The 111,840-nt window shown below is 73.4% G+C and carries 99 protein-coding genes, 3 pseudogenes and 1 riboswitch (2 of these 103 running past the window's edge); of the genes and pseudogenes, 51 read left to right on the top strand and 51 right to left on the bottom strand.

Going from position 1 to position 111,840, the window contains the following annotated elements; all coding sequences use genetic code 11:
* A protein-coding gene (locus tag QBL21_RS00840; RefSeq protein ID WP_407560009.1) for a zinc-binding dehydrogenase crosses the window boundary here: on the bottom strand, nucleotides 1-608 show its 5' portion. It extends 499 nt beyond the left edge of the window; 608 of the gene's 1,107 nt are visible here — the first part of the coding sequence; it begins with the start codon at nucleotides 606-608; its stop codon lies off the left edge, out of view.
* 148 nt (nucleotides 609-756) lie between these two features.
* Between QBL21_RS00840 and QBL21_RS00835 the strand changes: the two genes are divergently transcribed.
* Nucleotides 757-1,602, top strand: coding sequence for an alpha/beta fold hydrolase (locus QBL21_RS00835; protein WP_407560008.1), 846 nt, complete (start codon nucleotides 757-759; stop codon nucleotides 1,600-1,602).
* A gap of 18 nt (nucleotides 1,603-1,620) precedes the next feature.
* Here QBL21_RS00835 and QBL21_RS00830 read toward each other — a convergent pair whose 3' ends face one another.
* Nucleotides 1,621-2,070, bottom strand: a complete 450-nt coding sequence (locus tag QBL21_RS00830; protein WP_407566262.1) for a nuclear transport factor 2 family protein — start codon at nucleotides 2,068-2,070, stop codon at nucleotides 1,621-1,623.
* Between the two features lie 97 nt (nucleotides 2,071-2,167).
* On the opposite strand from QBL21_RS00830, the gene QBL21_RS00825 reads away from it, so the two are divergent.
* Together QBL21_RS00825 and QBL21_RS00820 are read left to right on the top strand one after the other, a co-directional pair.
* Nucleotides 2,168-2,635 carry an SAM-dependent methyltransferase gene (locus QBL21_RS00825; RefSeq protein WP_407560007.1) on the top strand — a complete coding sequence of 156 codons (468 nt, stop codon included), beginning with the start codon at nucleotides 2,168-2,170 and terminating at the stop codon, nucleotides 2,633-2,635.
* Between the two features lie 239 nt (nucleotides 2,636-2,874).
* The gene (locus QBL21_RS00820; protein ID WP_407560006.1) at nucleotides 2,875-3,318 is read left to right on the top strand and encodes a nuclear transport factor 2 family protein; all 444 of its coding nucleotides are present in this window, start codon (nucleotides 2,875-2,877) and stop codon (nucleotides 3,316-3,318) included.
* A gap of 602 nt (nucleotides 3,319-3,920) precedes the next feature.
* On the opposite strand, the gene QBL21_RS00815 is transcribed toward QBL21_RS00820, so the two are convergent.
* Nucleotides 3,921-4,325: an ATP-binding protein gene (locus tag QBL21_RS00815; RefSeq protein WP_407560005.1), complete on the bottom strand. Its 405-nt coding sequence runs from the start codon at nucleotides 4,323-4,325 to the stop codon at nucleotides 3,921-3,923.
* A 153-nt stretch (nucleotides 4,326-4,478) separates the two neighbouring features.
* Here QBL21_RS00815 and QBL21_RS00810 point away from each other — a divergent pair, with 153 nt between their 5' ends.
* Together QBL21_RS00810 and QBL21_RS00805 are read left to right on the top strand one after the other, a co-directional pair.
* Nucleotides 4,479-5,309, top strand: a complete 831-nt coding sequence (locus tag QBL21_RS00810; protein ID WP_407560004.1) for a Scr1 family TA system antitoxin-like transcriptional regulator — start codon at nucleotides 4,479-4,481, stop codon at nucleotides 5,307-5,309.
* Entirely contained in the window at nucleotides 5,306-5,527 is a 222-nt protein-coding gene (locus QBL21_RS00805) for a DUF397 domain-containing protein (RefSeq protein WP_407560003.1), read from the top strand. The genes QBL21_RS00810 and QBL21_RS00805 overlap by 4 nt, the downstream gene beginning before the upstream one ends.
* Nucleotides 5,528-5,568: 41 nt before the next feature.
* Here the strand turns inward: QBL21_RS00805 and QBL21_RS00800 are convergent.
* Nucleotides 5,569-6,132, bottom strand: a pseudogene (locus QBL21_RS00800) (DUF5753 domain-containing protein); the annotation flags it as partial.
* Between QBL21_RS00800 and QBL21_RS00795 the strand changes: the two are divergent.
* The 3 genes from QBL21_RS00795 (at nucleotide 6,118) to QBL21_RS00785 (ending at nucleotide 10,459) form a co-directional block, all read left to right on the top strand.
* Nucleotides 6,118-6,513, top strand: a complete 396-nt coding sequence (locus tag QBL21_RS00795) for a hypothetical protein (protein ID WP_407560002.1) — start codon at nucleotides 6,118-6,120, stop codon at nucleotides 6,511-6,513. The pseudogene QBL21_RS00800 and the gene QBL21_RS00795 sit on opposite strands and share 15 nt — an antisense overlap.
* A 122-nt stretch (nucleotides 6,514-6,635) precedes the next feature.
* On the top strand, nucleotides 6,636-9,410 hold the full coding sequence (locus QBL21_RS00790) for a hypothetical protein (protein WP_407560001.1): 2,775 nt from the start codon (nucleotides 6,636-6,638) through the stop codon (nucleotides 9,408-9,410).
* A gap of 53 nt (nucleotides 9,411-9,463) precedes the next feature.
* A complete protein-coding gene (locus QBL21_RS00785) occupies nucleotides 9,464-10,459 on the top strand; it encodes an aldo/keto reductase (RefSeq protein WP_407560000.1) in 996 nt (331 codons plus the stop codon).
* 23 nt (nucleotides 10,460-10,482) lie between these two features.
* On the opposite strand, the gene QBL21_RS00780 is transcribed toward QBL21_RS00785, so the two are convergent.
* Together QBL21_RS00780 and QBL21_RS00775 are read right to left on the bottom strand one after the other, a co-directional pair.
* A complete protein-coding gene (locus QBL21_RS00780) occupies nucleotides 10,483-10,884 on the bottom strand; it encodes a type II toxin-antitoxin system VapC family toxin (RefSeq protein WP_407559999.1) in 402 nt (133 codons plus the stop codon).
* Nucleotides 10,881-11,105, bottom strand: coding sequence for a FitA-like ribbon-helix-helix domain-containing protein (locus tag QBL21_RS00775; RefSeq protein ID WP_407559998.1), 225 nt, complete (start codon nucleotides 11,103-11,105; stop codon nucleotides 10,881-10,883). The genes QBL21_RS00780 and QBL21_RS00775 overlap by 4 nt, the downstream gene beginning before the upstream one ends.
* Before the next feature lie 86 nt (nucleotides 11,106-11,191).
* On the opposite strand from QBL21_RS00775, the gene QBL21_RS00770 reads away from it, so the two are divergent.
* From QBL21_RS00770 to QBL21_RS00755, 4 genes are all read left to right on the top strand, one after another.
* Nucleotides 11,192-12,958 carry a molybdopterin-dependent oxidoreductase gene (locus QBL21_RS00770; protein ID WP_407559997.1) on the top strand — a complete coding sequence of 589 codons (1,767 nt, stop codon included), beginning with the start codon at nucleotides 11,192-11,194 and terminating at the stop codon, nucleotides 12,956-12,958.
* A gap of 67 nt (nucleotides 12,959-13,025) precedes the next feature.
* Nucleotides 13,026-13,706 carry a fasciclin domain-containing protein gene (locus QBL21_RS00765; protein ID WP_407559996.1) on the top strand — a complete coding sequence of 227 codons (681 nt, stop codon included), beginning with the start codon at nucleotides 13,026-13,028 and terminating at the stop codon, nucleotides 13,704-13,706.
* A gap of 88 nt (nucleotides 13,707-13,794) precedes the next feature.
* Nucleotides 13,795-14,361: an ECF RNA polymerase sigma factor SigK gene (gene sigK / locus QBL21_RS00760; RefSeq protein WP_407566261.1), complete on the top strand. Its 567-nt coding sequence runs from the start codon at nucleotides 13,795-13,797 to the stop codon at nucleotides 14,359-14,361.
* A 113-nt stretch (nucleotides 14,362-14,474) separates the two neighbouring features.
* Nucleotides 14,475-15,242, top strand: a complete 768-nt coding sequence (locus tag QBL21_RS00755; RefSeq protein WP_407566260.1) for an anti-sigma factor domain-containing protein — start codon at nucleotides 14,475-14,477, stop codon at nucleotides 15,240-15,242.
* A 71-nt stretch (nucleotides 15,243-15,313) separates the two neighbouring features.
* On the opposite strand, the gene QBL21_RS00750 is transcribed toward QBL21_RS00755, so the two are convergent.
* From QBL21_RS00750 to QBL21_RS00735, 4 genes are read right to left on the bottom strand one after another with little or no spacing between them, the layout of a single operon-like run.
* Entirely contained in the window at nucleotides 15,314-16,528 is a 1,215-nt protein-coding gene (locus QBL21_RS00750) for a ferric reductase-like transmembrane domain-containing protein (RefSeq protein WP_407559995.1), read from the bottom strand.
* A gap of 58 nt (nucleotides 16,529-16,586) precedes the next feature.
* Entirely contained in the window at nucleotides 16,587-17,360 is a 774-nt protein-coding gene (locus QBL21_RS00745) for a MerR family transcriptional regulator (RefSeq protein ID WP_407559994.1), read from the bottom strand.
* 9 nt (nucleotides 17,361-17,369) lie between these two features.
* Nucleotides 17,370-18,167, bottom strand: a complete 798-nt coding sequence (locus tag QBL21_RS00740; RefSeq protein WP_407559993.1) for an ABC transporter permease — start codon at nucleotides 18,165-18,167, stop codon at nucleotides 17,370-17,372.
* Complete coding sequence (locus QBL21_RS00735) at nucleotides 18,164-19,138, bottom strand: ABC transporter ATP-binding protein (RefSeq protein WP_407559992.1); 975 nt, start codon at nucleotides 19,136-19,138, stop codon at nucleotides 18,164-18,166. The genes QBL21_RS00740 and QBL21_RS00735 overlap by 4 nt, the downstream gene beginning before the upstream one ends.
* A 133-nt stretch (nucleotides 19,139-19,271) precedes the next feature.
* Nucleotides 19,272-19,429: riboswitch (cobalamin riboswitch) on the top strand.
* A gap of 224 nt (nucleotides 19,430-19,653) precedes the next feature.
* Here QBL21_RS00735 and metE point away from each other — a divergent pair.
* The gene (gene metE, locus QBL21_RS00730; RefSeq protein ID WP_407559991.1) at nucleotides 19,654-21,972 is read left to right on the top strand and encodes a 5-methyltetrahydropteroyltriglutamate--homocysteine S-methyltransferase; all 2,319 of its coding nucleotides are present in this window, start codon (nucleotides 19,654-19,656) and stop codon (nucleotides 21,970-21,972) included.
* A 15-nt stretch (nucleotides 21,973-21,987) separates the two neighbouring features.
* On the opposite strand, the gene soxR is transcribed toward metE, so the two are convergent.
* Entirely contained in the window at nucleotides 21,988-22,500 is a 513-nt protein-coding gene (gene soxR / locus QBL21_RS00725) for a redox-sensitive transcriptional activator SoxR (RefSeq protein ID WP_407559990.1), read from the bottom strand.
* A gap of 54 nt (nucleotides 22,501-22,554) precedes the next feature.
* Between soxR and QBL21_RS00720 the strand changes: the two genes are divergently transcribed.
* From QBL21_RS00720 to QBL21_RS00710, 3 genes are read left to right on the top strand one after another with little or no spacing between them, the layout of a single operon-like run.
* Entirely contained in the window at nucleotides 22,555-24,132 is a 1,578-nt protein-coding gene (locus QBL21_RS00720) for an MFS transporter (protein ID WP_407559989.1), read from the top strand.
* 30 nt (nucleotides 24,133-24,162) lie between these two features.
* Nucleotides 24,163-24,543 carry a metalloregulator ArsR/SmtB family transcription factor gene (locus QBL21_RS00715; protein ID WP_407559988.1) on the top strand — a complete coding sequence of 127 codons (381 nt, stop codon included), beginning with the start codon at nucleotides 24,163-24,165 and terminating at the stop codon, nucleotides 24,541-24,543.
* Nucleotides 24,540-25,163 carry an SRPBCC family protein gene (locus QBL21_RS00710; RefSeq protein WP_407559987.1) on the top strand — a complete coding sequence of 208 codons (624 nt, stop codon included), beginning with the start codon at nucleotides 24,540-24,542 and terminating at the stop codon, nucleotides 25,161-25,163. Before QBL21_RS00715 ends, QBL21_RS00710 begins: the two co-directional genes overlap by 4 nt.
* Here QBL21_RS00710 and QBL21_RS00705 read toward each other — a convergent pair.
* The 4 genes from QBL21_RS00705 to QBL21_RS00690 all read right to left on the bottom strand — a co-directional run bounded on the left by QBL21_RS00705 (nucleotide 25,142) and on the right by QBL21_RS00690 (nucleotide 29,131).
* Entirely contained in the window at nucleotides 25,142-26,320 is a 1,179-nt protein-coding gene (locus QBL21_RS00705) for an NAD(P)/FAD-dependent oxidoreductase (protein ID WP_407559986.1), read from the bottom strand. The two genes, QBL21_RS00710 and QBL21_RS00705, sit on opposite strands and share 22 nt — an antisense overlap.
* A gap of 75 nt (nucleotides 26,321-26,395) precedes the next feature.
* Nucleotides 26,396-27,304 carry an RNA polymerase sigma factor SigJ gene (gene sigJ, locus QBL21_RS00700; RefSeq protein WP_407559985.1) on the bottom strand — a complete coding sequence of 303 codons (909 nt, stop codon included), beginning with the start codon at nucleotides 27,302-27,304 and terminating at the stop codon, nucleotides 26,396-26,398.
* A 404-nt stretch (nucleotides 27,305-27,708) separates the two neighbouring features.
* Nucleotides 27,709-27,981 carry a hypothetical protein gene (locus QBL21_RS00695; RefSeq protein ID WP_407559984.1) on the bottom strand — a complete coding sequence of 91 codons (273 nt, stop codon included), beginning with the start codon at nucleotides 27,979-27,981 and terminating at the stop codon, nucleotides 27,709-27,711.
* Nucleotides 27,982-28,228: 247 nt separating this feature from the next.
* Nucleotides 28,229-29,131 (bottom strand): NAD(P)-dependent oxidoreductase, encoded by a 903-nt coding sequence (locus QBL21_RS00690; protein WP_407559983.1) that lies wholly within the window; start codon nucleotides 29,129-29,131, stop codon nucleotides 28,229-28,231.
* Between the two features lie 58 nt (nucleotides 29,132-29,189).
* Here QBL21_RS00690 and QBL21_RS00685 point away from each other — a divergent pair, with 58 nt between their 5' ends.
* Both QBL21_RS00685 and QBL21_RS00680 read left to right on the top strand, forming a co-directional pair.
* Entirely contained in the window at nucleotides 29,190-29,540 is a 351-nt protein-coding gene (locus QBL21_RS00685; protein ID WP_407559982.1) for a winged helix-turn-helix transcriptional regulator, read from the top strand.
* A 196-nt stretch (nucleotides 29,541-29,736) separates the two neighbouring features.
* Nucleotides 29,737-30,258 (top strand): hypothetical protein, encoded by a 522-nt coding sequence (locus QBL21_RS00680; RefSeq protein WP_407559981.1) that lies wholly within the window; start codon nucleotides 29,737-29,739, stop codon nucleotides 30,256-30,258.
* 109 nt (nucleotides 30,259-30,367) lie between these two features.
* Here the strand turns inward: QBL21_RS00680 and QBL21_RS00675 are convergent, their stop codons facing one another.
* Both QBL21_RS00675 and QBL21_RS00670 read right to left on the bottom strand, forming a co-directional pair.
* Entirely contained in the window at nucleotides 30,368-31,006 is a 639-nt protein-coding gene (locus QBL21_RS00675) for a hypothetical protein (RefSeq protein WP_407559980.1), read from the bottom strand.
* A 110-nt stretch (nucleotides 31,007-31,116) separates the two neighbouring features.
* The gene (locus QBL21_RS00670) at nucleotides 31,117-34,095 is read right to left on the bottom strand and encodes an AAA family ATPase (protein WP_407559979.1); all 2,979 of its coding nucleotides are present in this window, start codon (nucleotides 34,093-34,095) and stop codon (nucleotides 31,117-31,119) included.
* 596 nt (nucleotides 34,096-34,691) lie between these two features.
* On the opposite strand from QBL21_RS00670, the gene QBL21_RS00665 reads away from it, so the two are divergent.
* Complete coding sequence (locus QBL21_RS00665; protein WP_407559977.1) at nucleotides 34,692-35,327, top strand: hemerythrin domain-containing protein; 636 nt, start codon at nucleotides 34,692-34,694, stop codon at nucleotides 35,325-35,327.
* 85 nt (nucleotides 35,328-35,412) lie between these two features.
* On the opposite strand, the gene QBL21_RS00660 is transcribed toward QBL21_RS00665, so the two are convergent.
* The 4 genes from QBL21_RS00660 to QBL21_RS00645 all read right to left on the bottom strand — a co-directional run bounded on the left by QBL21_RS00660 (nucleotide 35,413) and on the right by QBL21_RS00645 (nucleotide 38,001).
* A complete protein-coding gene (locus QBL21_RS00660; protein ID WP_407559975.1) occupies nucleotides 35,413-35,733 on the bottom strand; it encodes a MazG-like family protein in 321 nt (106 codons plus the stop codon).
* Between the two features lie 17 nt (nucleotides 35,734-35,750).
* Nucleotides 35,751-36,161, bottom strand: coding sequence for an ATP-binding protein (locus QBL21_RS00655; RefSeq protein WP_407559973.1), 411 nt, complete (start codon nucleotides 36,159-36,161; stop codon nucleotides 35,751-35,753).
* Complete coding sequence (locus QBL21_RS00650) at nucleotides 36,148-36,450, bottom strand: hypothetical protein (protein ID WP_407559971.1); 303 nt, start codon at nucleotides 36,448-36,450, stop codon at nucleotides 36,148-36,150. Before QBL21_RS00650 ends, QBL21_RS00655 begins: the two co-directional genes overlap by 14 nt.
* A 315-nt stretch (nucleotides 36,451-36,765) precedes the next feature.
* On the bottom strand, nucleotides 36,766-38,001 hold the full coding sequence (locus tag QBL21_RS00645) for a helix-turn-helix domain-containing protein (protein WP_407559969.1): 1,236 nt from the start codon (nucleotides 37,999-38,001) through the stop codon (nucleotides 36,766-36,768).
* A gap of 118 nt (nucleotides 38,002-38,119) precedes the next feature.
* Between QBL21_RS00645 and QBL21_RS00640 the strand changes: the two genes are divergently transcribed.
* Both QBL21_RS00640 and QBL21_RS00635 read left to right on the top strand, forming a co-directional pair.
* Nucleotides 38,120-38,671 carry a GNAT family N-acetyltransferase gene (locus QBL21_RS00640; RefSeq protein WP_407559968.1) on the top strand — a complete coding sequence of 184 codons (552 nt, stop codon included), beginning with the start codon at nucleotides 38,120-38,122 and terminating at the stop codon, nucleotides 38,669-38,671.
* Nucleotides 38,672-38,719: 48 nt separating this feature from the next.
* On the top strand, nucleotides 38,720-39,289 hold the full coding sequence (locus QBL21_RS00635) for a dihydrofolate reductase family protein (RefSeq protein ID WP_407559966.1): 570 nt from the start codon (nucleotides 38,720-38,722) through the stop codon (nucleotides 39,287-39,289).
* On the opposite strand, the gene QBL21_RS00630 is transcribed toward QBL21_RS00635, so the two are convergent.
* Together QBL21_RS00630 and QBL21_RS00625 are read right to left on the bottom strand one after the other, a co-directional pair.
* A complete protein-coding gene (locus tag QBL21_RS00630) occupies nucleotides 39,283-40,275 on the bottom strand; it encodes a hypothetical protein (RefSeq protein WP_407559964.1) in 993 nt (330 codons plus the stop codon). The genes QBL21_RS00635 and QBL21_RS00630 overlap by 7 nt on opposite strands.
* Nucleotides 40,276-40,417: 142 nt before the next feature.
* Complete coding sequence (locus QBL21_RS00625; RefSeq protein ID WP_407559962.1) at nucleotides 40,418-41,053, bottom strand: hemerythrin domain-containing protein; 636 nt, start codon at nucleotides 41,051-41,053, stop codon at nucleotides 40,418-40,420.
* A 185-nt stretch (nucleotides 41,054-41,238) separates the two neighbouring features.
* Between QBL21_RS00625 and QBL21_RS00620 the strand changes: the two genes are divergently transcribed.
* The 3 genes from QBL21_RS00620 to QBL21_RS00610 all read left to right on the top strand — a co-directional run bounded on the left by QBL21_RS00620 (nucleotide 41,239) and on the right by QBL21_RS00610 (nucleotide 44,676).
* Nucleotides 41,239-42,972, top strand: a complete 1,734-nt coding sequence (locus QBL21_RS00620; protein WP_407559961.1) for an FAD-binding oxidoreductase — start codon at nucleotides 41,239-41,241, stop codon at nucleotides 42,970-42,972.
* Between the two features lie 7 nt (nucleotides 42,973-42,979).
* Nucleotides 42,980-43,567 carry a short chain dehydrogenase gene (locus QBL21_RS00615; RefSeq protein ID WP_407559959.1) on the top strand — a complete coding sequence of 196 codons (588 nt, stop codon included), beginning with the start codon at nucleotides 42,980-42,982 and terminating at the stop codon, nucleotides 43,565-43,567.
* A gap of 107 nt (nucleotides 43,568-43,674) precedes the next feature.
* Nucleotides 43,675-44,676, top strand: a complete 1,002-nt coding sequence (locus QBL21_RS00610) for a phosphotransferase family protein (RefSeq protein ID WP_407559957.1) — start codon at nucleotides 43,675-43,677, stop codon at nucleotides 44,674-44,676.
* A 96-nt stretch (nucleotides 44,677-44,772) separates the two neighbouring features.
* On the opposite strand, the gene QBL21_RS00605 is transcribed toward QBL21_RS00610, so the two are convergent.
* Nucleotides 44,773-45,693: a glycoside hydrolase family 19 protein gene (locus QBL21_RS00605; protein WP_407566259.1), complete on the bottom strand. Its 921-nt coding sequence runs from the start codon at nucleotides 45,691-45,693 to the stop codon at nucleotides 44,773-44,775.
* 313 nt (nucleotides 45,694-46,006) lie between these two features.
* Between QBL21_RS00605 and QBL21_RS00600 the strand changes: the two genes are divergently transcribed.
* Nucleotides 46,007-47,416, top strand: coding sequence for an SGNH/GDSL hydrolase family protein (locus tag QBL21_RS00600; RefSeq protein ID WP_407559955.1), 1,410 nt, complete (start codon nucleotides 46,007-46,009; stop codon nucleotides 47,414-47,416).
* A gap of 81 nt (nucleotides 47,417-47,497) precedes the next feature.
* Here QBL21_RS00600 and QBL21_RS00595 read toward each other — a convergent pair whose 3' ends face one another.
* Nucleotides 47,498-48,469: a D-alanyl-D-alanine carboxypeptidase family protein gene (locus tag QBL21_RS00595; protein ID WP_407559954.1), complete on the bottom strand. Its 972-nt coding sequence runs from the start codon at nucleotides 48,467-48,469 to the stop codon at nucleotides 47,498-47,500.
* Nucleotides 48,470-48,744: 275 nt separating this feature from the next.
* Between QBL21_RS00595 and QBL21_RS00590 the strand changes: the two genes are divergently transcribed.
* Together QBL21_RS00590 and QBL21_RS00585 are read left to right on the top strand one after the other, a co-directional pair.
* Nucleotides 48,745-49,164 carry a DoxX family protein gene (locus QBL21_RS00590; protein ID WP_407559953.1) on the top strand — a complete coding sequence of 140 codons (420 nt, stop codon included), beginning with the start codon at nucleotides 48,745-48,747 and terminating at the stop codon, nucleotides 49,162-49,164.
* A 116-nt stretch (nucleotides 49,165-49,280) separates the two neighbouring features.
* The gene (locus QBL21_RS00585; protein ID WP_407559952.1) at nucleotides 49,281-50,507 is read left to right on the top strand and encodes a lipase family protein; all 1,227 of its coding nucleotides are present in this window, start codon (nucleotides 49,281-49,283) and stop codon (nucleotides 50,505-50,507) included.
* Between the two features lie 13 nt (nucleotides 50,508-50,520).
* Here QBL21_RS00585 and QBL21_RS00580 read toward each other — a convergent pair whose 3' ends face one another.
* Nucleotides 50,521-51,945 (bottom strand): MFS transporter, encoded by a 1,425-nt coding sequence (locus QBL21_RS00580; RefSeq protein WP_407566258.1) that lies wholly within the window; start codon nucleotides 51,943-51,945, stop codon nucleotides 50,521-50,523.
* Nucleotides 51,946-52,095: 150 nt separating this feature from the next.
* On the opposite strand from QBL21_RS00580, the gene QBL21_RS00575 reads away from it, so the two are divergent.
* A complete protein-coding gene (locus QBL21_RS00575) occupies nucleotides 52,096-52,671 on the top strand; it encodes a CGNR zinc finger domain-containing protein (protein WP_407559951.1) in 576 nt (191 codons plus the stop codon).
* 133 nt (nucleotides 52,672-52,804) lie between these two features.
* Entirely contained in the window at nucleotides 52,805-55,438 is a 2,634-nt protein-coding gene (locus tag QBL21_RS00570) for an ATP-dependent Clp protease ATP-binding subunit (protein ID WP_407559950.1), read from the top strand.
* A 118-nt stretch (nucleotides 55,439-55,556) separates the two neighbouring features.
* On the opposite strand, the gene rho is transcribed toward QBL21_RS00570, so the two are convergent.
* On the bottom strand, nucleotides 55,557-56,735 hold the full coding sequence (gene rho, locus QBL21_RS00565; protein WP_407566257.1) for a transcription termination factor Rho: 1,179 nt from the start codon (nucleotides 56,733-56,735) through the stop codon (nucleotides 55,557-55,559).
* A 406-nt stretch (nucleotides 56,736-57,141) separates the two neighbouring features.
* On the opposite strand from rho, the gene QBL21_RS00560 reads away from it, so the two are divergent.
* The 4 genes from QBL21_RS00560 to QBL21_RS00545 all read left to right on the top strand — a co-directional run bounded on the left by QBL21_RS00560 (nucleotide 57,142) and on the right by QBL21_RS00545 (nucleotide 61,826).
* Entirely contained in the window at nucleotides 57,142-60,588 is a 3,447-nt protein-coding gene (locus tag QBL21_RS00560) for an AAA family ATPase (protein WP_407559948.1), read from the top strand.
* A gap of 61 nt (nucleotides 60,589-60,649) precedes the next feature.
* Nucleotides 60,650-60,850, top strand: a complete 201-nt coding sequence (locus tag QBL21_RS00555) for a hypothetical protein (RefSeq protein WP_281616826.1) — start codon at nucleotides 60,650-60,652, stop codon at nucleotides 60,848-60,850.
* An 11-nt stretch (nucleotides 60,851-60,861) separates the two neighbouring features.
* Nucleotides 60,862-61,179, top strand: a complete 318-nt coding sequence (locus tag QBL21_RS00550) for a type II toxin-antitoxin system PemK/MazF family toxin (RefSeq protein ID WP_407559947.1) — start codon at nucleotides 60,862-60,864, stop codon at nucleotides 61,177-61,179.
* Between the two features lie 77 nt (nucleotides 61,180-61,256).
* The gene (locus tag QBL21_RS00545) at nucleotides 61,257-61,826 is read left to right on the top strand and encodes a Uma2 family endonuclease (RefSeq protein ID WP_407559946.1); all 570 of its coding nucleotides are present in this window, start codon (nucleotides 61,257-61,259) and stop codon (nucleotides 61,824-61,826) included.
* Nucleotides 61,827-61,849: 23 nt separating this feature from the next.
* On the opposite strand, the pseudogene QBL21_RS00540 reads toward QBL21_RS00545, so the two are convergent.
* The 3 genes and pseudogenes from QBL21_RS00540 to QBL21_RS00530 form a co-directional block, all read right to left on the bottom strand.
* Nucleotides 61,850-62,154: pseudogene (locus QBL21_RS00540) on the bottom strand (GNAT family N-acetyltransferase); the annotation flags it as partial.
* 134 nt (nucleotides 62,155-62,288) lie between these two features.
* On the bottom strand, nucleotides 62,289-62,495 hold the full coding sequence (locus tag QBL21_RS00535; protein ID WP_407559945.1) for a DUF397 domain-containing protein: 207 nt from the start codon (nucleotides 62,493-62,495) through the stop codon (nucleotides 62,289-62,291).
* Nucleotides 62,496-62,525: 30 nt separating this feature from the next.
* Nucleotides 62,526-63,866: a tetratricopeptide repeat protein gene (locus QBL21_RS00530; RefSeq protein WP_407566256.1), complete on the bottom strand. Its 1,341-nt coding sequence runs from the start codon at nucleotides 63,864-63,866 to the stop codon at nucleotides 62,526-62,528.
* A 406-nt stretch (nucleotides 63,867-64,272) separates the two neighbouring features.
* Here QBL21_RS00530 and QBL21_RS00525 point away from each other — a divergent pair.
* Nucleotides 64,273-64,653 (top strand): annotated as a pseudogene (locus QBL21_RS00525) (ATP-binding protein); the annotation flags it as partial.
* Between the two features lie 334 nt (nucleotides 64,654-64,987).
* On the opposite strand, the gene metG reads toward QBL21_RS00525, so the two are convergent.
* Nucleotides 64,988-66,604, bottom strand: coding sequence for a methionine--tRNA ligase (gene metG, locus QBL21_RS00520; protein ID WP_407559944.1), 1,617 nt, complete (start codon nucleotides 66,602-66,604; stop codon nucleotides 64,988-64,990).
* Between the two features lie 162 nt (nucleotides 66,605-66,766).
* Here metG and QBL21_RS00515 point away from each other — a divergent pair, with 162 nt between their 5' ends.
* The 3 genes from QBL21_RS00515 (at nucleotide 66,767) to QBL21_RS00505 (ending at nucleotide 71,007) form a co-directional block, all read left to right on the top strand.
* Complete coding sequence (locus QBL21_RS00515) at nucleotides 66,767-68,884, top strand: PhoX family protein (protein ID WP_407559943.1); 2,118 nt, start codon at nucleotides 66,767-66,769, stop codon at nucleotides 68,882-68,884.
* 227 nt (nucleotides 68,885-69,111) lie between these two features.
* Nucleotides 69,112-70,128 carry an ABC transporter substrate-binding protein gene (locus QBL21_RS00510; protein WP_407559942.1) on the top strand — a complete coding sequence of 339 codons (1,017 nt, stop codon included), beginning with the start codon at nucleotides 69,112-69,114 and terminating at the stop codon, nucleotides 70,126-70,128.
* 9 nt (nucleotides 70,129-70,137) lie between these two features.
* Nucleotides 70,138-71,007: a DUF2470 domain-containing protein gene (locus QBL21_RS00505; RefSeq protein ID WP_407559941.1), complete on the top strand. Its 870-nt coding sequence runs from the start codon at nucleotides 70,138-70,140 to the stop codon at nucleotides 71,005-71,007.
* A gap of 14 nt (nucleotides 71,008-71,021) precedes the next feature.
* Here the strand turns inward: QBL21_RS00505 and QBL21_RS00500 are convergent, their stop codons facing one another.
* The 4 genes from QBL21_RS00500 to QBL21_RS00485 form a co-directional block, all read right to left on the bottom strand.
* Nucleotides 71,022-72,368, bottom strand: a complete 1,347-nt coding sequence (locus tag QBL21_RS00500) for an MFS transporter (protein ID WP_407559940.1) — start codon at nucleotides 72,366-72,368, stop codon at nucleotides 71,022-71,024.
* A 202-nt stretch (nucleotides 72,369-72,570) separates the two neighbouring features.
* On the bottom strand, nucleotides 72,571-73,431 hold the full coding sequence (locus QBL21_RS00495; protein WP_407559939.1) for an ABC transporter permease: 861 nt from the start codon (nucleotides 73,429-73,431) through the stop codon (nucleotides 72,571-72,573).
* Nucleotides 73,428-74,423 (bottom strand): ATP-binding cassette domain-containing protein, encoded by a 996-nt coding sequence (locus tag QBL21_RS00490; RefSeq protein ID WP_407559937.1) that lies wholly within the window; start codon nucleotides 74,421-74,423, stop codon nucleotides 73,428-73,430. The genes QBL21_RS00495 and QBL21_RS00490 overlap by 4 nt, the downstream gene beginning before the upstream one ends.
* A 48-nt stretch (nucleotides 74,424-74,471) precedes the next feature.
* The gene (locus QBL21_RS00485) at nucleotides 74,472-75,122 is read right to left on the bottom strand and encodes an NADPH-dependent FMN reductase (RefSeq protein WP_407559936.1); all 651 of its coding nucleotides are present in this window, start codon (nucleotides 75,120-75,122) and stop codon (nucleotides 74,472-74,474) included.
* A 346-nt stretch (nucleotides 75,123-75,468) separates the two neighbouring features.
* Between QBL21_RS00485 and QBL21_RS00480 the strand changes: the two genes are divergently transcribed.
* From QBL21_RS00480 to pstB, 6 genes are all read left to right on the top strand, one after another.
* Nucleotides 75,469-76,497 carry a PstS family phosphate ABC transporter substrate-binding protein gene (locus QBL21_RS00480; protein ID WP_407566255.1) on the top strand — a complete coding sequence of 343 codons (1,029 nt, stop codon included), beginning with the start codon at nucleotides 75,469-75,471 and terminating at the stop codon, nucleotides 76,495-76,497.
* Nucleotides 76,498-76,677: 180 nt separating this feature from the next.
* Nucleotides 76,678-77,394, top strand: coding sequence for a response regulator transcription factor (locus QBL21_RS00475; protein ID WP_407559935.1), 717 nt, complete (start codon nucleotides 76,678-76,680; stop codon nucleotides 77,392-77,394).
* Between the two features lie 74 nt (nucleotides 77,395-77,468).
* Nucleotides 77,469-78,605, top strand: a complete 1,137-nt coding sequence (gene pstS, locus QBL21_RS00470; RefSeq protein WP_407559934.1) for a phosphate ABC transporter substrate-binding protein PstS — start codon at nucleotides 77,469-77,471, stop codon at nucleotides 78,603-78,605.
* A 141-nt stretch (nucleotides 78,606-78,746) separates the two neighbouring features.
* Complete coding sequence (gene pstC / locus QBL21_RS00465) at nucleotides 78,747-79,724, top strand: phosphate ABC transporter permease subunit PstC (protein WP_407566254.1); 978 nt, start codon at nucleotides 78,747-78,749, stop codon at nucleotides 79,722-79,724.
* A complete protein-coding gene (pstA, locus tag QBL21_RS00460) occupies nucleotides 79,721-80,800 on the top strand; it encodes a phosphate ABC transporter permease PstA (RefSeq protein WP_407559933.1) in 1,080 nt (359 codons plus the stop codon). The genes pstC and pstA overlap by 4 nt, the downstream gene beginning before the upstream one ends.
* Before the next feature lie 24 nt (nucleotides 80,801-80,824).
* The gene (gene pstB, locus QBL21_RS00455) at nucleotides 80,825-81,601 is read left to right on the top strand and encodes a phosphate ABC transporter ATP-binding protein PstB (protein ID WP_407559932.1); all 777 of its coding nucleotides are present in this window, start codon (nucleotides 80,825-80,827) and stop codon (nucleotides 81,599-81,601) included.
* 124 nt (nucleotides 81,602-81,725) lie between these two features.
* Here the strand turns inward: pstB and QBL21_RS00450 are convergent, their stop codons facing one another.
* A complete protein-coding gene (locus QBL21_RS00450; protein WP_407559931.1) occupies nucleotides 81,726-84,239 on the bottom strand; it encodes an ABC transporter permease in 2,514 nt (837 codons plus the stop codon).
* Between the two features lie 183 nt (nucleotides 84,240-84,422).
* On the bottom strand, nucleotides 84,423-86,186 hold the full coding sequence (gene aspS, locus QBL21_RS00445; RefSeq protein WP_407559930.1) for an aspartate--tRNA ligase: 1,764 nt from the start codon (nucleotides 86,184-86,186) through the stop codon (nucleotides 84,423-84,425).
* 128 nt (nucleotides 86,187-86,314) lie between these two features.
* Between aspS and QBL21_RS00440 the strand changes: the two genes are divergently transcribed.
* Complete coding sequence (locus QBL21_RS00440; RefSeq protein ID WP_407559929.1) at nucleotides 86,315-88,480, top strand: SpoIIE family protein phosphatase; 2,166 nt, start codon at nucleotides 86,315-86,317, stop codon at nucleotides 88,478-88,480.
* Nucleotides 88,481-88,484: 4 nt separating this feature from the next.
* On the opposite strand, the gene QBL21_RS00435 is transcribed toward QBL21_RS00440, so the two are convergent.
* The 3 genes from QBL21_RS00435 to QBL21_RS00425 form a co-directional block, all read right to left on the bottom strand.
* Nucleotides 88,485-88,754 carry a hypothetical protein gene (locus QBL21_RS00435; RefSeq protein WP_407559928.1) on the bottom strand — a complete coding sequence of 90 codons (270 nt, stop codon included), beginning with the start codon at nucleotides 88,752-88,754 and terminating at the stop codon, nucleotides 88,485-88,487.
* Nucleotides 88,755-88,876: 122 nt separating this feature from the next.
* Nucleotides 88,877-89,833 carry a pirin family protein gene (locus QBL21_RS00430; protein WP_407559927.1) on the bottom strand — a complete coding sequence of 319 codons (957 nt, stop codon included), beginning with the start codon at nucleotides 89,831-89,833 and terminating at the stop codon, nucleotides 88,877-88,879.
* Between the two features lie 109 nt (nucleotides 89,834-89,942).
* The gene (locus QBL21_RS00425) at nucleotides 89,943-90,473 is read right to left on the bottom strand and encodes an SseB family protein (RefSeq protein ID WP_407559926.1); all 531 of its coding nucleotides are present in this window, start codon (nucleotides 90,471-90,473) and stop codon (nucleotides 89,943-89,945) included.
* 145 nt (nucleotides 90,474-90,618) lie between these two features.
* Here QBL21_RS00425 and QBL21_RS00420 point away from each other — a divergent pair, with 145 nt between their 5' ends.
* A complete protein-coding gene (locus tag QBL21_RS00420; protein ID WP_407559925.1) occupies nucleotides 90,619-92,445 on the top strand; it encodes an acyl-CoA dehydrogenase in 1,827 nt (608 codons plus the stop codon).
* A gap of 82 nt (nucleotides 92,446-92,527) precedes the next feature.
* On the opposite strand, the gene QBL21_RS00415 is transcribed toward QBL21_RS00420, so the two are convergent.
* On the bottom strand, nucleotides 92,528-93,475 hold the full coding sequence (locus tag QBL21_RS00415) for a sulfotransferase family protein (protein WP_407559924.1): 948 nt from the start codon (nucleotides 93,473-93,475) through the stop codon (nucleotides 92,528-92,530).
* A gap of 168 nt (nucleotides 93,476-93,643) precedes the next feature.
* Between QBL21_RS00415 and QBL21_RS00410 the strand changes: the two genes are divergently transcribed.
* Complete coding sequence (locus QBL21_RS00410) at nucleotides 93,644-95,008, top strand: M18 family aminopeptidase (protein WP_407559923.1); 1,365 nt, start codon at nucleotides 93,644-93,646, stop codon at nucleotides 95,006-95,008.
* A 214-nt stretch (nucleotides 95,009-95,222) separates the two neighbouring features.
* Here the strand turns inward: QBL21_RS00410 and QBL21_RS00405 are convergent, their stop codons facing one another.
* Nucleotides 95,223-95,957, bottom strand: coding sequence for a hypothetical protein (locus QBL21_RS00405; protein WP_407559922.1), 735 nt, complete (start codon nucleotides 95,955-95,957; stop codon nucleotides 95,223-95,225).
* A 69-nt stretch (nucleotides 95,958-96,026) separates the two neighbouring features.
* On the opposite strand from QBL21_RS00405, the gene QBL21_RS00400 reads away from it, so the two are divergent.
* Nucleotides 96,027-96,590, top strand: a complete 564-nt coding sequence (locus tag QBL21_RS00400) for an ArsR/SmtB family transcription factor (protein ID WP_407559921.1) — start codon at nucleotides 96,027-96,029, stop codon at nucleotides 96,588-96,590.
* Here the strand turns inward: QBL21_RS00400 and QBL21_RS00395 are convergent.
* The 3 genes from QBL21_RS00395 to QBL21_RS00385 form a co-directional block, all read right to left on the bottom strand.
* Complete coding sequence (locus tag QBL21_RS00395) at nucleotides 96,587-96,883, bottom strand: hypothetical protein (protein ID WP_407559920.1); 297 nt, start codon at nucleotides 96,881-96,883, stop codon at nucleotides 96,587-96,589. The genes QBL21_RS00400 and QBL21_RS00395 overlap by 4 nt on opposite strands.
* 46 nt (nucleotides 96,884-96,929) lie before the next feature.
* Nucleotides 96,930-98,813 carry an NHL domain-containing thioredoxin family protein gene (locus QBL21_RS00390; protein ID WP_407559919.1) on the bottom strand — a complete coding sequence of 628 codons (1,884 nt, stop codon included), beginning with the start codon at nucleotides 98,811-98,813 and terminating at the stop codon, nucleotides 96,930-96,932.
* A gap of 127 nt (nucleotides 98,814-98,940) precedes the next feature.
* A complete protein-coding gene (locus QBL21_RS00385) occupies nucleotides 98,941-99,723 on the bottom strand; it encodes a carbon-nitrogen family hydrolase (protein ID WP_407559918.1) in 783 nt (260 codons plus the stop codon).
* Between the two features lie 133 nt (nucleotides 99,724-99,856).
* On the opposite strand from QBL21_RS00385, the gene QBL21_RS00380 reads away from it, so the two are divergent.
* Both QBL21_RS00380 and QBL21_RS00375 read left to right on the top strand, forming a co-directional pair.
* Nucleotides 99,857-100,681 carry a maleylpyruvate isomerase family mycothiol-dependent enzyme gene (locus QBL21_RS00380; RefSeq protein WP_407559917.1) on the top strand — a complete coding sequence of 275 codons (825 nt, stop codon included), beginning with the start codon at nucleotides 99,857-99,859 and terminating at the stop codon, nucleotides 100,679-100,681.
* A 146-nt stretch (nucleotides 100,682-100,827) separates the two neighbouring features.
* Entirely contained in the window at nucleotides 100,828-101,943 is a 1,116-nt protein-coding gene (locus QBL21_RS00375; protein ID WP_407559916.1) for a rod shape-determining protein, read from the top strand.
* Nucleotides 101,944-102,007: 64 nt separating this feature from the next.
* Here QBL21_RS00375 and QBL21_RS00370 read toward each other — a convergent pair whose 3' ends face one another.
* From QBL21_RS00370 to pdhA, 5 genes are all read right to left on the bottom strand, one after another.
* A complete protein-coding gene (locus tag QBL21_RS00370; protein WP_407559915.1) occupies nucleotides 102,008-103,330 on the bottom strand; it encodes a nitrate/nitrite transporter in 1,323 nt (440 codons plus the stop codon).
* Nucleotides 103,327-103,989, bottom strand: coding sequence for a GntR family transcriptional regulator (locus tag QBL21_RS00365; RefSeq protein WP_407559914.1), 663 nt, complete (start codon nucleotides 103,987-103,989; stop codon nucleotides 103,327-103,329). The genes QBL21_RS00370 and QBL21_RS00365 overlap by 4 nt, the downstream gene beginning before the upstream one ends.
* 157 nt (nucleotides 103,990-104,146) lie before the next feature.
* Nucleotides 104,147-105,682: a dihydrolipoamide acetyltransferase family protein gene (locus QBL21_RS00360; protein WP_407566253.1), complete on the bottom strand. Its 1,536-nt coding sequence runs from the start codon at nucleotides 105,680-105,682 to the stop codon at nucleotides 104,147-104,149.
* Between the two features lie 21 nt (nucleotides 105,683-105,703).
* Nucleotides 105,704-106,684 carry an alpha-ketoacid dehydrogenase subunit beta gene (locus QBL21_RS00355; RefSeq protein WP_407559913.1) on the bottom strand — a complete coding sequence of 327 codons (981 nt, stop codon included), beginning with the start codon at nucleotides 106,682-106,684 and terminating at the stop codon, nucleotides 105,704-105,706.
* A 2-nt stretch (nucleotides 106,685-106,686) separates the two neighbouring features.
* Nucleotides 106,687-108,084, bottom strand: a complete 1,398-nt coding sequence (pdhA, locus tag QBL21_RS00350) for a pyruvate dehydrogenase (acetyl-transferring) E1 component subunit alpha (RefSeq protein WP_407559912.1) — start codon at nucleotides 108,082-108,084, stop codon at nucleotides 106,687-106,689.
* Nucleotides 108,085-108,438: 354 nt separating this feature from the next.
* Between pdhA and QBL21_RS00345 the strand changes: the two genes are divergently transcribed.
* A complete protein-coding gene (locus QBL21_RS00345; RefSeq protein ID WP_407559911.1) occupies nucleotides 108,439-109,119 on the top strand; it encodes a response regulator in 681 nt (226 codons plus the stop codon).
* 55 nt (nucleotides 109,120-109,174) lie between these two features.
* Here QBL21_RS00345 and QBL21_RS00340 read toward each other — a convergent pair whose 3' ends face one another.
* Nucleotides 109,175-110,818, bottom strand: a complete 1,644-nt coding sequence (locus QBL21_RS00340; protein ID WP_407559910.1) for a protein kinase domain-containing protein — start codon at nucleotides 110,816-110,818, stop codon at nucleotides 109,175-109,177.
* A gap of 359 nt (nucleotides 110,819-111,177) precedes the next feature.
* On the opposite strand from QBL21_RS00340, the gene QBL21_RS00335 reads away from it, so the two are divergent.
* Nucleotides 111,178-111,840, top strand: the 5' portion of a protein-coding gene (locus QBL21_RS00335) for a protein kinase domain-containing protein (protein ID WP_407559909.1). It continues 1,056 nt past the right edge of the window; 663 of the gene's 1,719 nt are visible here — the first part of the coding sequence; it begins with the start codon at nucleotides 111,178-111,180; the stop codon falls past the right edge of the window.

Raw genomic sequence — 111,840 nt, 5'->3', positions numbered from 1 at the left:
GGCACGGCCGCCGCCAGCCGGTCCGCGAACGGGCCGTCCCCGGCGACCACCACGTCGTCGTAACCGGACTCGGCCAGCAGCCGCCCGGCCTTCCCCGCCGAGCGGGTCGTGCCGATCACCCGCCCGGCGCCGAGCAGCCGGGCGATCTGCCCGGCCAGCGTGCCGACCGCACCCGCGGCGCCGGTGACGAGCACGGTGTCGTCGGCGCGTACCTCGGCCACGCGGGTCAGCGAGCCGTACGCGGCGGCCCCCTGGTTGAGGTGCGCCACCGGGTCGGGCAGCGTGCCGTCCGCGGGCGCGCACTCGGCGGCCGGGAGCACCGCGTACTCGCGCCGGCCGCGCAGGTGGACGACGGTGTCGCCGGGGTGCACGGACGCCGCGTCCGGATGGGCGGCGACGACCTCGCCGACGGCCGGGCCGTAGACGGTGTCCCCGCCGCGTATCGGCGGCAGCGGCATGCCCTCGGCCTCCGCGCCCATCACCGTGCGCAGGCCGGGGAAGACGAGGAAGTACCGGTTGCGCACCACCACCTCCCCCGGCCCGGGCAGGCCGTCCGGGGCGGCGGCGAGCCTGACTTCACGCGCGGTACGCGGCAGAGCAGCGGTCATGGCGGTCCTCCCGAGAGCGTCGGAGCCGGGCGTCCCGGCCGCGGGACCGCGACCGTAAACCCTGACGTACACGTCAGAGGCAAGAGTCGAGACCCGCGCGGGAACGCCTGCCGCCCGGATGGCAGACCCGTGGCGCAGGATGGAGCACATGAGGGAGATCGACGTGGAACTGGAGGGCGGGCGCCGGCTGCACGTGTACGACACGGGGGGCGGGGGCCGCGACGACCGGCTCGCCGTCTTCTGGCACCACGGCACGCCGAACGTCGGCACGCCGCCCGGCCCGCTGCTGGCGGACGCCGAGCGGCTGGGGCTGCGCTGGGTGTCGTACGACCGGCCGGGGTACGGGGGGTCGAGCCCGTGGCCCGGGCGGGACATGGCGTCGGCGGCGGCGCTCACCACGCGGGTCGCCGACGAACTGGGCATCGGGCGCTTCGCTGCCCTGGGCCACTCCAGCGGCGGCGCGCACGCCCTGGCGTGCGGGGCACTGGCGCCGGACCGGGTCGCGGCGGTGGTGAGCGTGGCGGGACCGGCACCGTACGGGGCCAGGGGGCTGGACTGGTTCGCCGGGATGGCGCCGTCCGTCGCGGGGTCGCTCCGGGCGGCCGTCGCGGGGCGCGCGGAAAAGGAGAAGTACGAGGCGGAGGCCGCGTACGACCCGGAGGTGTTCACGGCGGCCGACCACGCGGCGCTGGCCGGCGCGTGGTCCTGGTTCGACGAGGTCGTCGGACCCGCCGTCGCGGACGGCCCGGGCGGGCTGATCGACGACGACCTCGCCAACGTCGGCCCCTGGGGCTTCGACCCGGCCGCGGTGACCGCGCCGGTGCTGCTGCTGCACGGCGGCCGGGACCGGGTGATCCCCTGCGCCCACGGCGAGTGGCTGGCGCACCGCTGCCCGGCGGCGGAGCTGTGGATACGGCCCGACGACGGCCACATCTCGGTACTCGGCTCCGGCGCGACGGCGCTGGAATGGCTCCGCGAGCAGCCCGCCCCCTGACGGGCCCCGCGCCCGTCTTCAGCTCGTCGGCAAGGACCCGCCGCAGGCGTCGGCGACCGCCTGTGTGTCCCAGTAGAACGGCCGGACCTCGGTGATCCGCCCGCCCTCGACCGTGATGGTTTGCAGGATGGGGAAGGCAAGTTCACGGCCGGTCGCACGGGCGCGCGCCCGGACCTGCGTCAAAACGACCGCGGTCCCACCGGTAGCGAGGAACTCCTGCTCCACCATGTCGAACCGCTCCCAGACCCGGCCCATCGCGAGAAAGAACCGCGTCATGCCGTCGTGCCCGCGCCACGTGCCTCCGTACGGCAGCGCATCCGCCTGATGCAGCACGACGTTCGGCGCGAAGAAGGGCGCGAGCAGGTCGAACGAAGCCTCGCCGGGACCGCCGGCGGCCAGGTACTCCGCCTCCGCGGCGTACATGCCGGTGAGGACGGTCACGGAGTCTGTGGTGGGTGAGATCGTCATGCCGCCAGCATGATCGGCGAAGGCGCGGATGGCTGGCGGGAAACGGACATCACGTTCGGAACGCCGCCCGAGCCGGCGGCGGGGATAACCTCTGGCCATGGCGAGCTTCGAGATCACACCGATCGGCACGGTGCACAACGACCGGACGGACGTCCAGCACACGGACAACTGGGGTGCCGTCCGCAGCACGATCACCGTGGACGAGCGCTTCGGCGAGGCATGCCTCCAGGGCCTGGACGGCTTCTCCCACGTGGAGGTCGTCTTCGTCTTCGACCGGCTCCCCGAAGCCGACGACTACCGGGAACCCCGCCCCTACCGAGGCCGCCCCGACCTCCCGCCCATGGGCATCTTCGCGGGCCGCGGCCCGCGCAGACCGAACCGCATCGGGGTGACCTCGTGCGCGATCGAGTCGGTCGAGGGACGCGAACTGACGGTGGTGGGCCTGGACGCGGTCTCGGGCACGCCGGTGATCGACCTGAAGCCGGTGATGGAGGAGTTCCGCCCGGAGGGGGTCAGGCAGCCGGAGTGGGTGAGCGGAATGATGTCGGAGTACTTCAAGCCGTAGGCGGTGGCCCGCGGGGCGGAGCACGCCACGCCCAGGCGGACAAATCTCGTCATAACTTGCGGTAACACCCTCCGCGAAACGGGACAAATGACCCACCCAAGCCGGGTTTTGCCCATCGATACGCACCCGGGCGACGCGCTCGCCCTACCCCGGAGGTAATCGCCTCGGGCGGCCCACGTGGGCAAGCTTGCTGATCTCCCCGCGTTGCCCGGACGCGGACCAAGACGTAGGGGCAAGCCGTGTCAGAAGCCGCGCCCACGAACACGCGCACGGTGGTTGAGGAACTGCTGCGCAGGATCGGCGAGGGCGATCCCGAGCGCATCGCCGAGTTGTACGCCGAGCAGAGCGACTGGAAGCTGGACTGGCCGGAGGCCGAACACGGCCGCCCGGCCACGCCCTGGATCCGCCACCGGGCCACCCGGGCCGACGCGGCGGCCCACTTCCGCGAGATCGCCGAGCACCACGTGCCGGAAGAGGTGGGAACCGAGGTCGAGCGCATCCTCGTCGACGGAAACGACGCGGTCGTGCTCGGCGAGATCCGTCAGACCGCCCGGTCCACGGGACGCGCGTACCGCGCGCGGTTCGCCCTGCACCTCACCGTCGAAGACGGCCTCGTCACCCGGCACCACGTCTACGAGGACAGCCTCGCCGTAGCCCAAGCCTTCGACACGAAGCACCGGTAACGCAACCGGGGCGCCCCACCGGAGGCGCGTCCGCGAACGACACGGGCCGGCCGCTGCCCCGGGGGCGGCGCCGGCCCGCGACCGAAGCAGCCCGGTCGCCGACGCCTCGGCCCGTCTCCGCGGGGGGCATCCGCGACCGGAGCGGGCCCAACTCCCGGTGGCCGGACCCCCGCCCGCGGGAGCATCCATGAGCCGGGGGGCCCGGCTCCGGTGCTCCGTGCCCCCGTCCGCCGGGCTCTGCATCCGTAGCCCTGGTGGAGGGCGCCCGCTCCCTCCGGGCCACCCATAGCCGCCGATCTTCTCGGGCCGGAGTCCGCCGTCAAGGGTGGGGCGAAGCCCCATCGCGAAGCGACGTCCCCGCAGCGAAGCGGAGGGGACGCCCTTGACGGCGGACGCAGGCCCGCACACTCAGGAGTGGGGTGGCCCGGGGGGAGCCACAACGACACCGCTTCCCCCCTCGCCGCTCCCCCGAACACCGGCCCACCCAACGACGCAGAGCCGCCGGGTGCCCCGTAGGCCCGGCGCTGTCAGACCAGGCGCATACCCTTGGGCGGGCGTGAGGGGACGTAGCAGGGGCGGTGGCCCTCACGAGGGCAGCAGGGTCAGGCGTCACGTGCCGTCACGGGTTTCGCCTGGGGGACCTTGAACGTTGCCCAGACGGATTTGCCCGGCCCGCTGCGGTCGGATGTACCCCAGTCGTCGGCCAGGGCCTCGACCAGGAGCAACCCCCGGCCGTGGTCGTCGGTGTCCGCCGGTGAGCACACATGCGGCTCGCCGCCCCCGGCGTCGTGCACCTCCACCTCAACGACGTCCGGCTCCACGGCAACCCGTACGAGGAAGCGGCGGCCCACGGGGGTGTGCCGTAGCGCGTTGGTCGCCAACTCCGAGACACACACCCGGATGTCGTCCGCCCGGTCCCCGGCGTCCACCACCACACCGGCGACGAACTCGCGTGCCCTGCCTACCGACCGGGCACTCCTGGCGAACATCCGCGCCTGCGTGGTCATGGTCCGTACCTCGTTCCTTGCCTGCCAATTTGTCAGTTCGTCCGATGCCCCGACCGGGGATCTACTACTTTGCGTAAAGACAGGGTTGCTCTCCGTATCGGCGAGCAACAGGTCTAGATGTCCCCCGTAACCGCTGGAGATGGGAGTCGCACAGTGCCCGCACGTCCCCGCGAACTCACCCCCGACAGAAGCGCCCGTCACCTCTTCGGCGCGAAGATGCGCACCCACCGCATGCGCGCGGGCATGAGCCTCGAAGCGCTGAACGACGTGGTGAACATCAGCCGCAGCCACCTGGCCCGCATCGAGACCGCGCAGGCCATGCCGCCGCCGGATCTGCCGCCGCGGCTGGACGCGGCATTCGGCACGGACGGGATCTTCCAGGAGCTGTACCGGCTCGCGGCGAAGGAGATCCACCCGGACCAGTTCAAGCGCCGTATGGAACTTGAGGCGCGGGCCCAGGTGATCGGGGAGTACAGCAGTCAGATCGTGCCCGGGCTCCTACAGACGGAGGACTACGCACGCGCCCTATTCATCCAAGCCAATCCCTGGGCGCCGGAAGAGAAGATCGAGGAACTGGTCACGGCTCGAATGAGTCGGCAGTTGGTGCTTTCCTCCGGTGCATTGTTGGATTATTCAGCGGTGCTGGACGAGGCCATGCTCCGCCGGGGCTTCGGTGGGCCGGAGGTGATGCGAGCGCAGCTCGCGCACCTGACCAAGCTGATGCTGACTCAGACGACGATGGTCCAGGTCGTCCCGTTCGACCTCGGGGGACATGCGTTGATTGGTGGCTCAATCATGCTGATGACCATGGAGAGTGGTGCACGGGTCGCCTACGAGGAAAGCATCACTACCGGCACGTTGATGGAGGATCTGGCAAGCGTCATCGAACGGCAGCGGGTATACGATCTGTTAAGGGCATCCGCCCTGTCGCCAGATGAATCGGCGGCCTTTATCCGGTCCGTGATGGAGGTACTTCCGACATGAGCACCACGCCCGACCTCTCCCGTGCGGAATGGGTCAAGTCGAGCTACAGCGGAAACGGCGGGGGCAACTGTGTCGAGTGGGCCCCGGCCTACGTCACCTCAGGCATCATCCCCGTCCGCGACAGCAAGGACCCCCACGGCCCCGCGCTCACCTTCGAACCGTCCGCCTGGACCTCGTTCATCGCCGCCGTCCAGCACAACGAGTTCGGCACCGTCTGACGCAGACCCGCCTCCGCATGACTGCCCGGGCCGGGCTCGCGTCAGCCGAGCGCGTGCCGCGCCCGGGCGATCACGCGGTGCGCCTCCGCGCCGTACACCGCGGACTCGCGCAGGGCCTCCCACACCCGCAGGTACGTACAGATGCTGTCGGTGTCATCGAGCCACAGTTCGGCGTGCCAGTCCTCCGTGATGACGAGCCGGTCGTCGAAAACCCAGAAGCCGTTCGCGGGCGGCAACTTCAGCGGTGCTCCGAGGGGCACGACGCCGAGTTCAACGGTGTCCATTCCGATGACGCCGGCGAGCCTGTCGAGTTGGGCGGCGAGGACCGCAGGCGGGCAGACCAGCGCGTGCAGCGCCGCCTCCCAGGTGAGGGCACACAGCTTGCGGCCCGGCTCGTACAGCCACTCGTGCCGCCGCATCCGGGCACGCACCGCGTCGTCGGCATCAGGAGTGGAGTGCTGGAATGCCGCTTACCGCATGAAGATGTGACGGGCGTAGTCGGCGGTTTGCAGCATGCCCGGCACAACGGCTTCCTCCCAGACGTGCAGGACCGTCGTGCGGGCGGCTTCGGTATTCCAGGTGTCCTGTACTTGGCGGTGGCCGGCCGGGTCACCGTCTACCGGCTCACCCACCGCTGGCCCGACCGCCGCTGCCTGGTCGCGTACACCACCACCGGCGCCTTCGGCTCCACCGCGGTCGTCGGCGTCCTGCCGGTACCGGAACTGGAGCACCCGAAACTGCTGGAGGTCGCCGCGGCACATCATGCCCCGGGCCTCTACGGCTCCCGGGGCGGGCACGAACACGCCTGTGCCTGCTGGGTGATCTGCACCGGCTGGTCCGCCCGCATCGGCGGCTCCGGCCGCCGCCTCGACCTGCGGCGTGCCGACTGGAGCCTGCGCCTGGGGCGCCGCGTCGAGTTGGCCAGGCCCATGTACGGGCACGATGTGCTGCACACCGGGACCTCACCCTCCACGACGGCGAGCTGATGGAGCAGGCACTCCGGCTCGCCCGTTGAAGCGTCCGCCCGGCCCGGGGACGTGCGAGGGGAGCGGGATCGGGGGCGGGGGCGGAGACTGGTGGGGGCGGGCGTCGGCGGTCGGGGGCGGGTGTGGGCGAGAACGTGGTGGGGCGGGAGTTGCGGCAGGCTGAGCGGTGGTTGCGGCGGGCCGGGGGGCCGCATCGGACCGGGGGGCGGGCCCGGCGCGCCTGGCGGCGGTTGGAGGAGGGCGCGCTGCACGGCGAGCCCGCCGCGCTGGCCGTACTGATCCGCACCGCCCGCGACCCCCGGCATCCCCGCACCCACCAGGCCCGGTCCCTCATCGCCGACCGGTGGGCCGTCAGCGACGACCCCGCCCTGCGGCAGATCGTGCTGGAGACACACGCCACGGCCACGGCGTCCCTGCCCCGCCTGCTGCGTTCCGCCGCGCTGCAAGGCCCCGAGCACCTGCGTGCCGCCGGGCGGGTGCACTGGACCGCGCACGCACCGACGCTGCTCCAGGACCCCGACGACGACGTGCGGAACGCCGTCACCGAGCTGTGCCGCACCGCCGACGTCTGGGCGGCGAACAGGCTGTGGCCCGCGGTGCTGCGCCCCAGCGGCCCCTACAGCGTCTCCTTCCCCGCGGTGGCGGACTGGTGGCTGTTCGACACCCTGCTGGCGCACTCCTCCCCGCCGCCCGCGGCCCAACTGGAGCTGCTGTGGGACTTGTTCCTCCGCCCCTTGCCCGCCGCCCAGGGGTGGCGGTCGCGTGGGCCGGGCGGCGGGCTGCTGCCCGCCCTGACCCGGTGGGGCGTCCCGGCCGCCGCCGAGGAGCGGCGGGAGCTGAGCCGGGTGGTGGTGGAGCCCGACACCGGGCGGCTGCTGGCCCGCCCGGCGACGCGGCGGGCGCTCATCGAGGCGGCGGGGTACGCGGAGCATCCGCTGGCGGAGGCCGCGCGTGAACGGATCCTCGCGGTACGGGAACGACCCGCGGGGCCGGGCGGGTTCGGGGAGGACTCCGGCACCGCGGACGGCGCCTCCGACGAACGGCCCGCCCGCGGCGCCCTCTCCCTCCTCGCCGACTTCGCCGACTTCGCCGATGAACTCTGCGCGCACGCCCTCGACCACGACGAACTCCTCCACTGGTGCGTCACCCACCGCTTCACCCCCTCCCCCCGCGACCCCGCCCGCCGCGCCGCCTTCCTCCTCCGTACGGGCCGGGCGCACGACGACTCGCCGCCCGAGGACGCGCCGCCCGGCGCGCGGCAGCGCGCGGCGCGGTGGGGCGACGGGCCCGGGCTGGCGGAGATCGTGCTCGGGGCGGCCGGGGGCGAGGAGCGGGCGCGGCGGGTCGAGGGGCTGACCGACGCGGAGTTGGCGCACCTCACCGGGTGGCTCGACGACGAGGGGCGGCTGCCGGACCTCTGGCAGCTCGTACGCGACCTCCCCCTCGCCCGCGGCCACCGGCTGCTGCCCCTCCTCGCCGCCCGGCACGCCGGTGACGGCCACGGCGATTCCACCGAGCCGCGCGACGCCTGGCGGCCCGCCGACGAGGCCGGTCGGCGGCTGCTCGCCCTGCTGCGCGCCGTCGACCCGGGGACGCTTGCCGCCGGCCTCGCCGCGCTCGCACGCGACTGGCCCGCGGGCTACCACCTGGCCCGTATCCGCTTCCGTGGCCGGGTCAACGACCTGTCCTTCGCCCCCGACGTACCGCTCCTCGCCGTCGCGACCAGCAACCGCGCGGTGGGCGTGATCGACCTGCACCGGGGGGAGTTGGCGGAGCGGTACGACGGGTTCTGGTCGTCGGTGGGGCACCTGGTGCACCTCGGCGGCGGGGCGTTCGTCGCCGCGGAGCGGACGAGCACCGTGGACCAGCCGTCCCGGTTGCTGCACTGCGCGGGCGGGCGGAGCCGGGTGCTGCGTGAGTGGCCGGGGGCGGTGACGTCGCTGGCGGGGTTGGGGGCGGGGCGGTTCGTCGCCGGTACGCGGTCGGGGCACCTGCTGTTCGGCGGCCCGGCGGGGGCTGGGGCGAGTCCGGACGTGGTCGCCGGTGCGGGCGCCGGTGCCGGGGTCGTGGATGCGGTTCCCGTGCCGGAGTTGGCGGCCGTGTCCGTCGCCGCGTTCGGCCTCGACCCCCGCACGGACTGGCCCCGCGCCCTGGCGTCAGACCCCTACGCGGGGCGGCTGGCGGTCTGCGGACGGCGGCTGCTGCTCACGGCGTGGGACACCGAGGAGTACGGGAACGGCCCGGGCCCCGGGCCGTTCCCGTACCCGGACGCATCCACCTCCCCCGGCACCGCCACCGTCGTCGTCGCCGAAGGCCGCCGTCCCCGCGTCACCGCCCGGGCCGTCCTCGCCGGGCCCACCGCCCTCGCCGTGTACGAGCAGCACCGCGGCCTCGTCGAGGTGTTCCGGCCCGTGAGCGGGGCGCTGCGGTCGACCGGTTCCGTCGGGGGCGTCACGGCGATGACCGCGCTGCCGGGCCGCGGGCAGCTCGCGACCGTGGACCCGCAGGGCGGGCTGCACCTGCTCGACGCCGTCACCCTCGCGCCCCGCCCCGGCGCGATGCCGCAGCCCCCGGACGCGCCGGGCCGGTCCGGCCGCGGCCCCGTGACGAGCCTGCACGCCTCGCCGGACGGCGGGTTGCTCGCCGCGGGGTACGCGGGCGGCGTCACCGACCTGTACGACGTACGGCACGCGGAGATCCCCTCCCTCGCCACCCGCCCGCTCGCGTACGCGCAACCGGCCCATGCCGACGCGCTGCTGGCCGCGCTCGACGTGCCGGGGACGGCGCGGCCGACGCGGGAGGTGCTGCGGCTGCTCCTGGCGCTGCTGTCGTACCGCTTCCCGCGGGACGGCGACGCGGCGACGCTGAGCGCGGGCGGCTACGACATCGAACTGTGAAGCCCCACGGCGAAACGGCGAAACACGGCGAACCACGGCGAAAGGAGCCGCGCATGCGAGCGGACGAGGTCGTGCCCCTGGGGCGTACCGGCGTGTCCGTCACCCGCCTCGGCCTGGGACTGGCCTCCATCGGCGGACTGTTCGCGCCCGTGTCCGACGAAGACGCCGCCCGCACCGTCGACCGCGCCTGGGAGGCGGGCATCCGGCTCTTCGACACCGCGCCCGTCTACGGGTACGGGCGCTCCGAACGCCGCACCGGCGCCGCGCTCGCCGGGCGCCCGCGCGGGACGTACGCCCTGTGCACGAAGGTCGGCCGGCTCATCGTGCCCGGCGGCACCGACACGCAGCCGATCTGGGCCGACCCGCCGCCCCGCGTCGGGCCGCGGCGGGACTACTCGTACGCCGGTGTCATGCGCTCGGTCGAGGACAGCCTGGAGCGGCTCGGGCTCGACCGGATCGACGTGCTGCACGTCCACGACCCGGACGAGGACTTCCCCGTCGCCGTCACGGACGCCTACCGGGCGCTGGCCGAACTCCGCGCCCGCGGCACGGTCGGCGCGGTGTCGATCGGCGTCAACCACGCGCCGGTGGCGGCCCGTTACCTGCGCGAGGCGGCGGCGCCGGGGCCCGACTGCGTGATGCTCGCGGGCCGGTACAACCTGCTGGACCACACCGGGCTCGACGAACTGCTGCCGCTGTGCGCGGCGCGCGGCGTCGCGGTGCTGGCGGCGGGCGTCTACCAGTCCGGCCTGCTCACCGACCCCCGCCCCGGCGCGCCCCACGGCTACGCCACGGTCCCCACGGCCCTCGCCCGCCGCGTCACCGCCTGGCACGCGCTCTGCCGCCGCTACGGCGTCGCCCCGACGACGGCGGCGCTCGCGTTCCCCTTCGGCCACCCGGCGGTGACGAGCGTGGTGGTCGGCGCCCGCACGGCGGCGGAAGTGGCCGACACGGCGGGCGCCTTCGCGCGGGAGGTCCCTCAGGAGTTCTGGACCACGGCCAAGTCCACGGGCCTGCTCCCCCCGGAAGCCACGACCCCGCCGCCCTGAACGCCCGGGAGCGAGCTGCCGGGTCAGGTCTCGTCGTGGATGTTGATGATGCGGCAGCGAGGGCCGGGGGCGTGGGCGAGCTTGGCGTCGGAGGTCAGCAGAGGTGCGTCGAGACCTTCGGCGAGGGCGACGTAGAAGGCGTCGTACGAGCGCACGCTCCCGAGCCGGCGCACGCGCTCCAGCAGCGGCAGGTGCTCGTGCCTGCGGATGGGCAGGCTGCGGTAGTCGGTCACGGCCCGCGTGGTCTTGTCCCCGGCGAGCATCCCGGCGCGCTCCAGGCGCATCAGTACGGAGGCGACCTCGGTGTCGATCAGGTACGGGGCCGAGAGCAGGCTCTCGCCCGCCAGGTGGCGTGCGGCGGCCTTGCCCCTCGGCCCCGAGTCGACCAGCAGGTCGATAACGGCGGAGGAGTCGACGACGATCAACGGTGCTCCTCGTCCGCGAATGCGGCGGTGTCCACGTCCGTGAGATCCACCGAGGCGTGCTCGCGGATGCGCGTGACGATCTCGTCCATGGTGGGGATCGCTGCTTCACGTTCGACCAACTCGTGCAGGAAGCCCTGGAGGGACTTCCCTTCCTGGGCGGCACGAACCTTGATCGCTCTCAGGGTGTCCTCGGAAACGTCACGAATCGTCACGGTGGTCATGCATGCAGAATACCTGCAATCGCGGCAGAATGCCTGCACCGAAAACTCGGACCAATCCGCTGGGCGGGCGGCTTCGAATGTGAGGTGTGAGTAGCCCACAGCGAACCGACACCGGCACTGCCGCCCGCGTCAGCGCCGCCCGTACCGTCGCGGTGCTTGCCGCGGCCGGGGTGGGCGGGCTGGTGGCCGCGGGGGCGGCGTTGGGGGTTGCGGAGCTGGCGGCGGTCGGGGTGCGGCCCGAGGCCGCGCCGTTGAACGCCGTGGGCGCCGCCGTCGTCGACGCGACGCCGGCGGCCGTCAAGGACTGGGCGATCCGGAACTTCGGCGAGGACGACAAGCTGGTCCTGAAGTCGGGCGTGCTGGTGCTGCTGGCGCTCTTCGCCGTGGCGCTCGGCATGCTGACGCTACGGCTGCGGCGTACCGGGTCGGCCGGGGTGCTCGCGTTCGGCGTGCTGGGCGCCGCCGCCGCGCTGAGCCGGCCGGGGCTGGGCGACGGGCCCGCGGACGCGCTGCCGTCGGTGGCCGGGGCGGTGGTGGGAGCGGGGGTCCTCTACGGGCTGTCCGGACTCCTCCGCCCGCCCGCCGCCGAGCGCCCTGTGCCGGTCGCCGACGACGGCGAGTCGGGTGAGTTGGGCGAGTTGGGCGAGCCGCGTGGGCATGACGTGCCCGGTCGGCCCGCCGCACCGGATGCGGCGGCTGCGGCGGCTGTCGCCGATACCTCCCGTGCCGCCGATGCGGCCGATGCGCCCGCTTCCCCTCCCCCCTTCGACCGGCGGCGGTTCGCCCTCGTCGCCTCCACCGCCGCCGCGGCCTCCGGCGGGGCGTGGGTGCTCGGGCGGGAGCTGCGGGCCGGGCAGGCGGCGGACGCGGTGGCTTCGCGGGACCGGCTCCGGCTGCCCGCGCCCGCGTCCGCCGCGCCGCCCGTGCCGCGCGGCGCCGACCTCGGCGTCGACGGCGTGCCCCCGTTCGTCACCCCGAACGGCGACTTCTACCGCGTCGACACCGCGCTCGTCGTCCCCCGGGTCGACGCCACGGCCTGGCGCCTGCGCATCCACGGCGACGGCGTCCCCCGCGAACTCTCCCTCACCTTCACCGACCTGCTGCGCCGCGAGCTGATCGAGCGCCACGTCACCCTCACCTGCGTCTCCAACGAGGTCGGCGGCTCGTACGTCGGCAACGCCCGCTGGATCGGCGTGCCCCTGGCCCCGCTCCTGCGCGAGGCCGGTGTCCGGCCGCCGTCGCGCGGCGGCCCCGCGGACCAGCTCGTCGCCCGCTCCGTGGAGGGCATGACCATCGGCACCCCGGTCGAGACCGTCATGGACGGCCGGGACGCCATGCTCGCGGTGGGCATGAACGGCGAACCGCTGCCCTTCGACCACGGCTTCCCCGTACGGATGCTGGTGCCCGGCCTCTACGGCTACGTGTCCGCCTGCAAGTGGCTGACCGAGCTGGAGCTGACGACCTTCGACGCCTACGACCCGTACTGGGTCCGGCGCGACTGGGCCGCCCGGGCGCCGATCAAGACCCAGTCCCGTATCGACACCCCCCGCCCCCTGGCCACCGTCAAGGCCGGCCGGGTGCCGGTCGCCGGTGTCGCCTGGGCGCAGCACCGCGGCGTCGAGCGCGTCGAGGTCCGGGTCGACGGCGGCCCGTGGCAGCGGGCCCGGCTCGCGGCGGAGGACAGCGTCGACACGTGGCGGCAGTGGGTGTGGACGTGGGACGCGGAGCCCGGCTCCCACACCCTCCAGGTACGCGCCACCGACCGCCGCGGCGACGTCCAGACCGCCGCCCGCGCCCCGGTACTGCCGGACGGCGCCACCGGCCGGCACTCGGTGGTGGTCGACGTGACCTGACCCGGCCGTTTCCCTCAACACCCACCCACACCTGCACCACACCAACCCTCAAGGAGAGAACGTCACCATGCGCGCCTTCACCCGTACCGCCCGCGTCACCCGCACCCGCCGCGCCGCCGTCGCCCTCACCGCCGCCGCCGTACTCCCGCTGTCCCTCGCCGCCTGCGGCGACGACGGCGACGACAAGGCCGCCAGCGACAGCGCGTCGCAGTCCGAGGAGAAGGAGCAGAGCGAGCCGAGCCAGGACATGGAGGACGACGCCGCGCAGAGCGCGTCCGGGCCCTTCGGGGACGCCTGCGCGGCCGTGCCCGAGGACGGCGCCGGCAGCTTCGACGGCATGGCGCAGGACCCGGTGGCCACCGCCGCGTCGAACAACCCGGAGCTGTCGACCCTCGTCAGCGCGGTCAAGAAGGCCGGGCTCGTGGACACCCTGAACAGCGCGCAGGACAGCACCGTCTTCGCGCCCACGAACGACGCCTTCGCCGCGATCCCGAAGAAGGACCTGGACGCCGTGATGGCCGACAAGGCGAAGCTCACGGACATCCTCACGTACCACGTGGTGGGCCAGAAGCTCACGCCCGAGCAGCTCCAGGACGGTACGTACCCCACCCTTCAGAAGAGCGACCTGAGGACCGCCGGGTCCGGCGAGGACTTCACCGTCAACGACTCCTCGAAGGTCGTCTGCGGCAACGTGCCCACCGCCAACGCCACCGTCTACATCGTCGACACCGTACTGATGCCGAAGTGAGCACATGCGCACCGCGTACGTGAGCAGGTGAGCAGGTGAGCACGCCGCTGGCCGAAGGAGACCCGTGCGATCCACCGACGTAGCCGGGATGCCGTCGCCCGGCCCGGGCGAGCCCTCCGCGGAGGAGCTGCTGACCCGGGTCGCGCGGGGCGACGGCGAGGCGTTCAGCGAGGTGTACGACGCGCTGAGCGGGCCCGTGCTGGGGCTGGTGCGCTCCGTGGTCCGCGATCCGGCGCAGTCGGAGGAGGTGATGCAGGACGTGATGGTCGAGGTGTGGCGCACCGCTGCGCGCTTCCGGCCGGAGCGGGGCAGCGCGCGGAGCTGGGTGCTCATGCTCGCGCACCGGCGCGCGGTGGACCGGGTGCGGTCGGCGCAGGCCGCGGCGGAACGGGAGGGGAAGGCGGCGCTGCTGGCGCGGACCCCGGCGTTCGACGAGGTCAGCGAGCAGGTGGAGAGCCGTCTTGAGCGGGTGCAGGTACGGCGGTGCCTGCGGATGCTCACGGAGTTGCAGCGGGAGGCGGTGACGCTGGCGTACTACCGTGGGCTGACGTACCGGGAGGTCGCCGGGCTGCTGTCGCTGCCGCTGGGGACGGTCAAGACGCGGCTGCGGGACGGGCTGATCCGGATGCGGGACTGCCTGGGGGTGGGAACGTGACCGGGGCCGGGGCCGCCGGGTCCGGAGCAGGAGCCGGGTCCGGGTTCGGGGCCGGGGGCGCGGACTCCGGTGCGGCTGCGCACGCCACGCACACCGCCACCGGGGCGTACGTCCTGCACGCGCTGCCCCCCGCCGAGCGGGCCCGCTTCGAGGAGCACATGGCGCTCTGCGAGGCGTGCGGGACGGAGGTGCGGGAGCTGGCGGAGACCGCGGCCCGGCTGGGCATGGCGGTCGCCGCGCGGCCGGCGCCGGAGCTGAAGGCGGAGGTGCTGCGGCGGATCGACACCGTACGGCAGGAGCCGCCGCGGGTCGACGAGGACCGGGCGGCGGAGATACGCGACGCCGCGACGCCGGTACGGCGCCGCGCGGGCGGCGCCTTCCGGGGCGCGGGGCGCTGGGCGCTGGCGGCGTGCCTGGCGGCGGCGGCCGGGCTTGGCGGAGTCGCCGTGTGGCAGCAGCAGGAGGCCGAGGACGCGCGGTCGGCGGCGCAGCGTGCGCAGGAGAGCGTCGCCGAGGTGACCGCGGTGCTGGCGGCCCCGGACGCGAAGGCCGCCTCCGGGCGGCTGGGCGGTGACGCCACGGGCACGGTGGTCGTGTCCCGGGAGCGGGACCGGGCGGTGTTCGTCGCCGCGGGTCTGCCGGAGCTGCCGGAGGGCCGGGTGTACCAACTCTGGTTCGCGGACCCGGACCCGGACCCGGACGGGGGCGGCGCGGGCGGCGACGAGATGCGGCCTGCCGGGCTGCTGACCGGCGACGGCGGCGCGGTGCTCATGGACGGCCGGGTCGCGGACGCCTCGGGCATGGGCGTCACCGTGGAACCGGCCGGCGGCTCCGAACGCCCCACCACGGAGCCGATCGCGGCCATGGACCTGCCGGTGTAGGCGAAGCCACCGCGGGCCGCCGTATCGTCGGCGGCCCGCGGTGGCGTTCCGGTCCCGCCTCAGTCCTCGCCTCAGCCCGCCCCGTGGTCCCCCGCCGCCTCCGGCTCCCGTCGCCCGGGTGCGGTCCCCCGTCCCTGGGCGGCCACCGCCGCGGGTCTCAGCCGGTGGACCACCGCCACCAGAGCCAGCGTCAGCGCCAGCAGCCCCGCCCAGATCACCCACTGCTCCGGCCACAGCCCCGGCGACGCGCCGTCCGGGGTGCGCCCGCCGTCCACGCCCGTGGCGACGACCGCCGCCAGGCCCGCCACCGTCGCCACCACCGCGAGGCGGCCCGCGAATCGTGCCGTCAGGGGCAGCGGGCGGGAGCCGCGCACGCGGAGGCGTTCGCTGGGGCGGGCGGGGGCCAGCAGGCGCAGGAGGAGCATGGCGGCGATGGGCATCTGGAGGGCCCAGACAAGGGTGCGGAACGTGCCGTCGTACCAGACGTTCGTGCCGTACAGCAGCGTGTGCCAGACGCTGAGGACGTAGACGACGATGATGAAGCGGTGCAGGGCGCGCCACATGCGCGAGCCGGTGCGCTGGCGCAGGTAGTAGGCCAGGCCCAGGGGGATCGCGAGGTAGAACGCGAGGAGGCCGACGAGGATGGCGATGCGGCCGGTGCCCGTGGCGTAGCCGCCGGGTATGAAGACCTTGACGAAGGCGTCCCACACCCGGCCGGCCCAGGTCGCGCCGCCCTCGTTGCCGCGGACTTCCTCCAGGAAGAACATCACGGCGTGCATGAACATCAGGGCGATCGTCGTCAGGCTCGTCGTGCGGTGCAGCTTCTCCAGACCGGCGGGCGGCATCCAGCGGACCCGGGGGCGGGGGCCCGTACGCAGGAGGCTGAAGACGATGGTGATCCACGCCCAGAGCAGGCCGGACCAGCCGAACGCCTGGCAGAGCCAGTACATCCAGTAGCGGTCGGCGTCGGCGAGCATCGGCATGACCTGGAGGGTCGCGGAGGAGCCGTTGTCGATGCGGACGTAGAGCCAGACGAATATCGCGCCGGTGACGACGAGCGCGATGCCCGCGTCCGCCCCGGCGCCGCGGATGTCGGCGCCCAGTCCCGGCCAGTCGAACCAGCCGTCGGAGCGTCCCCCGGTACGGGCCTTGCCGCTCCGGTCCCCGGCGCTCCGGCCGCCGCCGTGCCGTTGGGCCGCCGCACCGGCCGCGCCGCCTTCTTCCGCCGCCGCGCCTGAACCGCCGCCGGCGTTTTCGGGCAGCCCTGATCGACGTCTCTCCGTCATCTTCCGCCTCCTGAGTCCCGTCGACCCCACGTGATGTGTACCCATCACCTCCGGGAGATCAACACGGATCCACGGGCTCCAGCCGCGTCCACCCCGTCCAACCCCGCTTCCGCAGCAGCTCGATGAGCCGCCGCGCGGGCGGCGCGGCCTCGAACGCCAGCTTGTCCATCAGCTCGGCGAGCGGCGCCGCGAGGTCGACGTCGGCGACGTAGTCCCGCCCCCGTTCCGCCGTGAGGCGGGCGAGGTACGCGGCGAGGTCGTCGGCCAGGGCGGTAAGGCGCGGGTCGTCGGGGGTCCAGTCGAGGGCGCGGCCGAGGGTGCGGTAGAAGTCGAGGAGCTGGGGGTCGGCGAGTTGGGCCCGTTTACGCTCCAGCCACTCCGGTACGCGGTCGGGGGCGTGCGCCGCCAGCGGGATCCAGCCCTCCCGCTCGACCGCGACGATCCGCTCGTCCACGCCCAGCTCCCGCAGCCGGTCGAGGAACGCCACGACCTCCGGCGGCAGCGCCAGGCTGTCGCCCGCCGCGAGCCGGGCGATGCGGCGGCGGTGCTCCTGGCGGGCGCGGATCTCGGCCCGCAGCCGCCGGTCGATGTCGGCGATCGCCGCCGCGAACTCCGCCTCGTCGGCCCGCAGCAGCTCCCGTACCCGGGCCAGCGGAACGCCGGCCTCGGCGAGGGTGCGGATGCGGATCAGCTCGACCACGGCGGCGGCGTCGTAGCGGCGGTAGCCGGAGTGGTCCCGCTCCGGCTCGGGGAGCAGCCCCTTGGCGTGGTAGTGCCGGACCGCGCGGACCGTCACCCCGGCGTATGCGGCCAGTTCGCCGATGGTCAGCATCGGGGCATCCTAGGTCGCCGCGCGGGTCCGGTAGAGGCGGCGCGACCAGAGGTAGCCGACGGCGCCGACGACCGCGCACCAGCCGACCGCCCAGGCCGCGTCCGCGCCGTCCGGCGAGCCGGCGAGCAGCCCCCGGATCAGGTCCATGACCGGCGTGAACGGCTGGTGCGCCGCGAACCACCGCAGCCCCGCGGGCATCGAGTCGACCGGTACGAACCCGCTGCCCACGAACGGCAGCAGCACGAAGACCATCGGCAGGTTGCTCGCCGTCTCCGGGTCCGGGCTGGCCAGCCCCAGCGCCACCGTGAACCACGTCAGCGCGTACGACAGCAGCCCCAGCAGCCCGGCGAGCGCGGCCCACTGCGCCGCCGAGGCGTCCGTGCGCAGCCCGAGCGCGAAGGCCGTCGCGCCGACCGCCGTGAGCGCCAGCGCGGTCTGGATGAGCGCGGCGAGCACGTGGCCGGTGAGCACCGAGGACTTCGCGATGGGCATGGTGCGGAACCGGTCGATGATGCCGTCGGTCATGTCGTTGGCGACGAGCACGGCGGTGCCGATGGACACGCTCGCGACGGTCATCGTAAGGATCCCGGGGGTGAGGTACGTGAGGTAGCCGGCGCGGTCGCCGCCCGCGGCGGGCCCGGGGAGGCCGGCGCTCATGGTGCCGCCGAAGACGTAGGTGAACAGCAGCAGGAACAGCAGCGGCTGGCCGACGAGCATGACGGTCATGGAGGGGTAGCGGGCCATGTGCCGGAGGTTGCGGCGCAGCATGGTCGCGGAGTCGCGCAGGACGTACGGCGCGGTGGTCATGCCCGTGCCCCCTCGGTTCCGGCGGGGGCGTCGGCGGGGGCGTCGGCGGCGTGGCCGGTCAGGGCCAGGAACACGTCGTCCAGGTCCGTGGTGTGCACCGCGAGCCCGGTGACCGACCCGTCGTCCTCGATCCCGGCCAGCAGCCCCCGCAGCGCGCCGAGGCTGCCGTCGTACGGCACGGTGACGGCCGGCGCCGCGGGGTCGGCCACCGCGCCGGGCAGCCGCCGCGCCAGCTCCGCGGCCCGCGCCGCGTCGGCGGCGTGCAGCTCGACGTGGCCGCCGGGGACGCGGCGCTTCAGCTCGGCCGCGGTGCCCTCGGCGACGAGCCGGCCGCCGTCGAGCACGCCGATGCGGTCGGCGAGCCGGTCGGCCTCCTCCAGGTACTGGGTGGTGAGGAAGACGGTGGTGCCGTCGGCGACGAGTTCGCGCACGACGTCCCACAACTCGCGGCGGCTGCGCGGGTCGAGGCCGGTGGTCGGCTCGTCGAGGAAGATCAGCCGCGGCCCGGACACCAGCGTCATCGCCAGGTCGAGGCGCCGCTTCATGCCGCCGGAGTACGTCGCGGCGCGCCGGTCGGCGGCGCCCGCGAGGCCGAAGCGGTCGAGGAGCCGGGCGGTGACGACGGTGGCGCGGGGGCCTTCGAGGTGGCCGAGGTCGGCCATGAGGCGCAGGTTCTCGCGGCCGGTGAGCAGCCCGTCGACGGCGGAGAACTGGCCGGTGACGCCGATCGCGGCGCGCACCCGGGCGGGCTCGCGGCGTACGTCGCGGCCGGCGACCCGCGCGGTGCCGGCGTCGGCGGCGAGGAGGGTGGTCAGGATGCGGACGGTGGTGGTCTTGCCGGCGCCGTTGGGGCCGAGGAGGGCGTAGACGGTGCCGGCGGGCACGGCGAGGTCGACGCCGGCGACGACCTCGCGGCCGCCGTACGACTTGCGCAGCCCGGCGGCCTCGACGGCGGGGGTTCTGGTGGTCATGCCGCCATGCTCGGAGGTTGACCCTGCGTCGGGGTCAAGGCCGGGGGCGAAGCCGGGGACGGGCCGGTGCCGGACGGGCGCCCTACACTGGCCGTGCAGCCGGTTCGCCCCGTCCGCCAGGCGGTGGCGTCGCAAGAGGGAACCCGGTGGGAATCCGGGACTGCCCCGCAGCGGTGAGCGGGAACGACCGCCGTCATACGCACTGGACCCGAAGGGTCCGGGAAGCGACGGCCAGTAGGTGCCCGTGCGCGCAGCTCGTCGCGTACGGACCGCCCGCGAGTCCGAAGACCTGCCCGCTGCCCGTGCGCGGGGCTTCCGTGCGCGGTCATCCCGGTGACCTTCGAGGGCGGGTCGGCGCACGTGACGTACAGGGCAGGCACACGGACACGCACCGCGACGCGGCGGACACCCGCCGCGGCACCGCGGGCGCGCCCCGGGCCGCCCCCTTCGCGTCTCCCTCCCCCTCTCCTTCCGTCCCCGGGACCTCAGGGATCCATCTCGCGAAGGAGATCTCCGTGACAGCGAAGTCCGCGGCCGCGGCGGCACGGGCCACCGTGTACGGCTACCCCCGGCAGGGCCACCACCGGGAGCTGAAGAAGGCGATCGAGGGCTACTGGAAGGGCCGGGTCGACGCCGGTGAACTCCGCGCCACCGCCGCCAAACTGCGCCGGGCCGCCTGGCGGGAGCTGGCCGACGCCGGCGTCCACGAGGTGCCGACCGGCGACTTCTCGTACTACGACCACGTGCTCGACACCACCGTCATGGTCGGCGCGATCCCCGAGCGCCACCGCGTGGCCGTCGCCGCCGACGCCCTCGACGGCTACTTCGCCATGGCCCGCGGCACGCAGGACGCGCCGCCGCTGGAGATGACGAAGTGGTTCGACACCAACTACCACTACCTCGTGCCCGAGCTGGGCCCGGACACCGTCTTCACCGCCGACTCCGCCAAGCAGACCGCCGAGCTGACCGAGGCCCTGGCGCTCGGGGCCCCCGGCCCCCGGCCGGTGCTGGTCGGGCCCGTGACGTACCTGCTGCTCGCCAAGCCCGCGCCGGGCGCGCCCGCCGGCTTCGAGCCGCTGACGCTGCTGGACAAGCTGCTGCCGGTGTACGCGGAGGTGCTGGCCGACCTGCGCGCGGCCGGCGCCGCGTGGGTGCAGCTCGACGAGCCGGCGCTCGTGCAGGACCGTACGCCCGCGGAACTGGCCGCCGCCGAGCGCGCGTACCGCGAACTCGGCGCCCGCGCCGACCGCCCCGCGCTGCTCGTCGCCTCGTACTTCGGCCGCCTCGGCGACGCTCTGCCGGTGCTCGCGAAGGCTCCCGTCGAGGGCCTGGCGCTGGACTTCACCGGCGCCGCCGCCGCGAACCTCGACGCGCTGGCCGCCGCCGGCGGGCTGCCCGGCAAGCGGCTCGTCGCCGGGGTCGTGGACGGCCGCAACGTGTGGGCCTGCGACCTGGAGCGGGCGCTGGCCGCCCTCGGCACCCTCCTCGGGCTCGCCGACCGGGTCGACGTCGCCGCGTCCTGCTCCCTGCTGCACGTACCGCTGGACGCCGCCGCGGAGCGGGACATCGACCCGCAACTGCTGCACTGGCTGGCGTTCGCCCGGCAGAAGAGCGCCGAGGTCGTCACGCTCGCCCGCGGGCTGGGCCGCGGCACCGGCGCCGTCGCCGCCGAACTCGCCGCCAACCGCACCGCCCTGGCCGCCCGCGCCGCCTCCCCGATCACCCGCGACCCCGCTGTCCGCGCCCGCAGCGCCGCCGCCACCGCGGCGGACGCCCGCCGCCACGCGCCGTACGCCGAGCGGGCCGCCGCCCAGCGCGCCCGCCTGAAGCTGCCGCTGCTCCCGACGACGACGATCGGCTCCTTCCCGCAGACCGCCGACCTGCGTGCCGCCCGCGCCGGCCTGCGCGCCGGACGGATCGGCGCGGACGGCTACGAGGAGCGCATCGCCGCGGAGATCCGCGAGGTGGTGACGTACCAGGAGGAGGCCGGGCTCGACGTGCTCGTGCACGGCGAGCCCGAACGCAACGACATGGTGCAGTACTTCGCCGAACAGCTCACCGGCTACCTCGCCACCCGGCACGGCTGGGTGCAGTCCTACGGCACCCGCTACGTCCGGCCGCCGATCCTGGCCGGCGACATCTCCCGGCCGGAGCCGATGACGGTCCGCTGGACGGCGTACGCGCAGTCGCTCACGGACCGCCCGGTCAAGGGCATGCTCACCGGCCCCGTCACGATGCTGGCGTGGTCCTTCGTCCGCGACGACCAGCCGCGCGCCGAGACCGCCCGGCAGGTGGCGCTCGCGCTGCGCGACGAGGTCGCCGACCTGGAGGCGGCGGGCACTGCGGTGATCCAGGTGGACGAGCCGGCGCTGCGCGAGACGCTGCCGCTGCGCGCAGCGGACCGGCCGGCGTACCTGGCGTGGGCGACCGAGGCGTTCCGGCTGACGACGGGCGTCGCGCGGGCGGACACGCAGATCCACACGCACATGTGCTACGCGGAGTTCGGCGACATCGTCGCCGCCATCGACGACCTCGACGCGGACGTCATCAGCCTGGAGGCGGCGCGCTCGCACATGCAGGTCGCGTACGAACTGGCCGCGCACGGCTATCCGCGGGAGGCGGGCCCCGGCGTGTACGACATCCACTCGCCGCGGGTGCCGAGCGCGGCGGAGACGGTGGCGCTGCTGCGCACCGGGCTGCGGGCGATCCCGGCGGAGCGGCTGTGGGTGAATCCGGACTGCGGGCTGAAGACCCGCGGCTGGGCGGAGACGCGGGCGTCGCTGGAGAGCCTGGTGGCGGCGGCCCGGGTGGTACGGGGGGAGCTGCCCCGGTGACGTAGCGGCGCCGCGTCAGGTGCCCTCGTCGTCCTGCTCACCCGCCGGCGGGTTCCGGGTCTCCTGGGCCAGCCGGCGGGTGAGCAGCCGGCGCGGCCCCGGGCCCGTGTCGCCGAGGACGTCGTCGCGGTTGCGCAGCAGGCAGCGGTCCAGCGACAGGCAGCCGCAGCCGATGCAGTCGGTGAGCCGGTCCCGTAGGCGCACCATCTGGTCGATGCGGATGTCGAGTTCGTCACGCCAGGCCGCGGAGAGCCGGGCCCAGTCCTCCTGCGTGGGAGTACGGCCGTCGGGGAGCGTCTCCAGCGCCTCGGCGATCGTGCGCAGCGGGATGCCCACCCGCTGCGCGGTGCGGATGAACGCGACGCGGCGCAGCGTGTCCCGGGTGAAGCGGCGCTGGTTGCCTGCGGTGCGGCGGCTGCGGATCAGGCCCTTGCCCTCGTAGAAGTGCAGGGCCGTCACGGCGACGCCGGAGCGGGCGGCGAGCTGGCCGACCGTGAGTTCCTTCGCGTCGTAGGGGGGTTTGTCCATGGCGTCAGGCTAGCCCTTGACCTCGATTATGGTCGAGGTTTGAGACTGGCCGCCATGACCACTTCCCGCACCTCGGAACAGGGCTCGGAACACGGCTCGGACCAGGGACGGCAGGGACGGCAGGGCCGGCAGGGGAAGGGTGAGCAGCGGCGGCGGTGGCTCGGGCTCGCCGTGCTCGCGCTGCCCGCGCTCCTCGCCTCGCTCGAACTGACCGTCACCAACCTCGCCCTGCCCGCCATCGGCCGCGACCTCTCCGCCGACAGCACCCAACTGCTGTGGACCGTCGACATCTACGCCTTCCTCCTCGCCGGCTCGCTCATCACCATGGGCGTACTCGGCGACCGCATCGGCCGCCGCCGGCTGCTGCTGTACGGGGCCGCCGGCTACGGCGTCGCCTCGCTGGTCGCCGCGTACTCCGTGAACGCCGAGATGCTGATCGCCGCCCGCGCGCTCATGGGCGTCGCCGGGGCCACCCTCATGCCCTCGACGCTGGCGCTGGCGGCGGCGCTGTTCCCCGGGCCGCGGGAGCGGACGACGGCCATCGGCGTCATCGTGGCCAGCGTCTCGGGCGGCACGGCGATCGGGCCGCTGGTGGGCGGCTGGCTGCTGGAGCGGTTCTGGTGGGGCTCGGCGTTCCTGCTGGGCGTGCCGGTGATGGCGCTGCTGCTGGTACTGCTGCCCGTGCTGCTGCCGGAGTCCCGCGGCCCGGCGGGGCGGCGGGTGGACGTGCTCAGCTCGCTGCTGTCGCTGGGCGCGGTGCTGCCGGTGGTCTACGGGCTGAAGCAGATCGCCGCCGAGGGCGCCGGGGCGGTGCCGCTTGCGGCGGTGGCGGCGGGGGTGCTGGTGACGGTGGCGTTCGTCCGCAGGCAGCGGGCGCTCGCCGACCCGTTCGTGGACCTCGGCCTCTTCGCCGACCGTACGCTCGCCACCGCAGCGGCGACGCTGGCCGCCGGGATCTTCGTGCTCTGGGGCTCCAACTACGCGCTCGCGCAGTACCTCCAGCTCGTCGAGGGGCTGTCGCCGCTGGACGCGGGGCTGTGGACGGCGCCGTCCGCGCTCGGCGTGATCGCCGGCTCCACGCTGGCGCCGCGGCTGGCGCGCCGCTACCCGCCCGCGCGGATCATCGGCGTCGGACTGGGGCTCTCGGCCGTCGGGTACGGGGTGCTGACGCAGGCCGGCGGGGCGCACGCGCTGGCGGTCCTGGTCACCGGCGCGGTGATCGTCTCGGCGGGGCTCGGGCCGATGATGGCGCTGGCCACCGACATGGTCGTCGGCGCGGCCCCGCCGGAACGGGCGGGCGCGGCGGCGGCGATCTCCTCCACGGCACCGCAGTTGGGCGGGGCGCTGGGCATCGCGCTGCTGGGCAGCGTGATCACGGCGGTCTACCGGGGCCGTACGGACGGCGCTGCCCCCGAGGGCGTACCGGCGGACGCGGCCGGGGCGTTCGAGGACGACCTCAGCGCGACGGTCACGGCCGCGGAGCGGCTGCCGGGCCCGGCGGCCGACGACCTGCTGGACGCGGCGCGGGGGGCGTTCGAGACGGGGTTCCAGGTGGCGGCGGGCGTGTGCGCGGCGCTCACGGTGGCGACGGCGGTGCTGGTGGCGGTGGTGGGCGCACGGAGGAGGCGGTAAACACGTAACCCATGCGTTACGCTTTCGGGCATGGACGAGGTGGCCGGTGCGCTCGCTGATCCCGTACGACGGGAGATCCTGCTCATGCTGCGCGGCGCCACGCTCACCGCCGGCGAGATAGCCGGCCGCTTCGCCATCAGCCGCCCGGCGGTCAGCCGCCACCTGCGGGTGCTACGGGAGACCGGGCTGGTCCGCGACGAACTCGTGGGCCGGCGCCGGATCTACTCCCTCGACCCCGCGCCGCTGGCCGAACTCGCCGAGTGGATCGCCCTGCTCCGCGCACCGGCCGGCTGGGAGCACCGCCTCGACGCCCTGGAGACCGAGGTCCACCGCACCCGCCGCGAGCGGGAGCGCCGGGTGGAACGCGAGACCAGGGACCAGCCGCGACACCGCACGGAGGACACCGCATGACCAGCGACGAGAACAGCGAGAACTTCGGGGACAGCAGGGACAGCGGGGACATCGGCGACATCCGGAACAGCGGCAACGCCGAGAACAGCGGCGCCGCCCGCCAGGAGAGCGCACCCGGCGGCCCCCGCCTCGCCCCCCGCCCCACCGGAGTGCTCCGGTCCACCGCCGCGGGGCACGACCTCGTGCTCACCCGTACGTTCCGCGCCCCCGCCGCCGACGTCTGGGCCTCCGTCACCGAACCCGGGCGCACCGCCCGCTGGTTCGGCCCGTGGGAGGGCGACGCCGCGCCCGGCCGCACGATCCGGGTGCAGATGGCGTACGAGGACGGTGCGCCCTGGTGCGACGTGCGCATCGACGCCTGCGAACCGCCGTACCGCCTGGCCGTGTCCATGGTCGACGAGGCCGGCGACTGGCACATGGAGCTGCTGCTCGCGGAGGCGGACGGCGGGACGCGGCTGGAGCTGATCCACCACCTCACGTCCGTCGAGGGCGTCGGCGAGGTCGGGCCGGGCTGGGAGTACTACCTCGACCTCCTCGTCGCCGCGCGCGACGGCGCCGCGGCGCCGTCGTTCGACGACTACTACCCCGCGCAGCGGGACTACTTCACCTCGCTGACCTGAGCGCCCGCCGCAGCCGCCGCCGGCTCGTCCTCCCGCGGGAAGAACGGCAGGTCGATGTAGACCCGGTCGGCCGCCGCCAGGATCTCGGCGGCATCGTCCACCGGCGGGTGGATGTACCCGTTGATCTGCTCCTTCACGAACCCGCCGTCCGCCCCCGCCGCCATCACCATGCGGTCCCAGCCGCGCGTGAACACCCCGCCCGCGGCGCCCAGATACAGGCAGGTGACGTACGGCGCGGGGGTGAACGGCCGCGGCGGTACGCCCAGCAGGTCCGCCGCCGCGTTGTACCCGGCGACCTTCCCCAGCGGCGTCGCGTGCTGGCACGCCTGCATCACGGTGTGCTCCGCGTCGAACGGCGCCGCCGCCGTGTCCCCCGCCGCGAACACCTCCGGCAGCGCCCGCAGCCACTCGTCCACCGGCACCCGGCCGAGGTGGTCGAGGTCGTCGGAGAGCTGCCGGGTCAGCTCCTGCGCCCGGATCCCGATCGACCACACCACCGCGTCCGCGTCGACCCGGTCGCCGTCCGAGAGCACCGCGTACCCGTCGCCGACCTCCGTGACGGTCGTCCCGAGCCGCCGCTCGACGCCCAGCTCGTCCAGCGCCGCCTCGATCGCCGCCCGCGGCCCGGGCCCCAGCGGCGCGCCGACCGCCTCCGCCGTGTCCACCAGCAGCACCCGGCCACGCGCCGCCAGCTCCGTCGCCGCCTCCAGGCCGACGAACCCGGCGCCGACGACCACGGCGGCGTAGCCGTCGCGCCCGCGCAGGTGGTCGGTGAGGCGGCGGGCGCCCGCCAGGGTGTCGATGTCGAAGAGCCGCTCGGCGCCGGGCAGGTCCGCGGGCGGCACCAGCCGGCTGCCGGACGCCAGCACCAGCCGGTCGTAGCCGATCTCCGTCCCGTCGGCCACGACGACGCGGCGGTCGGTGTCGACGGCGCTCACCGTCGCCCGTACGCGCTCGACGCCGATGGGGCCCAGGATCCGGTCCAGCGCCACCTTCGCCCGGTCGGGCTCCGGTTCGTACAGCCGGGGCCGCAGCACCAGGTGGTCGTTCGGGGCGACGAGCGTGATCCGCAGGTCCGCGTCCCCGCGGGCCAGCGCGGCACCCGCCGCGGCCCACACGCCCGCGAAACCCCCGCCGATGATCACGACATGGTTCATCGTGTCGTCCTTCCTCAGCTTGCACTCTGCGGACCCCCGAGGGGCGGGGATCCGCAGGGAGACAAGACGGGGGGATCAGATGTGACCGAGGGGGGCGAGGGCGGCGAGCTTGTCGGGGTTGGCGACGCGGCGGATCGCGGTGAGGCGGCCGTCTGCGACCTCCACGGTGTCCAGCCAGACGGGCACGCCGTCGCGGTACGTGGCGAGCGCGGGCTCGCCGTTGACCTCGACGAGCCGCGCGGCGTCGGGCCGGGCGATCCGTACCGAACGGACCGTGAGCAGCGCGATCGTCTCCGCGCCCAGCACCGGCCGGCGCGCGGCGGTCGCCTTGCCGCCGCCGTCGCCGACGTACACCGCGTCGGGGTGCAGCAGCGCGATCAGCGCGGCCATGTCGCCGGCCTCGGCGGCGGCCTTGAACGCCTTGAGCACCCGCTCGGTCTCCGCCCGCGACGCGCGCGGCTCCTGCCGGTCCCGCTGCTCCCGCTGCTCCTGCCCGTCCGTCCGTACCCGTGCGCGCGCCCGGGAGGCGTGCTTGCGGGCGGCGGCGGGGGTGGCGCCGAGCACGTCGGCGATGCGGGCGAAGGGGAAGTCGAAGACGTCGTGCAGCACGAGCGCGACGCGCTCGGCGGGCGACAGCCGCTCCATCAGCACGAGCATCGCCGTGCCGACCGACTCGTCCACGAGCACCTGCGCGGCGGCGTCGGGCCCGGTCGGCAGCGGCTCGGGCAGCCAGGGGCCGACGTAGGTCTCGCGCCGGACGCGGGCGGACTTCAGCACGTTGTACGAGGTCCGGGCGGCCAGCGTCACCAGCCAGGCACGCAGGTCCCGCACGGCCGACAGGTCGGCGGCGGATGCGCGCAGCCACACGTCCTGCACGACGTCCTCGGCCTCGGTGACGGTGCCGAGGATGCGATACGCGGCACCGAAGACGGCGGGCCGATGGACGACCCAGTCCGCCTCGGTCAGCACACGAGCGGGCTCCACGGGACACGGCCTCCTCACACTGCCGACAGGTGTGCAGTGTAGGCAGGGGCCGCGCGAGGGCGCGGGCCCGCGCCGGGGCGAGACCACCGGACCGCGGACGAGCCGAGGCAACGAGCCCGGACCAGGAGACCACCGCCGGCCGGCCGGGAGGCGGGAAGGCCGAGGGCCGGTCAGGCCGGAGGCGGGTCAGGCGGGCCCGGGCCGCCGGCCGGGAGGCCGGCTCGGGCCGCTGGGCCGGGAGGCCGTCAGGTCGGTCACGCAGACTCGGGCCAGGAAGCGGCCGGGCGGAAGCCGCCCGGCCGCCACGCCGTCAGGCCGCCCGGCCGCCACGCCGCTCCGGCGTCAGGCGGGCACGGCGGGGCCGGTCGTCAGGCGGCGCCGGCGGGGCCGGGCCGGTGGGGGGCTTAGTCCTTCGGTTGGCGTTCCGGGAGGGGCTGGTGGCCGGCGGGGCCCGGTTCGCGGCCCTTCGGGGGGTAGTCGCAGTCGAGGCCGGAGACCTCGTAGTCGTCGCCCTCGTTCTGCTCCTGGTCGACGACCACCGCCGCGGTGCACGCGCGGCCGTGCTCGTCGGTGAACGTGACCACCTCGCTGTAGTCCGTCGGCTGGCTGCACCCCGCGAGCACCAGCACCGCCGCCGCGGCGGCCAGCGCCGCGCCTGTCCCCCACCGTCGTCTCATGGCTCCCCCTTCGTCGCTCCCGCGTCGGTCGCTGGGAGTCGACGGTGGAATGCCCGTCCCGTACGCCGTCTAACGCGAAGCGCCGTGCGAAGGCCGGAAGTTGGCCGGCGGGACGCGGTCCGGACGTCCCCCGTTGGCCCGCCCGTCGACCTCGCGCCGCGTCCGGTCCACCCCGGCCCGGCCCGCGCCGCCCCGCGCCGCCCCGCGCCCGCCGTCAACCCCGGACCGCCCCCGGGCCGCCCCCGGGTCAGCCCCGGTTCGCCGCCTCGGCCAGCCGACCCGCGACCAGCTCCGTGACGCGGACGAACCCGTCCGTCCCGTACCCCAGCCCGATGACCCGCTCCGCCTGCCCCGCCGCGGCGCGCATCACCCCGGCGTCGATGCCGTGGCGCTCGGACGCGGCGATGATGTGCTTCATCGACGACGCCGACGACGTGATCGGGTTGGCCGCCCCCGAGAAGTCACCCGCCGCCACCCCCGCGGCCATGTCCTCGATCGCCCCCGGCAGGATCGCGCCGATGCCCATGGCGAACGGGGCCAGCTCGCCCGGGGTGACCCCCTCGGCCCGTGCGACGGCCAGCGCGTGGGCGCAGCCCGCCATCGTGGTCCAGAAGATGTCGAGCAGCGCCACGTCGTACGCCGCGGCCCGGCCGTGGTCCTCGCCGAGGTGGGTGTGGGTGCCGCCGAGCGCGAAGAGCACAGGCAGGTGCTCGTCGTAGAGGTCCTTCGGGCCGCTGTGGATGAACACCCCGTCCGGCGTGCCGATGGTGGTGGTCGGGGTCATGATCGAGCCGTCGAGGTAGCGCACACCGTGGTCCGCCGCCCAGGCCGCGGCGTCGCGGGCCCGCGTGGGGGTGTCGGCGCTCAGGTTCACGAGCGTACGGCCCTTGAGCGCGGCGGCGACGTCCGCGCGGCGCAGCACCGAGTCGGCCGCGTCGTAGTCCACGACGCACACCACGGTCAGCTCGCTCGCGGCCACCGCCTCCGCGGCCGACGCCGCGCGCAGCGCGCCCTGCCCGACGAGTTCGCCGTCCCGGCCCGGCGTCCGGTTCCAGACGGTCGTACGGACCCCGGCGGCGACGAACGCCCCGGCCAGGGCCCGGCCCATCGGGCCCAGGCCGAGGACCGTGACGGCGGAGTTCTCGGACATGACTAACCTCCATGAGTGAAGAGAGTGAATGAGAGAGACGGGTGACCCCGGGGGTGCCATGACGCGCAAGCTCGCTCAGAACACGAACGTCTGCGGGGTGACGGCCGCGATCGCCGTGATCGACGGCAAGTGGAAGACGGCCCTGCTCTGGATGCTGGAGACCCGCCCCCACCGGCCCGGCGAAATGCTCCGCCGGCTGCCGGGCCTCAGCGAGAAGGTGCTGACCCAGGCGCTCCGCGAGATGGAGGGCGACGGCCTGGTGCACCGCGAGGTGCACGAGGGGCTGCCGCTGAAGACGGTCTACTCGCTCACCGACTTCGGCCGCGACCTGTCCGTCGCGCTGGCCCCCCTGTCCGACTGGGGCCACCGCCGCCTGGACAACCTCACCGGAGCCAGCCCGGCTCCCTGACCACCTCCGTGCGCCCGGTGCACCCCGTGTGCTCCGTTGGCCTCCAGCCTCACCCGGCGGGGGCGGCGTGCCAAGTACCCACAAAAAGGTGGGTACGGCGGCGCGGGGACGGACGGAAGCCGGACGGAAGGCGGGACGGAAGGGCGGACGGGAGCCGGTCGGGGGTTCCCGGCGCGGGGGAGAGGAGAGGGGCGCGGTGGCAGGGCTGATGTGGGGGGTCGGGACGGCCGACGTGTTCGTGGACGCGTCGACGGTCGACATCGTCGGGGAGTCGCTGGTCGCGGAGTTCGAGCCGGAGTTCGCCGACACCGGGCTGGTCGAGGCCGATCCCGCGGGCGAGGGGCTGCGGATCCTGTGCGGCCAGGAGATCGGCACGGTCGGGGTCGGCGCCGAACTCTGGGACGGCGCACCGCCGCTGGAGACGGCGGGGTGGCAGGACGTCGCCGAGGTGTCGGTGACCTGGGAGTCGGCGTTCATGGACTACGCCACGAACTGGCAGGAGAGTGACGACGAGGCGTGCCGGCTGCCGCTCGGCGCGGAGGGGGCGGGGACGTATCGCGTACGGGTCCACGGGCGCCACCGCGACGGCGACGACCCGCGCGCGGACGGGGACCCGCGGGAGGAGTACCTCGTCCAGGTGTGGCGGGCGGCCCCGGGCGGGCCGGCGCTGCTCAAGGCGACGAGCGCGACGGGCGCTTACTGGCGCCGGGGCGGGTGAGCGCCGCGGGATGAGCGCCGCGGGCCGGGGCGGGTCTCGGGGCCCGCGGGCCGCGGTCTGCCGCGGGGGCGTCCGCCATCCTGACGCCCCCGCGGGACCGGCGGGTGCGTCAGTCGATCCGGACCGGGCTCCGCTCGGTGCCGTCGCCGGAGAAGTTGCATATCGACGGTGCCATCACGTGCGAGGGGCTGGACCAGCCGGCGCACTGGTAGCTGGAGTGGCCGTACCAGTCGTGGCCGAACTCGTGCGCGGCGAGCAGCGCGTCGTCGTTCACGCCGCCGAGGAACAGCGCGATGCGCTGACCCTGGCCCCAGTTGCAGCCGACGATGTTGCCGCCGCCACCGCAGTCGCTGATGTAGCTGTTGCGGCACTCGACCGGGGTGTCGCTGCCGCTGGTCTGGTTCAGGTTGGCCCAGGCCGCGGCGCCCTGGCCGATGACGCCGGCGGCGCCGCTGCACGACGAGGTGAGGTGGTAGGCCCGGTCGGTCGGAACCGGCCAGGCGGTGACTCCGAAGTCGCGGTCCTTCGGGGCCTTGGCCGCCAGCGCCTCGAACTCCTCGGCCGTGATGCCGTGGCCCTCGCCGAGGTTCTCGTCGGCGTGCTCGGAGTGGTCGTGCGCGGTCGCCTCGACCGCGGCGACGCCGGTGGCCTCGGGCGCCGGCGCCGCCTGCGCGCCGGGGCCGGCGACCGCGGCGGCCAGGGCCGCCACGCCTACGAGTACGGATCTCAGGAGTACCTTGCTCCGCATGGAGTTCTCCTCGGTTGGTGGGGGAGTGAGGGCGGCGCGCCGCCCGTTCACACAGATCGCATGTCTGCGGACCGAGAACAATCCGGGAAACGGTAGGTAGAGACCCCGTATTAATTGCGCGGGTGCTGCCGCCGGGCGGCGTCGGCCACCTCCTTCCGCGACTCGACGTGCAGTTTCCGCATCAGCTTGGCCACGTGCTGCTCGACGGTGCGCGGGGAGAGGTACAGCACGTCGGCGATCTGGCGGTTGGTGTGGCCGAGGGCCACGAGGCGGGCGACCTCGCGTTCGCGCGGGGAGAGCTGGTCGCCGTAGCCGCGCCGGCCGCGGCGGGAGGGGAGGGGGACGTTGTTGCCGCGCAGCACGCGGCGGCAGCGGGCGGCGTCGCGGATGGCGCCGAGGTCGGCGAACTGCTGGGCGAGGGCGGCGAGCTGTTCGGCGGGATCGGCGGGGTCCGGAGGATCGGCAGGATCGGCGGCTGTGGATCCGGCGTCGGCGGGACCGGCACCGGCGGGACCCGCATCCGCGGGACCCGCATCCGCGGTCTCGGCGGCGGCCGCCGTGAGGCGGCAGCGGGCCGCCGCCTCGCCCGCCCGGGCCGCCGAGTACGGCTGCGGCAGGGCCCCGTACGCCCGCTGCGCCGCCGTGAACAGACCCGCCGCCTCCGCCGCCCGCTCGTGCCCCGCCGCCACGATCCCCCGGCACGCCAGCAGCGCCGCCGCCGCCAGCGGCGCGTCCCGGCCCGCGATGCCCGCGGCCAGCTCCGCCGTGGCCTCCTCCGCCTCGCGCAGCCGTCCGGCCCGTACGAGAGCGGTGACCGCCGGCGGCGCCAGGTCGCCCGCCCACGGCCAGATGCCCTTGTGCCGGATCCGCGCGAGGCCCCGCTCCGCCTCCGCGCGCGCCCGCTCCGGTTCGCCGCGGGCCTGGAGCAGGCGGGTCATGGCGCCGGAGGCGGTGGCCAGTATCGGCGCGGGCGCGTTGCGCGGGTCGGCGAGCCCGGCCGCCGCCAGCTCCGCCGCCGCCTCGTCCCACTCCCCCAGCGCCGACGCCAGCAGCCCCAGCACCAGGTGCGCGTCGGCGGCGATGCTGGAGACGCCCTGCACCGTGTCGAGGGTGCGCCGGGCCCGTTCCGCCAGCCCCCGCCAGCGGCCCGCGTACCACTCAAGGCGCAGCGCCGTGCCCTCGACGATGCCTTCGAGGAACGCCGCCCCGCACTCCGCCGCCAGCCGCCGCCCCTCGCCGCGGAAGCGCTGCGCCGCCTGGTAGTGGCCGAGGCTGGCGGCGGCGTCGGCGAAGTTGCCGCAGGCGCGGGCGACCTGGCGGCGGTGGGTGCCGGAGCCCGGGCCGCCGATGAGGCGTTCTGCCTCCTCCCAGACGGCCGGGTCGCCGAGGCTCATGCGCAGGGCCAGGTGGTTGCCGCGTACGGCGGAGCGGACGGCGGGGTCGGACTCGTGCGCCACCAGCTCTTCGGCACGGTCGATCCACCGCTCGTAGACGTGCCGCGGATGGTCGCCCCAACTGGGCATGGCCAGCGCGGCCATGCCGCGGGCGGCGAGCGCGGGCCGGGCGTGCAGCTCGCCCACGGCCACCTCGGTGTTGACGCGGCCCTCCTCGTAGCGGCCGGCCTGGTTGTAGAGCAGCAGGCCGAGGTTGAGCCGGATCTCGCCGCGTACGCCGTCGGGGATGTGGCCGTCGCGGACGATGTCGTGCAGCAGCGCGGTGGCCCGGTGGTGGGTGAGCCCGACGACCGCGTCGCGGCTGAGGTCGACGGCGATCCGGGCGCACTCGGGCCGGCCCAGCCGCCCGTCCGACAGCAGCTCCTCCAGCACCCCCACGGCGAGCGCCAGATCGCCCATCTCGCGCGCGGAGACGGCGGCGGCCTCGGCGTAGCGCTGCCACTGGGCCAGCTCGCCCGCGTGGTGCGCGTGGTACGCGAGCTGGATGAGGGGCTGCGGGTCCTCGGCGGCCAGCGCCAGCATCGCCTGCCGGTGCAGCCGGTGCCGGTCGGGGCCGAGCAGCCCGGCGTAGACGGCCTGTTGGGCGAGCGCGTGCCGGAACCCGTAGCGGCCCTCGCCCCACTCGTACAGCACGCCGGCGAGCAGCGCCTCGCGTACGGCGGCGGAGTCCGCCGGCGCGGCGGGCTGCCCGGGGGCGCCGCGCATGACGGCGGCGATCAGCGCCTCGTCGGCGGGTACGCGGAGCACGGAGGCGGCGCGTACGGCGTCGGCGGCGGGGGGCGAGAGCACGCTCATGCGGTCCGCGACGGCCTCCTGGAGGCGGGTGGGGACGGGCATGCGGGCGAACGCGCCGTGCTCGGGGGCCGGCAGGGCCCGTACGACCTCCTCGACGACGAAGGGGATACCGGCGGTACGCCGGTGCAGCTCGGTGCCGAAGGCGGCGGAAGCACCGGCCGGACTCCCGGTCAGGGCCGCGAACATGCCGCGTACGCCGTGGACGTCCAGAGGGCGCAGGGGGATGACGACCGCGGTGGTGCCGGGCGGCTGGCGGTACGCGCGACCCAGCGGCAGCCCGCTGCCCGGCAGGTCCTCGCGGCGGTAACTGAGCACGACGGACAGCCCGTCGGGCGGGTCGTCGATGAGGAAGCGCAGCAGGTCGCGGGTGCCGTCGTCGGTCCAGTGCAGGTCCTCGACCACCATCACCGTCTCGCCGGCCGCGTCCAGCAGGGCCCGTACGGCACGGAAGAGCCGGTGCCGCCCGGCCCGCAGGTCGCTCAGCAACTCGGGCGCCGGCGGCAGCCGGTCCGCCAGCTCCGGCAGATACGCGCGCAGGGCACCGCACACCGGGCTGAGCACCGGCGGCAGCCCGCCGGCGAGATGCCGCAGCAGATCGAACACCGGCCCGTACGGGAACGGCTCGCGCAGCGGCCGGCACCCGCCGAGCAGCACCCGCCGCCCGCGCACCGCGGGATGGCGCAGCGCCTCGCGGATCAGCCGCGTCTTGCCGATCCCGGCCTCGCCCTCGACCATCGCCACCGACGGCGGGTGCGTGGCGGTGTCCACGAGGGCTTGCAACTCCCGCGCCCGGCCGATCAGTACGGGCGCTTCCGTGGGGCGCAGAACGGTCACGGTCATGAGCGCCTCCGGCCGGTGGGGTCCAGCGGCGCGCCGGGCGGGGGTGTGCGGAGGGCGCGTCGCGGCGGCGACAGCGTGAAGGTAAGCCTCAGCACACACCCGTAGCAAGACCGACCGGCCCGGGCCCCGCGTCCCGGGGCCGGTTACGGGGCCGCGCCGGGGCCTCTCCCGGGCTCGCTCCCAGGCTCCGCCCCCGCCCCGTCCCCGGGTCCGTCCACACCCCCATCCCCACCCCCGTCACATCACCCGGCCCGCGGCTGTCATATGGGAAGGCAGTAGCTTTCACACGCGACCACGAGGGGACGTTGTGCATCATCCCGGACGTTCCCGTACGCGATCCGGCGACGCGGTACCGGGCAGTGACCGGCAACGGCCGCGTCCCGCCGCCCGCCGCCTCCGCGGCGTCCGCGAGACCGTGGGTGGCGTGGGCCCTCCGCCGGGGTTCCACGCCGCCCACTCGCGTGCGGGGCTCCTGCCGGCAGTCCTGAGTCACACTTCCGGACGCCGCGGTGTCAAAGAGGTCGAGCCACCGTCTCGTCCGGCATGACAACGGAATGTACGGACCGTAGACGGATGCGGGATACGGGAGTGACCACATGAGCGGCAACCTCGATCTGTCCATGATGTACGCCATGCACGACGCGCTGCGGCGCGACCTGGAACACATCACCAGAATCAGCGCCCGCGCAGACGACGACCCCCGCAGGCTGCTGGCCTCCGCCCTGGGCTGGGAACTCTTCAAAAAGGCCCTGCACATCCACCACAGCGCCGAGGACGAGGCCCTCTGGCCGGTGATGCGCGATCTCGTCGGAGAGCGGGCCGACGACCTGGCGTTACTCGACGCCATGGAAGCCGAACACGCCCGCATCGACCCCCTCATCGACTCCATCGACGCCGCCCTCGCCGACCCGGAAACCGCCCCGGAGCGCATCGCGGCCGGCACGGACGCGCTGGCCACGGCCCTGACCGCCCACCTCAAGCACGAGGAGAGCGAGGGCCTGCCGCTCGTCGACGCGAAGATGTCGCAGGAGCAGTGGCAGCACTACGGCCTCGTCCACTCCGAGAAGGGCGGCCCGGAAACCCCGCGCCTGATCCCGTGGGTACTGGACGGCGCGGACGAGAAGCTCGCCACGTCGATGCTGAGCCTCATGCCGGAACCCGTACGCGCGCTGTACCTGGGCCAGTGGCAACCGGCCTACGCGGCCCTGACCAAATGGCCCACGACCCCCTGACGGGGGCCCACATACCGAGTGGCGTGGCACCTTCCCCCGGGGTGCCGCGCCACTCTCTTGTCCGGGCCGGGTGCGCGCGCCCGTATCAGCGGGGAAGACGTCCGGCGATCTCCCGCAGCCTGGCCGTGAACACCTCGCCCGCCTCGCCGGGCTCGTCCGCGATCGAGGCGAGCGCGACCATGCTCGTCACGATCACGTCGCTCAGCCCGTTGCAGACGTCGTCGAGCGTGTGACTCCTGCGCGTTCCCGGATCCGAACCGAGAAGGCCGCGCAGCGCCCCGGCGACCTCCCCGTACTCCTCACCGATCTTCAGGATCCGCAGCAGCCGCCCGGTCCTCCCCTGCACGGGGCTCTCGGCGTCCAGCCGGTCGCAAAGCCGCTCGATCGTCTTCCAGGTCTCGTCCATCGCAGTCCTCGGTGGTTTCAGTGGCGGTACGGAACGTCGACCTCGGCCCACACCCGTTTCCCCCACGGCACGGGCTCGACGCCCCACGAAGCGGCGAACCCGGCAACGGTGGCCAGCCCCCGCCCCGACTCGTCGTCCACGCCCGCCTGGACGAGGGTCGGCATCTCGCGGGAACGGTCGACGACCGCCACTCTGACGCGGCGCGGCCCGACCTGGGACACCTTGACGTGCACGACCTCCAGCCGCGCGTGCCGCACCGCGTTCGTCACCAACTCGCTCATGACGAGACTCACCGCATCGTCCCCGGCCTCCAGCGACCACACCCGCAGGGAGGCGGAAACGAGCCTGCGCGCCCGCGCCACGGACGCCGCGGCACGCGGCAGCGTCGCGCTGTAGGCCGCAAGCGCTGCCGTTTCAGGCTTGTCCATGAGGGGTCCCTCCGGGTTCCCTACCCCGGCGGTCGCCCCGCGCGTGGTCCCCCGGGCAGACGAGGAAGGCGCCCAGGGAGGACAGCCAGCGGCGAAACGGCTCCCGGCAGCCGGTGGTGAGGTGGGTCTCCGACGGCGCCACGAGGCCGACGGCGCGGCCGGTCACCAGCAACTCCCGTGCGATGGGCCACTGCCGGCGGCTGTCGAGGGCTTCGCGGTCATCGATGTCGCGGACGGTGCCGAGGACGTTCCAATCCCGGGCCCGCGCAAAGTCGGCCAGGGCCCCCATGACCGGCTCCGCGTCCAACCCTTCGGGCAAGCACGCGTAGAGGACCACGCTCGCCCGATGCGGACTGTACGCCGTGTGCGCGATGGCGCGGCGGCGGGCTGACTCCTGACTGCTCCGTGGCATGCCCCACAGAGTGCCGGTCTGGTTACTCTCCGAGAAGCTCCGAGGTGGAAGAGTGCATCAACTCGTCTCCGCGTGAGCCTTCCACGGCGGAGCAGTCCCGGAATGCCAGTCGAAGCGGGTCTTCCGTGACAGTGGAATCGACGGCGCGTCCAGGCCGGGGTCTTCCGTGGCGGATGACCAACACGCTCGCGATCACAGTGCGGCTTGAGTGTCCACTTCCGCGAAGCCGCCGACCGTTGAGACCGGGACACCGACGAGTTTGGACAGCCGCCGCAGGCGGTCTGTTGACGCTCGGCCGACCCGCTCAAGGATGACGTTCGGCAGGGCTTGGTGCCTGGCCCATTGCGGGGCGTCGGTCAGGACACCTTCCAACGTGTCGAGGGAGGTGTCCCACATCTTGGCATCGGCTTGCGCAAGCGCCACGTCGAGCTTGTACCGGTTACGTGCGGCGTCGGCCAGGCCGGAGAGGTCACCGTCGTGGATATCGGCGCTCAACCGGAGGGCCTTGCCGTGCTCGCCCACCGTCACGTTGACTCCGACCGCCTGAGTCGAGGCGGTCGTGGGCCCGAACCGGGCGCCGTGGAAGTCGTACTCATCGCCGAGGCGGGCGCCGACGGCGTGCACCTGGGACAGGAAGTCACCGGCCCGGTCGGTGTCGTCGAGGCGGGCGGAGGTGACGGCGCAGTGGGTCAGCAGGTTGCCGTAGACCGTCAGCCGTTCATGGGAGGCGTCGCGATAGGAGGGCTCGATTCCCTCGCTGGCGGCCTGGGCGAGTTCGAGGGAGTCGGTGACCCTGCCATCCCGCAGGTACACCCAGGAGCGGGCGGACTCTACGCGCGCGGCGCGCAGTTCGTCACCGGCATGCTCAGCGGCGTGCTTGGCATGCCCCACGGCCGCGTACGCCAGGTCTCTGGCGCCAAGGAGGTTCGCCATGCAGGCGGTGATCTGGTAGGCGTCGGACAGTGCCTGCCATGCCGCCGAAGTGGGCTGCACATGGCACGTCACAGCCGCGTCGGTCAGCAGCGGGACGAGGACGCCGCCGAGGGTGAGGTAGTCGCCTCTCCAGTAGTGCTGCCACGCCAGTTCCGCGGACGAGGCCAGCACGCCGTCCGAGACGGGCTCGGCGCTCTCGGGCAGAAGTCCTGCGGCGGTGTCGTGCGTTGCTTGGGAGACCTGTCGGAGCATGGCGCGGTCCCCTCGCTCCATGGTGCGGCGTGGCGCCTGCTGGCCGAGGATCACAGAAGCGTCCACGGACAGCGCGGCGCTGATCTTCAGCAGTGTCGGCAGGGTGAGGCAGATGTCCTGCTCCGCCTTTTGGACTGTGATTAAAGCCAGCCCGGTCATGTGAGCCAGGTCGGTCTGCGTGACCTCACGGCCCCGGAGGATCTTGATCCGCTCACCGGACGTATACGCGCTCCACTGGGGCATACGGAACTCCGATCTCGTCTGGGACACTGTGAACGGTACCCGGAATCGCCCGGTCGGCCTCAATAAGCAGATTGAGAGCGATCGTGGGAAGGAACAGCGTTTGGCGGCAAGGCAATCGATGGATCTCCGTGCTACGAGCCAGCTCGAATCGGTCCGCAGCGACCTGCTCGACGTCTACGCCGCCGTCCGCGCCCCGCTCCTCCACCTGCCGAACTACGCCGTCACCGCCTTCGGCGAGCGCCTGGACCGCCACGCCTCCGAACCCGGGTTCACCGCCGTCCTCGCGTACAGCGACGGGAAGCCCATCGGCTACGCGTACTGCAACACCATCCAACGCGGTAACCGCTACTGGCAGCGCACCAGTCCGGAGCCGGCGGACACGTACACCGAGCGGCCGGCGGCGGCTCTCAAGGAGATCGGCGTACGGACCGAGTGGCGCGGAACCGGCACTGCCCGGCGCATCCACAACGCGCTCCTCGCCACGCGCGACGAACCGTACGTCACCCTCATGGTGAACCCCGCGGCTGGCGACGGAAAGGTGCACGCCCTCTACCGGACGTGGGGCTACGAGGACATCGGCCGAAGCCAGCCCTCCGCGGCGTCCCCGGTCCTCACCGTGATGATCCGCACGGCCGCGATCGATGAGTTCCGGGGCGTGGGGAGGTCTTAGGGGGAGGGCCGCCGGCGCGGTGATGCGCCTTGTATCCGGAGGAGACCTGTGGCAAAGCTCATCTACTCGATGATCACCTCGCTCGACGGCTACGCCGAGGCGGCCGAGGGCGGGCTCGGGACCGGGGCCGACGACCCCGAGGTGCACACCTTCATCAACGACCTCTTCCGCCCCGTGGGCACGTACCTGTACGGGCGGCGGATGTACGAGACGATGGTCTACTGGGAGACCGCGCTCGCCGAGGCCGGCCACCCGCCGCACATCGTCCAGTACGCCCGTGACTGGCAGGCCGCCGAGAAGGTCGTGTACTCCACGACGCTGGAGTCGGTGTCCAGCGCGAGGACCAGGATCGAGCGGAGCTTCGACCCGGACGCGGTGCGCAGGCTCAAGGCGGAGGCCGAGGCCGATCTCACCGTCGACGGGCCGAACCTCGCGGCGCAGGCGATCGCGGCCGGTCTGGTGGACGAGTACCACCTGTTCGTCACCACCAGCGTGGTCGGCGGCGGCAAGCGGTTCTTCCCCGACGGCGTACGGCTCGATCTCGAATTGGCCGAGGAGCGCGCCTTCGACAGCGGGCTGATCTACGCGCGCTACCGGACCCGCACGGAGTCTCAGTAGACGATGCTGAGGTCGGTGAGGTCGGTTGCCAGTTCGGTGGCGGTGATCTCGCCGTCGTGGACGGTGAAGCGGAAGGCGAGTTGCGGGCGGCCGTTCTGGATCCAGGCCAGGCCCGCGCCGCCGCCGACGAGGGCGGGGACCGGGGACAAGGTGCGAACCGTGCAGACGCGGGTGACCGATTCGGTGCCCTGGACCTCCGTGGTGCCGATGACGGCGTCGCCGCCTCGGCGGTCGGATGGGGTGGCGGCCGGGGCTTTCGGGCCCGGGGGCCTGTCCCTGTCGGCTGTGGGGGGTGCCGTGCGGGGCGGGTGGTGGGGGTCCAGGACCTTCAGCAGTGCCTCGAAGTCGCCCCTGCGCGATGCCGCGAGGAACGCCGCCGCGATGTCCGTACCAGCGGTGTTCGGGGCGGTGGTGTTCGTGTCGGCGGTGTCTGTACCGGCCACGTCCGTGCTCGCGGTGTCCGTGCCCGCCTCGGCGCCGGGCGCGCTCGCGTCGTAGACGCTCTCGCCGTACGCGCCGCCGCCGTGCCCCGCCTCGCCGCCGTCCTTGCCGCCGCCTTCGTACCCGCCCGCCAGGCCCTGCCCCCGCGCGCTGCCCGCCAGCTCGCAGGGCGTCGCCTGCGCACGGGCCGCCACCGCCGCGACCTCCTCGAACGGTGCCGCGAACATGTCCTGGAGCGCGTACGCCAGCCGCTCCGGCGGCGCCAGCGTGTCGAGGACGACGAGCATCGACACGCGCGCGGAGTCCTCGCTACAGGAGGGCAGTTCCGCGATGGTACGAGACCGGAGGAAGTGCAGCGTGACCTGCGCGACGGTGGTGCGCAGGCACCCGTCGAGGGTGTCCGCGCCGACGCGGTCCGCGCGGCTCAGCCTGGTCCAGCCCTGCCGGCCGGCCTCCCCGGACGGGCCGAGCAGCCGGTAGGCGAGGGGGCGCAGGCGGGGGCGGTCGGTCTCGAATCGTTCGGCCAGCCAGTCGTGTTCGTCCATTCTGGTCGAGTCCTCTCGGCGACACCTTCTTTCAGATGACCGTCGAGAGCGATCCGATGTGACCGCCAGAAGAAAATCCCCGAAAGCCGGCCGTACGGGCGGGGGTGCGCGGCTCCCGCCCGTACGGCATCGGAATACGAGGTCAGACGCCCGTGCCCCACCAGTCCTTGGCCACGTACGCGGGCCGCCACTCGTCGTGGTACGCCGCGCGCACCGGCTCCGGCAGGATCGCGAGCGTCGATGCCAGGGTCTTCTCGTCCGCGCCCTCCAGCACCCACGCCGTCAGCACCGGCCCGTCGGCGCCGCCCTTGGCGGCGTGCACGCCGCCGAAGTGCTGCAACTGCGCGGGCGTCAGGGTGCGTTCGATGAGCGGCAGCGTGACGTCCTCCTCGTGCGTGAGGTGCGCGGTGAGCTGCGCGGCCAGTTCGTCGGCCAGCCCGGCGAGCCGCTCCGGGCCCTGCTCGCGGTCGGCGAGGGCGGCGTCTACGGCGTCGAGAAGGGGGTCGATCCGTGCGTGCTCGTCCTCCATCGCGTCCACGACGCCGAGGTCGTCCGGCCGGTCGGCCAGGGCCTCGCGGAGTTGGGGCCACAGGGCCTCGTCCTCGGCGGTGTGGTGGATGTGGAGGACCTTCTTGAACAGCTCCCAGCCGGCCGCGGCGGCGAGGATACGGCGCGGGTCGTCGTCCGTGCGTGCGGTGGCCTTCGCGATGTGTTCGAGGTCGCGGCGGAGCGCGTCGTGCATCGCGTACATCAGGGTGAAGTCGATCTTGTCGCTCATGGTTGTTCTCCCTTGCTCACCCTCCTGACGACGCAGCCCCGCGGAATGTGAGGCGGCGCGAGAGGAACGCGGAGGGAAGGGGCCTGGGTGCACCGTGGGGCAGGGTGCTAGGCCCATGTCCCCGCGTGCGGCGGGTCCTTAGCGTCGAAAGCCCCCGCCAACCGTCGCGAGGAGACCCCGCCGCCATGTCCGCATCCTCCCGCCGCAACGTGCTGCGCGCCGGCGCCGCCGCCGCCATGGCCGCACCCGCGGCCGCGTACGCCGCACCCCCGACGCAGGCCGCACCCGCCGCACCCGCCGCACCGCAGCCCGCCGCCGCGCAAGGCGCCGCCTCAGGCCCCGTGACCGTACGCCCCGACGACCCCCGCTACACCTCCCTCCGCCTCCGCGGCCTCAACCACCGCCACGCCTCCCACCCCTCCCGGATCCGCCTCGTCGGCACCACCGCCGACGTCGTACGCGCCGTGGCCGACGCCGTACGGGCCGGGGGGCGCGTCGCCGTGCGCAGCGGCGGGCACTGCTTCGAGGACTTCGTCGACCGCCCCGACACCGACGTGGTCATCGACATGAGCGGCATGCGCCACGTCGGCTACGACCCCCGCCGCGACGCCTTCGTCATCGAGGCCGGCGCCACGCTCGGCGAGGCGTACCGGCGGCTGTTCCTCGGCTGGGGCGTCACGGTCCCCGGCGGCACCTGCACCACCGTGGGCGCGGGCGGGCACGTCGCGGGCGGCGGGTACGGCGCGCTGTGCCGGCTGTACGGGCTGACGGTGGACCACCTGTACGCCGTCGAGGTCGTCGTGGTCGACCGGTCGGGCCGGGCGCGCAGCGTCGTCGCCACCCGGGAGCGGTCGGACCCGTACCGCGACCTGTGGTGGGCGCACACCGGGGGCGGCGGCGGCAGCTTCGGCGTCGTCACCCGCTACTGGTTCCGCTCCCCGACCGCCTTACGCTCGCCGACCGCCTCAAGCTCCCTGACCCCCGGCCGCTCCACGACCCCCGGACGCTCCCCGGCCGCCGCCCGCGGCGCCGACCCGGGCGCCCTGCTGCCGCGCCCGCCGGCCACCGTCCTGCGCTACTCCCTCGACTGGCGCTGGGCCGACCTCGACGAGAAACCCTTCGTCACCCTGCTGCGCAACTTCGGCCGCTGGTGCGAGCGCAACTCCGCCCCCGGCTCCCCCGCCGCCGCCCTCTACGGCGAGTTCGCCATGTCGAGCCTGCCGAACGAGACCATCGGCCTCGCCGGCCAGATCGCCGCCGACGAGGCCACCGCGCGGCGGCTGCTGGACGAGTTGCAGGACGCGCTCACCCGCGGCGCCGGCGCCGGTTCCGTCGTACCGCCGCCCGCGCGGCAGGCCGTGACGATGCCGTGGCTCGCCGCCGTCCTCCAGGGCGGCGTCGCCGACGAGGTCCCGTTCGGCAGCCGGCTGAAGATCAAGTCGGGCTTCCGGCGCCGCGGCTTCACCGACGCCCAGCTCGCCGCCCTCTACCGGGGCCTCACCGGCCCCGGGTTCGGCAGCCCGTACGGCCACGTGTTCCTCAACACCTACGGCGGTCAGGTCAACGCCGTCGCCCCCGGCGCCACCGCGATGCCGCACCGCGACTCCGTCCTCGTCGCCGGCTTCCTCGCCGGCTGGCCGGACGCGGGGGAGGACGCGCGCCATCTGCGGTGGATCCGGGAGCTGTACGGGAAGGTGTACGCGGACTCCGGCGGCGTACCGGCGGGCGCGTACGACAGCGGGACGTTCGTCAACTACCCGGACAACGACCTCGCCGACCCCGCCCACAACACCTCCGGCACGCCGTGGCACCGGCTGTACTTCGGCGACGACGGCTACGCGCGGCTCCGGCGCGCCAAGGAGCGCTGGGATCCGCGGGACGTCTTCCACCACGCCCTGTCCGTACGGCCCCTGGCATGATCGATGCATGAAGGTACTTGTGATCGGTGCGAGCGGGACGGTCGGCGGTGCCGTCGTCGGCGCGCTGGAGGAGGCCGCCCACCAGGTCGTGAAGGCGTCGCGCAACGGGCCGGTGGCGGTGGACCTGGAAGACCCCTCCTCGCTGGACGGGCTCTTCGACCAGGTGCCGGACCTCGACGCGGTGGTGTGCTGCGCCGCCAGCGGCCCGCTGGTGGACCTGGGGTCGGTGACCGACGACGAGTTCGCGGCGGGGGTGCGGGGCAAGCTCCTGGGTCAGGTCGCCCTGGCCCGGCGGGCGACGCGCCGGCTCCGGGACGGCGGCTCCGTCACGCTGACCGGCGGCACGTTCTCGGCTCCGCTGGCCGGCGGATCGCTGGGGGCGCTCGTCAACTCCGGTCTGGAGGGCTTCGTCCGCAACGCGGCGGCCGAGATGCCGCGGAACCTGCGGATCAACCTGGTCAGCCCGGGGTGGGTCAGCGAGACGCTGGAGAGCCTGGGCATGGACCCGGCCGACGGCACCCCGGCCGCGGAGGTGGCGCGGGCGTACGCGGAGGTCGTGGCGGGGACGGCGCAGGGGCTGACCATCCGCCCGTAGCAGGGGGCGGCGGGGCGCGGGTGCCGTCCGTACGGACGGCGCCGTCACCGGCGCCGGGCTGCGGGGCTGCCGGGCCGCCGTGCTGCCGGGCTCGTAAGATCGAACTCATGCTGACCGCGCCCGACTCCGTGACCGACCGGGACGTGCTGCACGCCGTCGCCGCGCACTGGCTGCCGGGGGCGGACGTCGTGGAGCACCTGCCGTGGGGGTTCGGGGCGCACCACTGGCGGGTGTCGGGGGGCGGGACGGTGCTGTTCGCGACGCTGGACGCGCTGGCGCCGCGGCACACGGCCGAGTCGCTGGAGGCGGCGTACGCGGGGGCGGCGGCGCTGGCGGCGGCGGGGCTGGAGTCGGTGTGCGCGCCGCTGCGGGCGGAGTCGGAGTCGGGTTCGGGGTTCACGGTGCCGTTCGGCGGCGGGGCGTTGAGCGTCACGCCGTGGGTCGAGGGCCGTACCCCGACGGAGGCGGAGGCGGCCGAGCCGGTGCATGCGGCGGAGGTCGTACGAGCCCTGCGTGCCCTGCACGTCACCGCGCCCCCGGCGCGCGGGCTGCCGCCCTGGACGCCCCGGGTCGGCCCCGGGTTCGCCGCCGCCCTGCGGGCCCGTACCGCCGCACCCTGGACGACCGGCCCGCTCGCCGAGGAGGCCCGCGCCGCGCTGGCCGCACACGGCGAAGCCGTCGCCCGCTGGACCGACCGCTACCTGCACCTCGCGGACACCGCCCGCGCGCGCCGCGCCTCGTGGGTCCCCACCCACGGCGAACCGCACCACGCCAACCAGCTCCGCACCCCCGGCGGCCTGCGCTTCATCGACTGGGAGTCGCTGGCCCTGGCCCCGCCCGAGCGCGACTACGCCGACCTCCCGCCGGCGCTGCGCGACGAACTCGGCCCCGATCCGGCGATGCTGGAGCTGTTCGCGCTGGACTGGCGGCTCTCGGAGGTGGACGAGTACGCCCGCTGGTTCAGCGCGCCGCACACGGGCACGGAGGACGACCACACGGCGCTGGCGGGCCTGCACGAGGAGTTGGCGGACGGACTCGCGGCGGATGGGCGCGTAGCGGACCGGCTCGTAACCGACAGGCCCGCGGCGGACGGCGACGCGGCGGGCTGAACGCCCGGCGAACCGGGCACCCGGTACGTCGGCACACCAACGGCGGGCCCGCCGGGGGGCGGGCCCGCCGTCATCGGGGACGGGGTGGGGCGGGGGTCAGCAGCTCAGGCGGTCGCCCGGGGTGACGCCGAGGATCTGCGTGAAGCGCTGGTAGTTGTTGATGCGGCTCTGGACCTGCGCGGGGTTGCGGCCGTCGCACTCCAGGGAGCCGTTGATCGAGCGGATGGACTCACCGAAGCCGGCGCCGGTGGTCATCGCCCGGTGCCCGGACATGGTGCCGGGGCCGCTCTGCGTCATCCAGTACCACAGGCCGGTCTGCCAGGCCACGGCCGATTCCCGCTCCACCCGCCAGGGGTTGTTGAGCAGGTCGAGGCCGAGCGCGTCGCCGGCGGCCTTGTAGTTGAAGTTCCAACTGAGCTGGATGGGCCCGCGGCCGTAGTACGCGGCCTGGCCGGCCGGGCAGCCGTAGGGCTGGCTCGCGTCGCAGTAGTGGGGGTAGTTGGCCTGGTTCTGCTCCACGATGTGGACGAGGCCGCCGGTCTCGTGGCTGACGTTGGCGAGGAAGGCGGCGGCTTCGCGGGCCTTGGTGGTGTTGTCGCCGGTGTTGGCGAAGGCGGGGTAGGACCGCATGGCGGTGGTGAGGCCGCTGTACGTGTAGAAGGAGTTCCGGTTCGGGAACATCTGGTTGAACTGGGCCTCGGTCACGAAGCCCCCGGGGCCGGGACCGGGGTCGCTGCCGCCGCAGGTGCCCTGGTCGGCCCAGACGCCCCACTGCCCGGTGGTGCCGGGGGTCTCGCCCTGCGTCCACCACTTGGCCTGCCAGTTGTGGCCATTGTGGGAGACGACGTTGCCCTGGGTGTAGACGGAGCCGCTGCTCCACGCGGCCGCACAGGCGGCGGCGCTGGCGGTGGTGGCGGTGGCGAGGGGGATGAGCACGGCGAGGACGGCCGCCGCGGCGAGGGCCGCGAGGATACCCCTGATCCGTCTGCCGAGTCTGCGGTGCAGGTGTACGTGCACGTGTTTGGCTGACACGTCATCACATCCTGTCAGTGGGGGTGTGCTTGGCATGGTGGAGCAAAGCCCATTGGTCTGGACCTGTCAAGGTCTAGACCAACAAATACCCCGAGGATCAGCACGCCCACCTACGGCGCCTCACCAGCAAGGGCTTTCTTTCGGCCAAGCGCCAGGCCGGGAGGCACCGTTGACCGCCGGTCGGAGCGGCCGTACCGTCCTTCCGTTTGGTTTCTCAGCCGGTCGGACAGCCGGGTCGCCCGCCGTTCGACGGCGGGCCGCCGGGCCTGGCCCGGCCGCCTCTCCGGGAGGTACGCACGTGCCCGACGAAGCCACCCCGACGCCGGCCCCCGCCGACGCCGACGCCCCCGTCTCCGCCGGCGGCGCCCGCGGCCCCAGCAGACGCAGCATCGGCCGCGCCGCCGTAGCCGTCGCCGCCACCCCCGTCCTCGCCGGTACGTGGCAGGCGCTCACCGCGTCCGCCGCCGCCGCGGCCGACGCCGTCGGCGAACGCGGCCGGGCCTGGACCGGCACGTGGGCCGCCGCCGAGACGACGGTGCCCGCGGCCGACGCCACCGCCTTCGCCGACCAGACCCTGCGCCAGGTCGTCCACACCAGCGCCGGCGGGCGCGCACTCCGTATCCGCCTCACCAACCGGTACGGCACCGAACCCCTCGTCGTCGGCGAGATCCGCGTCGCCCTCTCGGTACCCGGCGACGGCACCGCCGTCGTCCCCGGCACCGACCGCGCGGTGCGCTTCGGCGGCCGTACGTCCGTGACGCTGCCGCCCGGCACCCGGCGGTGGAGCGACCCGGTGTCGCTGGACGTACCGACCGCCGCGGACCTCGCCGTCAGCGTCTACCTGCCGCAGCCGACGCCGGCCGACACGGTGCACCGGTCGGCGTTCCAGCGCAACCACGTCGCGGCGGGCAACGTCGCCGCGAAACCGGCCGTCGACCCCCAACGCACCGTCACGAGCTGGTACTTCCTCGCCGGCGTCGCCGTCACCGGCGCGGCGCCGGGCACGGACGCGGGCGCGGCCACCGGATCCCGCCGGGCGATCGTCGCCTTCGGCGACTCCATCACCGACGGCTCCGCCACCACCGTCGGCGCCAACCGCCGCTGGTCCGACGTCCTCGCCCGCCGCCTCCGCGACGAGGCCGGCCGCACCGGCACCGGCGTCCTCAACACCGGCATCGGCGGCAACCGCCTCCTGCGCGACCCCAACCCGCCCCCCGGCTCCAACGCCGAGAACTACGCCCCGTACTTCGGCGAGGCCGGCATCCGCCGCTTCGCCCGCGACGTCCTGGACCAGCCGGCCGCCCGGCACGTCATCGTGCTCCTCGGCATCAACGACCTCGGCCACCCCGGCCGCGACGCCCCCCGCGACGAGGAGGTCACCGCCGCCGACCTCATCACCGGCCACCGCAGCCTCATCCGCCAGGCACACGCCCGCGGCCTGCGCATCCACGGCGCGACTGTCCTGCCGGTCGAGGGCGACGACCTCGGCTTCCACACCCCGGAACGCGACCGGGTCCGCCAGACGGTCAACGACTGGATCCGCACAGCCGGCGAGTACGACGGCACGATCGACTTCGACGCGGCCACCCGCGACCCGGCCCACCCGACCCGCCTGCTGGCGGCGTACGACAGCGGCGACGGCCTGCACCCGAACGACGCGGGCATGGAGGCCATGGCGGCGGCAATCCCCCTCCGCCTGTTCACCTAGCACCACGCACCCGGCGCCCCGCAACACCAGAGGGACGGCCCGCGCCAACGCGGACCGTCCCTCTCGTTGCGTGTCCGTCGCTCAGTCGCGCTGGGCGTTCTCCGGGAGTTGGCGGAGCTGCATCGTGCTGGCCGTGCGGCTGCCGAAGCCGTAGTCCAGGAGCTTGGCCGCGTCCTTGTAGCGGTCGCTGGCGTTCAGGACCACGCCGATGTACGTCTTGCCGTTGCGCGTCGCGGTGAAGACCAGGCACGGGCCCGAGGGGGTGGTGGTGCCGGTCTTCATGCCGTTGGCGCCGCTGTAGGAGCCGAGGAGCTGGTTGGTGTTGTGCCAGGTGTACGTGCGGCGGTTGCCGTTGCTCGCGGTGGCGTAGCGCACGGCCTTCGTCTTCTTGATGATCTCGCGGAACTTGCCGGAGTAGCCGTACGCGCTCTTCGCCAGCTTCGCCATGTCGCGCGGCGTCGAGTAGTTGTTGCCGGTGGAGGAGATGCCGTCGAAGGAGTCGAACTTCGTGTTCGTCATCCCGAGGAAGTCGGCCTTGGCGTTCATCTTCTTGATGAACGACTTCACCCGCGCCGAGCGCGTGCTGCCCGAGCCGTAGGTGTCGGCGAGCGCGTACGCGGCGTCGCAGCCGGAGGGGAGCATCATCGCGTACAGGAGGGTGCCGACGGCGACCTTGTCGCCGGTCTTCAGGTCGGCGGTGCTGGCGCCCTTGTTGACGACGTAGTCGCGGTACGCCTGCTTGATGGTGACCTTTTTGTCAAGGTTCAGGTTCGGCTGGCTGAGCACCACGCGGGCGGTCATGATCTTCGTGGTGCTGGCGACCTGCCGCTTGGTGTCCGACCCCTTGCCGAAGACCTTCGCGCCCGTCGTCCCGTCCATCAGGAACGCGCCCTTGGCGGAGACCGAGGGCGCGGCGGCGGCCTCGGCCGCGCTCGCCGGGGAGGCCAACGGGGCCACGGCGAGAAGCGCTCCGGCGGCCACCACCCCCGCCGTCGCCCTGCGGAACCGGGTGCCCGCGAGACGGGGGCGAACGCTTTCTTCTGTTGTTGTCAAGGCAGTTGCTCCGATGCTCCGAATGTCTGTGTGCGGCGCGCGTGCGCGCTGCGTGCGCCGCCGGCGTGAGCCTCACGGCGGGCACGGCGCGGCGCGGCGGCTGCGCCGCTCCTTCTCCCGACTCACGAGAGTGCCTGATGGATGTACGACGATAGGTGTGATTTTTGCGGGCCCGGAAGGGTCAAACGGTCACTCCTGCGGTGCCGTTGCGCTTGACGAGGCCCCGCCCGAGGAATAGTTGTGACCTCAATGACTCCTCGTGGCTGGAGGCTTCGATGGATGTTCTGGTGCTGATCGGGCGGATCCTCTTCGTCCCCCTCTTCCTCAGCTCCGCCGTCGGTCATCTGACGCAGACCAAGCAGATGGGGCAGTACGCCGCCGCCAAGGGCGTGCCGGCGGCCGAGCCGGCGACGGCGGCCAGCGGCGTGCTGATGCTCGTGGGCGGGCTGAGCGTGCTGCTGGGGGTGTGGGCCGACCTGGGGGCGCTGCTGCTGCTGGTGTTCCTCGTGCCGACCGCGCTGCTGATGCACACGTTCTGGAAGGAGGAGGACCCGCAGTCGAAGCAGATGGAGATGATCCAGTTCAGCAAGGACATCTCGCTGGCCGGGGCCGCGCTGATGCTGTTCGCGTTCTTCTCGTACGTGGGCGACGACCTCGGGCTCACGATCACCGGGCCGCTGTTCGACATCGGCTGACGGGCGGGGGTGCGGCATCGGCCGTACCCGGAGGGTTGACATGTCCGCGGGGAGCGCCGTTACTTACTGACAAGTCAGTAACTTCTGTTGGCAGAGTCGCCCTCCGAGGAGTTGCCATGCATGGCCGTACCCTCCGGCGTGCCTTCGGCACGCTCGCCGGCACCACCGCGGCGGCAGTAGCCGCCACCGTCGCCCTCCCGCTCACCGCCGCCGCGGCGGAAGAGCGGCCACCGTTCTACGAGCCGCCCGCCACGCTCCCCGCGGACAACGGCGACGTCATCCGCTCCGAGCCCTCCGTCTACTACCTCGACCCGCTCAAGGCACTCAAGGTCGACGCGCACGTCCAGCGCGTCATGTACCGCTCCACCGACGGCCACGGCGCCCCCGTCGCCGTCACCGGCACCGTCATCACGCCCAAGTCCGCCTGGTCGGGCCCCGGCGAGCGCCCCGTCATCGGGTACGCGGCCGGCACCCAGGGCCTCGGCGACCAGTGCGCGCCGTCGCGCCAGCTCGCCAACGGCACCGAGTACGAGGGCCTGTTCGTCAAGGGCCTCCTCGCCCGCGGCTACGGCGTGGCCATGACCGACTACGAGGGCCTGGGCACCCCCGGACTGCACACTTACATGAACCGCGCCGTCCAGGGCCAGGCCGTCCTCGACTCCGTACGCGCCGCGCAGCGCCTGCCCGCCGCGAACCTCCCCGACGACGGCCCCGTCGCCGTCTACGGCTACTCCCAGGGCGGCGGCGCAGCCGCCTCCGCCGCCGAACTCGCCCGCTCCTACGCCCCGGACCTCGACGTCAAGGGCGTCGCCGCGGGTGCGGTCCCCGCGGACCTGGCGGCGGTCGGGCGCAACCTCGACGGCTCGCTCTACGCCGCGTTCCTCGGCTTCGCCGTCGCCGGCCTCGCCGAGGGCTCGGACGTCGACCTCGACCCGTACCTCAACGACCGCGGGCGGCAGGTCATGGCCGAGGCGGCGGAGACGTGCACGGCAGAGGCCGTACTGCGCTACCCCTTCCTCCAGTCGAAGACGCTGACCGCCGACGGCCGGCCGATCACCGACTACATGAACGCGTCGCCGTGGCGCGAGGTCGTGGAGGAGCAGCGCATCGGCGCACGGAAGCCCGAGGTCCCGGTGTTCGTGTCGCACAGCATGCTGGACGACGTGATTCCGTACGCGGTCGGGAAGCGGATGGTCGCCGACTGGTGCGCGAAGGGCGCGACGGTGGACTTCTCCACGAACGTGGCGCCGACGCACGTGGGCGGCGCGGTGGCGTCGTATCCGGCGGCGTACGGGTGGCTGGAAGGCCGGCTGGCAGGCAAGCCGGCACCGTCGGACTGCTGACCCGCGCGGCCCCTCACACCCCCCGTTCCGTACGTACGGAACGGGGGGTTCCGCGTAGCAGTGTGGCGCCGGCGAGCTGGAGCGCGGCGAGGGCGGCGAGGAGCTGGGACGGCGAGAGCGCGGACGCCGCGGCGGCGGTGAGCGCCGCACCGGCGGCGCCGGCGGTGGTCTTGAGCCCGGCGCCGAGGGTGAAGACCTGGGTACGGACGTCGGGCGGCGCGTGGTCGGCGCGGATCCGCAGGGTGGCGGCGAGCAGCGGGCCGTCGCAGAGCCCGGCGACGGCGAAGAGGGCCACGCACAGCGGGTACGGTGCCGCCGCCGCGGCGCCGAACAGCGCGACGCCGGTGCCGACGAGGCAGGCGGCGGCGAGCCGCGCGTCGGAGAAACCCGGCGGACGCCGCGCGGCGGCAAGCGCCCCGAGCAGCGCGCCGGCGGCGGACACGGTGAGCAGCACGCCACCGCCCCCGGGGTAGCCGCGCTCGTCGGCGAGCAGCACGGCGGCGGGGGCGAGCCCGCCGACGCCGACGAAGGCGAGGGACGTAGCGGCGGTGATCCCGCGCAGGGCGGGCACCTGCCACAACACCCGGAGCCCGCCGAGGAGTTCATCCCGCAACCGGGACGGCGCTCGGGGGCGGGGGCGTGGGCATAGGTCTGCGGGTTGAGGGTCGGTGGGCCGGGAGAGGCGGAGCACGGCCACGCCGCGCGGACGCAGGCGCCACCGGCGACCCGCCGGGGCGGAGACACGGGACGTACCTCCGGAATCGACGTCGCCGGGGTCGTCTCCACCGGAGTCCCCGTCGTTGGCGTCCCCGTCGTTGGAGTCCGCGCTGCCCCGTGTCGCCTTCGCCGGTGTGCCGGCCGCTGCCCGAGCCGTCGGGCGCGGTATTCGCAGGGTCGTCGCCAGCGCCGCCGCGACCGCCGCCGCGGCGGCCAGGGCCGCCGTGGCCGGGCCCGCGCCCCACAGGCTTGCGGTGGTCGTCACCGCCGCCGGGGCGGCGATGCCCGCCGCGTTGTACGTGGCCGCGTCCAGGGCGTACGCGCGGGCGCGGGCCCCCGTGTCCGGGACCAGCCCGGCGAGCACGCTCGACAGGCCGCCGGTGACCATCGGGCCGCAGCACCCGCCCAGCGCCGCCACCGCCAGCACCACCGGCACCGGCGCGCGGCCCAGCGTGAGGGCGACGCCCGCGATCGCGGCGGCGAAGACGGCGAGCGCCGCGGCGTGGAACGCCGCGCCCGCGCCCCGTGCCCGCGCGGCCAGCGCCCCCGTCAGCGGGGCGGCGACCGCGTGCGGCGCCATCCACGCCGCGAGCACCGCCGCGCCCTGCGCGGCGCTGCCCGTCCGGTGGAGGGCGAGCAGCGTGACGGCGACGGCCATGCCGTCGTCGGCGAGGCGGGCGCAGGTGGCGGTGGACAGGTACCGACCCAGTCCCCGCCCCAGCCCCTTCTCCTGCCCCATCCCGTGCCGCCTCCCCCCTGTCCCGTTCCCCGGCACCCCGGCCCCGGTCCCCGACGCCCCGTAACGGCTTATCGACACAAGACGTTACCACTATTCTTGACCCACCACCCCCGCCCGCCCCAGGAGGCCCCGATGAGCCCGGCAGCCCGCCCCGCGGCCCACGGATTCCGTCCCGCCCAGCGCCTCCTCGACGTCGCCAACGCCGTCCGCCGCGACCCCGACGTCCCCCGCGCCGCCCTCGCCCGGGTCCTCGCCGCCCACGGCGAGACACCCGCCGACCTCGCGCCCGGCGCGTTCACCGACGCCGACGCCGACGCGCTGCGCACCGCCGCCCGGCGCGTCACCGCCGTGCTCACCGAGGCCGACGCCGACCGCGCCGCCGCCGCGCTCAACGACGTGTTCGCCGAGTGCGGCGCCCGGCCCCGGCTCTCCCGGCACGGCGGCCATCCCTGGCACCTGCACGTGGACCGCGGCGAGGGCGCCGGCTGGGCCGACTGGTTCCTCGCCTCCGGCGCGCTCGCGCTGGCGCAGATCCTCACCGAGTACGGGCAGCCGGCCTGGGGCGAGTGCACAGCCCCCGACTGCGCCGTCCTCTACCTCGGCACCGGCCCCGGCAGCGCCCGGCGCTACTGCTCCACGGCCTGCGCCTCCCGTACGCGCGTCGCCGCCCACCGCCGCCGGAGGCGCGCGGAGCGCACCGGGACCTGATCCCGACACGCCCCGCCCCGGCGCGCACCCCGTGCCGCCCCGCCCTGGTTCGTACCGTTTGCGTGGTTACGCGGCTCTTGTTTCAGTGAGGTGAGGTCCAGGCACCACCCCACCCACCGCCGCGGAGACCCTCATGTCCCTCTCCCCCCTCGGCTCCTACGGGTCCTCCGACCCGTTCTCCGAGCTGCTCAACCGCTTCTTCGGCATGTCCCCCGCCACCTCACCGCCCGCCGTCCAGCGCGTGCCCATCGGCCGCCTCCTCACCGACTCCGCGCGCGAGCTGATCGGCCGCGCCCAGCGCCGCGCCGAGGAGGACGGCAGCAACGACCTCGACACCGAGCACCTGCTCTGGGCCTGCACCCAGGTGGACCCCGCGCGCTCCGTCCTCGCCGACGCCGGGGCCGACCCCGACGAGCTGGCCCGGAACGTCGCCCGGGTGCTGCCGGGGGAGGGGAGCGCCACGTCGTCGGAGCCGGAGCTGACCCCGGCCGCGAAGCGGGTGCTCCGCGGCGCGGTGGCCCGCTCGCAGGCCAACGGCACCTCGTACATCGGCCCCGAGCACATCCTCGGCGCCCTCCTCGGCGACCCGGACGCCGGCGCCGCCCGGCTGCTCGGCGCGTACGGCGCGGACACCGACCGGCTCCGCAGCGCCGCGGAAGCCGCCGCTCACCCCCAGGGCCGGCCCGGCGCACAGGGGCAGCGGCAAGCGCAAGGGCAGAGGCAGGGCGAAGGGCAACCGCGGGGGCAGGCGCAGAGCGAGACCCCGACCCTCGACGAGTACGGCCGCGACATGTCCGCCGAGGCCCGCGCCGGACAGCTCGACCCCGTCGTGGGCCGGGCCGAGGAGATCGAGCAGACCGTCGAGATCCTCTCCCGCCGCACCAAGAACAACCCCGTGCTCATCGGCGAGCCCGGCGTCGGCAAGACGGCGATCGTGGAGGGCCTGGCGCAGCGCATCGAGTCGGGCGACGTACCGCAGACGCTCGCCGGCAAGCGCGTCGTGGCGCTGGACCTGGCCGGGCTGGTCGCGGGCTCGAAGTACCGCGGGGAGTTCGAGGAGCGGCTGAAGAAGGTCATCGAGGAGGTGAAGGACACCGAGAGCAGCACGATCCTCTTCATCGACGAGCTGCACACCGTCGTCGGCGCCGGCTCCGGCGGCGAGGGCGCCATGGACGCGGGCAACATGCTCAAGCCCGCGCTCGCGCGCGGCGAGCTGCACGTCGTCGGCGCGACGACGATCGACGAGTACCGCAGGCACGTGGAGAAGGACGCCGCGCTGGAGCGCCGCTTCCAGCCGGTGCTGGTGCCGGAGCCGACCGTCGCGGAGACCGTGCAGATCCTCGAAGGGCTGCGGGACTCGTACGAGGCACACCACCAGGTCCGCTTCACCGACGCGGCGCTGGTCGCCGCCGCCGAGCTGTCCGACCGCTACGTCTCCGACCGCTTCCTGCCCGACAAGGCCATCGACCTCGTCGACCAGGCGGGCGCGCGCGTCCGGCTGCGCTCGATGGGCCGCAGCACCGAGGTCGTCGACCGCGAGGACCGGCTCGCGAAGCTGCGCCGCGAGAAGGACGAGGCGGTCGCGGCGGAGAGGTACGAGAAGGCGTCGCAGATCAAGGGGCGGATCGCCGAGGCGGAGGCGGAGCTGGCGGGCGTCGAGGAGCGGCGCGAGGGCGTGATGGAGGTGACCGAGGACGACATCGCCGGGGTGCTGTCGCGCTCGACCGGCATCCCCGTCGCGCAGTTGACGGAGAGCGAGAAGGACAAGCTGCTGAAGCTGGAGGACGCGCTGCACGACCGGGTCGTCGGGCAGGACGAGGCGGTGGTGGCGGTCGCCGAGGCGGTACGCCGCGGGCGCGCCGGCATGAGCGACCCGGACCGGCCGACGGGCTCGTTCCTCTTCCTCGGGCCCACGGGGGTCGGCAAGACGGAGCTGGCGAAGGCGCTGGCGGAGCTGCTGTTCGGCGACGAGAGCCGGATGGTCCGCTTCGATATGAGCGAGTTCCAGGAGAAGCACACGGTCTCCCGGCTGCTGGGCGCCCCGCCCGGCTACGTCGGCTACGAGGAGGCCGGGCAGTTGACGGAGAAGGTGCGCAGGCGCCCGTACAGCGTGCTGCTCTTCGACGAGATCGAGAAGGCGCACCCGGACGTCTTCTCGGCGCTGCTCCAGGTGCTGGAGGACGGGCGGCTGACGGACGCGCAGGGCCGGACCGTCGACTTCCGCAACACCGTCGTCATCATGACGTCGAACATCGGCGCGCAGCGGATCCTGGCACACCGGGGCCAGGTGGACGAGATCCGCGACGACCTGATGGAGGACCTGCGGGCGCGCTTCCTGCCGGAGTTCCTCAACCGCATCGACGAGGTCATCATCTTCCACGGCCTGACCGCCGACGACCTCGCCTCGGTGGTGGACCTGCTGCTGGACCGCAGCCGGCGGCGGCTGCGCGCGCAGGAGGTCGACCTGCGGGTGACGGACGCGGCGAAGAAGCGGCTCGTCGCGCTCGGGCACCAACCGGAGTTCGGCGCCCGGCCGCTGCGGCGCACGCTCCAGCGGGAGCTGGACAACCGCATCGCGAACCTGCTGCTGGACGGGTCGGTACGGCCCGGGGACACGGTGCTGGCGGACGTGGACGCGGACAGCGGCGAGCTGGTGTGCACGCTCGTCCGGCCGGAGGACTCGAAGACGGAGGAGGCCGAGGTGGAGCGCGGGGAGCGAGAGGAAGGCGGGGAGAGCGGGCCGAGGGCGCTGCCGGACGCGGCTTAGGGCGCGGCCTCGGACGGGGCCCGGGGCGCGGCCCGGGAGGGTCCGGCGGCGCGGGGCGTTCGTGTCGTACGAACCGGGCGCACACCCGGCTCCGTACGCCCGCGCGCCCCGCCCGACGTCACGCCGGGGTCGTACGCCCCAGGCGCAGCAGGAACTCGGCGTTACCGCCGCTCTCCTTCATCCGCTCCAGCAGCAGCTCCATGCTCTGCACGGTGTCGCGGTCGCCGAGTACCCGGCGCAGCCGGTGCAGCAGGGCGACCTCGCCCGGGGCGGCGAGCAGTTCCTCGCGGCGGGTGCCGGAGGCGTGGACGTCCACGGCGGGGAAGATGCGCCGCTCGGCGAGCGTGCGGCTCAGGCGCAGCTCCATGTTGCCGGTGCCCTTCAGCTCCTCGAAGTAGTAGTCGTCGGCGCGGGAGCCGGTCTCGACGAGCGCGGAGGCGAGGATCGTCAGCGAGCCGCCGTTCTCGATGTTGCGGGCGGCGCCGAAGAGCTTCTTGGGGATCAGCAGCGCGGAGGCGTCGACGCCGCCGCTGAGGGTGCGCCCGCCGGCGCCGGCGCTGTTGTTGGCGGCGCGGCACAGCCGGGTCAGCGAGTCCAGCAGGATCACGACGTCCTGCCCGGCCTCGACCATCCGCTTGGCGCGCTCGATGGCCATCTCGGCGACGGCGACGTGCTCGCGGGCGGGGCGGTCGAAGGTGGAGGAGATCACCTCGGCGCGTACGGAGCGCTGCATGTCGGTGACCTCCTCGGGGCGTTCGTCGAGGAGTACGACCATCAGGTGGCACTCGGGGTGGTTGGCGGCGATGGCGTCGGCGATGTGCTGGATCAGGATCGTCTTGCCGGTCTTGGGCGGGGCGACGATCAGACCGCGCTGGCCCTTGCCCACGGGGGCGAGGAGGTCGACGACGCGGTTGGTGAGCCGGCCGGCGGGGGTCTCCAGACGCAGCCGCTCGGTGGGGTGGAGGGGCACGAGGTCGCCGAAGCGGGGGCGGCGGGCGGCGTCCTCGGGGTCGAGACCGGCGACGCGGTCGACGCGCGCGAGGGCGGGGGCCTTCGACCGCCGGTCGGCGGCTGCGGCGCCGCCGCGGTCACGGCGCCTGCCGTTGCCGCTGGCGCCGGCGTTGGCGGAGCCGGAGTTGGCGGCCTGGCCGGCGGCCGGCAGGACGCCGCCCTCCACGAGGTCGCCCTTGCGGAGGCCGAAGCGGCGCACGAGGTTCGTGGGCACCTGGACGTCGTCTTCACCCGGGTGGAGGGTGCCGACGCGCAGGAAGCCGTGATTGCTCACGGGCTCGAACACACCGGCGACCGCGGCGAGTTCGGACGTGGCCCGGACGGCGGTGGCCGCCGGGGATTCTGCTGTGGTGGGTGTCGTAGTCATGCACGGTCCTTTCACGGACGGTGTCGCGGTTCCAAAGTGTGCGTGGGATGTGCGGCAGAGGCGCGGCTTGGGCACGCGCGCCGCGTAGAGGGTGAGACAACCTCGCTCGGCGTCAGTCGGCGATGCGACGGAGAAACCGGAGCGGGGTGGTGCAGAAGCACGGGCGCCGACTGTGGGCGCAACTCGGTGCTGATGTCAGAGTAACACTCCCCGTCCCCCGGCCATTCCTCTCCGCCGCCACGGGCGCGCTGAGCAGGCCCGTAGCGGGGAACCGCGGAGAAAAGGCTGCCCCGCTGTCACAGGCGCGTGTCACAGTGCTAGGGACATGACTGCTGCACTTATCGGACGAGATCACCCCGCGGGCGTCCTACGGGCCGAGGCAGACCGGGCCGCGGACAGCCACGGGGGCCTCGTGCTGGTCACGGGCGAGCCGGGCATCGGCAAGACGTCGCTGGTCACCGCCGCGGTGGCGGAGGCGAGGCGGCGGGGGACGCTGGTGCTGGGCGGCTCGTGCTGGGCGTCGGAGAGCGCCCCGGGGTACTGGCCGTGGGTCCAGGTCGTACGGGCGCTGCGGCGCGGTGTGCCCGCGGCGGAGTGGGCGGCGGCCCGCGAGGCGGCGGGCAGCGGACTGGAGGTGCTGCTCGGCGAGGAGCCGACCGCGGCGGGCGGCGAGGCCGCGGCCCGGGCGGTGGACCAGGCAGCGGACGGCGCAGGCGGCCCACATCAGCAGCGCGACGCAGCCCAGGCCCCGCCCCCCGGCGGGGCGCACGACCCGCCCCCCGGCGCGGTGCGCGACCACGGTCCGGACGACCCCGGCGCACACCCCCACGCCCCCGACCCCGCCACCCTGGCCGGCCCCCCGACGGGCCCCGGCACCGGCCCCGGCACCGAACCCGCCGCCGGTACCGCCCCCGGCGGGACGTACGCCGACAGCTTCCGCCTCGCCGACGCCGTGACCACCGCCCTGGTCGCCGTCTCGCACACCCGCCCCGTCATCGTCGTCCTCGACGACCTGCACTGGGCCGACCCCGCCTCCCTCCGCCTGCTGGAGTTCGCCGCGCAGCACACGTGGTTCGAGCGGCTGCTGCTCATCGGCACGTACCGGGACGCCGAGGTCGACACCCCCGGCCACCCGCTGCGCGAGCAGATCGCGCCGCTGGTCGCCAAGGCCACCACCCTCACCCTCACCGGCCTCGACCGCGACGGCACGGCCCGGCTCATGGCCCGTACCGCGGGGCGCGACCCGGACAAGGCGCTGGCCGCCGAGGTGCACCGGCGCACGGGCGGGAACCCGTTCTTCATCGAGCAGACCGCCCGTCTCTGGGCCGGCGGGGCCTCCGCGGAGGCCGTGGCCCCCGGCGTGCGCGACGCGCTTCAGCGCCGTCTGCAACTGCTGCCCGCGCCGGTCGCGGAGCTGCTGGTCGCCGCCGCCGTGCTCGGCCGCGAGTTCCACCGCCAGGTGCTCGCCGCGGCTGTCGGCAGGCCGCCCGGGCACGTCGACCGGCTGCTGGAGACGGCCGTCGCCGCCCGGCTCGTCGTCGGCCGGGGCGCGGGCACGTTCGCCTTCGGGCACGACCTCGTACGCGAGACGCTGTACGAGGGGCTGGACCCCGCCGAGGCCCGCCGCCGGCACGCCGCGGTCGTACGGGCGCTGGACGCCGCGCCCGCGCTGAGCGAGAAGGTCTTCCCCGCCGACCTCGCCCGGCACGCCTGGGCCGCGGGCGACGAGCTGCCCGCCGAGCAGGCCGTGGGGCTGCTGCGGGCCGCCGGGCAGGACGCCGGCAGCCGGCTCGCGTTCGACGAGGTCCTCACGCATCTGCGCCGGGCGCACGAGCGGTCCGCCGGCGCGCCCACGCGCTGCCGGGTGCTCGCGGCGCTGGACCTGGGCGGCGCGCTGCTGCACGCGGGCAAGACTGCCGACGCCTGGCCGCTCTTCGAAGACGCGGTGCGCACCGCCCGCGCGCAGGACGACCCCGAGATGCTGGCCCGCGTCGCCCTCGGGGTCTACAGCGCCGAGGGCTACTGCGCGATGGTCCCCCAGGACCAGGCGGCGGCCAACCGCCTGCTGCTGTACGAGGCGCACCGCGCGCTGGCCCGCGGCTCGCACCCGGAGCCGGCCGGGGGCCCGGGCGGTGAGCAGGAGCTGTCGTCCGACCAGATGGCGGCGGAGCTGAGCATCACCCTGTCGGTCAGCGCCCGCCGCGGCCAGGACGACGAGGAGCTGGGATTCGGCCTGTGGACCCGGCACAACGCGATCTGGGGCCTGGGCACGGCCGCAGAGCGGGTGGCGCTGACGGAGGAGCTGATCACGCTCGCCGAGCGCGCGGGCAACGTTCCGGGGCGGCACATCGCGGTGGCGATGCGCTGGGTGGCGCTGCTGGAGCTGGGCGACCCGCGCTTCCCGGCGACGTACCGCGGCTACGTCGAAGTCGCCGAGCAGAGCGACCTGCCGAGCATCCGGCACACCCTGGCCATGGACAAAAGCCTGGTCGAGGCGCTGCGCGGCGACTTCGAGACCGCCGAGCGGCACCTCGCGGACGTCGTGGAGCTGAGCCGGGACAACGAGCAGGAGCAGTGGATCGAGCTGCTCGACCACCACTGGTGGACGATCCGGATGCTCCAGGGACGGTACGCGGAGGCGGCCGAGGCGGCGGCCCGGGTCACCGTCGCCGGACACGGTTTCCCGGCCGTACTCCAGGCGCTCACCGACCTGCGCCGCGGCGACCCGGAGCCCGCGCTGCGGCTGACCGCCGAGGGCCCGCCGACCCACGAGCAGCAGAACCGCGGCTTCTTCCCGCTGTGGCTGCGGCTCCAGGCGGAGACGGCGGCGGCGACGCGGGACCCGGAGATGGCCGCGGCGGTACGGGACGCGCTGTCGCCACACCGCGGGCAGTGGCTCGTGTCGGTCTACGGCTGGGACATGAGCGGGCCCGTGGACTACTGGCTGGCGCTGGTCGACGCGGCGGAGGGCCGCTGGGAGCCGGCCGCGGCCGGCTTCCGCGCGGCCCGCCGCTCGGCGGACCTCATGCAGGCCCGCCCGTGGTCGGTGCTCGCCCGCCACGGGCTGGCGCGGGTGCTACGGGAACGGGGCGACCCGGCGGCGGAGAAGCTGGCGCACGAGACGGCGGAGGACGCACGCCGCCTGGGCATGAAACTCGACCCCGAACCCCCCGGCCCCCAGCCCCAGCCCGCGCCCGCACCCCCGCCCCCGCAGCCCACCACCGACGGGGAGTTCCGCTACGACGGCGGGGTGTGGACCCTGGCGTACGCGGGCCGGACCGTGCACCTCCCCGACGCCAAGGGCCTGCGCGACCTGCACACCCTCCTCGCCACCCCCGGCACCGACGTCACCGCCGTCCGCCTCCTCAGCCCGGAGGGCGGCGAGGAGGTGGTGGCCGCCCACCGCATGGGCGGCGACCCGCTGCTGGACGCCGAGGCGAAGTCCCGCTACCGCCGCCGCCTCGACCTCCTCGACGAGGAGATCGACCACGCCACCGCCGCCGGCGACGACACCCGCGCCGCCGCGTACGACCGCGAACGGGCGGCCCTCCTGGAGGAGCTACGCGCCGCCGCGGGCCTCGCGGGCCGCACCCGCCGCCTCGGCGACGAGGCGGAACGGGCCCGCAAAGCGGTCGGCGCCCGCATCCGCGACGCCCTCCGCAAAATCGCCAAGGGCCACCCGGACCTGGCCGCCCACCTCAAAGAAACCATCTCCACAGGCACCACCTGCACCTACCACCCGCAGAACCCCCCACCCACCTGGCGCCTGTGACCAATCGTTCTCGTTCTACAGTTGCGCGACAGATGTTCCACACCGCGGGTATCCTGATGCCATGGCAGCGACCATCGGATTCCGCCCCACCGACGAGGACGAGCGGATCATAAGAGCCGCCATGCGCGAAGGTGAGCGCACGAGCGACGTCATCCGGCGCGCCCTACGGCTGCTGGAGCGCGAGGTCTGGCTCGCGCAGGCACGCGAGGACGCGGAACGGCTGAAGGACGAGGACCTGTCCGCGGAGGAGGACGCCTGGTGATCCGCGGTGCGATGTACCGCGTAGACCTGGGCGACGCCAAGCGGGGCCACGAACAGCGGGGCCGCCGCTACGGCCTCGTCCTGAGCCCGACCTCCATGCCATGGAGCGTGGCCACGATCGTCCCCACGTCGACGAGCGCACAGCCGGCCGCCTTCCGCCCGGAACTGGAAGTCGCGGGCACCCGCACGCGCCTTCTGGTGGACCAGATCCGCACGATCGACGTCTCGTACGTCCATGGCGACCCGGTCCACTACCTCGACCACGACGAACTGGCAGAAGTAGAACACGCGGTAGCCCGCTACCTCGGACTCCCCTCCTGGCCCGCATGACCCGCGCAGCACCGACACGTTCCCGCCACCGCGCCGAGCCGACTCCGGGTTCCTCGGCCTCCTCTGTGCCGTAGGCCGTGGACAAGGCCAACGCGCTGGTTCGGTGGTGGCATGACCTTGACGTCCCGGATGGTCTGCGGGCGGAGTTGCTCGACGGCGAGCTGGTGGTGCAGGCCAACCCGGGGCACGTTCATGACCTGCCCGGCCGCAGCCTCGTCCGGCATACGCCGGAGCCCTTCGAGGCGTGGTCCGAGCGCGGGCTGCTGGTGGCCGACGACTATCGGCCGCGTGCCGACGCCGTGATCATCCGTAGCGAGGACCGCCCGGCGGACGAGTCGGACGCGGACTGGCCCGCGCAGGTCGTACTGGCCGTGGTCGAGACGGTCTCCAGCACCCGCACGGCCATCAAGCGCGACTGGGAGGACAAGCGGGAGCGCTACGCGACCGTGGGCATCCCGGTCTACCTGATCGTCGACCCCAACGACGCGACGTGGCACGTCCTCGAACTCGAAGGCCGCGTATACGTCGAGACGGGCAAGGGCATCTTCGGTCAGCCGCTCACGTTCCCGGAGCCGATGGGCTTCACCGTGCAGACGCACGGCTGGCACCCGTACCGCCCCGCGCCGTCGGAGCCCGGCCAGGGCTGAGTCCGCCGATGGCGGCCGAACGCTCAGTGCAGGTTGAGCACCATCACGTCGTGCAGATCAGCACCGGCCCAGGGCCGCGCCTCGCCGATCTTCCGGTACCCCCACGCCCGTACGCGGCCGATGCCGCCTTGCTCCCGGGGGGGGGGACGTTGAGCAGCACGCGCTGGGCCCCGATGCCGTCGAGCAGCGTGTCGTGGAGGCGGCGGGCGATGCCTTGTCCCCGCCAGGGCGGGCGCACGGCGAGTTCCATGAGCCCGAAGGTGCGGTGGCCGTCCTCACGCCGCGTGTCCTCGGTTACGGGTGCGGTGAGTTGGTCCCACCGGCCCGTCCGTCCATCCGTTCCAGGACGACCGCCGGTCGTTGTGTCACGTGCTCTCCCCGGGCCGGTTTCATGTGGGGCGGGCCTGTGACGACGGCCCCCGCCGACAGTGGCGAGGGCCGGTGCTCGGGAGCTGCCGGGACTCAGGCGGAGAACTCGCCGCCCTTGACCGCGGACACGAAGTCGGCCCAGCCTTCCGTCGTGAAGGTGAGTGCCGGGCCGTGCGGGTCCTTACTGTCGCGGACCGGGACGACGTACGTGGTCCCGTCCCCGATCTCGATACAGTCGCCCCCGTTGGTGCTGTAGCTGGACTTGCGCCAGCGGACAGACAACTCACTTGCGCTGGTCATCCCTTCTTCACCCCTTCCAGCCGGGCGTCATCAGGTGGTGAGTGCGGGCGGGACAACGCCGCGCGCCCGCTCGTAGAGGGACCGGGCCGTCTGGTTTCGCATGTGGGGACGGATAAGAGACTGCATATTGCGCATGCGCTTGTCGGCTCCGCCGGACTGAACTAGGGGGTACTCGTCCAAGACCCTGTTCCAGGTTGCGCAAGCCTCTTCCAGACGCCCAAGCTCTAGCTGGCGTTCGGCGAGTAGTGCGTTATAGCGGACACTGCTCCGCCGGTAGTGCTTGTCCCGGAGTTTGTCCGACTCGATCAGGGAGGTCACAGCTCCCTTCTTGTCGCCTAGCTCAAATCGCACTTGCGATGTGTGGTACGCCAGCGAAGACGGTGCATAACTCCCGAATGCTTTCGCCTGACTCTCCGCCCGCTCCATGGCTACCTCCGCTTCTCGGAGGTAGCCGAGTGCCGTTTGGCGATTACCGGCTGCGGCATGGCAGTGTGCCTGTTGGCCGGCGAGAAAAGCACGCATACGAGGCCCCGCTTCCGGCGACACTGCGGCGGCGGCGTCTGCAAGCCGGGTCGCATGGGTGACGTGTCCCAAATCGACAGCTTGGAGGCTCATGCCTCGCAGGGTCGTGCAGTACGTCATGTGATCCTCGGCGGACCCAGCCAGCTCCAGGGCCTTGATGTAATATCGCTGGGCCAAACCGTGAAACCCCTCGTCTACGGCCATGAACCCGGTCAGATACAGGAGGTCTGACGTAGCGGATCGCAGACCCTTGCGTACATCCTCCGGGGCATCGGCTCGAAGATGAGGCGCAACTGTGTTGACGAGAAAGGCCGCAGCCATGGGCCGGGCATGGCGACCGCCGAATTGATCGTCCAGTTCAGACAGCTTCTCCGTCATTGCCGCCACGGCATCGACTTCCCGGTATCCGATGCGTCGCACTCGGCCGATCTGCACGGCTTCCATGCGGCCGACCACGTCTGGCCACTCGGGAGTAGTCAGGGCGACGGAGAACAGGCCAGCGGATAGGATGCCCCGGCGTGACGGATCCATGTCCAGCCTGCCGAGATCCATCAATCCCTCTACCGCGCTTGCGGGTTGCGATTCCTGATCATCGGAAAGTGGGAATCCCGCTTCTGTGTGGGTGACGGGTCGTGCGAGTCTGCGGGAGAGGGCTTCGAGGACTGCCGGTCGCGCTGCCTTGCGAGGGCGGGTGCCGCGGAGCCAGTGCGCGACGGACGATTCGTCGTACCGCAGGGGTGTCCCGGTCTCGGCACCGATGCGGTTCACGGCGTGAGCGAACTGGCTGTAGGTCCATCGGGTCTCGGCCACTAAGGACACGAGCTGGGCGTTCGGCTCGCGATGTGCCACTGACACCAACTCCCTGCCGCGCGTGGACTTTCAAGGCTTTCAAGTTTCAGCGCTGACTCAACGGTACCCCCGCGGAGAGCTACACGGTTACGTGTTCAGTGATCGAGTGATCAGACCCCCGCGACCGCTGACACGGCCCGGGGGCATGGCCAACGCTGACTAGGAGCGCCGACATGGGCCACGGTATCGCGAGGTTGTTCGTACGCACGTTCCGCTTACTCGCTCCCCCCTCTGGCCGTCATCACCGTGCCGGGCCGTCTGCGGTGACGTTGCCTTGCCGCGGCGAATCAGGAGGGCGATCCTCGGCCGCTTCGTCCAAGGAACCGCCTGACTCCGCGGCAAGAAGAGTCGAAGGGGACCCGGACAGGGACCACACTCCAGCGCTATCCGGAACGAGGTGAGCACCGTGACCCCTCAGGGGCGCATGTTCGGCCGGAGTGCCCGTTCGGTGGGCAAGGCGCGTGATTTCGTTGCCGCCGCGGTGTGCGCGGGGGACCGGGCGGACGACATCCGCGTGTGCGTTTCCGAGTTGGCGACCAACGCGCTGCGCCACACCCCCGCCGGCCGCCTCTTCTTCGTGCGCGTGGACGCGCAGGAACACCTCGTCCGCGTCGAGGTGCACGACGCCGGGGGCGGTGAGCCCCGCGTGTGCGCACCTGCGGCGACCGACGACCACGGCCGCGGCCTGCTGCTGGTCGCCGCCCTCGCCGACGACTGGGGCACCACCGACCGCAACGGCCCCGGCAAGGCCGTCTGGGCAACCTTCAAACTCCCCGGCACCACGCCCCCGACGCCCGTCGCCCGGCTCCAGCGCGAGTGGCAGCACGCACCGCGGGTGGATCATCGGCAGCTCCGCGCCGAGGCCGACGAGTTCTACGGCGACGAGGACCGCGTCGGCGGCGGCGCGGACGATCCGTGGCGGCGGGGGTGACCGAGCGTCGACGGCCCGCGTGGGCTCCTCGACAGGTGCGTGTTTGTCGAACTCCCCGACATCGACGCAGAGAAGCGCCCGGTCGAAGCCGCCGTGCCTTCGATCGTGCTCGCCGAGGTGGCGCGAGGCGCAAGCCCCGGGCGTGACCTTCCCCGGGGCGCGACCGCGGATGCGGTCGCGCCCGTCGCCGCTACGACTGCTTCGGTTCCTCCAGGCGCGGGAACAGGATCGCGCCCTTCGTGACCCGGGCGCCCGCCGGGAGGCGGCCCCACTGGGCGGTCTCCGCGATTCGCTGGTCCGCCAGCGGGCCCAGGGTGGGTTCCGCGCCCAGGGAGGACCAGAGTTGCTGCGAAGTCTGCGGCATCACCGGGTGCAGGAGGACCGCCACCGCGCGGAGGGCTTCCGCCGCGGTGTAGAGGATCGTCGCCAGGCGGGCCTGGGCTTCGGGCGACGAATCCTTCGCGACCTTCCAGGGCTCCTGTTCCGTCAGGTACAGGTTGACCTTCTTGATGAAGTCGAAGACCGCGGCGATGCCGCCCGCGAAGTCCAGTTCGTCGCCGATACGCCGGTCCGCCTCCGCCGCAGCGTGGGCCAGGCCGTCGACGATCACCTGTTCCGCGGGGCCCGCGGCCGGGGCCGCCGGGAGGTCGCCGTCGAAGTACTTGACGGTCATCGCGCCCACGCGCGAGGCGAGGTTGCCGAAGTCGTTGGCCAGTTCGCTGGTGTAGCGGTGGGTGAAGTCCTCCCAGGAGAAGGAGCCGTCCTGGCCGTACTGGATGGCCCGCAGGAAGTACCAGCGGTAGGCGTCGACGCCGAAGTGGTCCGTGAGGTCCTGGGGCTTGATGCCGGTCAGGTTGGACTTGGACATCTTCTCGCCGCCGACCATCAGCCAGCCGTTGGCGAAGACCTTGCCGGGCAGCGGCAGTCCGTTGGCCATCAGCATCGCGGGCCAGATCACCGCGTGGAAGCGGAGGATGTCCTTGCCGACGAGGTGGACGTTCGCCGGCCAGGTGGTGGAGAACTTCTGCTCGTCCGCGCCGTAGCCGACGGCGGTCGCGTAGTTGAGCAGGGCGTCGATCCACACGTAGATCACGTGCTTGTCGTCCCACGGGACCCGCACGCCCCAGTCGAAGGTGGAGCGGGAGATCGACAGGTCGTTCAGGCCCTGGCGGACGAAGTTGACGACCTCGTTACGGGCCGACTCGGGCTGGACGAAGCCGGGGTTGGCCTCGTAGAAGTCCAGCAGCTTCGGGCCGTACTCGGAGAGCTTGAAGAAGTAGTTCTCCTCCTTGAGCATCTCCACCGGCGTCTTGTGGATCGGGCAGAGCTTCAGGCCCGCGTACTCTCCCTCGCCGTCGAGCAGCTCGCCGGGGGTCTTGTACTCCTCGCAGCCGACGCAGTACGGGCCCTCGTAGCCGCCCTGGTAGATCTCGCCCTTGTCGTACAGGTCCTGGACGAACTCCTGCACCCGGTCCGTGTGCCGCTTCTCCGTGGTGCGGATGAAGTCGTCGTTCGCGATCTCCAGGTGCTCCCAGAGGGGCTTCCACGCCTCCTCCACGAGCTTGTCGCACCACTCCTGCGGGCTGACGCCGTGCGCCTCCGCGGTGCGCATGATCTTCTGACCGTGCTCGTCCGTGCCGGTGAGGTACCACACCTTCTCACCGCGCTGGCGGTGCCAGCGGGTGAGCACGTCGCCTGCGACGGTCGTATAGGCGTGGCCCAGATGCGGAGCGTCGTTCACGTAGTAGATGGGGGTCGAGACGTAGTACGCCTTCGCCCCCTGCTGCTCTTCTCCAGTGGCCGCCATGGTCGAAATCCTAACGGTCCGAGGGTGTCGCACTCATCCGATTACGTACGGTGACGAAGGCTCCCACCGGCGCGGGTTCACCCGGAGTTCAGGTCCACGTCGCCCCCCGGCGGGACTCCGCGCCTAGCGTCCGGCGCGAACTCACAGAATCCGGAGGGGATCGTGCGCAGACTTCTGCCGCTCATCGGCTCGCCGCACCCGGGCGGCCGCTCGGCCATGACCTGTCGCTACCGCTGTGGTGACGCCTGCTTCCACGAGGTTCCGAACACCAGCGACAACGAGTACGCCGGCGACATCGTCGCCCGCGCCGTCTCCCGCCGCGGGGCGCTGCGCGCCGGTGCCGCGGTGACCGTGGTGGCGGCCGGTGCGGGGGTCGTCGGGGCCGCCGCCCCGGCGTCGGCCGCGCCGACCGCGCCGGCCGGCACCTTCGGCCGCGGGCCCGGCCACGGCAACGGGCACGGGCACGGGCACGGCGGCGACGGTGCCCGCGGGCTGCGCTTCGACGCCGTCGCGCCCAACAAGGACGACGCCGTGACCGTCGCCGACGGCTACGACCAGAACGTCGTCATCGCCTGGGGCGACCCCGTCCTGCGCGGCGCCCCCGCCTTCGACCCGGCCCGCCAGTCGGCCGCCGCCCAGGCCGGCCAGTTCGGCTACAACAACGACTTCCTCGCCCTGCTGCCGCTGCGCCACGAGCGCGACCGGCAACTGCTGGTGGCCAATCACGAGTACACCGACGAGCAGCTCATGTTCCCCGGCTACGACCCGGAGAACGTCACCCGCGAGCAGGCCGAGATCGGCTGGGCGGCGCACGGCATGTCCGTCGTGGCGGTCCGGGAGGAGGGCCGCCGGGGCAAGGGCGGCGGCAGCCTGCGGGCCGTACCGCGGCATCCGCTGAACCGCCGGATCACCGCCACCACCGCGTTCGAGCTGCGCGGCCCGGCGGCCGGCAGCGACCTGCTGAAGACCTCCGCGGACGCGACCGGCCGGCGCGTGCTCGGCACGCTCAACAACTGCGCCGGCGGCACCACCCCGTGGGGCACGGTCCTGTCCGGCGAGGAGAACTTCAACCAGTACTTCGCCCACACCGAGGCCGTCACCGACCCCGTCGCCAAGCAGCGCCTGGCGCGCTACGGCTTCACCGGCGGCGCCTCGCAGCGCAGGTGGGAGGAGTTCGACGACCGTTTCGACGTGGTCAAGGAGCCGAACGAGCCGAACCGTTTCGGCTGGGTCGTGGAGATCGACCCGTACGACCCGGACTCCACCCCGGTCAAGCACACCGCGCTCGGCCGCTTCAAGCACGAGGGCGCCAGCATCCGGCTGACGCGCGACGGCCGCGCGGTCGCGTACTCCGGTGACGACGAGCGCTTCGACTACCTGTACAAGTTCGTCTCCGACAAGCGCATGGTGCGCGGCAGCAGCCGCTGGGCGCGAGCCCACAACATGACGCTGCTGGACGAGGGCACGCTCTACGTCGCCCGGCTCACCGGCGACAGCCCGGCCGCCGAGATCGACGGCACCGGCAAGCTGCCGGCGGACGGCGAGTTCGACGGCACCGGCGAGTGGATCAAGCTGGCCAGCGGCGACCGCAGCTTCGTCCCCGGCATGACCGCCGACGAGGTCTACGTCTTCACGCGGCTCGCCGCCGACAAGGCCGGCGCGACGAAGATGGACCGCCCCGAGGACGTGGAGCCCAGCCCGAACAGCGGCAAGGTGTACGTCGCGCTGACGAACAACACCAACCGCGGCACCGGCACCAACGCCAAGGCCGACGAGGCCAACCCGCGCAACGCCAACAAGCACGGCCACATCCTGGAGCTGTCCGAGAAGCGCGACGACCCGGCGTCGACCCGCTTCGGCTGGCGGCTCTTCCTGGTCTGCGGCGACCCGGCCGACCCCTCCACGTACTTCGCGGGCTTCCCGAAGGAGAAGGTCAGCCCCATCTCCTGCCCGGACAACGTGACGTTCGACCCGTACGGCAACCTGTGGATCTCCACCGACGGCAACGCGCTGGGCACCCACGACGGGCTCTTCGGCGTGGCGACGACGGGCCGGTACGAGGGCCAGGTGAAGCAGTTCCTCACGGTGCCTACGGGCGCGGAGACCTGCGGTCCCGTGGTGCAGGAGGACCGCGTGCTGGTCGCGGTGCAGCACCCGGGCGAGGTCGACGGTGCGTCGTACGAGAACCCGGGCTCGGCGTGGCCGGACGGTCCGGGCAGGCCGAACCGCCCGGCGGTCGTCAACGTGTGGCGCAGCGGCGGCGGGCGCATCGGGGCCTAGGGCCTGGCCGTTCCGGTACGGCCCCGATGCACCCTTCGGTCCCGCGACGGGACGTCCGAGGCCCGTAGGACGGCCTCCGAAGTCCCGTGGCAGAACATCCGGTTCCGCGGATCCCGCGGCTCCGCGTGCACGTGTCGGCGTGCCGCGGGGCCGTGGGCCCGGGTTCCCCGGTCGAGCATATTAGGTTAGCCTCACCTAAGTCTCGTCAACCGGAGGGGAACCCGGCCTTGGGCACCACCGCACCGACCACCCCGCTCTCCCGCCGCGGTCTGCTGACCGCCGGCGGCGCGCTCGGCCTCACCGCCCTCCTCGCCGCCTGCGGCAGCGACTCCGCGAACGGCGGCTCCGACGGCGGCGGCTGGTCGTTCACCGACGACCGCGGCAAGAAGGCCGAGACCGACCGCCGCCCGGAGAAGATCGTCGCCTTCGTCAGCTCCGCCGCCGCGCTGTACGACTACGGCGTCACCTGCACCGCGATCTTCGGCCCGAGCGAGCCGATCGACGGCAATCCCAACCCGCAGGCGGGCGACCTGGACCTGGGCGAGCTGGAGAGCCTCGGCGAGGCGTGGGGCGAGTTCAACGTCGAGAAGTACGCCTCGCTCGGCCCGGAGCTGCTGGTCAGCAACATGTTCCCGCCGCCCGACCTGTGGTTCGTACCGGAGGAGAGCCGGAAGAAGATCTTCGCCCTCGCCCCCGCCATCGGCATCAAGGGCGCGCACACCAGCCTGCTGGAGCCCCTGAAGCGGTACGAGGAGCTGGCGAAGGCGCTCGGCGGCGACACGACCAGCGCGCGGGTCGAGGCCGACAGGAAACGCTTCGAGGACGCCGAGGACCGGCTGCGTACGGTGGCGAAGGCCAAGCGCGGCATCAAGGTGCTGGCGATGACCGGCGACCAGGACAACATGTACGTCGCCGTCCCCGGCGCGTACACCGACCTGCACTACTTCCGCGACCTCGGCGTGGACGTCGTGGAGGGGAAGAAGTCCGACGAGTGGGGCTTCTGGGAGTTCCTGAGCTGGGAGAACACCGACAAGTACCACGCCGACCTGATCATGATCGACAACCGCACCCAGGCCATGACGCCCGCGGCGCTCGCCAAGAAGCCCACCTGGAACCGGCTCCCCGCCGTCGAGGCCGGGCAGACCACGCCCTGGGCGATGGAGGAGCGCTACAGCTACCGCGGGTTCGCGCCGGTGCTGGAGCGGCTGGCGGACGCCATCGAGAACGCTGAAAAGCTCGGCTGAGGGAGCGGCATGGCTTTCCCCGACGACGTACGCACGGACAGGACCGCGGGCCCGGACGCGAAGCCCGACGACGAGGCCGCGGACACAGCCGCGGACGCAGCCCCGGAGCCGGCCGCGGGCAGCGCCGCGCCGACGCCGGCGGAGCGGGTGCGCACGATCCTGGCGACCGCGGCATCGCTGACGCTGGAGGCCGACGGATTCCGCTGCGACCTGGTGGGCCTGCACACCGCCGGCCCGGGCACCGACCCGCCGGCCGAACCCGACTGGCTGCTGCGGCTGCGCCCGCCCGCGGACAGCGCGCTCGCTGCCCGGGTGGTCTGCGCCCCGACGGGCGACCTGCCGGTGCGGCTGCACCTGACGGACATCGCGCCCGTGGGCGTACGCGACCGTGTACGGGCCCGGGTGACGCTGATCGGCTGGCTGGCGCCGGAGCGGGTGCAGCCGGAGGCGGACCGGCTGGTGCTGGGCTTCGACCCGGCGGAGGTGCTGGTGGTCACGGCGGCCGACGGCACCGACGCCGACGACACCCCCGACGTGGCCGTCGTGGACCTGGAGGAGCTGGCCGGGGCCCACGCCGACCCGCTGGCCGCCCAGGAGTCCGCGATGCTCCTGCACATGGCGGACTCCCACCGCGACGCGATCGACGCCCTGACCCGCCTGGTCGACCCGGCGACGCTCCACGGCGTGGTCCGCGTCCACCCCCTCGCGCTGGACCGGTACGGCCTCACGCTGCGCCTCGAACACCCCCGCACCCACCGCGACATCCGCCTCCCCTTCCCCGCCCTCCTCGTCGACGTGGCCGAGGCGGGCATGGCCATCCAGACCCTCCTGTACGCCGCCCACCACTGCCCCCGCCGCCGTCCGCGCCGCGGCAGGTGAGGCTCCGGGCGACGTCAGGCGGCGTCGCCCACGCCGAGCCGTTCCGGGCCCCGGGCACGGGCACGGGCACGGGACCGCGCCGGGAGGGCGGCCGTGGCGGCGGCGAGGACGGCCGGGAGGCCGGCCAGCGCGAAGCAGAGAGGGAGGGGGAGGCGGCCGATCAGGAGGCCCGTGACGGCCGTGGCCGAGGCGGAGCCCGCGTTGAGCGCGGTGTTGACCCAGGCGCCCGCCTTCGTACGGGAACGGGGGTCGGCGGACTCGTCGGCGATCAGGTACGCCGTCGTGATGCCCGGCGCCACGAAGACGCCGAAGAGGGCGGCCCAGGCCACGAGGATGTACGGGTGCGGGGAGAGCCCCGTGGCGGCGAGCATCAGGCCCAGGGCCGCCGCGAGCACCGGCAGCCGCCGGGTGCTGGGCGCACGCCAGGCGACGGCCCCGTAGACGAGGCCGCCGACGGCGCTGCCGGCGGACATCGCGGCGAGGATCCAGGGCACGAGCCCGTCGGCGCCGTGCTCGTCGGCGAAGGCGACGACGAGCAGGTGCAGCGCCCCCAGGCACACCCCGACCCCGGCCACCCCGACGACGGCCCGGCGCATCGCCGGATTCCCCCGCAGCACCCCGGGTACGGGCCCCGCCGCGGGTCCGGGCGCGGACCCGGGCGCGGACCCCGGCGCAGATCCGGGCGCGGGCCCCGCCGCGGGGCTGGGCACAGACTCGGACCCGGGCGCGGTCTCCGGCGCCTCGGCCGCCTGCGTACGGGAGCCCTTTCGGGAGCGGGCCGCCGGTGAGGCGACCAGCGCCAGGGTGCCGACGAGGATCAGCACCGCGCCCGCGCCCAGCCCCACCGGCGCCGGCGCGACGCTCACCACCGCGCCGACCAGCAACGGCCCCGTCACGAGCAGCAGTTCCTCGGCGACCGAGTCCAGGCTGTACGCGCGGGGCAGCAGCCGCGGCGGCACCAGGTCGCTCCACAGCACCCGCATCACCGGCCCCAGCGGCGGCGTGCACGCCCCGGCCGCCGCGGCCATGGCGACGAGCACCGCGTCGCCCGCCCCGCCGCCCGCGGTGACCACCGCCAGCGCCGCCAGCAGCAGCGCGTACGCCGCGGCCATCGGCGGCAGCGCGCGCCGCGGCCCGTGCCGGTCGATGAACCCCGCCCGTGCGGGCGAGAGGGACACGCTGGTCGCCCCGAAGCACGCCATGGCGGCACCGGCCGCGGCGTACGAACCGGTGGCGCCCTTGACGGAGAGCAGCAGCGACAGCGGGACCATCCCGTACGACAACCGCCCCAGCAGGGCGGCACCGAAGGTGCGGGAGGCATGGGGGATGCGCAGTACGGCCGCGTAGGACGGCGAAGACATGGTGACGTTCCTCGGTGAAGGGAGCGCGGAGCCACGGCGCTCGGGTGTGCACGGACGGCATACGGCCACACCCCACCGGGGTGCGGCGGCGCCGACTCCTATGCACAGAGGAGGAACATGCGCCCGAACCTAGCAGACGGACGCGACCGGGCCCGCCCCCCGCTGCTCGGGGGAACGGGCCCGGTGGCCGGCCGGAATCGGGCTACTTCCTGGCGTAGAGGCGCATCGTGATCGGGCCGAAGACCGCCACGATCACGCCCGCCCAGCCCAGGGTCCAGGCGATGTCCGAGCCCGGCCAGTCGCCGTGCATCAGCTCGCGGACCGCGGAGGCCAGGTGCGTCACCGGGTTGTTGTTGACGAACGCCTGGAGCCAGCCCGGCATCGTCTTCGGCTCGACGAAGATGTCGCTGAGGAACGTCACCGGGAACAGGACCATCATGCTGACACCCATGACCGACTTCTCGGTGCGGAGCAGCAGGCCGAACATCGTCCAGATCCAGGAGAACGCGAAGGAGAAGACGATCAGCAGCGCCACCCCCGCCAGCACGCCCAGCACGCCGCCGTCCGGTCGGAAGCCCATGATCAGGCCGACACCGACCATGACCACCGACGCTATGAGGTAGCGCAGCATGTCGCCGAGCAGGTAGCCGACCATCACCGCGGGGCGCCAGATCGGCAGCGAGCGGAAGCGGTCGAAGACGCCCTTCTCGATGTCGGTGTTGACGGAGACACCGGTGTACATCGTGATCATGACGATGCTCATCACGAGGATGCCCGGCAGCAGGTACTGAAGGTAGTCCGAGGTGGAGCCCGCCAGCGCACCCCCGAAGAGGTACGTGTACATCAGCACCATCATGATCGGGAAGGCGGTGACGTCGAAGAGCTGCTCGGGCACGTGCTTGATCTTCAGCACGGCCCGCCAGCCGAACGTCAATGAGGCCGACCACGCACTCGGCCGTGGCGGCCGTTCCTTGGAGACCAGCAGCTCCGCCAGGCTCTCGGTGGTGACCGGGGCGAGGTCTTCCGTCTGGGTCTTGGTCTTGGTCTCGGTCGCGGTGCTCATGCTGCTGCCTCCTGGGTCTCGGCACCGGCCTTGTGGTCGGTGAGGGCGAGGAAGACCTCGTCCAGGCTGGGCTGACCCAGCGAGAAGTTGTCGACGGTGATGTCCGCGCGGGCCAGCTCCGCCAGCGCGGTGGCGGCCTGGGCCGCGGCGCCGTGGCCGTTGTCACCGACGCGGGCGGTGAGCGCGACGGGGTCCGGCTCAAGCTGGACCTGGGCGCCGACGAGGGCCGTCTCCAGCAGGGTGACCGCCTCCGCGCGCTGCGCGGCGTCGCGCAGGCGGAGGTGGACGGAGCCGGCGCCGACGGACGCCTTCAGCTCGCCCTTGGTGCCCTCGGCGATGACCTTGCCGTGGTCGATGACCGCGATCCGGGAGGCGAGCTGGTCGGCCTCGTCCAGGTACTGCGTGGTGAGCAGGACGGTGGTGCCCTGCGCGACGACCGCGCGGACGATGTCCCAGACCTGGTTGCGGCTGCGCGGGTCGAGGCCGGTGGTCGGCTCGTCGAGGAAGAGCAGGTCGGGGGTGTTGAGGATGGACGCGGCGATGTCGATGCGGCGCCGCATGCCGCCCGAGTAGTTCTTCACCTGCTTGTCCGCGGCCTCGGCCAGGCCGAACGCCTCCAGCAACTGCGCGGAGCGCACCCGCGCGGAGGCCGGCTTGTGCCCGAGGAGGCGGCCGAGCAGCACGAGGTTCTCGGTGCCGGTCAGGTCCTCGTCCACGGAGGCGTACTGGCCGGTGAGGCTGACCCGGGAACGGACGGCGTTGGCGTCGCGGACGACGTCCTTGCCGAAGATCCGGGCCTCGCCGCCGTCGGGGCGCAGCAGGGTGGCGAGCATCTTCACGGTGGTGGTCTTCCCGGCGCCGTTGGGGCCGAGGACGCCGTAGACCGTGCCGCGGGGGACGGCGAGGTCGACGCCGTCCACCGCGCGGGTCTCGCCGAACACCTTCACAAGTCCCGACGTTTCGATCGCCAGGCCGGACGAGTCGTTAGTCATGTCTTTCTTCTCCAGATTCTCCAACATCAGGTATTGACGAGGCTTTTGCTACGCCACGTACGGCCGCGCCGCGCGGGCCTCCCTCAGCGCGAGGCCCCACCAGGTGAGCTGGTCCAGCAGGGCGCCGGCGGCGCGTACCAGACCGTCCGAGTAGATGGACCCCCCGGCCGGGAATTTCTCATCGGTGAAGCGCAGGTCTATCCCGACCGAGTCCCGCACCGTGACCGTGTGCAGCTCGGTGAAGACCGATCTCAGGTGCTCCACCGCGCGCACGCCGTCGCAGCCGAAGCCGTACGAGACGAAGCCGACGGGCTTGGCGTGCCACTCGTCGTAGCCCAGGTCGATGGCGTGCTTGAGCTGCGCGGGAAAGCTGCGGTTGCACTCGGGCGTGACCACGACGAACCCCTCCGCCCACGCCAGCTCCGCGGTGAACGAGGACATCTGCTCGGTCGGGTGCTCCGGGTAGCGCAGCGGGAGGTCGTAGTCCGCGAGGTCCAGGACGCGCAGCGCCAGGTCGCCGCGCTCGCCGGCCAGCTCGTCGAGCCAGTGCGTGACGCCCGGGGGGCGGCAGTCGGTCTCGGCGGGGCCGCCCAGGAGGCACGCGACGCGCAGCCGCGGGGGCGCGCCGGACGCGCCGGGTCCGCTAGACGTATCGCGTACGCCGGACGTATCGCGTACGCCGGACTCGCCGTTCCGCATCGGACACCTCCCGGTCTCGCCGGCCCCGGGCGGTGCGCCCGGGCCGTCACCCTTCAGGCGCCAGAAACCGGCAGGCGCCCGCTAGATCCGATCTAGCGGGCCGCGCGCGGGGCGGGGCGCGAAGCGACCCACGGGCACGCGCCCGGCTCCTGCCTGCGCGTTCGCCCCGCGATCCGCGTTCTCCGCGCGTACGCACAAGGGCACCATGTCTGGTCGTCCACTGTTCATCCCGCGCTCACCGAAGCCGCCCCGCATGGCCGACTGCCGCCACTTCGATACGGAACCCGAGTGATGTCCGAATCGATCAGCGGAAAGCAGCGAGAGGCAGTGAGAGCACGTGAGCCCGATGCAGACGAAGCGCACCGCCGCCCGCCTGGGCGGCCTCCTCCTGGCACCGGCCGCCGTCGCCGCCCTCGTGTCGTGCGGCGGCGAGAGCGAGGCGAGCGCCGGTGACGACCGTACGGAACGGCTCACCGGGACGGTGCTGATCGACGGCTCCAGCACGGTGGAGCCGCTGACGAAGCTGGCCGGCGAGCGCTTCGGCCGGCAGGAGCCCGGGGTACGGGTCAGGGTCGGGGCGGCCGGCACCGGCGGCGGCTTCGACCGGTTCTGCGCCGGCGAGACGGACATCTCCGACGCCTCCCGGCCGATCAACGACTTCGAGAAGGAGACCTGCGCCAACTGGGACGTGCCGTACCGGGAGCTGACCGTCGCCAACGACGCGCTCACCGTCGTCGTGCCCCGCGCCAACGACTGGATCGACTGCATCACCACCGACCAGCTCAAGCGCATCTGGGAGCCCGGCTCCGCGCTGACGAGCTGGCAGGAGGTCGACCCGGCGTTCCCCGACGAGCCGCTCCAGCTCTACGGGCCCGACACCGACTCGGGCACGTTCGACTACTTCACCGAGGCCATCAACGGCGAGGAGAAGGCGTCCCGCGCCGACTTCACCCCGAGCACGAACGACAACACCCTCGTCGAGGGCGTCGCGGAGCACCCCGGCGGGCTCGGCTACTTCGGCTTCACCTACTTCGACGAGAACCGCGACAAGCTGCGCGCGCTGGAGGTCGACGCCGGTGACGGCTGCGTCGCGCCCAGCACGGCGTCGGTCCAGGACGGCTCGTACAAGCCGCTGGCGAGGCCGCTGTTCATCTATCCCTCGGCGAAGGCGCTGGAGCGCCCCGAGGTGGAGACGTTCGTCGAGTTCTACGTGGACAGCCACACGGACTTCGCCTCGGAGGCCGGCTACATCCCGCTCAGCGAGGTGCAGGAGACCAAGCTCAAGCGCGATCTGGCGCGGCTGAAAGAGCACAGCGGCCGGCAGGGCGGCGCCGGCGACACCGGCGGCGACGCGGGCGGCTCGGGCGGTCTGTGAGGTGAGCCGCGACGCCGTCAGTGGGGCTGGTGAGGCCGTGGACCACGCCGTTCATAACGGGCCGATAACGGCATCACGCATCCCTGTTCCGATGTTCACCTTCAGTTAACCGCCACCACCCGGCCGAGTCCGCCGACACGGAATTGCATGAGACGCGACGAAGGGGGTGGTGACCGACCGATGGACACACCGGCGATACCCGGCCAGCGACACGGGCATGTCCTGCTGCTCGCCGATCCGGACGAACAGGTGGCCCACGATCTGGCCGAACACCTGGCGGGCCATCAGGTGAAGGTCGTCTTCTGCTCGGACGGGGCGGAGGCACTTCTCCAGGTCGGCCTCCAGTCCCCCGACGCCGTGCTGGTCAGCGCCAAGCTGCCGCTCGTGCCCGGCGCCAGAGTGGTGGAGGTGCTACGCCGCCGCAGCGCCACGCCGGTCATCATCGGCGTCGGCCCGGACGACGCGGAGGACGCCGTCGAGGCGCTCACCGCGGGGGCCAGCGCCTGCGTCGCCCGCCCCTACCGGCCGTACGAGGTCCTGAAGATGCTCGGCGTCGCCAGCCCGGCGACGTACGACGTGGACCAGACGGTCGCCTCCGGCCCCTACAGCGTCAACCCCGCCACCTTCGAGGCCCGCGTCGACGGCCGGCTGGTGCAGCTTCCGCTCCGCGAGTTCAAGCTGCTGCACCTGCTGGTGGCCAACTCCGAGAAGGTCGTCACCCGCGACCAGATCAGCGCCGAGCTGTGGGGCGGCAGCGCGCCGAAGTCCAACACGATCGCCGTGCACATCCGTCGGCTGCGCGACCGCATCGGGGACAACCCTCACGATCCGCGGATCATCCACACCGTCCGCAACGTCGGCTACCGCTTCGTGCCGCCGGTCGCAGACCTCCCTTAGACCCCACAACTCCGTTTGTCTCGATTTGTTACCCAGCCGCCTCTGGTGTGCGGCCTCAGGAAGGAAAGTCCCCAGTGAAGTCTCAGAGCAAGATCCGGTTCCGCACCGCGGCAGGCATACTCGCCCTCTCCAGCGCCCTCGTCCTCTCGGCGTGCGGCTCGGACGACAATTCGGACTCCGGCGACGACAAGGGCGGCGGCGAGAGCAGCGCCGCCGCCGGCGGCGACATCAAGTGCGGCGGCAGCGGCGAACTCCTCGCCTCGGGCGCCAGCTCCCAGGACAACGCCGTCCAGCAGTGGGTCGCCGACTATCAGGCCGCCTGCCCCGACGTGACGGTCAACTACAAGCCGGTCGGCTCCGGTGCCGGCATCGAGGAGTTCCTCAACGGCCAGACCGCGTTCGCCGGCTCCGACTCCGCGCTGGAGCCGGAGGAGGTGGAGAAGTCCAAGGAGGTCTGCTCCGGCGGGCAGGGCATCAACCTGCCGATGGTCGGCGGCCCCGTCGCCATCGCGTACCACGTCGAGGGCGTGGACGAGCTGGTGCTCGACGCCGAGACCCTGGCGAACGTCTTCAACGGCAAGATCGGCAACTGGAACGACGAGGCCATCGCCAAGCTGAACCCCGACGCCGAACTGCCGGACACCAAGATCCAGCCCGTGCACCGCTCCGACGAGTCGGGCACCACCGAGAACTTCACCGCCTACCTCAACACGGTCGTCAAGGACGCCTGGCCGGACGAGGCGGACAAGAAGTGGCCGATCGAGGGCGGCCAGGCCGCCACCGGCTCGGCCGGGGTGTCCTCGCAGGTGAAGCAGACCGACGGCGCCATCTCCTACATGGAGATCTCGCACGCCGAGTCCAACGACCTGGCCACCGTCAAGCTGGACACGGGTGCCGCCGAGCCGGTCGAGGCGACCGTCGAGAACGCCTCCCAGGCCATCGCCGTCGGCGAGCGGGTCGGCGAGGCCCCCGACATGGCGCTGGAGCTGGACTACGCCACCAAGGAAGACGGCGCGTACCCGATCACCCTCGTGACGTACGAGATCGCGTGCGACAAGGGCAACAAGCCGGAGTCCCTGGACGCGGTGAAGTCCTTCCTCGGCTACACCGCCAGCGAGGCCGGTCAGCAGTCGGTCGTCGAGGTCGGCTACGCCCCGCTGCCCGCCGAGATCGCCGCCGAGGTCGTCAAGACCGTCGACAGCCTGTCCTGAACCGCCCTCCCGCCGGCCGGCGACCACCCCGTCCGGCCGGCGGGAGGCCATCCGGTGCACCGCCGCCGGGACGCGGGCGCAGATCGCGCCGTCGCCCCACACCAGACCGGAGATTCACGTATGACTGCTCCACCCACCGACATGGACACACCCGCCCCACCGCCGTCCCAGGTACTGCTGTCGGACGGCAAGGGCAGCACCCGCCGCGGCGACAAGGTCTTCTCCGGCCTGTCGAAGGGGTCGGGGATCACGCTGCTGCTGATCATGGCCGCGATCGCCGCGTTCCTGGCGTACCGCGCGTCCATCGCCCTCGCGGACAACGAGGGCAACTTCCTCACCACCTTCGAGTGGGACGCCAACTCCATCCCGCCGAAGTTCGGCATCGCCGTCCTGGCCTTCGGCACGGTCGTCTCCTCGATCGTCGCGATGGTCATCGCGGTGCCGATCGCGGTGGGCATCGCGCTGTTCATCACCCACTACGCGCCGCGCAGGCTGGCGGCGCCCATCGCGTACGTCATCGACCTGCTGGCCGCCGTGCCGTCCATCGTCTACGGCCTGTGGGGCGCCCTGTTCCTCGTGCCGCACCTGGTGGGCACGTACGAGTGGCTGGACCGCTACCTCGGCTGGACCGTCGTGCTGTCCTTCGACGGCACCGCGCCGCGCTCGCTGATGACCGCGGGCATCCTGCTGGCCGTGATGATCCTGCCGATCATCACCAACGTCAGCCGCGAGGTCTTCGCCCAGACCCCCCGCCTCCAGGAGGAGGCCGCGCTGGCGCTCGGCGCCACGCGCTGGGAGGTCATCCGCATGACGGTGCTGCCCTTCGGCCGCTCCGGCGTCATCTCCGCCTCGATGCTGGGCCTCGGCCGGGCGCTCGGCGAGACGATGGCGGTGGCCACGGTGCTGTCGCCGTCGGCGCTGCTGTCGGCGGAGATCCTCCAGGCGGGCGGGGGGACGTTCGCGCAGAACATCGCCGCGTCGTTCGGCGAGTCCGGGCAGTTCGGGCGGGACGCGCTGATCGCCTCCGGCCTGGTCCTGTTCGTCATCACGCTGGTGGTCAACGGCGCCGCCCGGCTGATCATCGCGCGCCGCAAGGAGTACTCGGGGGCCAACGCATGAGCGACGCACGCGCGGCTACCATCGCCGACAAGGCCGACCGGGCCGACCGCCTCGGCATCCAGCAGCCGCGGCTGCCGCGCTGGGCGCCGCTGGGCATCGCGGCCGGCGCCGCCCTCCTGGGGGTGCTGACCGGCGTGCTCGCCGACCTCGGCAGCCGGATCCAGTGGGGCCTGATCGCGGCGATCCTCTTCGTCGTCGGCCAGTACGTCATCTCGACGGTGGTCGAGGGCGGCCGGCAGGCGAAGGACCGGCTGGCGACCTCCCTGGTGTGGGTGGCGTTCCTGCTGGCCGTCATCCCGCTGGCGTCGCTGATCTGGGAGACCGTCAGCAAGGGCGTCAAGGTCACCGACGGCTACTTCCTCACCCACTCGATGAGCGGCGTGGTCAACGTCGCGCCCGGCGGCGGCGTCTACCACGCGCTGATGGGCACCATCGAGCAGGTCCTCATCGCCACGCTCATCGCCACCCCGATCGGGCTGCTGACCGCCGTGTACCTGGTGGAGTACGGCCGCGGGGCGCTGGCGAAGGCGGTGACGTTCTTCGTGGACGTCATGACGGGCATCCCGTCCATCGTCGCCGGCCTGTTCGTCCTCAGCCTGTGGATCATGATCCTGGACTTCGGCTACTCCGGCTTCGCCGGGGCGCTGGCGCTGGCGATCCTGATGATGCCCGTGGTGGTGCGCTCCACCGAGGAGATGCTCAAGCTCGTCCCGAACGAGCTGCGCGAGGCGTCGTACGCCCTGGGCGTACCGAAGTGGAAGACGATCCTGAAGGTCGTCCTGCCCACCTCGCTGGGCGGCATCACCACCGGCGTCATGCTGGCGGTCGCCCGTATCACCGGCGAGACCGCCCCCGTGCTGCTGCTCGTCTTCGGCAGCCCCGCGATCAACAACAACCCCTTCGACGGCGGCCAGGCGTCCCTGCCGCTGTACATCTACCAGCAGTGGGGTGCCGGCACCGAGGCGTCGTTCGACCGTGCCTGGGCCGCGGCCCTGGTCCTCATCGTCTTCGTGATGATCCTCAACCTGCTGGCCCGCGGGATAGCCCGCTGGAAGGCCCCGAAAACCGGCCACTGACGGCCATAGGAGAAGTGATCTGACATGGCCAAGCGCATCGACATCAGCGGCCTCACCGCCTACTACGGCGACTTCAAGGCGATCGAGGACATCTCGATGGCCGTCGAGCCGAAGTCCGTGACGGCCTTCATCGGCCCGTCCGGCTGCGGCAAGTCCACCTTCCTGCGCACCATCAACCGCATGCACGAGGTCATCCCGGGCGCGCGGGTGGAGGGGAAGGTGATGCTGGACGACGAGAACCTCTACGGCACCGGCGTCGACCCCGTCTCCGTACGGCGCGTGGTGGGCATGGTCTTCCAGCGCCCCAACCCGTTCCCGACGATGAGCGTGTACGAGAACGTGGCCGCGGGCCTGAAGCTCAACGCCCGCTACAAGAAGGCCGATCTCGACGACGTGGTGGAGAAGTCCCTGCGCGGCGCGAACCTGTGGAACGAGGTCAAGGACCGCCTCAACCGCCCCGGTTCGGGCCTGTCCGGCGGCCAGCAGCAGCGCCTGTGCATCGCCCGCGCCATCGCCGTCGAACCGCAGGTGCTCCTCATGGACGAGCCCTGCTCCGCCCTCGACCCGATCTCCACCCTCGCCATCGAGGACCTGATCGGGGACCTGAAGACCCGCTTCACGATCGTCATCGTGACGCACAACATGCAGCAGGCGGCGCGGGTCTCGGACCGCACCGCGTTCTTCAACCTGGCCGCCGTCGGCGAGCCGGGCCGGCTCATCGAGCTGGACGACACCGACAAGATCTTCTCCAACCCGTCGGTGCAGGCGACCGAGGACTACGTGTCCGGCCGCTTCGGCTGAGCCCGCCATCGCGGCCGGGGCCCCGTGTCGGGACCCCGGCCGGCCGAGCCGTCTTGCGGTGCTGCCTGGCGGTGCCGCCGCAAGACACCAGGGCCCGCCCCGCACCCGGGGCGGGCCCACCCGCTCACTCCTCCGCCAGCGCCGCCTCCGCGGGGCGCTTGCGCAGGGCCGCCCAGCCCGGCACCAGGGTGGCGGTGAGGGCGAGGGCCACGGCACCGGCGACCACCGCGGCGTAGATGGACGGCGGGCCGGAGGGGAGCAGGCTGTCCGCCGCGGCGTGGCTGAACGGCACCAGCGCCGTGGCCGCGGCCGCCGTGCCGAGGCCCACGCCGATCCCGGCGACGATCAGCGCCTCGATCGTCAGCATGCGCATGACCTGCCTGCGGGTCGCGCCGGCCAGCCGCTGGAGCCCGAACTCGCGGCGGCGGCCGGAGACGGAGAGCACCAGGTTGTTGACCACGGAGATCGCGGTGTACGCCACGATCATGCCGACCATCAGGTAGTTGACCCACGCCTGGGTCTCGGTGTCCTTGATGTTCGCCTCGATCAGCTCGTCCCGGTCCACGACGGCGGTGCCGGGGTGGTCCGCGAGGGTCTTCTCCAGGCTCGCCGTCAGCGCCGCGGCGCTGACGCCGTCCTCGGCGCGGACGAGGATCTGCTGCGGCAGCTTGCCGTCGGTGTGCCGGGCGAGGAGGTCCGCGGGCACGAACGCGGTGTCGTAGCCGTCGCGGCCCTCGAAGAGCACCGCGATCCGCAGCTTCGCGGCGGCGCCGTCGCCGAAGCGCACCTCGACGGTGTCGCCGACGCCGCGGCCGTCCGCCGCCCCGGCGGGCAGGGCGATCGTCTCGCCGGTGAGGTCGGCGACTTCCCCGGCGGTCGGCTCCAGGGCGGTGGTGCGGGCGGCGTCGCGGGCGTCGATGCCCTGGAGCGGCACGCCGTCCTCGTCGCCGATGCCGTCGATCCAGCCGGTGCTGGTGACGTACGCGCCGGCCGCGGCGACGCCGTCGGCGGCGCGGACGTCGGCGGTGAGCGCCGGGTCGAGGGTGCCGGAGGCGGAGTCGACGACGGCGTCGGCGCGCAGGGTCTGGGCGTACGCCTCGCGGGAGGCGTCGGTCTGCGTGGTCTGGAGGTACAGGTTCGCGGTGGCCATGGCGACGGCCAGCATCACGGGCGTGACGACGCCCGCCATCCGTACGGCGCGGGCCCGGGCGGTGACGACGGCCAGTTCGCCGCTGGCGCCGGTGACGGCCCTGACCGGTCCGGAGATCAGCACGGTGCACAGCTTCGTCAGACCCGGGCCGAGAAGCGCCAGCGCGATGGCCGCGCACAGCACGGTGGGCCCGGCGGTGCTGGCGGCGATCGGGCCGTCGAAGAGCACCCAGGTGAGGATTGCCAGCGCGCCCGCGCCGGCGAGGAAGAGCAGCGCGGCCACGATCCGCACCGGGGACGCCCAGCGGGTCCGTACCGCCGAATCCGCCATCGCCTCCACGGCCGTGACCTTCACCCCGCGCCGGCCGCCGATGAAGCCGCCGAGCAGCGAGGTCAGCAGCAGCGCGCCGCCCGCGGCGATCGCGGGGATCCAGCCCTGCTCGTACGCGACGGCCCCCGAGACCATGCCGCTGCCGGTGAACTCCTCGAACAGCCGCTCCCCCGCGGGCGGCCCGGTGAACCAGCCCGCCGCACCGGCGAACAGCGCGACCATCAGCGTCTCGGCGAGCAGCAGCCGGCGCAACTGCCGCGGGGTGCCGCCGATGGTGCGCAGCAGCGCGAACTCGCGGCGGCGGCGCTCGACGGACAGCGCGACGGTGCCGGAGACGACGAAGACCGCGACCAGGGTGGCCATACCGCCGAAGGCGCCGGCCAGCGCGATCAGGTCCTCCTTGCGGGTCAGCACCTCGGGGTACTCGACGGCGCCGCGGTCGTCGCCGGAGACGACCTTCGCCGGGGCCTGCGCCTGCGCGGTGCGCTCAGCGACGACGTCGCCGATGCGGTCCTTCAGCTCGCCGTGGTCGGTGCCGGGCGCCGCCGTGACGGCGATGTCGGCGACGGCGGGGGCGAGCGCGCGGGCCCGGTCGTCGGTGAAGAACACGGCGCCGCGGTCGACGGCGTGCGCGGTACGGACCACGCCGGTCAGCCGGTACGCCTCGGCGCCGCCCTGCGCGGCGACGCGCACCTCGTCGCCGGGGCGGACGCCGTACGCGGTGGCCGTCGCCTCGTCCAGCACCACGTCGCCCGGGCCGGCCGGCGCCCGGCCGGCGGTCAGCTCGTACGGGGTGACGGCGGCGGAGGACCAGCCGTGGCCCTGCGTGTCGGGGGCGTCGCCGGTGCCGAGGACGGCGGCTTCGAAGACCCGCTCGGGGACGGCGCGTGCGACGCCGGGGACGTCCCGTACGGCCGCGGTCAGGGCGTCGTCCAGCGCGGGGCGCTCGGGCAGGACGGCGGTCTCGTCGCCGCGGGGCAGCGCACGGTCGCCGGTGACGACGAGGGCGGCCCCCGCGAGCCGCTGCGCCGGCGCGTTGTTGCGTATCCCGGTCTCCAGCAGACCGCCGCACGTCATCACGATGACGGCGCCCAGGAAGAGCGCCAGGAAGGTCGCCGAGAGCGCGGCGGCTCGGTGGCGGAGCGTGCGGATGGCCATGGCCCACATGGGACGGTTCCCCTCTGCGATGTCGTATGACATCAACCTAGGAATCCGCGTCCGCTCGCCCCATGGGATGCCCACCCGACTGCGGGGTGTACCTGGCACCACCACGGGCCGGGGGCCCGTCGGGCACCCCGGCCCGTACGCCGGTGCGAAAGCCGTGTCGCAGGCTCTCCGGGACTACTTCGGCTGCGGCTTGCGCAGCGCGATGTGCAGCTCGCGCAGCCGCGTCTCGTCGACCTCGCTGGGCGCGCCCATCAGCAGGTCCTGCGCGTTGCCGTTGAGGGGGAACGCGATGGTCTCGCGGATGTTCGGCTCGTCGGCCAGCAGCATCACGATGCGGTCGATGCCGGGCGCGATCCCGCCGTGCGGCGGGGCGCCGAAGCGGAACGCGCGCAGCATGCCGCCGAACTCGCGCTCCACGTCGTCCTTGCTGTAGCCCGCGATGCCGAACGCCTTGAACATGACCTCCGGCTCGTGGTTCCGGATCGCGCCGGAGGACAGCTCGACGCCGTTGCAGACGATGTCGTACTGGAACGCGAGGACGTCCAGCGGGTCCTTGCTCTCCAGCGCCTCGATGCCGCCCTGCGGCATCGAGAACGGGTTGTGCGAGAACTCGATCGCGCCCGTGTCGTCGTTCTTCTCGAACATCGGGAAGTCCACGATCCAGCAGAACCGGTAGACGTCCTCGGCGAACCGCCCGGCGCGCTTCGCGGCCTCCACGCGCACCGCGCCCATGATCTTGGAGACCTCGTCGGTCTCGCCGGCGCCGAAGAACACCGCGTGCCCGGCGGCCAGGCCCAGGCGCTCGGTGAGCACGCGCACGTTCTCCTCGGTGAGGAACTTCGCGATCGGCCCGGTCAGCTTGCCCTCCTCGCCGACACGCACCCACGCCAGGCCCTTGGCGCCCTGCTCGACGGCGAAGTCGCCGAGCGCGTCGAAGAACTTGCGCGGCTGGTCCTGCACGGCCGGCACCGGCAGCGCGCGCACGTGCTTGCCCGCGAACGCCTTGAACTCGCTGCCCGCGAAGACGTCCGTGACGTCCGACAGCTCCAGCTCGGCCCGCAGGTCCGGCTTGTCCGAGCCGTACTTCACCATCGCCTCGCGGTACGGGATCCGCGGGAACGGCGACGTGACGTGCCTGCCGTTGCCGAACTCCTCGAACAGCTCCGTCATCACCTTCTCGATGACGCCGAAGACGTCCTCCTGCTCGACGAAGCTCATCTCCATGTCGAGCTGGTAGAACTCGCCGGGCGAGCGGTCGGCGCGGGCGTCCTCGTCGCGGAAGCAGGGCGCGATCTGGAAGTAGCGGTCGAACCCGGCCATCATCAGCAGTTGCTTGAACTGCTGGGGGGCCTGCGGCAGCGCGTAGAACGTGCCGGGGTGCAGCCGGGAGGGGACCAGGAAGTCGCGGGCGCCCTCCGGGGAGGTGGCCGAGAGGATCGGGGTGGTCAGCTCGTTGAAGCCGAGGGCCGTCATCTTCTGCCGGATGGCGGTGACGACCGCGGTGCGCAGCATGATGTTGCGGTGCATGCGCTCGCGGCGCAGGTCGAGGAAGCGGTACTCCAGCCGCCGCTCCTCGCCGACGCCGTCCTCGGCGTTGATCGTGAACGGGATCTGCCCGGCGGCGCCGAGCACCTCGACGTCGGCGACCTCGATCTCGATCTCGCCGGTGGGCAACTCGGGGTTGACGTTGTCGGCGCCGCGGGAGACGACCTGGCCGTCGACGCGGACGACGGTCTCCTTGGTGAGGTGCGCCAGCGCCTCGTTCGCGGGGGTGCCGGGGCGGGCGACGAGCTGGACGATGCCGTAGTGGTCGCGCAGGTCGATGAAGAGGATGCCGCCCAGGTCGCGCCTATTGTGCAGCCAGCCGGACAGGCGGACGTCGCTGCCGACGTCGCTCGCGCGCAGCTCGCCACAGGTGTGGGACCGGTACCGGTGCATCATCCATCCAGTTCGTCGGACTCGTGTCTTCGGCTTGCCCCAGTTGGGCCAGCAGGGTGTTCAGCCCGCCAAGACTACCGTCCCCCGCCTCCCCGGCCGCACGCGGTCAATCACCTTAAAATAGGGCAATGCGCACCGAGGAGGTCCTGGCTGCCGTCGGCACCGGGGTGTGGAGCTGGGACGCCGCCTCCGGCACCGTGACCATGGACGCCGAGGCCGCCCGGCTCATCGGGCTGCCCGCGCGGCAGACTGAGACCACGGCCGCCGGCGTCCGCGCCCGCTGCCACGGCATGGACTACGTCGAGCTGGCCGGGGCGATGGAGCTGGCGCGCACCGAGGGCACCGTGGCGGAGGCGCGGCTGCGGATCGTGGACGAGCGGGGGACGGTGCTGCGGGTCGTACGGACCAGGATGCGGCCGTTCAGCGGCGGGGAGGCGGCGGGCGCGGCCCCCGACCCCGAGGAGGTGCTGATGTCCGGCACCATCCAGGAGGTCGTCGAGCCCCTGCCCGGCGCCAGCGCCGGCACCTCCCCGCCGTCGCCGCTGACCAGCGACTGGCGGCTGTCCCGCGAGGCGTTCCTGCTCGACGCCGGCCGCGCGCTCGCCGAGTCCCGCGGCACCGACCAGGTGCTGCGCGTCGCCGCCTCCCTGTCGATGCCCGGCTTCTCGCCCGACGGCATGGCCGTCTTCGGCGTCAAGGGCGACCACCTCACCCTCATCGGGCAGCACGGCTACCGCCCCGAGGACGAGGAGCCCTTCAACGACATGCCCCTCGACTCCGACTACCCCGGCTCCGTCGCCGTCCGCACCGGCCGCGCCATCTACATCGCGGGCCGCGAGGACTACCGCCGCCGCTTCCCCGAGGCGTGGCGGCTCGCCGGCCGGCTCGGCCGGCGCTCGTGGGCGTACGTCCCGCTGATCGTGGCCGGCCGCGTCATCGGCGTGTGGCTGGCGGCCTTCTCCCACCCCGCGCCCTTCACGCCCGACGAGCGCTCCGTGCTCACCACCGTGGCGCGCATGCTGGCGCAGGCGCTGTCCCGCGCGCACGTGCACGAGTCCGAGCGCGAGCTGTCCGCCGGGCTCCAGCGCAGCCTGATGCCGGAGGAGGTGCCGCCGACGCCGGGCATGACAGTCGCCGCGCGCTACGTGCCCACCGGCGGCGGGCTGGAGATCGGCGGCGACTGGTACGACGTGATCACCCTCGCGTCCGGCAAGACGGCGCTGGTCATCGGCGACGTCCAGGGCCACGACGTACGCGCCGCCGGACTGATGAGCCAGTTGCGCATCGCCATCCGCGCGTACGCCTCCGAAGGCCACCACCCCGACGCCGTCCTCACCCGCGCCTCGCACTTCCTCACCCAGCTCAACCAGCGCGAGGACCTCGCAGACGACGCCACGCCCGAGGAGGCCGACCCCCGCTTCGCCACCTGCCTCTACATCAAGGCCGACCCGGCGACCGGCACCCTGACCATCGCCCGCGCCGGCCACCTCGACCCGGCCATGGGCGTCGGCGACGGCACCCTCCTCGTCCGCCCCACCGAGGGCGGGCTGCCCCTCGGCGTCGTCGAGGACCCCGACTACCCCGTCACCCGGCTGGTCCTGGAGCCCGGCGAGCTGATGCTGCTGTGCAGCGACGGGCTCATCGAGACCGGCGGCCACGACCTGGAGACCGGCCGCGACCGGCTGCGCCGGGTCTTCGCCGGGCACGTGGGAGACGATCTGGAGGCGCTGGCGGACGCGCTCATCGACGCCGTCAGCGGCCCGCACTCACACGCCCACCCCGGGCCGCACGCCGAGCGCCGCGAGGACGACATCGCGCTCGTCCTCGTCCGCCGCGACCAGCCGCCGCACGAGGGCGAAGGCGAGGGCGAGGCGGGCGCCGCCCCCGGCACCGGCCGCCACATGCACCTCACCGTCCCCCAGGCGGAGCAGCAGCGCACCGCGGACGCCCGGCACGAACTGCGCGCGATGCTCTTCGACTGGGCGACCCCCGCGCAGGTCGACTCCGCCGAGCTGGTGCTCTCCGAACTCGTCGCCAACGTCCTCCTGCACACCGACAGCGACGCCGACATCAGCGCCGACGTCATGGGCCCCCGCGGCAACCGCACCCTGCGCGTCACCGTCGCCGACGCCGACACGGGCCTGCCGCACCTGCGCCACCCGGGCGAGATGTCGTCCTCGGGCCGGGGCCTGTTCCTGCTCCAGGAGCTGTCCGGGGAGTGGGGCACGGAGCCGCGGGGCGAGGGCAAGGAGATCTGGTGCGAGTTCCACGAGGAGGACTGGCCGAACCCGTAGCCGGTCAGCCGCCGGGGGCCGCGGGCGCCCGCCGTACGGGCAGCATGGTCCCGGTCTCCGCCGGCGTCAGATGCTCCAGCACCAGCCGGTTGACCCAGCCGGCCTGCTCCAGCGGCACCAGGTGGGACGCCCCGGGCACGACGGCCAGCCGGCTCCCGGCGGTGCAGAACCCCCCGTGCAGCAGCACGAGCGGCTCGCCGTCCCCCTCGGCCCCCTCGGCCCCCTCGGCCTCGTAATAGGTCCGCACCCCGCTCAGGTCGGCGTACTCACCCACGGCACAACCTCCTCCGCAGCAGCGCCACCACGGTCCCCCCACCCTCCGCCACCCCCGCCCCACCCGCAACAGGGCTTGCAGGCGGGGCGGTGCCGACGGGGCGGGGCCGGCGGGCCGGGGGCTCAGGCGTGCTCGGCGGGGACGGTGCCGAGGCGGCCGGACTTGAAGTCCTCGAACGCCTGGACCAGCTCGGCCCTGTTGTTCATGACGAACGGGCCGTAGTGGGCCACCGGCTCGCGGATCGGCCGGCCGCCCAGGAGGACGATCTCCAGGTCCGGGGCGTGGGAATCCTGGGTCTCGGCGGCGCCCACGGTCAGCGTGCCGCCGGGGCCGAAGACCGCGGTCTGGCCGGCGCGCAGCGGGCGGCGTTCGCGGCCGGCGGTGCCGTGGCCGGCGAGGACGTAGGCGAGGGCGTTGAAGTCCTCGCGCCACGGCAGGGTGGCCTCGGCGCCGGGCCGGACGGTGGCGTGGATCATCGTGATGGGGGTGTGCGTGCTGCCGGGCCCCGTGTGGCCGTCGAGGTCGCCGGCGATCAGGCGGAGCAGGGCGCCGCCGTCGGGAGTGGTGAGGAGGGTGACGCTGCCGCCGCCGATGTCCTGGTAGCGCGGGGCCATCAGCTTGTCCTTCGCCGGGAGGTTGACCCAGAGCTGGAGGCCGTGGAAGAGGCCGCCGCTGACGACCAGGTCCTCGGGTGGGGCCTCGATGTGCAGGATGCCGCCGCCCGCGGTCATCCACTGGGTGTCGCCGCCGTCGATGACCCCGCCGCCGCCGTTGGAGTCCTGGTGCACGAGCGTGCCGTCGATGAGGTACGTGACGGTCTCGAACCCGCGGTGGGGGTGCCAGGCGGTGCCCTTCGGCTCCCCGGGCGCGTACTCCACCTCGCCCATCTGGTCCATCATGATGAACGGGTCGAGCCGGGCCGTGTCGATGCCCGCGAACGCGCGCCGGACCGGGAAGCCCTCGCCCTCGAAGCCGGCCGGGGCGGTGCTGACGGCGCGCACGGCGCGGTCGGCGGTGGCCGCCGGGGGCGGGGAGACGCGGGGCAGGAGCAGGGGGTTGTCGACGCTGACGGCAGGCATGGGGCCTCCTCGGTTGGTCCACCCTCGGGGTGGTTGAGGACTAAACAACCTTCGGCGGCCGTCCCATTCCCCGGGCTGCCGCGCTTTCCGCGGGCCGCTGTGCGCGGGGTCAGCCGTACATGCGGCGCATCGCGAAGTCGACCATCTCCTCGACCGCCTTCGCGTCCACGACCATCCGGTGGTCGCCCTCGATGTCGAGCACGAACCCGTAGCCCGTGGGCAGCAGGTCGATGACCTCGGCGCCGGTGACCGTGAAGTACTTCGACTCCCGGCCCGCGTAGCGGCGCAGCTCCTTCAGCGAGCTGAAGAGCGGGATCACCGGCTGCTGGGTGTTGTGCAGGGCGAGGAAGCCGGGGTTGTCGCCGCGGGGGCAGTAGATCTTGGAGGTGGCGAAGATCTGCTGGAAGTCCTCGGAGCCGATGGCCCCGCCGGTGAACGCCTTGACCGCGTCCGCAAGGGACGGCGGGGCGGGCTGGGACGGCTCGGGGTAGAGGGGCTGCTCGGCGTAGCCGCCGGGGGCGGGCTGGTCGTACGGCCCGGGAGGCGCGGCGTACTGGTGCCCCTGCGGGTGTCCCGGCGGGGGCGCCTGGGGGTGGCCCTGCGGGGCCCCGTAACCGGCGGACTGGTCGTAGCCGTACATGCATTCAAGCCTAGCCGCGTCGCGGGAATGCCGGTGCGGACTCCGCCACGCGGACGGATGTGACAAGAGGAGGGTTGCGTTTTATTACTGACGGGTAGCATCATGGATGGTCGCTGACCCCTTTTGCCTGATACGGAGCCTGCGCATGGGCCACTACAAGTCGAACCTCCGGGACATCGAGTTCAACCTCTTCGAGGTGCTGGGCCGCGGCGACGTCTACGGCACGGGCCCCTTCGAGGACATGGACGTCGAGACCGCGCGGAGCGTACTCACGGAGATCGCCCGGCTGGCCGAGAACGACCTGGCCGAGTCCTTCGCCGACGGCGACCGCAACCCGCCGGTCTTCGACCCGGAGACCAGCACCGCCGCCGTACCGGCGTCCTTCAAGAAGTCGTACGAGACCTACATGGACGCCGAGTGGTGGCGCCTTGGCCTGCCCGCGGAGATCGGCGGCACGCCCACGCCGTCGTCGCTGATCTGGGCGTACGCCGAAATGGTGCTCGGCGCGAACCCCGCCGTGTGGATGTACGCCTCCGGGCCGGCCTTCGCCGGCGTGCTCTACGACGAGGGCACCGAGGAGCAGCGCAAGGCCGCCCGGATCATGGTGGAGCGGCGCTGGGGCTCGACGATGGTGCTCACCGAGCCGGACGCCGGCTCGGACGTGGGCGCGGGGCGCGCCAGGGCGCTGGAGCAGGCGGACGGCTCCTGGCACATCGAGGGCGTCAAGCGGTTCATCACCTCCGGCGAGCACGACCTGTCGGAGAACATCGTGCACTTCGTGCTGGCCCGCCCGGAGGGCGCCGGGCCCGGCACGAAGGGGCTGAGCCTGTTCGTCGTGCCGAAGTACGACTTCGACTGGGAGACCGGCGAGCTGGGCGAGCGCAACGGCGTCTACGCCACCAACGTCGAGCACAAGATGGGCCTGAAGGTCTCCAACACCTGCGAGCTGACCCTCGGCGACCGGCACCCGGCGAAGGGCTGGCTGCTCGGCGAGAAGCACGACGGCATCCGCCAGATGTTCAAGATCATCGAGTTTGCCCGGATGATGGTCGGCACGAAGGCCATCGCGACCCTGTCGACCGGCTACCTCAACGCGCTGGAGTACGCCAAGGAGCGCGTCCAGGGCCCGGACCTGGCGCAGTTCACCGACAAGACGGCGCCGCGCGTGACCATCACGCACCACCCGGACGTGCGCCGCTCGCTGATGACGCAGAAGGCGTACGCCGAGGGCATGCGCGCCCTCGTCCTCTACACCGCCTCCGTGCAGGACACCATCCAGGTGCGGGAGGCAGCGGGCGAGGACGCCTCGGCGCTGCACGCGCTGAACGACCTGCTGCTGCCCATCGTCAAGGGATACGGGTCGGAGAAGTCGTACGAGCAACTCGCCCAGTCGCTCCAGACCTTCGGCGGCTCCGGGTACCTCCAGGAGTACCCGATCGAGCAGTACATCCGGGACGCGAAGATCGACACGCTCTACGAGGGCACCACCGCCATCCAGGGGCAGGACTACTTCTTCCGGAAGATCGTCCGCAACCAGGGGCAGGCGCTGACCTCGCTGGCCGAGGAGATCAAGAAGTTCCTGGCCGAGGCGGTCGGCGGGGAGCAGATGGCCGCCGCGCGGGACGAGCTGGCCCGGGCGGCGGTGGACCTGGAGGCCATCGTCGGGGTGATGCTCGCCGACCTCGCGGCCACCGAGAAGGACGTGAAGTCCATCTACAAGGTGGGGCTCAACACCACCCGGCTGCTGCACGCCTCCGGCGACGTCGTCATCGGCTACCTGCTGCTCAAGGGCGCCGCGGTAGCGGCGGAGAAGCTGCCGACGGCCGCGGCGAAGGACGTGCCGTTCTACCAGGGGAAGATCGCGGCGGCGACGTTCTACGCCCGCAACGTGCTGCCGGGCGTCGGGGTGCAGCGGTCGCTGGCGGAGGGCATCGACCAGTCGCTGATGGAGCTGGACGAGGCCGCGTTCTGACGCGGAGGCCGCCCCCGCCCCCGTACGCCGACCCGCGGGCCGGCGTACGGGGGCGGGGTGCGGGCCGGGTGGGCGGGCTGGGTCAGTCCCGGTAGCCCCAGGCGGCGGCGTACTCCGCCATCTCCGGGGACAGCTCGGCGGCCCCCTCCGCGAAGGTGCGGGCCGCCTGGATCCGGCCGGACCTGATGTTGTCGCTGCGGTCGCCGAGGTTGGGCCGCAGCCGGCCGTGGTCCTGCTCGCCGTACTCCAGCATCGACGCCTCGAACTCCACGTCCAGGTACGCGCAGACGCCGCGCATGACCCGCTCCGGGTCGGAGGTCAGGTCCTCGTACGTGAGGGTGTGGCCGTCGAGCGCGGCGCGCGCCCGCTCCAGCGGCTCGAAGTACTTCAGCGCGTTCGCCTCGTTCTGGGCGCGGGTGGCGGTGTTGGACCTGCGGTTCTCCAACGAGCTGACGATGCCCTCGGGATGGCGCAGCAGGAACAGGAACTTCGCCTTCGGCCAGGCGTGCGCCAGCCGCTCCCAGGCCCACACGTTGCCCGGGGTCTTGTCGACGACGACGTCCTTGCCGCTGCGCTCCAGCTCCAGGTGCAGCACCCGGTCCCACAGCACGTGCTCCAGCTCCACCTTGTCCAGGCCCAGTTCGAGCATGGACTGGTCGGAGAAGCCGGGGGTCAGGTCCACGCCGAGGGTGCGCAGGTGCAGCTCGTGCGGGGCGCGTATGCGCGAGTGGCTGTTGAGCAGCATGCGCAGCAGCGTGGAGCCGGAGCGTACCGGCGCGAGCACGAAGACCGGCGCCTCGATCTGCCGGGGCACGGCCTCCACCCCGTAGGCCGGCTCGACGGTCTTCTTGGGCGGTCGCGGGCCCTTCGGACCGGCCTTCTGCGGTGTCTTCTGCGGCGTCGCCGCCTCGGGTGCCACCTGCGCCGCCGGGACCGCCTCCGCGCCCGGACCGGTCAACTGCCGCGGCGGCCGAAGCGCCTCGCCCAGCAGCCGGGCCCTGCGCTTGATGCCCGTGTTCACGACTCCCATGGGGCCTCTGCCACCCTTCGCTCGCACCGTGCCTGTCCGTCACCCCCCCGTGCGGACAGCCGGTACCTCACTGGCAACAGGCGCCACACACCCGGAAGAACGTAAGACAACGATTCGGCGAAGGCAATGGCTCGATTCCGCTTCTCACCCACGTCTTAGGCTGTGGCTATGACCACTGCCCCTCCGCCCCGGTTCGACCGCAGCCACACCGACGACCTCGCCGGGTATCTCACCGCGTCCCCCACGCCGTACCACGCCGTGGCCGAGGCCGCCCGGCGGCTGGAGAAGGCCGGGTTCACGCAGCTCCGGGAGACCGACGCCTGGGACGCGACGGCCGGCGGCCGCTACGTGCTGCGCGGCGGCGCACTCATCGCCTGGTACGTGCCCGAGGGCTGCGCCCCCGAGACGCCGTTCCACATCGTCGGCGCCCACACGGACTCGCCCAACCTCCGGGTCAAGCCGATGCCGGACACCGGCGCGCACGGGTGGCGGCAGATCGCCGTGGAGGTCTACGGCGGGCCGCTGCTCAACAGCTGGCTGGACCGGGACCTGGGTCTCGCGGGACGGCTGACGCTGCGTCCGGGCGCGGGCGCGGGAGACGGTGCCGGTGGCGCCGGTGCCGGTGGCCCGGAGGGCCCGGGGGGCGGGGAGGTGCGGCTGGTCAACATCGACCGGCCGCTGCTGCGCGTACCGCAGCTCGCCATCCACCTCGACCGGGGCGTCGTCACCGAGGGCCTGAAGCTCGACAAGCAGCGCCACTCGACGCCGATCTGGGGCCTCGGCAACGGACGCGAGGGCGACCTCGTCGAGTTCCTGGCCGCGGAGACAGGCGTCGCGGCGCGCGACATCATCGGCTGGGACCTGATGATGCACAGCGTCGAACCCCCCGCCTACCTCGGCCGCGACCGCGAACTGCTCGCGGGTCCGCGCATGGACAACCTCCTCTCCGTACACGCCGGCGTCGCCGCCCTCGCCGCCGCGGCGAACTCCGGCACCCCGCCGACCACGATCCCCGTGCTGGCCGCCTTCGACCACGAGGAGACCGGCAGCCAGTCCGACACCGGCGCGGAGGGCCCCCTCCTCGGCACCGTCCTGCGCCGCACCGTCGCCGCCCGCGGCGGCTCGTACGACGACACCGCCCGCGCCCTGGCCGGCTCCGTCTGCCTCTCCTCCGACACCGGCCACGCCGTGCACCCCAACTACCCCGAGCGCCACGAGCCCGGCCACCACCCGATGCCGAACGCGGGCCCGATCCTGAAGGTCAACGTCAACCAGCGCTACGCCACGGACGGCGCCGGCCGCGGGATCCTCGCCACCGCCTGCGAGCGGGCCGGGGTGCCGTGGCAGACGTTCGTCTCCAACAACGCGATGCCCTGCGGCACGACCATCGGCCCCATCACCGCGGCCCGCCACGGGATCACGACGGTGGACATCGGCGTGGCGATCCTCTCGATGCACTCGGCGCGGGAGCTGTGCGGCGCGGACGACCCGCACCTGCTCGCCGGCGCACTGGCGGCGTTCCTGACGGAGTGAGCCGGCCGGACCTCCTTTCGTAGACGCGGACGGGCAGGGGCGGGTGCGTCAGTCGCGAGGGCGGGGCGGTGCACGTCGCCCCGCCGGAGCGGTGTGCGGAGTCGGTGTGCGGAGTCGTGCGGGCGGGAGCACGCCGGCGCGCCGGGGCCTGGGCGGTGTCGCCCGTGCGGTGTCGCCCGTGCGGTGTCGCCCGTGCGGTGTCGCCCACCCGGCGTTACGCGTACGGCCTGATGGCCACCGTGGCGTCGAATTCGAGCCGGTTCTCCCCCGCCGGAGCCGGCAGATCGAGAACCCGGTCCAGGAGCCGGCCGCCCAGCCGTCCGCAGCCCTCGGTGCGCGGGGCGGCGAACTCCGCGTCCGCGGCGCCGAAGGAGACCACCAGCGGGTCCTCGGATATCACCTCCGTCGGGCGGGTGTCCTTGAGGACGAGGTGGATCGGCTCCGCGTCCTCCGCGCCTATGGAGCAGCCGCGCGGCAGCAGCGGACCGCCGACCGCGAGGGTCAGGTCCAGCTCACCGCGGCGTACGTCGTCGGACTCGAAGTCGCTGTAGCCCCCGTACCGCGGCGTGAGCGTCAGCGGCGTCCCCCCGACCCGTATCGGCTCGGCGGACATCTCGCCGAACACCTGCGCATACGCGCCGTCGACCCGGCCCTCCGCGAACGTCAGCGTCATCGGCCGGTCGATGGGCTCGTCCACACCTCCGACCCGCAGCCGCCCCGTCGCCCGCATGACCTCGCACCGCCACGTCCCGGGATCGGCGCCCGCGGGCAGCTCGTCCGCCGCCGGACAGGCGCCGAAGTCGAACCCGGTCCCGGCCGGGCCGGTCTCCGCGGAGGCGGGGGTGGCGCCGGTGGTGAAGACGGCGAGCAGGGCGGTGAGTGCGGTGGCGGCCAGGCGGGCGGTGCGCGCTCCGCGCCCGGACGACCGGCGGTTCCAGTTCTTCGTCATGACCCCAGCATCACAGAGATTTCTCTGCAAAGAAAGCTCTGCAAAGAAACCTGTGGATAAACTGCGGCCATGACGGACGAGCGGCGCAAGGTCAGCAGCCCGGAAGCGCTCAAGGCACTCGCCCACCCGCTGCGGCTGCGCATCCTGCGCCATCTCGGGACCCACGGCCCGGCGACGTCGACGACGCTCGCGGCGGCGCTGGGCGAGAACACCGGGACGCTCAGCTACCACCTGCGCATGCTGGAGCGCGGCGGCCTCATCGAGGACATCCCGGAGCGGTCGGCGGGCCGCGAGCGCTGGTGGCGCGGCGTACCGGGGCTGGACATCCGCCGCCCGCCGATGGAGGACGTCACGGCGGGGGAGCGGGCGGTCATCGCGGAACTGGACCGGCTGCGCGGCGCGGAGGACCTGGAACTGGCGCGGCGGTTCGCGGCGGGGCAGGGCGAGGAGTCGGAGGAGGGGTGGCTGCGGGGGTCACGCGGGCTGAGCCATCTGACGAAGGAGCAGTTGGACGCCTTCCACGACGACTACCTGAAGCTCCTGGCGAAGTACCGCCACACCCCCGAAGACGCCGCCCCGGGCGCGCGCCCGGTCCTCCTGCGGTGGTTCGGCATCCCGGCGGACACGGACTAGGAGGCGGGCTCCTCGGGCAGCCGGTCCGCGAGGGCCTGGACCGCGGCCAGGACGGTGGCGAAGCCGTTGGTCACTTTGGCGTCAAGGACGTCGATCCGCTGACTCTGCTCCAACTGCGTCTCGCGGAGTGCCTGGAGCGTCTTGCGGTGCGCTCGCATTTCGAGCTTCAGATCCGCCACGTCCCGGTCGTTTATGGCGACCATCGCGTGCGTCTGCGACATCTGGTCGTGGACGGCGTCCACGCGGGCCTCCAGGGTCTCTACACGGCGACGAAGCTCGTCGGACTCACTCATACGGCCTAGCGTATCTGACCTGCAACGATGCAGGGTCGTTTCTCCACTAAGCACCTTTCTCGCTCCTTTCCTCCCCCTCGTCCATCCCCGCCAGGATCAGCGGCAGCCGCCTCGCCCCCGACTCCGTGACGCGGATCGGGACGCCCCAGTCCTGCTGGTGTACGTGGCACGCCGGGTACTCCACCGACGGGTCGTCGTCGCAGCTTGCCGCCATCGCCGAGACGTGCAGCACGCCCTCCGCCGGGCCGTCCGACGACAGGACCACCTCGCGGGTCAGGTCCGTGCCCGGGCCCTCACCCGTCGTCAGCAGCGACGGCGGGGTGGCGCTCACCAGGAGGCGGGTGGCCGGGCCGTAGCGGGTGTCGAGTTTCTGGCCGTGCGGGGCGTGGAAGACGACGTCCAGCGACAGGCTGCCCGGTGCCACGTCCGTCGCCGTGCGCCGCGTGCGGTGCGCCACCGGCGGCACCCGGACCGCCTCCTCCGGCAGCCGCAGCCGGGTCAGGCGGTGGCGGGCGGACTCCACGACGACGATCTCGTCGCCGTCGACCACCGCGTCGGACGGCTCCCGCAGGTCCGTCGCCAGGGTGGTGACGGTGCCGGTGGCCGGGTCGTAGCGGCGCAGGGCGTGGTTGTACGTGTCGGAGACCGCCAGCGAGCCGTCCGGCAGTGCCGTGACGCCCAGCGGGTGCTGGAGCAGCGCCTCGGCGGCCGGGCCGTCGCGGTGGCCGAAGTCGAAGAGCCCGGTGCCGACCGCCGTGTGCACCCGCGCCGGCCGCCCCGGGTCGCCGCCGGTCCCGACGTCCGGGCCCACGTCCGGCCTCCCGCCCGGTTCCAGCCAGCGCAGCGCCGACGTCTCCGAGTCCGCGATCCACAGACGTTCGCCCGCTACCGCCAGCCCCGAGGGCTGCGCGAACCACGCCTGGTCCGCGGGCCCGTCGAGCAGCCCCTCGTTCGTCGTGCCGGCCGCCGCCTCGACGGTGTCGGTCGCCGGGTCGTACGTCCACAGTTGGTGGACTCCGGCCATCGCGATCCACAGCCGTCCGTCGAACCACGCCACGTCCCACGGCGACGACAGGTCGGCCTCCCGCCCCCGCCCCGACGTCGGCGACCCCTGCCACCACTGCCGCCCGGTGCCCGCCAGCGTCGTGACCGACCCGGTGCCGAGGTCGACGGCCCGTACCGCGTGGTTCACGGTGTCCGCCACCGCCACCGCCCCCGAGGGCAGCAACGCCAGCCCCTGCGGCTCGTTGAAGCGCGGCGCCGGGCCGTCCGTGAACCCCCGCTCCCCGGTCCCGATCCGTCGCACCACCGTCTCGCCGTCCGGCGCCAGCTCCACCAGCCGGTGCCGCGTCGTGTCCGAGACGAGGAAGTTGCCGGACGGCAGCCGCAGCGCCTTTCCGGGGAACCGCAGGTGCGTCGCCACCGGCTCCGGCGCCACGTACGGCCCGTCACCACGCCGCAGCGTGCCCTTCGCCGCGTGCTCCGTCTCCAGCTCCGCGACCAGCCGCTCGATGGCGTGGACGTGCCCCTCCCCGGCGTGCTGCGCGACGACGTACCCCTCGGGGTCGACCACGACCAGCGTCGGCCAGGCCCGTACGGCGTACTGCTTCCAGGTCGTCAGCTCCGGGTCGTCCAGCACCGGGTGGTGCACGCCGTAGCGCTCGACGGCGTCCACGACGGCCGTGTGCTCGGCCTCGTGCACGAACTTCGGCGAGTGCACGCCGACGACCACCACCGTGTCCCGGTGCTTCTCCTCCAGCTCGCGCAGCTCGTCCACGACGTGCAGGCAGTTGATGCAGCAGAAGGTCCAGAAGTCCAGGACCACGATGCGGCCGCGCAGCGCGGCGAGGCTCAGCTCCGCCCCGCCAGTGTTCAGCCAGCCGCCCCTGCCGACCAGCTCGGGAGCCCGGACACGGGCACGTTTCGCCATGAGCAGAGCCAACCACACGCCGGACGCAACCATTCCCCGGCGCCACGCCCCCGCACGCCCCGGCCGCCGCGCCCCGCCCCGGCCGCCCCGGCCCGGCCGCTACGACCCAGCCGGCCCGGCCCGGCCGCTACGGCCGTCCCAGCACCCGGTCCCGCAGCGCCGGGAACTCCTCCCGGGTCTTCGCCACCCGCGCCGGGTCCAGCTCCGCCCGCAGGACCTCCTCCCCCTCGCCCGCCTCCGCCAGGATCTCGCCCCACGGGTCCACGATCATGCTGTGCCCCGCCTGCGCCACCCCGCCGTTCGTGCCCGCCGTGCCGCAGGCCAGGACGTACGCCTGGTTCTCCACCGCCCGCGCCTGCGCCAGCAGCCGCCAGTGCGCGCGGCGCCGCGCGGGCCAGCCGGCCGGGAGGACGAAGGTCTGCGCGCCCTCGTCGGTCAGGGCCCGGAAGAGCTCGGGGAAGCGCAGGTCGTAGCAGGTGGCCAGGCCCACGACGGTGTCGGCGAGGGGGGCGGTGACGACCTCGTCGCCCGCGCCCATGAGGATCGCCTCGCCGCGGTCGAAGCCGAAGCGGTGGATCTTGCGGTACGTACGCGCCAACTCGCCGCTCGGCGCGTAGAGAAGGCTCGTGTTGAACAAGGTCCCCGAGGCGTCCCGCTCCACGACCGACCCCGCGTGCAGCCACACGCCCGCGTCCCGGGCCGCCGCCGCCATCGCCGCCGCCGTGGGCCCGTCGAGGGTCTCCGCCCCGGCCGCGAAGTCGTCGAACGCGAACGCGCCCACGTGCCACAGCTCCGGCAGCACCACCAGTCCGGAGCCCGCCTCCGCGCGGACGAGGGCCGCCGCTCTGGCGCGTCGGCTTTCCACGGCTTCGTCCGGGTTCACCCGGAACTGGATCAAAGAAGCGCGCACTTTACCACCGCTCCCGTGCTCAAGTCGTCTGCCCCACCGCACAATCGTCGCCCGAAAGCACTGCCGGGGCACCCGTGCGCAGCGTAACTTAGGGCCTGCCGTGCATCTCGCGAACGATCCCGTGAGGGGTAGTGTGACCGTCCACTCCAGCCTCCAGCCGTCCATCGATGCCTGGGCCCACTCGGCCGAGGCCATATCCGAACTCGTGGCCCCGCTCTCCGAGGGGGAGTGGAGCGGTCGAAGCGGGCTGCCGGGGTGGTCCGTACGGGACGTCGTCTCGCACATCATCGGTGCCGAGTGCGAGGCACTCGGCGACCCGCGGCCGATCCACAACCTGCCCGCCGACCTCGTGCACATCACGAGCGAGAAGGCGCGCTACGTCGAGGTGCAGGTCGACACGCGCCGCCACCACACCGCGCCGGAGATGACCGCCGACCTCGAATACACGCTGATCCGCCGCCGGCGCCAGCTCCGCGACGAGAAGCGCGCGCCGGACGCCAAGGTGCGCGGCGCCTTCGGCCACGAGATGACGCTCGCGGAGCTGACGCACTACCGGGCGTTCGACATCTGGGTGCACGAGCAGGACCTCCGCCGCGCGCTCGGCAAGCCGGGGAACCTCGACTCGCCCGGCGCGCTCGTCGCGCGCGACGAGCTGCTGGCGCGGCTGCCGAAGGTGGTGGCCGAGGACGCGGCGGCGCGGCCGGGGTCGATCGTGGTCGTGGACGTCACGGGCCCGGTGGAGTTCATGCGTACGGTACGGGTCGACGACGACGGCCGCGGGTCCATCGACGGCAGCGTCTCGCTCGGGCCCACGGTGACGCTGACGACGGACTGGGAGACGTACCTGCGGCTGGCGACGGGCCGGATGCGGGCCTCGGCGGCGGCGGACCGGGTCAAGGTGGAGGGCGACGCGAAGCTGGCGGAGGCGGTCCTGCGGCACTTCACGGTCACGGCGTGACGGTGGCCCCGCCCGGCCGCCGCTCGCACCCGCAAGGCCGCCGCCCTCACCCGCAAGGCCGCCGCCCTCACCCGTAAGGGCGCAGCCCTCATCCGACCGGCACAGCCCGGCGGGCGTCCCGCGCCCGCGGCCCCCAGGCTGATCGTGTGAGTATCAGCCAGGAACAGCTTCTCCGTTGCAGCGTCGCCGTCGACATCGGGGCCACCCGTACCCGCGTCTACCTCAAGGGCATCGGCCTCGTCGTGGACGAGCCGAGCGCCGTCGCCATCAACGCCCGCACCGGCGCCCTGGTGGCCGTCGGCGGGCAGGCCGAGGCGATGACCGGCCGTACGCCCGCGCACATCCGGGTCGCCCGGCCCGTGGGGCCGAACGGCATCACCGACATCGAGATGGCCCAGCGCATGCTGCGCCACCTCATCCACGCCAAGGTGCGCAGATCCTGGCGCTTCCACCCCGCGCTGCGGGCCGCGGCCTGCACGCCGCACGACGCCGAGCCGCTGACGCAGCGGGCGATGATCGACACGCTGGCGGGGCTGGGCGCGAAGCGGGTCATCCTCGTCGACACCCTCATCGCCACGGCGGTGGGCTGCGGGCTGCCGGTGCCGGCGGCGGAGGGCACGCTGATCGTGGTGTGCGGCGCGGCGATGACGCAGATCGCCGTGCTGTCGCTGGGGAACGTGGTCGCCGCGGAGAAGGTGCCGGTGGGCGGGCAGGCCGTGGACCGGGCGCTGGTGGAGCACCTGCGCATCAACCACGAGGTGATGCTGCGCAGCCACACCGTCAGCAAGGTGCACCGCGAGCTGTCGCTCGCCGGCGCGCAGGGCGCGGCGCTGCTGGAGGTGCTGGGCCGCGACGTGGTATCGGGCCGCCCCCGTACGGTGCAGGTCGACCCGGCGGCGGTGGAGCAGGCGGCGGGGGCGCCGATGCTGGCGGTGCTGGACGGGATCCGCTCGGTGCTGCGGCGCTGCCCGCCGGATCTGGTCGCGGACATCGGGACCCGCGGGATCGTGCTGGCGGGCGAGAGCGCGACGATGCCGGGCCTGGAGACGATGCTGCGTACGTCGGTGGGGCTGCCGGTGCACATCGCCGAACGCCCGGACGTGGCGGCGGTGGTGGGCCTCGGCTCCATGATCGAGAACGGCGCTCCCCCGTCGTCCATCCCCGACGCCAGCTCCGGCCCGACCGGCGTCCACGAGCCGAAGCGGGCGCCGGCGCAGGGCAACCAGGGGGCCGAAGTGCCCTCCGAGGTCGCGACGGACTAGCGGTCGGGACGGACCAGCGGCCGCGACCGATCGGCGGGCGCGGCCGACCGGCGGCGGATCCGCCTCACGCGGGTACGTGGACGGCGGAGACGCGGCTGGCGACCAGGCGTTCGCGTTCGCGGCGGTGGGCCCGGCCGCGCAGGCGCAGGATCTGGGTCGTACCCAGGATCTGGAGGACGAAGACGCTCGCGAACGCGATGCTGTAGCGGCCACCCGTGGCGTCCAGCAGCAGGCCCACCGCCAGCAGCGTCGTGATGGACGCAGTAAAACCTCCCATGTTGACGATGCCGGACGCCGTGCCCAGCCGCTCCGGCGGGTTCGCCGGGCGGGCGAAGTCGAAGCCGATCATCGACGCCGGCCCGCACGCCCCCAGCACGCAGCACAGCACCACCAGCAGCCACCCCGGCGCGTGCTCCCCCGGCCAGCTCAGCACCGTGCCCCACACCGCCGCCGTCGCCGCCACCGTGCCCAGCGCCAGCGGCAGCCGCGCCGCGTGGTGCCGGGCGACGAGCTGGCCGTAGACGAGGCCGACCGCCATGTTGGAGAGCACCAGCAGGGTCAGCAGTTCGCCGGCCTCCGCGCGGCTGGCGCCCTGGGCCTCGACGAGGAACGGCAGCCCCCACAGCAGCAGGAAGACCATCGCCGGGAACTGGGTGGTGAAGTGCACCCAGAAGCCCAGCCGGGTGCCCGGCTCGCGCCAGGCGCCGGTTATCTGCCGGCGGATGCCCCCGCCGTGGTGGTCCTCGGGGGGCGGCGGGACGTAGTCCCGGGGCTGGTCGCGCAGGAAGAGCAGGACGAGGACGAGCATGACCGCGCCGGCCACCGCGCTGCCGGCGAAGGTCGGGGTCCAGCCGAACTCCTGGAGCGCGCGGGAGAGCACGAGCGTCGAGACCAGGTTGCCCGCCATCCCGACGAGCCCGGCGAGCTGCGCTATCAGCGGCCCGCGGCGGGCGGGGAACCAGCGGGAGCCGAGCCGCAGGATGCTGATGAACGTCATCGCGTCGCCGCAGCCGAGCAGCGCGCGGGAGGCGAGCGCCGCGCCGTACGTGTCCGAGAGCGCGAAGCCGAACTGCCCCGCCGTGTAGAGCACGATGCCCATGGTCAGCATCCGGCGGGTGCCGAACCTGTCGACGAGCAGGCCGACGGGTATCTGCATCCCGGCGTAGACGACGAGTTGGAGGATGGAGAAGCCGGACAGCGCGGAGGCGCCGACGTCGAAGCGCTCGGCGGCGTCGATGCCGGCGACGCCCAGGCTCGTACGGTACGTGACGGCGACGAAGTAGACCGCGACGCCGAGGCTCCAGACGGCGGCGGCCGTCAGGCCGCCGGTCGGGTCGCCGGGCAGGCCGCGCGCCCCGGCGCCGCCCCCCGCGCGCACGGCGGTCACCGCAGGTCTCCGCGCAGCAGGTCCCGTACGGAGGCGACGTGGCCGTGCACGGCGGCGGCGGCCGTGTCGGCGCTGCCGCTGCGCAGCGCGTGGAGGATTTCGGCGTGCTCGGCGAGCGAGCGGTGCATGCGGTCGGGCTGGGCGTTCATGAGGGCGACGCCCATGCGGAGCTGGCGGTCGCGGAGTTGGTCGTAGAGGCGGACGAGGATGTCGTTGCCGGCGTTGCGGACGATCGCGGCGTGGAAGCAGCGGTCGGTGGCGGCGGCAGCGGCGCGGTCGTCGGCCTCGACGTGCCGGCGCTGCTCCTCCAGCAGCTCTTCGAGCCGGGTGAGCAGCGCGGCGGGCGCGGGGACGGATCTGCGGACGGCGTGCTCCTCGACGAGCATCCGGGTCTCGACGACGTCGGCGATCTCCTGCGCGGAGACGGGCAGGACGAAGGCGCCCTTCTTCGGGTACAGCTCCAGCAGCCCTTCGGCCTGGAGCCGCAGCAGCGCCTCGCGTACGGGCGTACGGGAGACGCCCACGGCATCGGCCAGCTCGCCCTCGGTGAGCATCGTCCCGCCCTCGTAACGCCGTTCGAGCACGCCCTGTTTGACGTGGGCGTAGACACGGTCGGCGGCGGGCGCGGGCTTGGCCGGGGCGGCGGGGCTCGGGGGCATGCGCACAGCATAGATACAACACGTATGCGTACGCCGCCGCCGTCCGCGATACGGACAGGGAGCGGCGGTTACCGGCCGGCGGGCACGCCGACGCCCCCGGCACCCCGTCTGACGGGGTACCGGGGGCGTACCTGCCGCTCGGCCGGGTGTCCGGGCGTCAGCCCCAGGTCAGCAGCCGCTTCGGCCGCTCCAGGACCGCCGCGACGTCCGCGAGCACCTTCGAGCCCAACTCCCCGTCCACCAGCCGGTGGTCGAAGGAGAGCGCGAGCGTCGTCACGTGCCGCGGCCTGACCTTGCCCTTGTGCACCCACGGCTGGAGCCGGATCGCGCCGAAGGCGAGGATCGCCGGCTCGCCGGGGTTGAGGATCGGCGTACCGGTGTCGATGCCGAAGACGCCGACGTTGGTGATCGTCACCGAGCCGCCCTGCATCGCCTCCGGCGTGGTCTTCCCCTCCCGGGCGGTGCTCACCAGCCCGGCCAGCTCCGTGGCCAGCTCGGGGAGCGACCTGGCGTGCGCGTCCTTGATGTTCGGCACGATCAGGCCCCGGGGGGTGGCCGCGGCGATGCCCAGGTTCACGTAGTGCCTGCGGACGATCTCCTGACGGTCCTCGTCCCAGGCCGAGTTGACCTCGGGGTTGCGCCGGATCGCCAGCAGCAGGGCCTTGGCGACGAGCAGCAGCGGGTTGATCCGCAGCCCGGCGAGATCGGGGTCCTCCTTCAGCTCCCTTACGAGCTTCATCGTGCGCGTGACGTCGACGGTGACGAACTCCGTGACGTGCGGCGCGGTGAAGGCGCTGGCGACCATCGCCTGGGCGGTGGCCTTGCGGACGCCCTTGATGGGGATACGGGTCTCGCGGGCGCTTGCCGCCGGCTCGGCCGCGGGCGCGGGCCGGGCGGCCGGCGCGGTCTGCACGGGCTGCGCGGCCGGTACGGTCTGCGCCGGCTCGGCCGGGGCCGGGGCCGCGGCGGCGTGGACGTCGTCGCGGGTGATGACGCCGCCGTCGCCGGTGGGCACGACGGCGGTCAGGTCGACGCCGAGGTCCTTCGCGAGCTTCCGTACGGGCGGCTTGGCGAGCACCCTGCCGCCGCCCGCGGCGACGGACGCCGGGGCGTCCTGCGCCGTAGCGGAGGCGCGCGCTCCGGGCACCTCCGCGGCGGGTTCCGCGGCGGCTGCGGGCGGCGCCGCGGCCCGGCCGTTCAGCTCGGCCTGGATGGCCGCGGACGCGGCCGGCGCCTCGCCGCCGGGCGGCGGCTTGCGCGGCCGGCGCCTGGTCGAACTCTGCGCCACGCCGTAGCCGACGAGCACCGGCTCCCGCTTGGGGGGCGCGGGCTCGGGCCCCCGGTCGCCCGGCGCCGCGGCGCCCGGCTCGCCGGGCTGCGCCGCGGGCGCGGGCTCGGCGGCCTCACCCCCGCCGGGTGCGGGCGGTGCGCCGGCCCCCGGCTCGGTGTCGACCGCGATGATCGTGGTCCCCACGTCGACCGTGTCGCCCTCGGCGAAGCGGATCTCCTGCACCACCCCGTCGTACGGGATCGGCAGTTCGACCGCCGCCTTGGCGGTCTCCACCTCGCAGACCACCATGCCGTCGTGCACGGGGTCGCCCGGCTGGACGTACCACTTGAGGATTTCCGCCTCCGTCAGTCCCTCGCCCACGTCGGGCAGTCTGAACTCGCGGAGGCGCGCGGTGTTGCTCATGGTCACGGACCCGCTCCCTCTTCAGTACGCCAGCGCGCGGTCGACGGCATCGAGCACCCGGTCCAGGTTGGGGAGGTACTCCTCCTCCAGCCTCGCCGGCGGGTACGGCGCGTGGAAGCCGCCGACGCGCAGCACCGGGGCCTCCAGATGGTAGAAGCACCGCTCCGTGATGCGCGCGGCGATCTCCCCGCCGGAGCCGTAGAACACCGGGGCCTCGTGCACGACGACCAGCCTGCCGGTCTTCTCCACCGAGCGCTGCACGCTGTCGAAGTCGATCGGCGACATCGAGCGCAGGTCCAGGACCTCCAGCGACGTGCCCTCCTCGGCCGCCGCCGCGGCGACCTCCAGACACGTCTTCACCATCGGCCCGTACGCCGCGAGCGTGAGGTCCGTGCCCTCCCGGGCGACCCGCGCCTCGTGCAGCGGGCCGGGGATGGCGGAGGTGTTGACCTCGCCCTTGTCCCAGTAGCGCCGCTTGGGCTCGAAGAAGATCACCGGGTCGTCGCTGTGGATGGCCTGCTGGAGCATCCAGTACGCGTCCCCAGGCGTGGAAGGCGAGACGCACTTCAGCCCCGCCACGTGCGCGAAGAGCGCCTCCGGCGACTCGCTGTGGTGCTCCACCGCGCCGATGCCGCCGCCGTACGGGATCCGGATGACGACCGGCAGCTTGACCGTGCCCAGCGCCCGCGCGTGCATCTTGGCGAGCTGCGTGACGATCTGGTCGTACGCGGGGAAGACGAACCCGTCGAACTGGATCTCCACCACCGGCCGGTAGCCCCGCAGCGCCAGCCCGATCGCGGTGCCGACGATGCCGGACTCGGCCAGCGGCGAGTCGATGACCCGGTCCTCGCCGAAGTCCTTCTGGAGCCCGTCGGTCACGCGGAAGACGCCGCCGAGCTTGCCGACGTCCTCGCCGATGACGAGCACCTTGGCGTCGTCCTCCATGGCCGTGCGCAGCGACGTGTTGATCGCCTTGGCCAGTGCCATCTTCTCGACCGCCATGGTCAGTGCCCCTTCCCGGCGGCGGCGCCCGCCTCGTCCGCGAAGGACGCCTGGTACGCCGCGTACTGCGTGCGTTCCTCGTCCACGACGGCGTGCCCGTCGGCGTAGATGTTCTCGAACATGGCCATCGGGTCCGGGTCGGCCATGGTCCTGATGGCCTCGCGCACCCGCTTGGCCAGCGCGTCGCTCTCCTCGGTCAGCTCGGCGAAGAACGCCTCGTCGGCGAGGTGTTCCCGCTCCAGCAGGGTACGCAGCCGCAGGATCGGGTCCTTGGCCTCCCAGGCGGCGCGCTCGTCGTCGCGGCGGTAGCGGGTGGGGTCGTCGGAGGTGGTGTGCGCGCCCATGCGGTACGTGTACGCCTCGATCAGCATGGGGCCCTGGCCGGAGCGGGCGTGCTCCAGGGCCTTGCGGGTGACGGCGAGCACGGCGAGCACGTCGTTGCCGTCGACGCGGACGCCGGGGAAGCCGTAGCCGGCGGCGCGCTGGTACAGCGGGACGCGGCTCTGGCGCTCGGTGGGCTCCGAGATGGCCCACTGGTTGTTCTGGCAGAAGAAGACGACCGGGGCGTTGTAGACGGCGGCGAAGGTGAACGCCTCGGCGACGTCGCCCTGGCTGGACGCACCGTCGCCGAAGTACGCCACGACGGCGGAGTCGGCGCCGTCCTTGGCGATGCCCATGGCGTAGCCGGTGGCGTGCAGCGTCTGGGAGCCGATGACGATCGTGTAGAGCTGGAAGTTGTTGCTGTTCGGGTCCCAGCCGCCGTTGTTCACGCCGCGGAACATGCCGAGCAGCAGCGTCGGGTCGACGCCGCGGCACCAGGCGACGCCGTGCTCGCGGTACGTGGGGAAGACGTAGTCGTCCTCGCGGGTGGCCCGGCCGGAGCCGACCTGCGCGGCCTCCTGGCCCAGCAGCGAGGGCCACAGGCCCAGCTCGCCCTGGCGCTGGAGGGTGACGGCCTCGGCGTCGAAGCGGCGGGTGAGGACCATGTCGCGGTAGAGGGCGCGCAGTTCCTCGGGGCTCGGGTCGACGGCGTAGTCGGGGTGCTCGACGCGCTCGCCCTCGGGGGTGAGCAACTGCACCAGCTCGGGGGCGTCCACGGTGGAGCCGTGCGGCAGGGGGCGGGCGGCGGCCCCGGCCGACCGGGCGGCCTCGGCGGCCTTCTTGGCCGGCGCCCTCTTCGCGGGCGCCTTCTTCGCCGCGGTCTTCTTCGCGGCCGTCTTCTTCGCGGGCGCGGTCTTCGCCGGCGCCGCCTTCTTGGCCGCGGTCTTCTTGCCGGCTGCCTTCTTCGCGGGCGCCGCGGGCGTCTCGGGCGCCGCCGTCGCGGCGGCGCTCCCGCCGTCGCTCCCGCTGGTGCGCTTGCTGCTGCGGCGCGGTTCGCGCGCGGCAGTGCTCTCGGTCACGGTCTCTCCTGACGTCTCTCCGGCCCCCGGGATCGCCGGTGGCCTTCGGTCCCCCCGCGGCAGCGGAGGGCGGCTCACCCGATTCCCATTTGTGCACGGGGTGGGTGCACCGATGGGGGTCGGGGGTGACAGGCGCCCGGCATCCTTCCCACTGGCAGGCACGTTACACAGTGGTCCGCTGCTTCGCGAAGCGGTCCTGACCTGCGGTTTTGCTTTGATTTCCTAGTAATGCAGGAGCCGGCTCGCCTCGTCGGCATCAGGTCCACTGGTCACAGCCTCGCAGGCTGCCGGGACACTGGCACGTTATCCCGGCGGCCATGAGCGCGGGAAGACCCAGTATGTGAGACTGGGACAGTGGGCAAAGATGGAAAAATCACCGTATTCCTACTCGATGACCACGAAGTGGTCCGTCGGGGGGTACACGAGATGCTTCAGGCCGAGCCGGACATCGAGGTCGTCGGCGAGGCCGGGACGGCCGCCGACGCGCTCGTCCGCATCCCCGCGGTACGGCCCGACGTGGCCGTGCTCGACGTCCGGCTGCCGGACGGCAGCGGCGTCGAGGTCTGCCGGGAGATCCGCTCCCGGGACGAGGGCATCAAGTGCCTCATGCTCACCTCGTTCGCCGACGACGAGGCCCTCTTCGACGCGATCATGGCGGGCGCGTCCGGGTACGTGCTGAAGGCCATCCGCGGCAACGAACTGCTGACCGCCGTACGGGACGTGGCCGCCGGCAAGTCGCTGCTCGACCCGGTCGCGACGGCGCGGGTGCTGGAGCGGCTGCGCGACGGCGGACGCGGGCGCGACGACGAGAAGCTGGCCGGGCTGACGGACCAGGAGCGCCGGATCCTCGACCTGATCGGCGAGGGCCTGACGAACCGGGCCATCGGCGAGCGGCTGCACCTGGCGGAGAAGACGATCAAGAACTACGTGTCCAGCCTGCTGTCGAAGCTGGGCATGGAACGCAGGTCGCAGGCGGCGGCCTACGTCGCCCGCCGGCAGGCGGAGCAGGAGGGCGGCGGCGACCGGGAGCGCTAGGGCGGCAGCCTTCGGCGCCCGCGCGCGGCAGGTCAGCGCTCCGCGCCCCCGCCCGTCAGCCTTCCGTGCCGGCGCCGCCGTTGGCCTGGCCCTGCACGAGCCCGCCGTCGGCCTCGCCGCCCTCGACCTCGCCCGTCGTCTCGCCGTTCGCCTCGCCCGTCGTCTCGCCGGTCGTCTCCCCGGTGGTCTCGCCCGTCGAGCTGCCCTGCGAGCCGCCGTCCGTCGTGCCGCCGCTGCCCTCGCTCGTGCCGCCGGCGTCGTCGGTCGGCTCGCTGGGCGAGCCGGTCGGGCTGCCGGTGTCGGTCGGGCTGTCCGTCGGCGACGTGCTCGGCGGCGGCTCCTCGGTCTCCTCCCACGTCGGATCGTCGTCCTCGTAGGTCGGCTCGTCCTCGGTGGGCGCCGGCTCTTCCTTCTCCGTCTCCCTGTCCTTCGTCGGAGACGGCTCCTGCTTCGTCGGCGACGGCGGCGCCTGCTTCGGGTCGTCCTCGTCGCCCCCGCTCAGCGCGAAGGCCACGCCCAGCACTATGGCGACCACCGCCAGCGCCGCGAGCGCCCACATCTTCCCGCGCCCGCCGCCCGCCCGGCGCGGACCGGGCTCGAAGCCGCCGTCGTCCGGCCCCCGGGGCCGCAGCAGCGACGGCTGCGGGGTGTCCGTGCCCGCGGCGGCCAGCGCCGTGGTCGCGGCGGTGGCGCCGACTGCCGGGGTGCCCATCGGCGGCGTACCGCCCACGGCGACCGCGCCGGTGTCCCACGTGCCGGTGTGCGGGCCGACGTCGCGCAGCATGCGCAGCGCGTACTGCACCAGGCCGAGCATCTCGTCGGCGGTCTGGAAGCGGTCCTCGGGCTCCTTGGCCAGCGCCCGCATCACCATGCCGTCCAGCTCCGGCGGCGCGTCCTCGCTGATCTGGGAGGGCGGCACGGCGTTGTCCTGCGCGTGCTGGTAGACCACGGACAGCGGGGTCTCGCCGACGAACGGCGGCCGGCCGGTCAGCAGCTCGTACAGCAGGCAGCCCACGGCGTAGAGGTCGGAGCGGGTGTCGACGGCGCGGCCGAGCGCCTGCTCGGGGGAGAGGTACTGCGGGGTGCCCATGACCATGCCGGTCTGGGTCATCGTGGAGGCCGCGCCGTGCAGCGCGCGGGCGATGCCGAAGTCCATCACCTTCACCGCGCCGGTGGTGGTGATGATGACGTTCGCGGGCTTGATGTCGCGGTGGACGATGCTGTGCTCGTGGCTGTACGCCAGGGCCTCCAGCACCCCCGAGACGATCAGCAGCGCCTGGTCCGGCGGCGGGATCTCGGCGCCGGTCAGCAGCTCCTTGATCGTCCGGCCCTCGACCAGCTCCATGACGATGTACGACACGGTGCTGCCGGCGACCTGGTCCTCGCCCGAGTCGTACACCGCGACGACCGCGTGGTGGTTCAGGCCCGCGACCGACTGCGCCTCGCGCGTGAAGCGGGCCTTGGAGACCGGGTCCTCGGCGAGGTCGCTGCGCAACAGCTTGACCGCCACCTCGCGGCCCAGGCGCACGTCCTCCGCGGCGAAGACCTCGGCCATGCCGCCGCGGCCGAGGCGGCGCGTCAGGCGGTAGCGGCCGTCTCCGACGAGCCCGCCGACGCCCCAGTTCTCCGGAGAGTCAGCCATTCCGCCGCGGCCCGGCCCGTTCGCCGACGGCTCCTCGGGGGGCTCCGTCTGTGACATCAGTTCCTCGCCGTGGTTCGGTCTCGTCGTCTCGTCGTCGTTGTCTCGCCGTGTATCCGGTACGGGGCACGCTACCTCCTGCCCCCGACACACCGGATCCCGCTGAACGGAACATGCAACCGGGTCGGGGGGCCCGTACGCAAATCCCGGAGGGCCGTGGTGGTGGTGAGGGGTGCGCGGCGCGGTGGACGGCGGCGCGGGGGGTGAGTGGCGGGTGAGTGGTGGCTGAGTGGTGGGTAAAGGGGGCGCAAAGGGACGGCCCAAGGGGGCAGGTGGTCACGGAACGGGCAAGCCGCTTGACCTCTCCTCTGCCTGAGGCAGACTTTCAGCATCAGCAGGCACCCGGGGGAGAATCCAGCATGACCGAGTACGGCGGCCAGGACGACTACGCCGGTCGATCGGTGGGGGGCGGCCGATACCGGCTCCTCGACCTGCTGGGCACGGGCGGCATGGCGTCCGTCCACCTGGCTCACGACACCGTTCTCGACCGCCAGGTCGCGGTGAAGACGCTGCACACCGAGCTGGGCCGCGAGGACTCCTTCCGCGAGCGCTTCCGCCGCGAGGCCCAGGCCGTCGCCCGGCTGTCGCACCCGAACGTGGTCTCCGTCTTCGACACCGGCGAGGACCGCTTCGCGGGCGCGGGCGAGGCCGGCGGGCCCGTGCCGTACATCGTCATGGAGTACGTCGAGGGCCGCCCGCTGCGCTCGGTGCTCGACGAGGACGTGGCGCGGTTCGGCGCGGTGCCGACGGAGAAGGCGCTGCGGATCGTCTCGGACGTGCTCGCCGCGCTCGACGCCAGCCACGAGATGGGCCTCGTCCACCGCGACATCAAGCCGGGCAACGTCATGATGACGCGCCGCGAGCAGGTCAAGGTGATGGACTTCGGCATCGCCCGCGCCGTGCAGTCGGGCGTCACGTCGATGACGCAGACCGGCATGGTCGTCGGCACCCCGCAGTACCTCTCCCCCGAGCAGGCCCTCGGCCGCGGCGTCGACGCCCGCTCCGACCTGTATTCGGTGGGC

The sequence above is a fragment of the Streptomyces sp. 184 genome (assembly GCF_045781775.1).
Lineage (GTDB): Bacteria > Actinomycetota > Actinomycetes > Streptomycetales > Streptomycetaceae > Streptomyces.
The sequence above is the reverse complement of the archived record's forward strand: the minus strand, read 5'-3'. Positions and strand labels throughout refer to the sequence as shown.

Excerpts from the sequence above, each read along its gene's own strand:
- QBL21_RS00425 (WP_407559926.1), bottom strand. The coding sequence starts at position 90,473 with ATGTACGGCTACGACCAGTCCGCCGGTTACGGGGCCCCGCAGGGCCAC.
- aspS (WP_407559930.1), bottom strand. The coding sequence starts at position 86,186 with ATGCACCGGTACCGGTCCCACACCTGTGGCGAGCTGCGCGCGAGCGAC.
- QBL21_RS00360 (WP_407566253.1), bottom strand. The coding sequence starts at position 105,682 with ATGAGCAACACCGCGCGCCTCCGCGAGTTCAGACTGCCCGACGTGGGC.
- QBL21_RS00775 (WP_407559998.1), bottom strand. The coding sequence starts at position 11,105 with ATGACCACCGTGACGATTCGTGACGTTTCCGAGGACACCCTGAGAGCG.
- QBL21_RS00785 (WP_407560000.1), top strand. The coding sequence starts at position 9,464 with ATGCGAGCGGACGAGGTCGTGCCCCTGGGGCGTACCGGCGTGTCCGTC.
- QBL21_RS00550 (WP_407559947.1), top strand. The coding sequence starts at position 60,862 with ATGTACCGCGTAGACCTGGGCGACGCCAAGCGGGGCCACGAACAGCGG.
- QBL21_RS00645 (WP_407559969.1), bottom strand. The coding sequence starts at position 38,001 with ATGCCCCAGTGGAGCGCGTATACGTCCGGTGAGCGGATCAAGATCCTC.
- QBL21_RS00415 (WP_407559924.1), bottom strand. The coding sequence starts at position 93,475 with ATGGGAGTCGTGAACACGGGCATCAAGCGCAGGGCCCGGCTGCTGGGC.
- QBL21_RS00765 (WP_407559996.1), top strand. The coding sequence starts at position 13,026 with ATGCGCGCCTTCACCCGTACCGCCCGCGTCACCCGCACCCGCCGCGCC.
- pstC (WP_407566254.1), top strand. The coding sequence starts at position 78,747 with ATGGACACACCCGCCCCACCGCCGTCCCAGGTACTGCTGTCGGACGGC.
- QBL21_RS00395 (WP_407559920.1), bottom strand. The coding sequence starts at position 96,883 with ATGAGTGAGTCCGACGAGCTTCGTCGCCGTGTAGAGACCCTGGAGGCC.
- QBL21_RS00535 (WP_407559945.1), bottom strand. The coding sequence starts at position 62,495 with ATGACCAGCGCAAGTGAGTTGTCTGTCCGCTGGCGCAAGTCCAGCTAC.
- QBL21_RS00570 (WP_407559950.1), top strand. The coding sequence starts at position 52,805 with ATGTCCCTCTCCCCCCTCGGCTCCTACGGGTCCTCCGACCCGTTCTCC.
- QBL21_RS00400 (WP_407559921.1), top strand. The coding sequence starts at position 96,027 with ATGACGGACGAGCGGCGCAAGGTCAGCAGCCCGGAAGCGCTCAAGGCA.
- QBL21_RS00640 (WP_407559968.1), top strand. The coding sequence starts at position 38,120 with ATGGATCTCCGTGCTACGAGCCAGCTCGAATCGGTCCGCAGCGACCTG.
- QBL21_RS00650 (WP_407559971.1), bottom strand. The coding sequence starts at position 36,450 with ATGGGGGCCCTGGCCGACTTTGCGCGGGCCCGGGATTGGAACGTCCTC.
- QBL21_RS00750 (WP_407559995.1), bottom strand. The coding sequence starts at position 16,528 with ATGACGGAGAGACGTCGATCAGGGCTGCCCGAAAACGCCGGCGGCGGT.
- QBL21_RS00830 (WP_407566262.1), bottom strand. The coding sequence starts at position 2,070 with ATGACGATCTCACCCACCACAGACTCCGTGACCGTCCTCACCGGCATG.
- pstB (WP_407559932.1), top strand. The coding sequence starts at position 80,825 with ATGGCCAAGCGCATCGACATCAGCGGCCTCACCGCCTACTACGGCGAC.
- sigK (WP_407566261.1), top strand. The coding sequence starts at position 13,795 with ATGCCGTCGCCCGGCCCGGGCGAGCCCTCCGCGGAGGAGCTGCTGACC.
- QBL21_RS00720 (WP_407559989.1), top strand. The coding sequence starts at position 22,555 with ATGACCACTTCCCGCACCTCGGAACAGGGCTCGGAACACGGCTCGGAC.
- QBL21_RS00815 (WP_407560005.1), bottom strand. The coding sequence starts at position 4,325 with ATGACCACGCAGGCGCGGATGTTCGCCAGGAGTGCCCGGTCGGTAGGC.
- QBL21_RS00575 (WP_407559951.1), top strand. The coding sequence starts at position 52,096 with ATGAGCCCGGCAGCCCGCCCCGCGGCCCACGGATTCCGTCCCGCCCAG.
- pstA (WP_407559933.1), top strand. The coding sequence starts at position 79,721 with ATGAGCGACGCACGCGCGGCTACCATCGCCGACAAGGCCGACCGGGCC.
- QBL21_RS00420 (WP_407559925.1), top strand. The coding sequence starts at position 90,619 with ATGGGCCACTACAAGTCGAACCTCCGGGACATCGAGTTCAACCTCTTC.
- soxR (WP_407559990.1), bottom strand. The coding sequence starts at position 22,500 with ATGGACAAACCCCCCTACGACGCGAAGGAACTCACGGTCGGCCAGCTC.
- QBL21_RS00825 (WP_407560007.1), top strand. The coding sequence starts at position 2,168 with ATGGCGAGCTTCGAGATCACACCGATCGGCACGGTGCACAACGACCGG.
- QBL21_RS00340 (WP_407559910.1), bottom strand. The coding sequence starts at position 110,818 with ATGTCACAGACGGAGCCCCCCGAGGAGCCGTCGGCGAACGGGCCGGGC.
- QBL21_RS00590 (WP_407559953.1), top strand. The coding sequence starts at position 48,745 with ATGGATGTTCTGGTGCTGATCGGGCGGATCCTCTTCGTCCCCCTCTTC.
- QBL21_RS00655 (WP_407559973.1), bottom strand. The coding sequence starts at position 36,161 with ATGGACAAGCCTGAAACGGCAGCGCTTGCGGCCTACAGCGCGACGCTG.
- QBL21_RS00485 (WP_407559936.1), bottom strand. The coding sequence starts at position 75,122 with ATGCGGAACGGCGAGTCCGGCGTACGCGATACGTCCGGCGTACGCGAT.
- QBL21_RS00660 (WP_407559975.1), bottom strand. The coding sequence starts at position 35,733 with ATGGACGAGACCTGGAAGACGATCGAGCGGCTTTGCGACCGGCTGGAC.
- QBL21_RS00735 (WP_407559992.1), bottom strand. The coding sequence starts at position 19,138 with ATGACCACCAGAACCCCCGCCGTCGAGGCCGCCGGGCTGCGCAAGTCG.
- QBL21_RS00475 (WP_407559935.1), top strand. The coding sequence starts at position 76,678 with ATGGACACACCGGCGATACCCGGCCAGCGACACGGGCATGTCCTGCTG.
- QBL21_RS00710 (WP_407559987.1), top strand. The coding sequence starts at position 24,540 with ATGACCAGCGACGAGAACAGCGAGAACTTCGGGGACAGCAGGGACAGC.
- metG (WP_407559944.1), bottom strand. The coding sequence starts at position 66,604 with ATGGCGGCCACTGGAGAAGAGCAGCAGGGGGCGAAGGCGTACTACGTC.
- QBL21_RS00390 (WP_407559919.1), bottom strand. The coding sequence starts at position 98,813 with ATGGCGAAACGTGCCCGTGTCCGGGCTCCCGAGCTGGTCGGCAGGGGC.
- QBL21_RS00560 (WP_407559948.1), top strand. The coding sequence starts at position 57,142 with ATGACTGCTGCACTTATCGGACGAGATCACCCCGCGGGCGTCCTACGG.
- QBL21_RS00625 (WP_407559962.1), bottom strand. The coding sequence starts at position 41,053 with ATGAGCGACAAGATCGACTTCACCCTGATGTACGCGATGCACGACGCG.
- QBL21_RS00630 (WP_407559964.1), bottom strand. The coding sequence starts at position 40,275 with ATGGACGAACACGACTGGCTGGCCGAACGATTCGAGACCGACCGCCCC.
- QBL21_RS00365 (WP_407559914.1), bottom strand. The coding sequence starts at position 103,989 with ATGCCCCCGAGCCCCGCCGCCCCGGCCAAGCCCGCGCCCGCCGCCGAC.
- QBL21_RS00695 (WP_407559984.1), bottom strand. The coding sequence starts at position 27,981 with ATGAGACGACGGTGGGGGACAGGCGCGGCGCTGGCCGCCGCGGCGGCG.
- QBL21_RS00480 (WP_407566255.1), top strand. The coding sequence starts at position 75,469 with ATGCAGACGAAGCGCACCGCCGCCCGCCTGGGCGGCCTCCTCCTGGCA.
- QBL21_RS00505 (WP_407559941.1), top strand. The coding sequence starts at position 70,138 with ATGGCTTTCCCCGACGACGTACGCACGGACAGGACCGCGGGCCCGGAC.
- QBL21_RS00405 (WP_407559922.1), bottom strand. The coding sequence starts at position 95,957 with ATGACGAAGAACTGGAACCGCCGGTCGTCCGGGCGCGGAGCGCGCACC.
- QBL21_RS00715 (WP_407559988.1), top strand. The coding sequence starts at position 24,163 with ATGGACGAGGTGGCCGGTGCGCTCGCTGATCCCGTACGACGGGAGATC.
- QBL21_RS00665 (WP_407559977.1), top strand. The coding sequence starts at position 34,692 with ATGAGCGGCAACCTCGATCTGTCCATGATGTACGCCATGCACGACGCG.
- QBL21_RS00355 (WP_407559913.1), bottom strand. The coding sequence starts at position 106,684 with ATGGCGGTCGAGAAGATGGCACTGGCCAAGGCGATCAACACGTCGCTG.
- QBL21_RS00805 (WP_407560003.1), top strand. The coding sequence starts at position 5,306 with ATGAGCACCACGCCCGACCTCTCCCGTGCGGAATGGGTCAAGTCGAGC.
- QBL21_RS00745 (WP_407559994.1), bottom strand. The coding sequence starts at position 17,360 with ATGCTGACCATCGGCGAACTGGCCGCATACGCCGGGGTGACGGTCCGC.
- QBL21_RS00670 (WP_407559979.1), bottom strand. The coding sequence starts at position 34,095 with ATGACCGTGACCGTTCTGCGCCCCACGGAAGCGCCCGTACTGATCGGC.
- QBL21_RS00555 (WP_281616826.1), top strand. The coding sequence starts at position 60,650 with ATGGCAGCGACCATCGGATTCCGCCCCACCGACGAGGACGAGCGGATC.
- QBL21_RS00450 (WP_407559931.1), bottom strand. The coding sequence starts at position 84,239 with ATGGCCATCCGCACGCTCCGCCACCGAGCCGCCGCGCTCTCGGCGACC.
- QBL21_RS00495 (WP_407559939.1), bottom strand. The coding sequence starts at position 73,431 with ATGAGCACCGCGACCGAGACCAAGACCAAGACCCAGACGGAAGACCTC.
- QBL21_RS00615 (WP_407559959.1), top strand. The coding sequence starts at position 42,980 with ATGAAGGTACTTGTGATCGGTGCGAGCGGGACGGTCGGCGGTGCCGTC.
- QBL21_RS00585 (WP_407559952.1), top strand. The coding sequence starts at position 49,281 with ATGCATGGCCGTACCCTCCGGCGTGCCTTCGGCACGCTCGCCGGCACC.
- QBL21_RS00440 (WP_407559929.1), top strand. The coding sequence starts at position 86,315 with ATGCGCACCGAGGAGGTCCTGGCTGCCGTCGGCACCGGGGTGTGGAGC.
- QBL21_RS00835 (WP_407560008.1), top strand. The coding sequence starts at position 757 with ATGAGGGAGATCGACGTGGAACTGGAGGGCGGGCGCCGGCTGCACGTG.
- QBL21_RS00620 (WP_407559961.1), top strand. The coding sequence starts at position 41,239 with ATGTCCGCATCCTCCCGCCGCAACGTGCTGCGCGCCGGCGCCGCCGCC.
- QBL21_RS00675 (WP_407559980.1), bottom strand. The coding sequence starts at position 31,006 with ATGCGGAGCAAGGTACTCCTGAGATCCGTACTCGTAGGCGTGGCGGCC.
- QBL21_RS00685 (WP_407559982.1), top strand. The coding sequence starts at position 29,190 with ATGACGCGCAAGCTCGCTCAGAACACGAACGTCTGCGGGGTGACGGCC.
- QBL21_RS00430 (WP_407559927.1), bottom strand. The coding sequence starts at position 89,833 with ATGCCTGCCGTCAGCGTCGACAACCCCCTGCTCCTGCCCCGCGTCTCC.
- QBL21_RS00500 (WP_407559940.1), bottom strand. The coding sequence starts at position 72,368 with ATGTCTTCGCCGTCCTACGCGGCCGTACTGCGCATCCCCCATGCCTCC.
- QBL21_RS00490 (WP_407559937.1), bottom strand. The coding sequence starts at position 74,423 with ATGACTAACGACTCGTCCGGCCTGGCGATCGAAACGTCGGGACTTGTG.
- QBL21_RS00740 (WP_407559993.1), bottom strand. The coding sequence starts at position 18,167 with ATGACCACCGCGCCGTACGTCCTGCGCGACTCCGCGACCATGCTGCGC.
- QBL21_RS00705 (WP_407559986.1), bottom strand. The coding sequence starts at position 26,320 with ATGAACCATGTCGTGATCATCGGCGGGGGTTTCGCGGGCGTGTGGGCC.
- QBL21_RS00410 (WP_407559923.1), top strand. The coding sequence starts at position 93,644 with ATGACCACTGCCCCTCCGCCCCGGTTCGACCGCAGCCACACCGACGAC.
- QBL21_RS00610 (WP_407559957.1), top strand. The coding sequence starts at position 43,675 with ATGCTGACCGCGCCCGACTCCGTGACCGACCGGGACGTGCTGCACGCC.
- QBL21_RS00690 (WP_407559983.1), bottom strand. The coding sequence starts at position 29,131 with ATGTCCGAGAACTCCGCCGTCACGGTCCTCGGCCTGGGCCCGATGGGC.